This window comes from Paenibacillus sp. FSL R5-192 (genome assembly GCF_000517845.1).
Taxonomy (GTDB): Bacteria; Bacillota; Bacilli; order Paenibacillales; family Paenibacillaceae; genus Paenibacillus; species Paenibacillus amylolyticus.
In genome coordinates, this window is record NZ_ASPR01000006.1 from 57672 (window position 1) to 173014 (window position 115343).

Consider the following 115343-nt stretch of genomic DNA (forward strand, 5'->3'; position numbering starts at 1 on the left):
TCAATGTAGCAAGATACTCCTCCGGCTGCTCCTTAGGGTCAAGGGCATTTTTCCCGTCAGCGGTCATGCCTTCATGATGCGGGAAATAGACCAACGGGCTTCCCGTGTTTGCCAGCACCCAGTCCGGATCTTTGGAATTCGCACGTTGCTCTTCATTCCTGGAGAACACGCCTTTGTCATCTACTTGGTAATCCACGCCTTCCTGTCCCCAGGTTCTCAATACCTCCATCTCAGGGTCCAGCAAATCATTAATATATTGAAGTGCTCCCTCGATATCCTCGCAGCTCTTTGTAATGGCCAGGCCACCATTCACGTTAAGGATTGGATTGTTCTGATAACGCCCTTTAACATCCTCGGAGAGTGTAATGGACAACGGTACATAGGTTTTGTCGTACAATTTTTGCTTCACGAGTGATGCCTCGGCGTCAAGGAACTGCCATCCTTGATCCACCATGCCCAGCACACGTCCGGTTGAAATTTTGGAGATATATTGATCATAGTTTGCTGTAAAGGTTTCGTTATCGACCAAACCTTGATGATATACCTCATTGATCTTCTTGAAATATGCCTTCGCTTCCGGAATGGTATTATAGTTTTTGGCCGTCAGCGTTTCTTTATCAACGATGGCTGCGCCTTCGTTCGGATAACCAGCCATGAAGAGCGGAGGGTTCTCCAGTGCGAAATAACGCCAGTCATAGGAGATAATTTCAAATCCAATGGTTGGCTGACCATCAACGGTCGGGTGAGCTGCTTTATACCGTTCAATCAAGTCGAAGTATTGGTCAAGCGTTTTGATTGTCGGATAATTATCCCACTCCAGTACGGCCTTCTGAATCCAGAATGCTTCTCCGTCATGGGATACTTTCATCGACTTTTCTTGTATATTGCCGAATTGAGGAATGAAGTAGATATGTCCATCCGTCGTATTTTTCATCTTCTTCCAGTCTTCGCCCAGGTAATTTTTGATGTTTGGATATTTATCGATGTAATCCTCAAGTGGTACTAACGCCCCTGCTGCTACCAGTTGCTGAGTACCATCACTCCCATCGATAAAATCGGGATATTCGCCGCCTGCAATGAGTACACCAATCCGCTCTTTGGCTGTTTGGCCAGTAAGCCAGTCCATCGTGACTCTGGCGCCTGTTTTCTCCTCAATAGCTTTTAACAACCGATTATCGTCAGGCGCAATTTTTCCCGGTACGGCAAAAAATGCGGAAAATTGTTTCAATTCCCTTCCATCTGCTGTCTTTTCCCCTTTCGAGGACGATCCCGGTGTACATCCAGTGAGTGCGATGACCAGTATTAAAGCGAGCAGAGCACTATACTTGATTCTTTTTCTAACATCCTTTTTCATCATGACCCCTCCATCGATTATATTGACAGAAGCTTTTTGGAAAGCGCTTTCCAAAGGCTGACTTAAAATTATCATGCTTCCATGCCCCTCTCAACGGGATAAACTATAGATGGAATCCCACTAATTCCAGCATCTGCGAAAAAAAATATCCCGCCGCTCCGTCAAGGAGTGCAGGATGTTAATCAAGAGAGTACGCAGCATGGGCACTTTTACGATATTGTGCAGGAGTCTCCCCCATGAGTTTCTCGAACCGGCTAATAAAGTAATCGGAATCCCGATATCCCACCATTGTTGCGATTTCGTATACTCTTTGATCTGTTCTGCGCAACAGCCGGGCGGCTTCCTCAATACGCAATTGATTCAAATAATCACTGAAGCTGATCGAGAAATGCTTTTTGAAAATCTGACCCAGATATGCACTATTCATGTAAAACTGCTCCCCGAGCAATTTCAGGCTGATATTTTCTCTGTAATGCTCGTGAATGAAGGCCTCAATTTTGGCTAATACGCCCATCGCATTTGACTTTTGCTGCTCCTTCAGTTTCTCTGCGCACATGAGCGAGAATTCGCATAAATGTTCAATGTTTTCCTCCATGGATAACATCGCGTAGTTTACCTTCAGAAAAGTCGATTCCATCAACCCCGAATCTGGAGTAACCGTATCGTTATTCACGAGATCCAGCAATGTGTATGCCAAATAATGCAAGTGGATGCGGACCATACCAGGCTCGATTCGCTCATCCAGAAAAAATTGAAAAATGGCCTTTGCATGACTGTGTAACTCATCCGTCTGCTGTTCCTCAATAGACTTGACTAGCCCATCAAACAATTGTTTTTCGAACTGTCCCGGCCGATTAACAAATAAGGTCGTATCCATAAGTTCGAAGTAATAAATGGGCCTGCAAGTGGTGAAGAAACGTAAGCTTTTCATTATGCCGCAGGATTGATAAGACTCGTGCAGCGCCTCCAACTCATGTACTTCCTTCCCGACATAACAAGCAATAGCCGCCTCTTGACCATGGCTCAGATCGGCATGTAATCGGGTCAAATATTGCTCCAAGGTCACTGCCTCACGGTTCACCATCAGGTCCGTAACCATAAGCAGAACCGCATTTTTATCACCTGTGAAGGGCTTCAAAATTTGTCCTGGCAAGGGCTTGCCCACCCATGCCTCAACCCGAGCGCACCAATCCGTTCCCTGTTCTGGACCGGCTTCCGCCTCAATCAGGATGCAACGCAGTATGCCGACATCTTGATAGTGGGACTGCAGACTCGTAACAGCATCCTCCTCAGCCACCCCAAGCAAGATTGACTGCATATGCTGAGCCATAATAATTCGATCTTTTTTTTGCTGATATCGCTTCTCTTCCGTCCGCGCATTAAATGCGACCCTGAACTCCTCAAGCACCTGAACCAGTTCGGTCTTCACAATAGGCTTGAGAATGTAGTCATCCACCTGGTATTTAATCGCCTGCTTGGCATATCCGAACTCATAGAATCCACTTAGAAGAATCAGCTTGATGTCACCGTTATATTGCTCGTACAAGGTTTTGGCAAGCTGCATTCCGTCCATTTCCGGCATCTTAATGTCGGAAATCACCAGATCGGGCTGCATAGCGCGTATGCACTCCAATGCCTGCATACCATTGGAGGCCTGACCGCAAATCTGAAATCCGTAAGACTCCCAATCAATTAACAATAGAAGTCCTTGGCGAATAAATGGCTCATCGTCCACAATCAGCACGTTGATCATATCCTCGCTCCTTATTCTTGAGATGCCTGCATAAGAGGAATTTGAATGCCAATCGTTGTTCCCTTCCCCTTTTCACTGAATATGTGCACCTGAACGAAATCATCAAAATACATCCGCAGCCGAATATATGCATTCATCATACCAATGCTGCTAAGCTCACTCATCCGATCCATACTCGGGTCTTGCATCATTTTGCGGAGCGAGGCCAGCTTGTCCTGATCCATACCGACTCCGGTATCTCGAATGGAAATGTACAGCTCATTACTTCGAATTTCGAATAATACCTCCACGACCCCATCATTCGACGTCCCCTCAATGCCATGGATACAAGCATTCTCCACAAAGGTGAGAACGGTTAGCTTGGGTATCATCATGGCAGCAATGGATTCGTCTGTGATCCGGATTGCAAATTGCAACTTTTCACCAAAGCGATACTGCTGGATACTCAGATAACTCTCTACAAAATTGATTTCCTCTGCGATTGTAATCAGATCATCGCCCCAATTGATCGTCTGACGTAACAGCAGTGCCAGTTTATGAATGACATCGGAGGTTTCAAGCTCGTCCTTGATCAAACTCCGCATACGGATCGTTTCAAGCGTGTTGAACATGAAATGGGGATTCACCTGACTCTGAAGGGCTTTCAGCTCCGCCTGTTTCTTGGAGAGCTCAAGGGCTTGCCGCTCCACCTGGCCCTTAAACACAATCTCAATCAGGTTCTTGATCTTGATGACCATCATGTTATAACTATGGGTCAGGCTGCCGATCTCGTCTTTGCCCACAGGTCCCGATATCACCTCAAATTTCTCATGCTTCACTTGATCCAGGTGCTTCGCTATCCGATCAACTCTGATGACCAGTGATCTGGATATCAACCAAATTAGCAGTGTCGGCACCAACAGATTAAGAATGATTAGTAAAGTCAAATTAAGCTTGGAATTAACAATCTCCGACAGAACGTCCAATTTCTCCGTGCTGACGACAATCTGCCAATCCTCGGATACGACTGGAATCGATTGCATGGATTGAACAGGATCAATTGAACTGTTTGCAATCAGATTAAATGGCTTGCGCATCTGATTCATTTTTGAATCGTTCGAGAAAATGACCCTGCCATCCGAAACGACATACACCTTCCCATTTGCTCCCTCATTTTTAAGCGATTTGTTGATGAAAGCGTAGTCCAGATCAACCTTTAACACCTTTTCAACCTGTTGCTCCCCAAAGTAATCCAGCTTGCGAATAATGCTTACTTTGCGTCCTCCCTGACTTTGCGACATCTCCGCCTGCTGTTTGTCAAAATACGAATAGATCATGATATGGTCGCTCGTTTTCATCAGCGCTTGATACCAATCACTTTTCTTCACCTCTTCATCCAGCTTAATAAAGTTTCCTCCATTGACGAAGGTATCATTGCCAACATAAAACGTAATTTGATTCACCTGCTGGTAGCTGTAATAGTACCTGACCAGATTGTTGTTGCTAAGCATATCATAGTAGGCAGAGTAATAGTCTTCCTGATCGCGATACTTGAACTCCATGAACCGGTTCAGCGTTCCATCGGTATAGAGAAAATTGGACACATACAAGCTATTGTCTATACTGTTCCGCAGGTTGAACTTGATCCTTTGCTGCATTTCATTGAATCGGCTATGCTCCTTCTCTTCAATGTTACCTTTGATGCTTTGGTAAAACACGGTATTTGTGACCAGGACCGGGACCAGCACACAAAAAATGAACAATATGTACAACTTGGTTTTGAGACTCCAATCATCCAGAAACTGAATACGCTTACAGTATTTCTTTCGGCTCATGTTATGTCTTTGTCTCCTCTAACCATGTCATATATCAACATTATTATAACGAGTACAGGATGGGTTGGATACTGCAATCCAAGATTTCCGGGAAGCCTTTAATCAACCTCCCGTTCAACTGGCCCAACAAGACAGACACTAACACCCCACATATTTTCGTATGAACTCGATCTGATCTTAAGTCGAAACGGGTATCTCGTTATAATTTCAAGAGCATTTCGTACTGGCCCACATGATATGCAAAACCTGATTTGACCAGGAGGAAATCTTGCATCGGTTTCAGATGAGACTCCACATTGAGGACACTGATTCTAGGCGATTCTGTGCGTTGGACCATCTCTGTCAGGATGCTGCTTGCAATACCTTTGCCCCGGTAATTTTGGTTCACTGCAAGCTGTGGAACATCACCTGTTTTTTGATCTATAATGCCATAACCAACAATGCTTTGATCCTGACGTGCAACCACATAGATAAAAGCTTCCGGTAAAGCGTAGATGGAATCAATTGAATTTTGCCAGGAGGGCTCCACATCCCAAAATTCCTTGAACTGCTCCAAATCGATTCTCTCCACACATTCGACCATGCAGGTCGTTTGCGGTATGAATTGATCTTTTTGCAACTGGAAACATGAAAATTCCCTTTGAATTTTGAAGTTTTGTTTACTGTACAGCTGAACTGCAGATTCGTTGGATTGGATGACTTCCAGCAAATATTGCTCTACATTTTTTTCTTTTAAAAGCTTTTGAATATTCAAGAGCAGCTCACTTGTAATGCCCTGCCGTCTGCAATCTTTTACAACGCCTGTCCCAAGGTCATATGCAGTTGCCTTTCCATTCCAGCTTCGAAGTCCATTGATAACAAATCCGACCATTCTCTCATCTTTAAAGGCTCCCATAGATATTTCGGGGTGATAACCCCTTCGTTGGAGCATCTGTTGAAACTTCCAAAAAGGCAAATCCATTTTAACCTGGTAGTCGGAGAACGCATCCACAAACGCCTCGTGAAGTGTCTCCATGCTTATTGTGTCCAACAATTTATAACTGTACATTAGGGCACTCTCTCCTTTGAACAGATGAAAATAATAATATATTAGGGCTCATGATCCCTATCCTTATTTAAATATTCTACTAAATAGTGTTAAAACTATAAAGTAATATCCGTACGATAAAATCTGCTTTCTTCAGAGTTTTCAGACACGTCCTAATAACTAAAATAGACCGCTCCCTGGTTAAGGAATACGGTCTATCGAGTCATTATTCTATGGGGATACCGATTTTGTTAAACCAATTTTGGTGATCACCGTATCATACGGCTCCAATTCCACGGTCTGTTTTCCATGCTCTGTATTGATCGTCGTGGACTGAACCTGATTGCTATTATTGATCACAACCAATATGTTGCTCTCGGGGTAGTAGGCGCACTCAGTATACAAGTTATCCGTGATGTACTTTGTTTCATGGAATTCATTGCCCGCAAATCGAATCAAATTCAGAAGTAGTCTTGTATTTTCCCAGCTGAATTCGAAGGAAGGCAGGTAGATCCCTTTTCCTTTTCCAAAAGCATGTGTGGACAGTGTGATCTGACCATCCGTTTCATTCACTACAGCTGCTGATCCATCAGTAAGATAAATGTTATCTTTCGGAAGTATGCTGGCCCCCTCAGGCACCAAACCATACTCATCATTAACTTCATACGACCATTTTCCATGAACAACCCTTGCACCTGTATCCTCATCTACCCCAAGCACATGGGCCATTCTAAAATAGCTGTCGTACCCGTCCATTGCCGAAGGCTGGTTAATGCCAATAAAGGTACCACCCTCATACACCCATTGTGTCAATAAGTCCACAGACTTGTGGTCACTCCAATGCGCTCCACCGCTCCATGCTGAACCTGCAGAGCCGGCATTGATGACGACATCTACATCCTTCAATGCCCCCTGTCGAATATCATCAAAATCAATAAACTGCACGTCAACAGGCAACCCGGCTAATGCCTCATTCACATGAATCAGATCATGCATATGCGTTTCATGAAAATGACCGGACAAGGTCCACGATCTTAACTTGCCCCAGCTATGCAGCACGGCTACCTTTGTCTTGATCTGATATGGTTTTCCAGCCTGATGCAGCTCTTTCATTTCCCTGAATTCATGGGCAATCTTCTCGATATAATCCACAAAATCCGGGTAAGGCTCAACAAGATGCAAATATCCACCCAGTCCAATCCGGTCAATCGACTCACGCAGCAGCGCACGCCGGATATTAATCCAGTATTTCTTCGCATCCAGGGTAGGGTCTCCACCCTCCTTGAAGGTAGGAAGCCCGCCTAAGCCAACTGGGAACAAGTAGGGATGCAAGCGAATCTCATGGGTATCAGCCTTAACGCCGGAGCACATTCTTGCCTCGTAACCGGAGAACACACATTTGATCATGCCGTCGAATCCAAACTCCTCAAAGCGGTCATTGTACGGCTCCATGCCTACCCAGCTGTCATCATAGAAGACATACGCCAGCTTGTCATGATTGTGTACAATATCAATTAACTTTTTACCGAATTCAATGACAAAATCATTGATAAATGCCATCCAGTCCAGTTTGCGCTGATCTGCAGGCATATGAGTGACCTGATATTTACCGCCATTTACAAAGTCCTCGGCGGAGAGTGAGTACCCAAATTTTTGAGCAAACAGATCCAGTGCTCTCGAACTTACCGTGAAATCGTATGAACCCCAATCCGAGAACAGATGGCGATTCCGCTCATCACTGCCCCAGATCCAGGCGAAGTTATAAAATAGGGACGTAAAACGTACAACGGTTGTTTCCGGGTGTTCTTGGCACCACTTTTCCATCCAATCCAGCAAATAGGTTTGGGTGTCTGTATAGATCGGGTCAATCTGCATCAGATGCTCTTTGTCCCAGTTATTCGTCGTATGGTTGTACATGGAAATCTCTTCCCATATCCGATAAACCATGAAACTCACGGTGTATTTATGCCAAGGAGCAACGCCGGTAATGACAACATTGCCAGATTCCCTTTCATAATTCCACTGTCCTCTAGGCACCTCTTCCCCAGTCGTTCGATCATAAACTTGCCAATATTTAAACGCTTCTTTGGAATCATTCACCCTGAATTGTTCAGCAAAGAAGTCCTCCATCAGATAGATGGATACATAATCTTGCACAGCAACCTTCGGATTCGTAATGAGAAAACATTGCTGCAACTTATCCAGATTACGGGATGCCCACTCATTATGATCCCGAATAATGCAAATGGTTGAATAGATGCCGTATCCGGCATTGATAATCTCATCGGACAACTTTGTACCGTCACTGTCACGGATCACATCGGCACCCCAGCGATTGGCAAGTTCCAGCGTCAGAGCTTCATAACCGGATTCTCCCGGTAGTGTAAAAGAGCCTTTGGTTGGTTTGGACAATTGGGTTCCCTCCCTATCTCAACATATCGGACAGAAAAGCGAGTGCAAGGCCCTGACCCCAGCCCTGAATCCAGTCTTTTGGAATATTGCGATAGCCATCCCGATCCTTCATCACCGCGGTACCTCCAGATACACCAAGCACGCGTCCATCTTCGCTAATGTTGTTCAGAATGCCTTCCAGTGCCTTTTGCACGTATTTGGTATGCAGTGGATTACCGTTATTGATCATCGCTGCTGCAATACCCGCGGAAGCTGATACCTCTTCATACGATTCTTCGTCATCCAGAACCGTACGCCACAAGCCGTTCTCGGTCTGCACCAGCTTGAGAGCCGCCAATTGATCGCGAAGTGCACACTCTACATCCATACACTGCGGATACAAATACCAGTCGTTCAATTGCGGTTTCACCTGAGACATCGTATAGGCTCCCCAAGCGTTCGCTCTTCCCCAGTAAAATCCGGACATGTGATCTTTGTTGATATTATTATAACCGTGATACCACAGACTACTGGTCGGATCTTGCAGGTATTTGATATGCCAGTAATACTGATTCAGCGCATCCTGGATCATGGCTTCATCTTTTAATTTGCTACCTACGCGAAGCAGGAAAAATGCCGCCATAAACAAGGTATCCGCCCAAGCCTGTTCCGGAAAATCATTGGAAACCGATACCGTATGCTGAAGCACATTGTCTCCAAAGCGAAGTGCATGATTCTGGAGATAATCGACTTTGCTGAGGACAATATCCCAATATTTCTGATCCCCGGTTTCTTCATATAAAGTGATGAGCACATGGCCCATAGCACATGTATTTACCGTCCAACTTGGCAACCCCAGCTCGATATATTCGTCTGCCCATTTCACCAGCCTGTCCAGAATCTCTTGGTTGCCTGTCGTTTGATAGGCTCTGGATACACCATAATAAGCCACTCCACCGGGCCAATCCCATGTCAGATCCATATCCAGTGTTTTCTTGGTAACGTTCTCGATTACGTGTAGAATCTGATCCCTGTCATATTTCACTTGAAGCATTGTTATTCCCCTCTCCCTGTGCACACGCCCCCAAGTGCGCCCTGAGAGGTGTCCGTCCATTTTTGTAAACGCTTTACTTATTCCATTGTACGCAGTAAAATAGTCTCAATCTAAGCATATTCATAACAAAACTGCGCAATTTCAATCATTTATACATAGGAGTCCTCGAAAATGCCCAAACCGAAGAAACCGATCATTGAATATCGTCACTATAGCCTGCCCATTGATTTCCCTGTCCTGTTACTCAGTGGAGACCGCTGGAGAATATCCGATATCAAGAGTGAGCATCTTCATTTCCATAACCACATGGAGATTGGCATCTGTTATTCAGATGGAGGCATCATGGAGATTAAGGGAGAATCTGTGCCTTTTCGAGCAGGCGACATCACATTCATTCCCCGATATCTTCCGCATACCACATACAGTTCACCTAATAACGCCAGCCTGTGGGCTTATATCTTTTTTTCACCGGAAGAACTCTTCCGTCATTCGCTCAAAACAGCACAAACTCACATTGAACCGAATCTATGGGCGATTCAGGGAGCCAATTGCATTCTGAATAAGGAACAGCATCCCAAAATTCATATGCTCGCAACTTCAATCGTTGAAGAAATGAAGCAGCAGTCCCCCTATTATCGGGAGAGCGCGTACGGCTTGTTGATGTCTCTATATATCGAACTGCTTCGAATTCATGCGAGCAGCGAACGCTTGTCATCTCAAGATCAGGAACGGGAACGAGACCTCCAAGGTGACTTGGTCATCTCACCCGTGCTGGAGTTTATCACCAAAAACTATATGATGCCTGTGACCATCGATTACCTCGCTGATCTGTGTCATCTGAGTACAACGCATTTTCGCCGCAAGTTCCATGAAATTATGGGAACCACACCGCTTGATTTTCTGAACAGTACCCGGATTGAAGAGGCATGCAAGCGATTAAAAAGCACGGAGGCCTCCATTCTATCCATCTCCGAGCAAGTTGGCTTCCGATCCATCTCCAGCTTTAACCGTTGCTTCTCCAAACTGATGGGCGAATCGCCTAAAGCCTGGCGCAAAGGCGCTCATACAGAAGCACAGTCTGCAAAAGCCTCAATATTGGAATTCACGGGGTGGGTATGAAGGAATTTGTCGAAATGTGATTGCGCCCCCCAGAGATATTCGCTACAATGCCGATAGAATACAAGAGATTTTGTCCGAAGCTACCAAAGGATTGAACAATCTCTAAAGGAGCAGCATTTCGTGTTATTAAAAATTTCAGGCGTTGTCCTGACTGTTTTACTCGCTATTACCGTACTGCTGCTGTCAACGATCAGAGAACCACAATCTGCTGCGCTTCATGCCCGTCAAGGTGTTCTGGACCTCTCGGCCTGGGACCCTGAACAAGACGAGCGGATCAAGCTGGACGGGGAGTGGGAATTTTACTGGGAGCGATTGCTTCCTGACGAATCTGCAACATCGAATCAGGCTGGTCCAACGAAAGCACCCGACACCTATGCAACCGTTCCCGGCTCCTGGAATCGACTTAAAGTGGATGGTGAACGACTGCCAACCCACGGCTTCGCCACGTATCGACTGGTACTGCGTAATGCACCTGTTGAGGGAACACTGGCGATCAAAAAAATGAACATCCGTTTTGCCAGCGAGATCTACATTAATGGCAACAAGCTGCTGGAAGACGGGCATGCCGTGGCAAAATCCGCAGGTTACCGACCAGGCAACTCCCCCCAGATTGGCTTTTTCCCCTATCATGGCGGTGACATTGAGATTTTGATCCGGGTGGCTAATTACGATTACACGGACTCTGGCATTCCGGGTCCACTCTTTTTCGGCGAACAAGCAGCCATGCTGAAAAAACATCAATTCAACACAGCTATCGAATTCGGCACGCTTGCTGTACTGGCTACCATTTCGATCATATTCCTCGTCAGTTACCTGGGGTCTGCACTCTACCGAAACAGGGACGACTCCCTGCTGCTGATTGGTCTAATCTGTCTCCTGTATGCACTCTATAACGGCATGATCAGCGAACGTGTGTTATCGATGGCGGGCACGGAAATCTCCTTTAGCACGCTCTATAAATTAAAAGATTTCTGCTCTGTGGCATGTCTGGGTCTGTTAACCTTTTACTTCTACCGATTCAAAACAGGCATCCTGTCCGGTATGCTCACGGCGTTGATCCTGATCATCTTCGGAGCTTACTTATGTATGGTCACGCTCCTGCCTATTTCCATCTACGGGCTGGCTGCACCTTACGTCGTCGTTATGTACACGTTGATGCTGCTCTGGTTGCTCTATCAATGTGCAAAACAGTTCCTAACCAGTGAGAAAGGCGAACGGCTGTCTACTTTTCTGTGGTACGCAGCCCTCTTAAGCATCATGCTGTACTGTCTGGACATTAATCTCTTCTCGATCTCGCTCAAGGAAAATATGAATATCGGGCAGGCTTCCATTGTCCTGTTCAGCATCCTGATGCTGTTTCTGGCGGTGCTTCGGTTCTTCGAGGCCTATCGTACGGTCCGCACCCTCAAAGATCAGTTGCTATTGCTGGACAAGGTGAAGGACGACTTCCTGTCCAATACTTCGCATGAGCTCAAAACACCGCTGCACGCGATTGTTAACATCAGTGAAAGCCTGCTTAAAGGCGCAGAAGGTCCCCTTACCGATGAGCAAGCGCACAATCTGGCGATCGTGACGGGAAGTGGCAGACGATTAACCTATCTGGTCGATGAATTGCTGGATTATTCGAAAATGAAACATGGCGACATCCCGCTCCACCGGTCTTCGACCGATCTGTACTCGTTTGTCGAATCGGTCATGCGTATGCACTCCTTCCTGCTTGGCGCGAAAAAGGTGGAGCTTATCAACCGCATCCCGGCGCATTTCCCGCCGATCTATGCAGACGGCAATCGACTGATTCAGATTTTGCATAATCTGATCGGCAATGCCGTTAAGTTCACGGAACGTGGCACGGTAAGCATCAAAGCTACGGTCGTGCAAGGCAAAGCGGAAATACGCATTGTGGATACCGGCCGTGGTATCGGTACGGACAAGCTGGAACATATCTTCCTGCCGTTCGAGCAGGAAGCGGATACGGGGCCAGTCGTTGCTGGAGGCACCGGTCTAGGACTAAGCATTACACGCAAGCTGGTCGAGCTGCATGGCGGAACCATTCATGCGGAATCAGCACCCGGCATGGGTGCTACGTTCATCCTGACCTTTCCGCTGGCAGAGAATAAAGGAGAGAAACGTTCCAACGTCATGCCACTTACCATCGCTCCTACAGGTCCTGGTAATCGGCTACTCCGGTTCGAAGAACCAACGATTGTACAAGGGAATAAAGACGAATGGATCATCGTTGTGGATGACGACTCGGCTAATTTGCAGACAATAGTGAATCTCTTGAAGCTGGAAGGTTACAGTTATGCGGTCACTTCACGCTCCCCTTCCGTACTGGAGTTGCTGGACAAACTACCTGCCGTGCATCTCGTCATTGCTGATATCATGATGCCTGACATGTCGGGTTACGAATTGCTGGAACGGATCAGGGAGCGCTTCTCTCCTTCCGAGTTGCCTGTACTCATGCTAACGGCGAGTAATAAAGCCAATCAATTGAAGCTGGCCTTGGAGAAAGGTGCCAATGATTTTGTATCCAAGCCGTTCGAATCGGAGGAACTGCTGGCACGGATCGGCGGTTTGACTCGGATGAAAACATCCGTCCAAGCTGCACGAGATGCAGAAATATCTTTTTTGCGGTCACAGATGAACCCGCACTTTCTGTACAACGCCCTGAACGCCATTGCCGAATTGTGTGTGGATGCGCCAAATCGGGCAGAACAATTGATTTTGCAATTATCGAGTTACTTACGACGGAGTGTGCACTTTAAACATCTGGACTCAAAAACTAGCCTAATGAACGAACTGGAGATGATCGAGGCATACGTAGCGATTGAGCAAGCCCGCTTTGGCTCAAGGTTGGAGGTCATTATCGATGTGGATGCTGATGTGAACCGGAACATGGACATTCCACCGCTCACGTTACAGCCCCTGATCGAAAACGCAATTCGGCATGGGCTGATGTCCAGCATTCGCGGTGGTCGGGTCATGTTGTCTATCCGCAATCTGAATGATACGGAAACACGGTTCACCATCGAGGACAACGGAATCGGCATAACCAAGCAACGGATGGACGAGATTCGGCAATCCACGGACGGCAGTAACGGTGTTGGACTATGGAATATTTCCAGCCGGTTGAACCTGCTGTATGGCAAACACCTTCAGATGGAAAGTCTGGACGGCGAGGGAACGCGGATTACCTTTGATCTTCCAAATCAACGTCTAAGCACAGATGGGAACGGGGGTTATGAAACATGAAGATAAAAGTCATCATCGTGGACGATGAGGATTTGTCGCTGAAGCGACTGAATCGCATTTTGACAGAAAGCGGAGAAGTTGAGGTGTCTCGCGCATTCCATGACCCGGAGGAAGCCTGTGAATATGCGGCAGAGAATAGCTTCGATGCGGCATTTCTGGACATTACGATGCCTCGCATCTCGGGTATGCAACTCATTGGTGAATTGCGTAAACATCATCCTTCGCTTCCCATTGTGCTGGTGACTGGATATGAGGAATATGCGGTGCAGGCCTTTGACAAAGAGGTGATTGATTACGTCATCAAGCCGGTCACGGCTGAGCGACTGAACCGCAGCATCAAACGGTTGCAGGAAAAGCTTCACAAGTCCGTGACAACACCTGAACCAGCGGTGCCTGGACCCAAACTGAACGTTCGTCTGTTCGGTGAATTCACCGTGTTTGGCGGTGCCGGAGCAGACAGTCCCATCAAGCTTAGAACGCCCAAAACCGAAGAGTTACTTGCATTCTTGCTGTATACCAAATCAACCACCCGCGATGCCTTGGCCGATACGTTGTGGAAGGACCTCAGTCCGCAGAAAGCCTGGACCAACATCAATTCCACACTGTACTACGTGCGACGTGCCATCGGTGATAACAGTGACGTGCCGATCATTCTCAAGGACAGAAACGGTATCCGTATCGACCGGGAAGCGATTAACTGTGATCTGTACGAGTTCGAGGCTTTGTTCCGACAGATGCGTCAGGCATCAACACATCGCCCCGAGCTCTTCGAGCGGATGGATACGTTGTATACGGGTGAACTTCTGAAAGGAAGGCATTATGAGTGGGCTTTTGCGTGGTCCAGACAGCTGGAACTGGATTTCATCATGACGATGGAAACTGCTGCCCACTATCACGCGAAGGCAGGCGAGCCGTTACGGGCGCTGTATTATTTTGAACGTATCCTCCAGATTGATTCGATTCGGGAAGATATTCATCGCGAGATCATCCTGTTGTATCTGTCGCTTGGACGAAGAACCGAAGCGCAGCGACAGTATCTGGTGCTGGAGGAATTGCTCCAAGAGGAGCTTGGCTCCAGTCCGGCAGCAGATATCAAACAACTGTTGCGACAATCATGAAACAGCAAAAAGCCCATGCCTTGGCATACTGAACTGCTCCCATCGTAGTCTTCTACGGTCTACTATAACAGGGAGCAGTTCAGTGTTGCTTTTGGCTTGGGATTTTTGCAATAAATGGACGTTTATTCGTTCATAACTGATGATTTTACATCATCATTGTCTAGAATCAATTACTCATTTATAAGTTTTTCTGTATTAAGGGTAAAGCCTTCAATCACAACATCTTCGTCCACTTCAATCATGATGCAACGTCTGCCTTGATAATTCACCTGCTTCACATATCTCAGGTCTTGCGGGCTAACCGAAATCGTAGCGACCTTGGTCTCGATCTTAATAGACTTGGACGTAAACTTCGGCATAACACTGGTCGCCTTCATCTCATAGTTCTTGTTATCAACGATGGTTTCGAAGGCACGTTCTACTTTCTCCGTTGTCAGATCTTCTATACCGCTTGCGGTCAGTACACGTTCCAGATCTTTATAATCCAGCTTCGGAGGTTCTTCCTCATGGGACTCTTCGTTAATCTCGATGACTCGGTTGATCTCCTCGTATACATGTGCAATGGTGGCTGAATCGAGCTGTTCACCGGCCACTTCCTTGACGATATCTTCGAAGATCGCCCGTTCTTCCAGTGCGGTTACGGATCTTTCTCCATTCAATACATTTTCAACAAAATGCGGATCCGGGAAATTGGATTTCCCTGTACAATAGAGTACACGATTCACATCGGAGTAGTTGTCCGTCACGCTAGGGTACAGGAATCCTTGCTCTGGCGTGCTTAATTTGATAATCGGATCTACAATGATGTTGTATTTGAATTCTCTCTCCACGTAGTCAAACAAGAGTGTTTTCCGCTGTTTCTCCGTGGAATTCACGCTGCACAGAATGAACGGATGAGCGAACACCTCATTCTTCTCACTCTCTTCCGTAGCTTCGTTTCTAGCCTTGGTCGGCAGATAATATTGTCCACGCACAAACGTAGCTACCATATCCCGCTCAAACTTCGTATCCACCAACATTCGATCCACGAGCAGTAGCATCAGATCCTGCCATTCATCCGGATCACCTGTGACCAGAGCCTGGTGAAGCAGTACCTGTGCCGGGTCCTCCGCCGCTTCCTGGAACTTCAATTCGAATAACTTCTGATCCAAATCACCTGTCAGCAATTTTTTGAAATTGCCCATGTACAGCTCCTGCTTCTCTCTGTCCACCAGTTCGAACGGGTGACGCTCCCAGTGATAGACCTCATTCGTTTCCTTCGTAATATACACGTTGAGAATATCGTAAATATTCAGTAGATCGTGATCGAGTTTAAACTGCTTGCGTATATGCGCGACTTCTTTTTTATTCATGATTCGTTAGACAACTCCCACAATATATAATTTTATCTGCGTGCAGCTCTATATCCTAAAAGCCAGTGCTCCCTTGGAAGTTTTCATCTGAGCAGTAGGTCACAAATAGGGGCAGCTATGGAGTAGCTGGATCAAGCCGTTCTTGCTCTCCATTTCTGTACTCTCAGTGAGAAATTATATCATATAATGATGACGATTAATGAGAAACAATCTATGGTATTTCCCTCTTTATCACGATCCATTTTTGAATATGGAAAATAGCTCGCCGTATGGGAGCACGAATGAGATTTAAAAGAAAACAGAAAGACGCAACAGGAATGACTCCCGTGCGTCTTTTTTCGTTGTTTAACGATTCTTAAAAAATTAATTACTGCTCGGCAATATATCCATATTCAACAGGGGTGCTCTGCTGGAAGAAACTTTCCTTGTTTCCCGCAGAAACAGTAATCCCATGAACAAGGACACTCCGCCAATAATAATCAGCAATGCCCCCAACTCCTGACTATAGGCTGTCAGCGCCCCGTCCCTAAACGCCATTCCACGAATCAGACGGTTAAGCCAGTTCATGGGTAATGCCCATGCGAACATTTGGAACGGTTCTGGGAACGCCAGTGGCGTTAGTTGAATTCCCGTAGCCAGAAAGGAGGGATACAATACAAAACTGGTTCGTAGGCTTACTTTCGACATTTCTTTGGCAGTGTATCCTATCAGCATACCCATGAGTGACAAGGCAAAAGCATAAACAACTAACGGAATGATAAAAAGATAAGCCTCTGCTTCAAATCGCATTCCCCCCACCTGCTTTAATAATCCATAGGTTAGAAGCAGCGAAAGGGAACTCAACACAGCGTAAGGTACACTCCGAACCCATAGCTGGAAAGGTGACTTTCCGTTTGCAAACAGTTTCCCTTCCTGACGAAGCCGGGGTACAATTGAGCCCGCTGCACTTGTTGTAATCATCAATACTACGATATTCACAAATCCAAGCACCATAAAACCGACATAACTGGAGGTTGGATTAAACAGCATCCGCTGCTGAAGGGATAACGGTGACACGATTCCTTTAGCTGTCTCGGCATCCATCCCTTTTTGGATCAGACGTGTCATGGAAAGGGTCATATTCTCTGTCAGTATGATTTCCTGAATCGCAGTGCGAATACCTGTTAACCCCGAGGGCATCGTGTTATCCATCAAGATGCCGATATTCGTCGATTTCCCTTGTTGTTGACGCAAACCCAACTGATTGGGAAGCATAATGACCGCTACAGCCTGCTCGTTGGCAAGCAATGTTTCAGGACTCATTCGGCTCGCATATACGCTTTTGACGCTCATGTATTGTGACGCATTTATTTTGGAGATCAATTGCCGTGAATATTCGCTATGATCCTCATCAATGACCACAACTGGTGATTTATTAAGTTGATTATGCGAAAACATTAATCCGAAAAATAAGGCTGCAATCATTGGCCCAATAAAAATTAGCCGTATATACTTACTGCCCGCGACGTACTTCCACTCGTCAATCAGTGATTTCATCAAGTTTCACCTCTGCCGTCATCCCCGGAAGCAAATCGGTATTCGAATCCATCGATATTCGGACCAGAAACATGCTCAAATCGGCTTGCCCTTTTTCCCGCGACATACGCAAGTTCGCAAACTGAGGAGCAGTTGAGATGGAAATAATACTCCCCTTCACCTGCGTTGGCTGATCCAAATAAGGGAAATGAACATCAATGCTTTGATTCACTTCAAGCTGTTGAATTTCACTTTCCTGTATGTAAAGGTCGGTGTAATACGTATTCTTTTGCACAACTGCTAGCGGGACTCCTGCGTGGACTTTATCCCCCTTCTCTACATTAACTCGGTCAACCAATCCGTCATACGGTGCAAGTACCTCCTTATCTCCCTCCCCAGCTGATTTCACTTTGAAAAGTACCTCTCCCTCTTTCACGGAGTCACCTCCAGACGCACCCGCCTCTGTAATAGTCCCGGGACTATTCTGATAAAATAATGTCGTTTGCTCTGCCTCAAGTATGCCTTGTTTCCGATTCTCGGCCTGACTTACAGCATCCTTTCCTTTAACAGCCAAAAGTGAACCTCCAACAATGAGCACCATCGCAATTCCGATATACAAACCTGCTTTTATCTTCATTCTTATATCTCTCCCATTCCCAATCCTCGTGTATGGTTAAATTTGCTGACTATTTTTGCTTTTTCATTTTGGTGACTGCGTTCTCGGCTGCCTCCATGATCACTTCTCCCAAAGTCGGATGAGGATGAATCGTCATGGCCAGATCTTCCACGGTTGCCCCCATCTCGATCGCAAGTGCGAGCTCCGATATCAGTGTAGATGCCTCCACGCCAACGATTTGCGCGCCAATGACAATTCCTGATGTCGGGTCAGCCACTATTTTCACAAAACCTTCGGTTTCCCCTAACGCCAACGCTCTTCCGTTGATTCCGAAAGAAGATTTCCCAATAACCACCGGAATGGCCTGTGCTTTGGCTTCCGTCTCATTTACCCCAACACTGGATATCTCCGGATCAGAAAACACGACAAGCGGAATCACCTTGTAATCCACTTTGGAGGTAAGACCCGCAATGGCTTCTGCGGATACTTTGGCTTCATAGGATGCTTTGTGGGCAAGTGCCGGACCGGCTGTAATATCTCCAATGGCATAAATGTGCGGGATAACCGTTCTGCACTGTTCATCCGTCTCAACCAGTCCTTTGTTCGTTACGGGCACACCTATGCGTTCCAGTCCTAACTGGCCGTCTGTATTGGGTTTCCTGCCGATTGTAACCAGTACATATTCTGCTGTAACTTGTTGTTGCTCCTGATTTTTTGAATAATGCAGTGTAACGGAATCCGCATTCTGCTCCACCTTTTCGGCAATCGCTCCGGTTACGATGTTGATGTCATCCGCCTTCAATTGTTTGACTACAGGGGCTGCAAGTTCCGCCTCGAATCCGGGCAACACTTGTGCGCCACCCTCAAGAATCGTTACCTTTGTTCCGAATTTCGCATACATCTGTCCAAGCTCCACACCAATATAACCTCCGCCGATAACAATCAGACTACTCGGAACCTCCCCCAAAGACAGTGCTTCTGTGGAAGACAAGATACGACCTCCAACTGGAAATGCTGGCAGCTCAATTGGACTAGACCCCGTTGCCAGTATCAGATTTCTAAAAGAAATGCTTTGCTCCTGTCCAGTTTGCTTGATCATCGCTGTGTGCTCATCCAACAGACTGGCCTCGCCTTCAAGAATGGTCACACCCGCAGTCTTTAACAAATAGTGGACACCACCTGCCTGTTTATTCACAACCCCCTGTTTAAAATCCTGAGCATTCTTAAATGTCGCTGCCGCGTCAGCTTGATTAAACTGTCTGAACCAATCATAACGATGCGATTCCGCAATTAAGGCTTTGGATGGTATGCAACCCACATGTGTACAGACCCCGCCAAGCTGTTTACGTTCAACAATTGCCGTCTTCATCCCCAACTGCGAAGAACGAAGCGCCGCCACATATCCCCCTGGACCTGATCCAATAACTAACGTATCCACAGATTCAAGCTTGCCCATATTCTGATACCTCCCGATTTGAAGTTGATTTAAAATATGATGACCATAATATATTATAACCATCATATTTTAAGACCGTCAACAATCGTATTTGGCCCTTTTGAAAATGAACAGACATCCAGTTAGCAAATTGACAGGCTTTATTATGATGACTATAATATTTTAAAAAGCATAATGATGAAACTATGGAGTGAATGATCATGCCCTATCCTAAAGGACATAAGATAAAAGTACGAGGTAAAATTGTTGAAAGTGCGGCTCGAGCTTTTCGCACCAATGGTATCCAGGAAGTGAGTGTCCCGTTTATTATGAAGGGAGCTGGATTAACTCACGGTGGGTTCTATTCCCACTTTGACAACAAGGAACAATTGGTTGCCGAAGCCTGTGAATATGCCATTAGTGATACCATTACACTTCTAAAGAACGTGGCTGATCAGGAAGAGCAGAATTCCAAAATTAATAAAGTAATCGATTATTATTTGAGTCCGTATCACCGCGACCAAACAGAAATGAGCTGTATTTTCCCCGCCCTTTCCAGCGAAATATCCCGTTCGTCCGAAGAGGTTCGGCAGGTGTTCACCCATGAATTGGAGCGGATGATCACTTTTATCTCCAATCTGGCTGAGATCGATATGTCCAGCGGTCGTGCACTGTTCAGTACAATGGTTGGTTCGCTTGTACTTGCACGCTCTGTTAGTGATCCTGAGCTTAGCGACAGCTTTCTCTCGGCGGGCAGGCAGCAAGCCAAAGAAATGGTTAAAAGGAACGATATGTAGCCTCGATGTTGCTATATGCTTATTATCTAGCTGTCAACAAAAAACACGCCTATAAATGGCGTGTTTTTCTTATCTGTTTGCAACTAAATAACTTCCATACTAGCCACCGTAACGCTCTTCTCGTACTCAAAGTACGAGGTCATTAACATTCCCAAACTTTTATAAAAACGAATTATTGTTCATCTATTAGCTCCAAGAAAAATATGGTATACTCACAGAGCAATGGAAAGGCTTATATGGGCGGTCGGCTAATCTCCCGGAAGGGAGGTGATGCCTTGTGACAGTATTTGAAGCAATTATGCTAATGCTTACCTTCGGTTTGCTGATTGTAGCGCTGCTGTCCAATAAAGACAAATAGACCGCCCTCTGGCTAAGGGATGCGGTCTATTTAGTCGGTACCCTGCTTGTTAAGCCCACCGCCCTTAAAAGCGGCTATTGCATCAGAGAGTCGTGTTAGCGCACGGCTCTCTTTGCATTATAAGCTGTTTCTGTCCTCATTATAACATGGAGATTGTGGATTTCAATCCCACGATCTCCATATGTTCCGTATGTTAAAACTGACGATACGGCGAAAATTTCAGCATCTTACATATTTACGTTTGAACCCCGTACGCCCTTTTTCCACTGCCTTTTGGATATTCTCAGAGGCATTCAGCAACTTGCTCTTGGGCATGTCCTTGTTCACTTCAACGGGGCCAACTACCTGAGCTGTCTCCACCGCCAGATCGTGCAACGGTTGATAGGATGTTGCAACGGTATATAGGAAATTGTTCATCGAATATTTTGTTCGTTCCGGAGATTCGTGAATCGTCTTTTTCACCTGTTCCAGCATCTCCATCAGTTTATTCTCCGAAAACTCAGCATCCTTTCGACTGCCGAGCAACCAACAGTAACAGCTCCATCCCGCTGACATTCTCAGTTCATCCCCACTAGCAATCCACGCATCGGAAACCTCTTGCGCAATGTCTGTCTCGGCTAACGTCACAGCAACGATAAAGTCAGAGATCATGTAAAAATAAGCAGCGTCAATCCAACGGTCAAAATCAGCTTCCGTCATCGCTTGAGGATCGGCAATCACGCCCGCAAAGTACATCGCATCATAATTCCCCGTTGCATATAGTTGCTCTGCCAAAGGTTGATCCTTTTTGATCCGCTTCGCCATTGGTTTCATCGCCCCGGTTGCCACGCCAAATAGCGGTTCATGCGCACCGTTGGAGATATAGATTTTTTTCGTTCGTTCTTTGCCCAGCGCTTCAAGCTCCTGCATCACTTCATCTAGATTCATTTCGTGACACTCCCAATCCTATAAATTATATATCTGATCAAATCAAACAGACACTTATGTTTAACGAAAAACCGATGGACAATCGCACATTATCCAATTCGAACCATTCTGCCATATGCATAATCATTCCGACGAGATTATTTCCTTTCGTATGGGGGACTCCTCACTGGAGTATTTTTCCTAATAATACTGAAGACTATTCAAATTTCCCTGTGGCTCTGACAACCTGTTCGAGCATTATCACCGATCATAACATCTATACCCTTGTTTCGCACAGATCCCTGAAAAGATAGATATAACTCCTTCGCAGACAGACATTTTTCCTTTCTTATGCTTCTACTGGCAACTTCTGATACCTGCCGAGAACCTGATTAAAAGAGCTAATTCCACCAGCACAAGCAGAGCAACATATGTCCATGTCCAAGCAACGTTAAGCTATGGCAGGATACGCCACTCATCGTTTATGTTCAGTTTAGTGTTGTTAACAAAACCGAGATGAGGAAGGATGCGAGAGCATGAGCAACAATCAAGTGTTAGGCTTTGCCCCTGCCCTGGGCTGGAATTCGTGGAATACCTTTACGTGGGATATTAACGAACAATTAATTCGGGATGTCGCTGATGTGTTTGTATCGGAAGGTTATCTGGCCGCTGGTTACGAGTATATTGTCATTGATGATTGCTGGAGCCTGAAGGAACGGGATGCGAGCGGTAATCTAGTGGCTGACCCGGATAAATTCCCGAGTGGAATGAGAGCGCTTTCTGATTATATCCATAGCAAAGGACTAAAATTCGGCATGTATTCATGCGTGGGTACGCATACATGTGCCGGGTATCCAGGCAGCTTCGAGCATGAATTCCAGGATGCTGCCCTTTTTGCCGAATGGGGCGTTGATTATTTGAAGTATGATTACTGCTTCAAGCCGCGCCATATCTCAGGAGAGCTGCTGTACAAACGGATGAGTCTTGCGCTCAAAAACTGCGGACGCGATATCCTGTTCTCCGCCTGCAACTGGGGAGCCGACGACGTATACGATTGGATTCGGGAATCGGGCGCTCATATGTACCGCTCCACCGGCGATATCCGTGACAATTGGGATTCAGTGAAGGAACTTGCCCTGTCTCAATTGGGCAAACAAAGCTACACCGGCTCCTTCTGCCATAACGACATGGATATGCTGATTGTAGGTATGTACGGTGGAAGCAACAATGATTATATTGGCAGCATCGGCGGATGCAACGACATCGAATATAAAACCCACTTCTCACTCTGGTCCATGATGGGGTCCCCATTAATGATCGGATGTGACGTGCGCAAGGCTAACCAGATCACAAAAGATATTCTCCTGAATCCTGACCTAATCGCTATCAATCAGGATGTAGAAGCGCGCGGAGCTTACCGCATTAAACCAGAACCACAATGGTTTCACACAGACGATGTATTTATGCTGGTGAAGGTACTCACAGATGGTGATCTAGCTATTGGTTTCTTCAACCTGAGCGACAGCCAGCGGGAATTGTCTTTGCAATTTTGGGATATGGGTCTGCCTTACGCTGCCGGTTATGCCCTTTCCCTGTATGACTGCTGGGAACATCAAGAGCTTGGCGTATTCCGTGAACGCTTCGCTCCCGTTGTCGCAGCACATGATTGTTTAGTTGTGCGTGCCAAACTGGTGAAATAGATGGCTCAACATCGCCTGTGCACCTCCTGTCAGGTCCCGCTCTCTTCAGACGATGTGGGCATCTACCTCAAATTGATCTCGCGCTCTGCCCAGCAATTTCTGTGCATTGATTGTATAGGAGTGAAGCTGAACTGTGGACGTGAGCCTATTGAGAAGCTGATCCGTTATTTCCGAGAGTCCGGGAACTGCGCCCTGTTCCGTTAACGTTATGCCTTGGTCCCGTGCAGCATCATGTACGATGTTGGCGTGTGTGAAGTTGCTTTTTTAAATACTTTGGAAAAATATAACGGATCATTGTAGCCGACAGAATAAGCTACCGATTGAATCGGCAGGCCCGACGTTTTCAACAGTTCACAGGCGCGCTCGATTCGGCAGGATGTAATATACTCCAAAACAGACTTGCCGGTTGCTGCCTTAAACAGACGAAACAAATAACTGCGCTCCAGATTAACTGCCTTTACGATCTCGGTGACGGTCAATGTTGGCTTCCAGTAGTTCTGCTCGATGTACTTTCTCGCCAGCCAGACATAATCCTTGGCGTCCACCTGCGGCTCTTTCGGATAATGCTCCATATAGTAGGAGAGCAGCAGACGCAAACGTGCATCCGCCCGCAGTAATTCATAAGATGATGCACCCGCGTTCCAGGCAAGGTGGAAAAAAGGCTGCAATGTCTCCGGCGAGACCGTCACCACGGGTTGTACCTCTGAGAGCTGTGTCAGCCCCAGCAACCGCCCGGCATCCTCACCGCTAAACTCCACCCAGACGTACTCCCATGGATCTTGCGGGTCTGGATAATAGTAAATCTCCTTTTGCGGAAATATGATAAAGCTTTCCCCCGTAACGAGCCGAAAAACGCGGCCGCCCGTCTCCAGCGTCCCTTGGCCGCGGATAATATAGTGCAGCGCATAAACGTCACGCACGCCTGGCCCCCATTGGTGAGGGTTAGCTGGCTTGTGACCACCGCTGATAAAATACAAATTACTGGCTCTACTGCTCTCATGCCAAATCGGATTCAACCTCGATCCCCCCTTTCTAAGACGCCCTGTTCTGGCGTTAGGTTTATCTTATATATCGTTGATCAGATGCTCGGTAACGCTTACATGCTAAATCCAGAGAGGAGAATGTTGTATGCTTAGAATGGTTACGGTAGAACATGGACAAGTGCAAGGACTGCCCGCGGCGGACCCGCGGATTACCAGCTTCAAGGGAATTCCTTTTGCCGCACCTCCTGTAGGCGAGAACCGCTGGCGCGCTCCGCAACCGCAGTCGAACTGGGAAGGTGTACTGCAAGCTTTTGATTTTGCCCCCATCTCCATGCAAGCCCCAACAGTCATCGATGATAACAATATCTATACCCGCGAATGGGCCGTTGATCCCGACCTGCCCATGGACGAGGATTGTCTGTATCTGAATGTCTGGACACCCGCCAAGCGTACGGACGAGAAGTTGCCTGTTTTTGTCTGGTATTTTGGCGGGGGCCTGCAAGTCGGCCATACGGCCGAAATGGAATTTGATGGCGAGCGAATCGCTCGTAGAGGTATTGTCGTTGTGACGATTAATTATCGACTGAATGCCTTTGGCTTCCTGTGCCATCCTGAGATTAGTGCCGAATCCCCACATGCACCCGCCAACTTTGGTCATCTTGATCAACAAGCAGGTACCCAGTGGGTCAAACGCAACATTGCCGCCTTTGGCGGTGATCCAGACCAGATCACCATCGGCGGACAGTCGGCAGGCGGAGGAAGTGTACTCAGCCAGATGACCTCTCCGCAAAATAAAGGCTTGTTCCAGCGAGCCGTCATCATGAGCGGTATAGCTACCGAGTTGTACCCGAAGGTCCGCGTGCCTTCTGTCCGCTCCACACTAAGGGATGCAGAGCAAGCAGGGGTTGAATTTTTCGGCTTCCTGGGCGTATCTTCCATGGCTGAGGCGAGACAACTGGATGCTGAATATCTCCGTGACAAAGCACTCGAATACAAAAGCTTCTGGGGAACCGTCATCGACGATCAATTCTGCGCAGGCGATCCGTTTACTCGTTTTGTTCAGCAGGAGCGCGAGGCGATCCCCGTAATGCTGGGGCATACGTCTTCCGAATTTTGGACCCGTCCCGCCGCAGCCAATCTGGAAGAACTGAAGCAGATGGCTGTGGAGCTGTTTGGCGAGGATGCTCCTGCCTTTTTGCAACTATGTGAGGCTGATTCCGGCCAAATCGAACATGCTCTGCAACAAGCATCGGTCCGCATGATCCAACATGCCATTCTGCTCGCCATCCGCGCGAACAGCGGTCATCCGTCTGAAACGCCTCTCTACTATTATAACTTCGACGCCGAGATTCCGGGCTGGGATCAGCCAGGTACTTTTCACTCCGTTGATCTGTGGTTCTTCTTCGAAACACTTGCCAAATGCTGGCGGCCTTTCACAGGCAAGCATTATGATCTGGCTCGCCAGATGTGTAATTACTTATCCAACTTTATTGCTACAGGTGACCCAAACGGTTCGGACTCCACCGGAAAGCTGATGCCTCATTGGACTCCTTGTACTACGGAACAGCCGTATCTAATAGAATTTGGCGATCAGGCTCAATTACAGCAGGCTGAGCCCGGACCGATGCTCGCGTTTTTAATTGAACAATATTTCAAGAAACAGAATGCACCTGTTGTTTGAAACATGAGGTTTGCCCTCTCACTATACAAAAAGAGCCATGCTGTCGCATGGCTCTTTTTGTATAGTGTGAATGGTAGAGCGATGTTCATTCGCCCATGCCTATTTAGCCAGTTGCCCCACTACAGAAGCCTAAGGTAACAATCAGGCAGCCAAAGGAATCCCACGAACATTCAGCATCATTCCAAGAGATTCGTTATATATGAGTCTGTGTTGGTTTGTTGAAGATGACAGGTAGCGTAATCTGTAGTGAAAAGATATCCTTTTCCTGCGATACCGTCAACGTCCCGTTATGCTGGTGGATCATTTTCTGACTACTAACGAGCCCAATTTCGTTGCTATCATTCTTTTTGCCAACACGTTTAATCTTATTCTCCACCTCAAGAATAACCCATTGTTGCCTCAAAGAAATCTGGATATGAACGGGATGCCCTGGATCGGCGTATTTTCGAATATTTGAAAATATATTATCCATTACGCGACGCATGGCGACCAGATTGATTTCCAGCAAAAACTCCTCATGATGTGCATCTGTCTGAACCTGCACATCTATATCGTCCAAAACCACTAATTGCTCATCTATGAGTTGATCGATAAGCGCTCTGCCCTCATACACTTCAAATTCTACTTCCTCTTCTTCAGCGGCAGAGGATACCGTAAAATATTCGAATAGTTTGTCCGACAGCACTTTGATCTGATAGGCCTTCTCCCGGCTATTATGAATATACTGCAACAGATCCTCATGTGTCTTATATTTGTTAAGCTCTATGATATCCATATATCCTAATAGAATCGTGAGTGGCGTTCGCAAATCATGGGAAATCGCCGTGATCAATTCACGGTTGGCCATCCTGACCCTCTCCTCGCTGTCCAGCCGCTCCACAAATGATTTCCTCATCTCATCAATACTCTGGGCCAGAGATGACAGTTCATCCTTTCCCGATATCGTAATCGAATAATCCAAATTTCCACCTTCGAGTATTTTGATCTCTTGTTCAAGCACGCCAATATAAGATGTTTTCTTATTAATCATCAGTAGAAAGGAAACAATAAACACAATGGCCGCTATGAAAACACCAATAATCAGAATGAGGTTGTAGTATTGATACTCATAAAAGCTAACCAAGTATATCTGGGCATCCTGATCCGCAAAATGGATGGTGGTGATGGGTATTTTTGATGGCACGAATTGAGTTAACAACTCTTCATTAATGGCAGGATCAATCTCCGTGTTGGAGGAAAATATCAATTTGTCTTTTGCAAAAATATACAGATTTAAGTAGCGCTCATGTCTTATCCAAGCAGACAATTCCTCATGATCACGGGTTGACACGTTCTGGTTATCCACAAATGCTTCAAATCGATCAAGCGCATCTTGCTGCCTGTTCTCTACAAAAGTGGATTTGCTTAAATAACTATCCAATACAGTCTCGCCAACAACTTGTAAAATAACGAGTGCACTTATGGAAATGACCAAAGAAATGACAACCGCCAGAACCAGTTTAATCTTCAGCTTTTTTCCGATTAATAATCTATTCAATTTTGTACCCCTTCCCCCAAACAGTCTTCACATATTTAGGGTTCTGCGGGTCATCCTCCAGTTTGCCTCTCAAATTACGAATATGAACCATCACCGTGTTATTACACGTATAAAAATAGGGTTGCCCCCAAACACTCTCATATATATTTTCTGCCGAGAATACCTTTCGTCGCTTCTTAGCCAACAGCAGCAAGATCTGGTATTCAATTTCAGTTAGAGCAATCTCCTTCTCCCCAACAAACACGGCTTTTGAATCCTGATGGACGGTAAGATCCTTAACGATAATCTGGTCCTTTTCTTCGGTCTTCTCCTTGCCCCGATATACATAATACCTCCGCAGTAAAGCCTTCACCCGCGAAACGAGTTCTGTATAGGAAAAGGGTTTGGACAAAAAGTCATCACTGCCTGAGGAAAAGGCCAATTGTTTGTCAGAATCCTGCGTTTTCGCCGTGAGAAACAGGATCGGTGCGCTTGTTTTTTCACGAATCTCCAGACACGCCTTCAGCCCCGATTTATTGGGCATCATCATATCCAAAATAATGAGATCCGTCTCTTCGTTCACTTTATCAATCGCATCTTGACCATCTATCGCTTCAATCACTTCATAATTCTCACTCTCTAACAAAATCCTTACAATTTCACGAATTTCACTGTTATCATCAGCAATTAGAATTTTCTTGCTCATCTGATCCCTCCGTCTAATTTCAGTATAATATGCGCTATTAGCGACTACCAGCAAATACAATCGACTTAAGAATTCTTCAGAAGTTATGTAGGTATCTCTTAATAATTTCGTCTTATACTGTAAATATGTAGAAGTTATTACACAAAGGGGTCGTCAGGAATGCCACAAACTTCGAAAAAAGTAATGATTAACATATTGTTGGGTCTGTTCATCATGTTGTCCATTGGTCTACTGGTGTATTATTCTCCTGCCCTTATTAAAATCATGTCTTCCATGGACAACTTCAGAGCGTATATTCATTCAACAGGCCATTGGGGTCCGGTCATGTTTATTTTATTCCAGATTCTTCAGATCGTGGTTGCACCCATTCCAGGAGAAGTGGTACAGATTGCAGGCGGTTATATCTATGGGGTTACACTTGGGTCCTTGTATACTACAATAGGTTTGATTATAGGCTCAGCGATTGCTTTTTATTTTACTCGTTTTATCGGTCGCGCTTATATTTCACGGCTAATGCAAAAGAAAAATAATAAGTGGATGTCGTTAATTCATGATGAGAAGAAGTTCTCCGCTTTTTTATTCATCTTTTTCGTAATTCCCGGCTTGCCCAAAGACATGCTTGTATTTGTCGCCGCACTTACATCGATTAGTTCGTTTAGGTTCTTCACGATCCTTATCGTCGGTCGTCTGCCGTGGATCATCGCATCTACCATTGTAGGGTCCACGATTCATATGCAACAATACACAATCGCCATTATTATTTCTGTTATCGCTGTAATCGGGTTTGTACTCGGTTATATCTATAGGGAAAAATTGGTGGGATTGTTCTCCCGGTCAGACAGTACCAAAGCCAAACCCAAGGCTATACCCAGTTATAGTACGAATAGGGCGTCTCGTAAAATAAAAAGAGATACAACATGAACAAAGCCAATCTATTGATATGAAAACCGGAGGTATATCATCTTATGCAAATACTTAAAACCAATCGATTAATCCTGAGAAATTTCACCTTAACGGACGCAGCCGGACTGTTGGAATACACAGCAAATCCCAGAGAAAATTGTTTTATGGATCAACAAATTTCAACATTGGAAGACGCGGCGGCCGAGGTCGCAAAAAGAAGCAGTGACGATTCCCACATCGCGGTCTGCCTGAAAGACAGTAACGAGTTGATCGGTGAGCTGTTTGGTATGAGGGAAGATCGGGATTCCGATACGGATAAAGATTCGAATTCAGATACGTATAGTATAGGTTGGAATTTTAATGGCAGATTTGAAGGGAAAGGGTACGCCAGTGAGAGCGCCAATGCTTTCATCGAAAATCTCTTTATGGAACAGGGAATAAGAAGATTGTACGCTTATGTCGAGGATGATAACTTCCGTTCTCAGAAACTGTGTGAGAAGCTGGGCATGCGCCGGGAGGGTCTTTTTTTGGAGTTCGTTTCATTTGTCAAAAATGAGGACGGCACACCGAAATACGAGAATACGTATCAATATGCATTGTTGAAAAAGGAATGGCTGGCACAGCGTGAATCGCAGTAATAAAGAAAGACATGCCTGCCTCATCATTAGTTTAAAAAAGTTGTAGAAATGAGAACGTACCCATGTGTACGTTCCACAACAAATACGGCGGCTTCTCCCTGGATAGATTCCAGAGGAAAAGTCGCCGTTTCATTATCGTGCATAACACTATTGATCAAACAATGTGTTTATAAGGTCACAATACATTCAGCTTAAATCCTAGACCGTGCTGCCCCAATATTGCTTTGCAATCTTCTGCCCTTGATCAATCTTCGCCCATTGCTGAGCTTCGCTTAATTCGTTACCGCCATCACAAGATGCAAAGCCGCATTGGTGAGACAACAACAGCCGATCCTTATCGATGATTTTGGAAGCTTCGTCCAGCAAACGGACAACACGTTCTTCATCATCGAGTGTACTCGTTTTGGATGAAAGCAAACCTAATACAATTTCCGTTTCAGGTCTGTCCTTGAACACTTCCAGAGCTTCAATTGAACCCGCACGATCATCATCCCACTCCAGGAAGAAACGGTCATACTTCAATTGCTTCAGGAACAGATTCGCAATTTTGGCATACGATCCACCACCCATGTTGCGGGAATCATAATTGCCGCGGCAGTTATGTGTCCACATTTTCAAGCCAAGGCTATGTCCGAAGTCAATCACGGTATTATTAATATCAATGAATTCGGTAGCAAGTCCCTTTACTTCATCTTGATTAATATTTTCCCCTGTAAAAGGAGAGTTCGGGTTGTCGTCTGCAAACAGTTCCCACAAGCAATCATCGAATTGCAGAATTTTACCGCCCACTGCAGCGAATTCCTCCACGAATTCCTTATACGCGATCACAAGACCCTCTTTGAGCTCCTGTATGTTTTGATATACAGCATCCGTACCACCAATGTTATCTGACCAGGAAAGCTCACCGAAAATATGGGAAGGAGACGGTACGCAAAGTTTCGTTTGTTGCTCGCCAGCCGTGTCTTGCAGTTGTTGGAACAGTTGAATGAAATGATGGTTCTTTCCACTCAATTTATCAGTGATGCGCAGTCCAATATCTTTGCGTGTTTCATATTTCGAAGTTCCGTCCACATCTCTGAAAAAATAGCCGTGATCCGCGATGTAACGCTTCACTCCGCCAAATCCCCATACAAAGTCCAGATGCCACATCGATTTGGAGAATTCGCCATCGGTAACCACGGACAAGTTATGTTCGATTTCCTTAGCGACAACTTGTTTGATTGCCTCCGTCTCACACTTCTCATATCCTTCGTAGTTTTCATAGAACGGATATTGGATATCATCATTATGTTCAATTTGCGTTTTATATTTCAGCAGCTCATCCGGCCGCAATAAACTTCCTACGATCTGGAACTTATCAGTCATGTAAAAAACCCCCTCGTTGTATACAATGATCATATCACGCTGAGAGCAGTTAGAAGGGATACTAAAAAACCATAACTGGTTATAGTTAAAAGCTATATCCACTTGTTAGGCAAATTTCAGTGAAACCGTCACCGACACAGTGTACCTCTATCCGTGAATGTTATTCATTTTCACACCGTACGACGACGCAGTTCATAAAAATATTGTACCGCTGGATGCTTTAATTTGACCTGCTCCGACATATTTAAAATTCTCTTTTTGCCAACTCGTCTGTCCATTAAAGCCAGAATATTAAACAAGATATCCTTGCTCTCCAGATTATCCTCTATAGAAGTGGATAAATACGTCGTAGCTGCAACGGTAAAATTCGATTTACTAAGTGCGGTCTGAGCCAACAACAGCTCTTTGGCATGTACGGAGATTTTTCTACTTCTTGCCATGACTTGAAGACGATCCTCGGGAATGGGTCCTTTGGAATCTTTTCTGATAGCTTCAATCTCTTCATCGCTCACAGGAATCATGATTTCCGGGTCGCTCTTGATCTCCTGCTCTGACTGATACCATCGAATTGGGGTTGTAGTATCACTCATGTTGAGTACATTCTTTTTATCTACAGTAATATAACAATTGCCTGATTTATCAGGTGAATAGCTATAGCTGGTAGCACGGTACTCCACCCTTCCAACTAACGCAGGACTAAGAAAACTCTCCAGTTGTTGCTTCAATTTACTCCAGGACATAGATCCTCCTATTATCAAAAGCCTACCGCATGAATTACGACGATCATTTCAAATATTTTTCAATCCGTCTCCAGTATCAACATTCATCTAAATTATAACATAGCAAACCAAATTGATGATGGAAGAAACCCAGTTATTGGTTTTAAAATCCCCTATGTGATAAAATTGCAGAAAATTATCTACTTACTATTAAATCGTCATAGCCTACCATTGGAACATACGTTGTTATTCACAAAGGAGAGGAAGAGTGTAATGGCTACGAAGAAAGCAACCTTACCTGCTCATATGGAAAAACTCGTTAAAGATAATGATATCGCTACCGTAAAAGAGGTTTTCGAGCAATACGAATGGGATGCACGTGGGGGTTATAGCAAAGGTACGGCCCTCAGCTTTCGGCATATTTCGGATGAATTGGTCCGCTGGCTGGTAGCGCAAGGAGCAGACATTAATGCACGCGACAAATATCAACGCACGCCTTTACATGCCCATGCCTCACACTGGTCAGGAAATGTACCCCTGTTCCTTGAATTAGGTGCGGATCTGGACGCTGTGGATTACCAAAATGAAACACCGTTACATGCAGCGGTCAATGGGTATCGAACCAAAGTGGTTCAAGAGTTGGTAAACCAAGGCGCTACGATTAACGTAGAAAATAAACAGGGAAATACGCCATTAGCTAAGGGGTTAGCCAATTGCAGGAATAGCGATATAGTCAGTATGTCGAAAATTTCAGCAATTCTGCTGGATGCTGGTGCAGCAGTCACCTCGGAAATGAAAGAGTCTGTGAAGCGGATCGGTAAGGATTTTGAATTCGTCCGTGAGAAGTTCAATAAGGACAAGGTCGATGAAGTTTCAGACGCGCTGATCAAACTGTACCAGTTATTTGATGTCGAGCCGGTAGCGAATCGGATCATGCACGATGGGACTTCCCCCATTCAGGTAAAGGCAACCTCTTGGACCAAACAGCACCAAGAGCTGTGGGAATATCTCATTCCGGCCCAAGGCCACGCTCAAACGGTGCAGGGAGAGGTCATCCGCATAACAGGACGTGTATCCCATGAAGTATTGGATAATGGCGGTGGAAACTGGGATGCGGAGTATCGCAAGATGCTCGATGCACTGATTCGTCACCTGGGCTCTGGTACGCCACTCACCCCCGCACTTCTCCAAGAGGCAGCAGACTTGGTCAGCAGACTTCACAATGGATACGATTTTGATGCGCCTGCCAGATTATCCGAGTTAGCGGTATTATGGGTGCTTGCCAATCCTCAGCCGGTCGCTATGGAGAAACCTGCGTATACGCGTTAAACAGCAAAGCAAAAAAGAAGCGGAAAAGTTACCGCTTCTTTTTTCTATTAAATCTATCTAAATTATACTCCGTATCCATGATTACGTCTTACTCTACTCTACCTGTTCATTGCTTTCAAACTCATTGAGCAATTCGCGTACTTTAGAAGTGGTTTTGGCGTTCATCAAGCTGTTTCTCAGCTCACTAGCACCGCGGAAGCCACGAACATAGATTTTGAAAAAACGGGCCAGCGGGCTGAACGAACGCGTTTCAAGCTCGGAATATTGATCATGGAGATCCAAATGCAGCCGTAGCAAATCAAGCAATTCCGTGCTGCTGTGTTCTTTTGGCTCCTTCTCAAAAGCAAACGGATTCTGGAAAATACCGCGTCCAATCATAATGCCATCCACACCATATTGCTCCACGAGTCTCAGGCCTGTCTCACGGTCAGGAATATCCCCATTAATCGTCAGCAGTGTATTAGGCGCTATCTCATCGCGAAGCTTCTTAATCTCCGGAATCAGTTCCCAGTGAGCGTCTACTTTGCTCATTTCTTCTCTTGTCCGCAAGTGAATGGACAGATTCACGATGTCCTGTTGCAAAATATGGGTTAACCAGTCGCGCCATTCCTCGACCTCAGTAAATCCGAGACGCGTTTTTACACTGACCGGCAGCCCCCCGGCTTTCGCCGCCTGAATAATCTCCGCCGCAAGGTCTGGCCGGCAGATCAATCCACTTCCTTTTCCATTCTCGGCTACATTCGCTACCGGACAACCCATATTGATATCGATGCCTTTAAATCCTTCTTTCGCCATACCGATACTCATCTCACGAAAGAATTCCGGTTTATCTCCCCAGATATGAGCCACAATCGGCTGTTCGTCCGCTGTAAAAGTCAGACGCCCTCGCACACTATGGTGCCCCTCAGGGTGACAATAACTCTCTGTGTTCGCAAATTCGGTAAAAAACACATCCGGTCTGCCCGCCTCACCTACGACATGCCGAAACACAACATCCGTCACATCTTCCATGGGTGCCAGTATAAAAAATGGTCGTGGCAATTCACGCCAAAAGTTTTCCTTTGTCATCTCAAAAGCTCCTCTATACCTTCCAGGACAGTCTCTGTCCTCATTAATAGTAAAACTCGTAACTCATGCATCTGCTTGCCTATCATTTACATGATCATTCGCAGTTTCGTTGCAATTCACATTATGGTGTCCTAGCTTCTTCACTTATACCATGCAAATGAACTTCCTTCAAACAGCAGTATCTGTTATTACTTCCATTAGATCTTCAGATTAATGGAAGTTCGATGATCTCAAAATTGCTCTTTCCCGATTTTATCACTTCTTTATTAGATTTTCAGCCCGATTGCTCTTGCCGAACTGGAAAAGCTCCTCTAAAATGAAGCTCGACAGGCTTTTAACCTGCAAATCGAGATTTTAAGGAGGCCTGAATGATATATGGAAATTTCACTGGATATGATCAAAGACAAAGTCGAATGCTTGCAGGCTTATGACTTCCGTGAACTCGAACGAGCGATCGAAGAGCGAATCGGAATGAACAAAGCATTAATGCTGCGCGTGAAACAAGTTCAACATCAAGTGACGTTTGACCCTTTTCGCAACAAGATGTTATATAGTGCAATCGTGCATTTTGCCGTAGATTAATGGACCAAGATTTTCAATAGTGAAAAACAGTTCACTGACGCAATTGCATTTAAGCATATCCTATAAAGCATGCAAAAAAGAAGACGCGAATTCGCTCGCGTCTCTTTCCATATCAAACTCCATTTTCTCTTATTAAAACTCCTGCTTAAATAACATCGCCAAGTTTGTTTAAAACGCGGTGTTAAAAGAGGATTTTTGTCACCTGTAATCATATTTTACATAGTTAAATACGGGATCGTACCACTTTACAAACAGTCACTTTTGAGGATTAAGGGGAGAATACCATGCAAGAATTAATATTTATGAAAAATTATAAAAACAATGAAGTACTGCGCAAGAGTTTTTTCGAGCTTGCTGTCAACACGTTTGAGATCAATTTTGAAGATTGGTATCAACAAGGATACTGGGGCGAGCGTTACATCCCTTATTCATATGTCGATGGAGACCAGGTTATTGCCAACGTTTCTGTTAACATCCTTGAGCTCATCATTCACGGTGAGAAGAAAAAAGCGATTCAAATCGGCACGGTGATGACACATCCTGATTATCGGGGGAAAGGACTCTCTACACGTTTAATGAACAAAGTTTTAGAGGAATACGAGAACAAGTACGATTACATGTACCTTTTTGCCAATGAATCGGTGCTCGATTTTTACCCCAAGTTTGGGTTTAAGCCTGTGGAAGAACATCTTTTTTCAATGAATTATACGGCAAAAAAATCACCCGAGCCTGCGAACATCCGAAAACTAAATGTAACTAACGCGGAGGATTTACGTCTTATTCAAAAATTGGCATCGGAAAGATTGCCTGTTTCTCAGCATTTCGCAACCCATCATTCTCAAGGAATACTCATGTTTTATTGCCTGAATGTCTTTAGTGATGATATTTATTACTTGGAAAACGAAAACGTCATTGTTATTTATCAGAAAGAAGACAATCATATTGAGCTCTTCGACGTTGTTAGCTTAAACGAAATGAATATGAAAGATATCTTGGATAAGATTGCAGATGAAGATACAGAGAAAGTAACCTTTCATTTCACTCCAGATGCAACAGATGATATCGTTCTAAAAAGTTCGATCACCAATGAAGGTTTATTTGTAAGAACCCATGGTGAACATCTCTACCCTGTGCACGTTAAACATCCGATTACATCTATTGCTTGATGATTTATTTAATAAGACCTACCACCAGACCATACTTAAAAAAGATCAAAAAGGAGCAGGATTCCCTGCTCCTTCGTTATGTGAAACTTCTTTCTCTCATCAAACGTAAATTCACAAGGTATAATGAAATCAGATGACCGTTCAGCATGATCTTATGACCATCATAATGAAGGAGGGGACATTCGTGGCGTTTATCCCGCTAAACTGCCCCAATTGCAACGGAAGAATTGAATACAAGAAGGATGAGGTTTTAAAGTGTCCCTATTGTGAAACAGAACTTTTATTGAAGCAAAATCATGTCTATTACGTAGACCAGACTATTAATCATTACCATGGAACGCCCCCTAAAGTACCACCGAAGCAGACTGCCTCCGTAAAGGTAATGCTGATACTGATGTTAATCCTAACTGGCGCGATCGGTACATATTTTTATTATAGCAACAGCTCCACCTATCCAAAAACAGAAGCCAATCTGCCTGTACGAAAGATGCCTGAAAGCGAGGTTCTGCTCTCATTTTTGCGAGATATCTTTGATAAAGGGGCCGCCTTGCCAACAGAGGAGGAATTGGCTCGTATTCGCTATTTAACCCTAGAGCATTCGGAGAATGATCAGTGGAAGTTTACATATAGCCTCTCCGATCCCTTCAGCGATGAACAGGCCGAGAAGATCACTTATATTACTCAGGACAAGAAACTGAATAGCCAGCGGATTGATCAGCGAGATTTTGAAGCTTTTAAGGGACTGACGGCATTGGACCTGACGAATACCTATGAAATATCCCAGACGGACCAAACCACTTTGGCCCATATGCCCGGATTAAAAAGTTATGGTGGCGCTTTTAACGAATCCTTTAGTACATTTTCGGGCTACTTTGGCGACAAGTCTAAAATTACGGAGCTTACCACTCAGCTTCGCAGCAATCAGGAATTGGCTATGTTGCTGGAATTCCCCAATCTGAACTCTTTATCCATTACCTATGTGGATGAGTCCGTAACAGATTTTCACTTGTTAAACCAATTGCCAATCAAGTCCCTGTCGCTCACCTTTGTCGATGAACTCGGATGGTTGTCGTCCATGACCGGGTTATCATCCTTGTCTATACAGTACAGTGAAACCACAGACCTGCAGCCGCTGTATGCCTTGACCCAGCTTCAGGAGCTTCAGTTGTCCTATTTAACGAATGTAAAGTCCATCGACTTTGTGCAAAATATGCCTGCTCTACAAACGTTAGATATTGAAAATGTAAACTTCTCCAGTCTGGAGCGCTTGACCGGCAAAAACTCTATTACCACACTACGCCTGGCTTCTCTAAGTGAGCTTGGCTCGGTAAAGGCCATAAACAGTCTGCCCTCTTTGCGGGAATTAACGTTGTCCGGCTACTACGAGAATGCAGAAGCGCTGACACTGCCTAAAGTAGAGCGAGTGGAAATTCCAAGCTCCTTTCTCCCCGGGCTAAAGGCCCCGGTTACAACCAGTCTGACGCTCCGTGGCGGAAGTGGGGAATTGGACTTGGCTGCGCTGGGGAAATTTCCGAAGCTGAAGCAGCTTTCCCTCTGGGAGATCAGTGAAATAACCCGTCTTGCCGCCCTGGACGGCTTGTCCCGCCTAGAGACTCTGAAAATTTACGACTCGTCACTGTTCAAGGAAAGCGACGCCTTATATCGTTTGAAGCAGGTGAAATCTTTGGTTTGCTCCGAGTGCAGGCTGAACTTTGAACAAAAGGCGGCCGCGGAGAACAGCGTACTTGAACATTTGACCTTAAACCAGTCATATTTTAGCATGAACAATACCTCTGTTACTGAAATTGATCAAATGATGCCTTACTTTGCCAAAATGTCCGCTCTGCGTTCCTTCACCATGCAGGATAGCAATTTGGCTTCTCTCGAATTCATGAGCAACTGGCACGCTATAGAGGAACTTCATCTCGAGAACAATGCCATCTCCAATATCGAGTCCCTAAGCCAGCTGCCTAATCTGCAAAAGGTATATCTATCCGGTAATTCCGTACAAAACAAATCCGTGCTTGGTACGGACGTGAAGGTATATTAATTACCGCTTGGGATGATGGGGAGTTTTAGACTACTGTAGTTAATGGATGGTATTAGAACAAAGACAAGAAGGGGTTCGAGAATTATGTATAAATTCTCGAACCCCTTCTTGTCTTTGTTTAGCTTTCTAACCAACATCGCTACACTCCAGAACGCTGCGGATTGACCGTGCCAAAGATATGATACGGTGTTATCCCCTTTGAAAATAGACTATCGATCAGTTTGATCAATTCCTCCGACGATAGATCTTTGTCGTTGCGTATCCAAAGACGAAACATAGATATTAATGTTGAAATGTAAAACTCAATGATATATGGTGCCAAGACATCATCTGTTGGAAAATCCACAATCAATCGCTCAAAGGGAATTTCTCTTTTCAAGCGTTCCACAAAATGAACAGAACCATAGTCGCCCAATATAGCTTTAAGAACTGAAATCTCCTCTGCATTTTCTAAGCATTGAAGTGCATCTTGAATAGTATGTGTAGAAAACTCTCTGCCTGCCATTTCCTCCTTAATGGATTTCAAAATACGCTCTTCAACGCAGTCCAACAACTCATAGATATCTGTAAAGTATTGATAAAATGTACTCCGATTATATCCTGATTGGTTAGCAATCTCTTGAATAGATATTTTTTCGATGGGTTTTTGGCTATATAAATCGCAGAATACATTTATGAATGTCTGCCTTGTTTTGTCCGTAATTTCAGGTTGCTTTTTCATTATTTTCCTCCGTTTGCTGTTCGATCAATTATCCGACAGATATTAAAAATCTGATGGTTGATGACCGTATAGTGAATCAATACAATAATATTATACAACACGTTGTTGGATCATCAACAAGGATGAATATTGATTATTAGGAGGCTAAGATGAGAATTTTATTTTTCGGTAGAGGTGTAATATCGACCCAATACGCGTGGGCTTTCGAAAAGGCAGGCCACACCGTTGAGTTTTACGTTAGAAAAGGGAGAAAAGAAACCTTCGGAAGTCATATAGCGCTTGAAATGTGGGACGCACGAAGAGCGAAACGGTTAATCAAGGAAAACTGGAAAGTCAAGCTGCATGAGGAGATAAGCCCAAATTACGATCTTATTATTGCGAGTGTCAACACGAAACAACTTCCCGAAGCAGCACAATTACTATCGACTACCGCGGGTAACACCCCGATCCTTATTTTCAATAATATTTGGCAGGATTTAAAATCATCGATCTTGCCCTTGTCTATGAACAATGTTGTCTTTGGTTTCCCAGGAGCAGGAGGCGGCATTGAGGACAATAAGCTTAGGGGCGGCTTCTTAAAAACGATATTTCTGGAAAAACCACGTGTAGGCACGGAACAGATAAACAACAAGGTCAAAGAACTATTTGAAAGCGCCCATTTTAAAATCAATTGGATAAAGGATATGCAAAGCTGGCTATGGAATCACTTTGCCGTGAATGCGGCGATGGAGACCGAGGTGTTAAAACGGGGAAGTTTTCCAGCACTTATGAATCATCGTGACTCATTCGCAAATGTTGGTAAGAATATGCGGGAAATGGCACCTGTACTTAAAGCAAGAGGCGCAAAGATGGACGCGATTACTCTACTGTTGACCAAAATTCCATCAGCACTTCTCGGCACGCTGTTTAACAAGGTTATTTTTGCAAAGGGCAGCTTACCGCGACTTTTCATTGAATACAACAATAGTAAAGCCGGTTTTGCAGTACTTGAAGTTGTGAGAGAAGCAAAAAAGTTAGGTATACCTTCACCACGTCTTACTGCGGCATTTGCAAACACTGAGCAACAACACAAAGCTATTGAAAAAGGATAAACTGGAAAACTTGATATTGTTCAGACCAACATCAACTCTACTAATGGTTATAACAACTATAGCCCGAGCTTTAGAAGCTTCGGGCAAAGTAATTTATTAAACCAGGTAAATGTAGCTTCAAAACACTACACCCTGACCAACAGTGAGTAACACTCTACATGACTAGTGTGCTGTAACAAAATCAAAACAAAAAAACGGCATCTCTGCCGTTTGTGTTTAAAGTGTTGATGCAGACAGCGGCGGCGGCTTCTCTGTTCGCGGCGGTTTTCATACGATGAAAAGACACATGCACAGTATGCCTGTTGATGCGGCTCATTTCTAGCAATATTAGATGTGATTTTACCTGAAAGCCTTTAACATTAAAAATAATTGATTATTAAAATGTACTTCATTCGTATATATTTTTGTAAATAAACCAATGCACTTGTCTATGATTTCCCCAGTGAACTTTTGGGACATGATGGCTTTATTCGAATAGATCCTTACTGTCTTCCAGTCATGAATAATTTGGTCCAATAACGGGTCAAGCGTATGTTTTGCATTGATATGATCAATGTTGTACTTATAGAGAGTATTTAACCTGTATTTCTCAGAACATTTTCTATAAATAGTACTGCTCAGTGTTTCTATAATCGTTTCATTTTTTATAATGAGCTCGTAATTTTCTGCCAACAACAGTATATTATTCAAACTTTCCGTTATTTCATTTTGATACCTGCACATATTTTCTACGAATGTATTGATGGTTGTGTGTGCTAAATTCTGATTGTTCAAGATTTCATGATTACCGGGGGGCACTAGCGCATATTCCCAAAAGTAGTCTGGCATCTTTACGTGTTCCGAAGTCATACATGACCATTTAAATTCTGAAAATGGCAGAGAATATTGTCTGTATTCTGTAATATCATCAACCGTATATATTTCCTCGTTCGTAAGATTGAAGCCATAGACAAAAACAGGGTGCAGTCCATGTTTTTTGTTATAGTAAAAGTCTCTCCCGCGTTGATAAAATAAATCAATAAATATGGAAATCGGATGACCACTTGAAATAGAGTTTATGATCTCATCTTGTAACGTATCTAGTTCAGGGGATTTTTTACGAATAGAGATCCCCATTTCCTCAAGGATTTGATCTCCCTCCTCAAGATCCAACACCTCTAACTTGAAATATCCTCTTGTTTGTATTTTTTGTTTATCAAATCTATAAATACTAATAACATTATTCAAAATCGGCAACTCATCTTTTTTAAAATATCTGGCAAGCGTTAACAACAAATTATAGCCGCAATTAAAATAAGGAAAATTATGATGAGGATACATTTTTGTCATGCCGTCGAAGGGCTGAAAGGTGTCCAGGGAAATAATTTCTTCCATACAATATTTCTCCTATACTAGGACGTGTCTTGAAACCTCTGAAGTGCATCTTTTACCGCCTTTTCGCCCCCTGCTACGTCACTTTCCCTTGACGTGCCCCGGCACACCTGCGGAAAACTTCCTTGCTTGGAACGAAAATCCAGCAAAATCTGCCGCCTTCAGCGTTTTCAGACACGCCCTAAAATTATTGTTGATATTACGGCTATATTACCTCTTAACAAGGTTCATCATACGGTATTGCCGCGTTCCAGCCTTCATCTCTTCATATTTCTTCGAGCCGGGCAATGCGATGAATTCATTGATATCTCCAATATTCGTGCTCGCTTTGGCGTTGCTCGCAATCCCTTGTGTGCCAGTACGCTGCTTCGCACTCTCATCACATGATAGAAGAACATTCGAAGTCACATCCTGATTGCGGATTACAGACAGGCCTGCTTCATCTAACAGCCTGATGTTCTGCGCTACCTGATCTCCCAGCATCAGCTCCGTATACAGAAATACGCCGCCAACTCTCATTATCCGGTACACCTCTTCATAGAATCGTGATCGGTTCGGATAGGCATGTGCGGATTCTATATTTAACACCACATCGAAGCTCTCGTCTGCAAACGGTATATTCTCCGCATCGCCGACGAGATAAAAAGATTCACCCCCTCGGGATTTGGCATTGCAATAGGCAATATTCGCCGGGCAGATGTCGAGACCGACAATAGACAGCGGCTTGAAATATTTAGACAGAGCTGCTATGTTCCCTCCCCTGCCGCATCCGATGTCGATCACCTGCCGCTCCCGAATCGCCGTCCTGCCCACTGTCTCAAGCAGCAGCTTGACCGAGTTTCTATTCCATGCATCGTCGGGCTCGATCACCGCATGTTGCTCATTCCCGTGCGGGACGTAACCATAATTTAAGAAGGTTGCGAATCGGCCTATACCGGACAACGCAAGAGAGTGCGAAATCTCGCTATAATCCCGAATTTCAGCCTCTTTCCGGTTCCATTCGGAAGGGTGGACAAACTGCTCACGCCGGTCGAGCATCGATACATAACGGTCATCGTTCGTATATACCGCATCGCAGCTGCAGCATTGCAGCAATGCCTCCGACTGGACCAGCACGCCCTTGCAGCTGGAGCATACCAACCTTGCATGTAGATGTTGTAGCATGACTATCACCCAGCCGACGTATGCATTTGATTCAACGCGTACACATTATAGTAATTTGGTATATTCAAATCTGCGTAGTAATCGATCACGGCATAGAAGCCGTTGGTTTGGAAGATGTTCTCGAGCCTGCTGATCTGCTCTCCGTCCAGTCCGTGTACCTCCATTACAATTTGCCTGATTTTGCCCCAATCTTCCGGTTCGATTCCTTCCAGCACCTCGAACTCACTTTTTTCCACGTCGATTTTGAGCAGATCAATTTGGTTCAGATCATAAAAACGGATCATATCGGAGATCGTAGTTAGCTTGCAACGATAGACTTGTTCATTCAGAAGCTTCGGCGACATAAGATGATCGACAAAGCGGTTTAGCATTCGCGGGTCAGCGAAATTATCTTCGTAATGGTTGATTAACCCGTATCGGAGATCTTGATCGTGGTTCTCCCTGTATTTGATCTGGACAGAGTCCGTGGACATCGTAGGAAAATAGGCAAACTCCGCTTCCTTGATCTCATTGGAAAGCCCGACGTTAACCGTCGTTACGCGAGGAAGCGAGCTCGTATTCATCTTCAAGAGTTTAAACGTCGGAGGCAGTGGCTCAAAGGCATATACTCTGCAGTCACTTTTGCTGCTGACATATAGGCTGAACATGCCGATATTAGCCCCGACGTCCAGGACCGTGCCATGATCCGGAAGCGTAATACCGTGCTTGAAATACATCTCCTTGTGGAAAATCTCATTGTAGAGAAACTCGGTCTCTCCTTCGTTGTTTTGATAGATTTCAATCCCGTTGTGCAGCCGTTTCTTTGTAATGGCCTCTGTCTGCAATGGATGACGCTCATGCTCCGTCTTGCTCATTCAATTCACCTTCTCAACAATTTGTTTGTAGGGCATTTCTCTAACTGCTGGCGCTTTCATAGCGTTTGACGGCCAGCTTCCAGAACAGCCTGACCACTAGAAGCGATATAACGGGAGCTACAAAAATCCATATCCCAAGGAACAAGTCCAATCGATCAATCAAATAAACCGACGGCATGTTGGTGATGAACAAGATCGGCACGACATACAGCCCAATTCTCCGCAGCCATTTGGGGTATATGTACATCGGCATATTGTTCAAATCCCAACATTTGTCGAGTATTTCGAAGATCGAACCGGACTTCACCGTCCAGAAGGCAAGGATTTGCGGAAGTAGAAGCACCGAATAGGTCACGATCGTGCTACTCAAGATCACGCCGATATATCCGGCCACGTGGATCAAGCTTGGCTCGATGTCAAGACGCCGCCAAGCCAGTACGATCATCGTGATCCCGGCGATCAGGTTCGGGATTGGAAACGCGAAGTTAACGTGCCGGAATGAAATCATGAACTGCAGCGAAAGCGGCTTCGTCATATACAAGTCCAGCGTCCCGTTGCGGATATGGCCGGCGAATCTATAAAAGTTATCCATAAACAGTCCTGTATAGATTGCGATCATAATCGTATAGGTCCCCGTGAAGATCAACATCTGGTCAGGAGAAATGCCATTGATTTCGATCCCAAGCTGGAAAACGAACAAGATATAGATCAGCTTGGAAAACAGAAATACGGTCTCCATGATCAAACCGGAGTAGAAATTCGCTTTGTATTCCATGTAACCGACCAAGCTGTTCTTTGCGAAAATAAAGAACATACGTACATGCTTCCGAAACTCCGTCAAGCTGATACTCACAGGTCTAACCTCCAACGGCTACATATTTCCTCATCCCGGAATCCCACGACAACTTCGAAATCATCATAAGCACAATTACCCAGACCGCTTGTAAGAGGAGTCCGCGCACGATTTCATGAATCGCCATGCTCCCATTGATGATGTTAACCGGGAAGAATACGACATATTGAAACGGTAAATAGCTGGAGATTCTGGCAAACGTATCTCCGAAAATATTAAGTGGAAAGATGGCACCACTTAGCAGATAGACGCCTTGATTGAACGCGATATAAACGCCCCAAACCTCGGTAATGATGAACGCGAGAGCACTAATCGAATAAAAAAGCAGGAAGTTGATGAGCAGTCCGAACAGAATGCTGACCAGGAACATAACGATCTGCACCCCTCTAAGCTGAAACCCCCAAATCTGAGTAAAAACGATCATCAGTATGACGAATAAGACAAGGACGACCCCGATCTGAACCGTTTTCCCACCGAAAAAATTGCATATCCGATAGCTGAAATAATGAATGGGCTGAGCGATAAATTTGCTCAGTCCACCCGTCTTGATATCATTCGCGATTTCCCCTTCGAAGCCGGCAGAAACCAGCTTGGAGACGACGCCGGACAACACGGAATAAATGATGATCTGTGAATAAGTATAGCCATTAATAATCTCTTGCGGCGAACTGCGAAACACCGCCGTCCAGAGGAAGCATTGGACGAGAATGATGAAGCCGCCGCTGATGATACTCATAAAGAAATCGGTCCGATACTCCATCGCATTCTGAAGCGCAAGGATGTACGTCCTTTTATACTTCTGTAAGGCTTTCATGTCTGACCCCATCTTTCTGATACAAGCTTTCGATGCCTCGCTCGACAGGTATATCTTCAACTGTGAAATCGAGGATCGGGAACCGGTCCAGCATCATCTTGGAAAGCCGCTGAAGGTCATGCTTATCGATCTCCATGACGGCATTCATGCCGTCATGTTGCATGATAGCGCCATACTCGCTTAGCGCTTGCCTCGGCACTTCGTCCGTAAATTGCAGCTTGATGATCTTTTTTGCATGAAACAGCTCGTTCACACGCCGAAGATCGCCGTCGTATACGATCTTCCCTTGATTGATGATGATTGTTCGTTTGCATAAATCCTCAATATCCGCCATATAGTGGCTTGTCAGAATGACCGTTGCTTTTGTCTGCTGGTTATAATACTTCAGGAACTCCCGAATGCGCTTCTGCGAAATCAGATCAAGTCCGATTGTAGGCTCATCCAGAAAAATCACCTTAGGCCGGTGGATGAGCGACGCAATTAGCTCCATCTTCATCCGTTCCCCCAGCGAAAGCCTACGTACCTGAATATTGAGCAGATCTTTAACATCAAGTATCTCCGTAAGCTCATCCAGGACAAGGTTGTAGGGCTTATCCTCGACCTCATAGATGCATTTGTTCAGGTACAACGATTCGTTCGCCGGTAAATCCCACCACAACTGCGATTTCTGCCCCATCACGATCGAGAACTGCATCTTGAATTCTTTTTTTCGCTCCCAAGGGACATAGCCTAATACCGTCGCTTGCCCGCTTGTCGGATACAAGATGCCGGACAGCATCTTAAGCGTAGTTGTTTTGCCGGAACCGTTCGGGCCTAAGAACCCGACCATCTCGCCTTGCTCGATTACAAGTGATATCTCGCTAACCGCTTCTTTGATCAGTGATTTCCGCTTCACTAAATTTTTTAGCGATTTTTTGAACCCCAATTCTTTTTCGTAGTAATTGAAGCTTTTGGATAAGCGTTCCACTTGGATAATGCTCACTGGTTCACCTCATTTATGCTCATGTAGAATAGTTAAACACCGTGCAAATGCAAGACACTGCACTTGGAACATGCCGGTGTCAGTCGTTCATCCATCATTTCCCTTATCCTTCTGTAGGTCATGCCGTGCCATAATTCCTGTACGGACGCTTCATTTAATTTGCCGATCTCAAACTCCTTGAAAAATTTGCATGCAACAATCGTTCCATCGGGCGTAATATCCATCCGGTTCGAGAGAGCCAGGCACTTCTTGTTCATCGTGCCTTTACTCTTCACCTCTTTGCCGAGCACGAAATCTTCGATCTGGTCATAATCCAGATTCGGCTGGTAGCGTAAACGCATTTTCCAGACCCGATTATTCACCCGGTCCAACTCGCTCATCAAAGCAGGGATACGCTCCGGATCGAGCTTGTAGTTAAAGGCGTGCCAGCTTCGTTCGCCCTTGTGCTCGCTCGCCGGAAGGAAGTCGAACTTCTGGTCAAAGTAATCGTCCATTCCCTGCGTGCATTCGTCCGAGATGTACCACGGGAAGCAGACCATGACCATATCTACACCGACGTCCTCCAGAAATTCCAGCAGATCGTAAAGCTTGTCGGTCATAGCATCGTTAACGACGGTATGGATCGTAATTTTGCCCCTGAATCGGTTTTCCTTGCGCAGCTGGACTAGCATCCGAATAGCATCTATCGCCTTGTTGAATACCCCTTTGCCGCGAAGCGCATCATTCTCTTCTTCGAATCCATCAAGTGCAATGAGCAGCTCCAGATTGTCGGAGATTCTCAGCAAGGCGTCCAGCTTTCGCTCGATCAGCATCGCGTTCGTGCAGATCGTCGTCTCGCGAGGATGGGCTTCAAGCAAATCGGCCAAACGGTCGAAATGGCTGTATACGAGCGGCTCGCCGCCCCAGATATAGAGTCTCGACTTGGCTGGTTCCGTCTCAAGGATCAGCTTCTCCAGCAGCCCGTAGTCGAGCTGTTCCCGCTGCTGCTCCGGTGTCATAAAGTGATGGTAGCCGGTGTCGTTCCATTGATAGCAATGCTTACAGCGCAAGTTGCATTGGTTCGTCAGTTTAATCCCGACCGACTCTGGCAACGGTGTCGCGTAACCCGCTATTTTCTCCATGTTCCGCTTTGTTTCCACCGTATTCTTGATAGTACGTTTCAATATTTGCAAATCCTTTGGGGAATGTTTAATCTCTGATTTTGGATTCATATCAACACACCCTTCTTAAACTTATTAGGTCATTCACATGAATCAATAGATATAATACCTTGAACAAGCCGTACAAATCGGAAGCATATTTTTTTTCATATACGCGCGATAATCTTTGTACTTGTCACTACTCCAGATATCCAGCAAACTCTCTTCGTTCACGTTGCCGAAGGTCAAATCATAGAAGGCATGGCAGGGCGAAACGTCGCCCCTTGCCGTAATCTCCGCATAAACCCATGGAAGGGAGCACCGATTTCGTTTATCAGCCATCTGATGGAATTGCCCCGAGAAATAGTTACTCAAATTTTGTTCATCTATCGTCTTCGGATAGGTGATCACATGGATGCGGTTTTTCAAGCAATACGCTTTAACATTATTGAGCTGTCTCGTCAATTCCGGAATATCGATCTGGCTGAACGAACTGGTGTCCCGCCAGACCATCCCCTTGGCATAAGGAGCTTCATGCACGTCGAATTTGTCACTAAGAACCTCCACATATTGGGCATACTGCTCTTCCGTTGCATAGAGCTGCACTTCCATGCTGATATGGTCCAACATCGACAAGTCGATATGCTTAAAGAAAAATTCCTCAACGTACATATAGTTCAAGGGCGTAATGATAAAGGATACACCCATTTTCGGAAATTGCTTGCCCTTGCTTTCCCGAAGCTCATAAAGCTTCTCGATCCCCTTGATTACTTTCTTGAATACGCCTTTGCCTCTCTGCTTATCGTTGATTTCCTCAGGGCCGTCGAGCGACATCCAGATCTTATTTGGAGCAGTCTCGACAAGCATCTCGGCATGCTGCTCAAGCAATGTGCCGTTCGTGGGGAAGTCCGCTTTACTTCCATAGTGATTGATCATGGCGAGAATGTCGCTCAGCCAAGGGTACATCAGCGGCTCGCCGCCGAAGAAATCGTAATACGGCTTGCCCGGGCTGCACTCGACGATGATCTTTTTAATGAGATCCGGATCCAGATGCGCTAACGTTTTTTTGCTTTTGTAGGGCCCTTCGAGTCCCCACTCATAGCACATCTTGCATCGTAAATTACACTCCTCCAACAGCTGCATGACGATCCATCTCGGATAGCTTGTCTTTGTCTTATCTTGGACGACACTCAATTTGTTTACGCTCATCGCATAACCCCTTCTGCCATTGGAATCTTACCCCTTCGTTAACGCGACTCTCGCACAATAATGATCCACATAATTCGTCCGTTCTCCGGGTCTGTTCATGATCGCTTGATGCATCTCCCTAAGGACCTCTACGGAAAAATCCATCTCCCGCCACTTCTCGTAGCGTATTCCGAACCCCAGTGATTCCCACAATTCCAAATTGCTAAGCTCGTGACTTCCGAACGGCTCCAGCAGAATAAGAGGGGTTTCGGATGCAAGCGAATCGATTAATGTGCCCGCTCCCGGCTTGGCCACGATAGCCATCGCCTCCGAAGCAATATCGAATAACCAATGATGATCAACCTCAGCGGCGTATGACTTCGTGTCTTCTCCCGTTATTTCAATGTATGGCGGAAACTCGTGCAGGCCGTTCGCACTCTTCACCCATGCACACCATTCCGGATCATTCATCCAATATCGGTGATCGGGATCGGGCTTCGCTTCCTTCCAATCGTAAGCTACGATATCAAGTCCATAGTTATGGCCGGCAAGCTCTGGAATTGTACTTTGATAAGTGCCCATCCCCCAGCCGCCGCCATGAACAACAAGCCGCCGCTTCCTTGAGTTGAAGGGCAGTGGCGTACGATGAAGAACTGGGATTTCGCATCGAATCTCCATCTTGTCAGTGTCATAGAGACAAGCATTGTAATAATACTCGTCATAGCGAGAATGAAACTTCTTCAAGCTCTTCCAAGACGGGGCCAGATCTGAATCGACGTAGAGCAGGTCTACATGAATTTGATTCGGCAGCATCTTCTCCCTATACAAATCCAGAATATAGATCCAGTGTCCGGATAACGATATGAATTCGTACCGGTCTTCCGCTTTCCATGCCTCCAGCAATAGCTCGACCTGGGCATAATCAATGCTGTTGCGTATATCCATCGGCATTCGGGCCGATAAATTGGCAAGTGCGAAATTATTGTGGTACGCCTTTCTGCTGTCTACAATATGATCCATCTTGTCTTGCTCCAAATAGCTTTCGAACACGAGCACTTCCGTCGCGATATCCCTTTTCTCGAAATCACTTGCAGCTAACAGACCGGGAATATAGAAACCCAGACCGAAACCCGAGCATAGAATCGTCACTTTCCGCTTACCCATAAAATTTCTTCCTCCATTCATGGCTTCAAGCGCTTCGGACTGCATCAGCGGGCGATCTTGAAGGATAACGCCGACAGCACCTCCTTAACCTTAGCGGTCAATCGTTCGTTATCCCATTCCCCCTGGATCAACGAATAATATAATCTGCCTTTCACCTGCTTATTCCGGATCCCCTTGCACTCGCTGACGACTTTGTTAATAAGGAGCGTATTCGCGCTTAACGGTAAAATACCGAATCCTCGATCAGGCTTATATAGAACACCCTCGCGGTCCAGCGATTCAAGCAATTGATCGAATGATACATCGCATGCAAACTGTAAAGTCGCATGCGTCATGCTCCCGGCCGTGTCGTGCTTCTTCAGGTAGCGGTCAACGTAATGCTTGATCAGACTCATCGATCTTCTTGCATTCACCTCAACAATCGGAACGATGCGGCCGTCTGTCAACAGCATAGAATCGACGCATACGTCGCCGTGATAACCCGACCGATAAAGCTCGCGAGCCGCCCGTTTCATTACATCAAAATACTTCGCTTCCTGCAGCATATGAAGCAACCTATCGTCTGCTGTATAGGAGCCTTGGTAAGCGAAATTGTGATTGACCAACTGCTGCACTGAGATATGTCGGTAAGTACCGTCCGAATCGATGTGGAATTGGCAAGAAAAATCCAATTCCTTGCGGAGGAACGGCTCAATAATAAACCGAACCGTTTTTCCCTTGCTGCACTGATCGGCGACATAGGATGTGACTCGCTGCAAAATCGCTTCCGACTCGATCAGCAAATTCCCTTTCCCGGATACCCCAAACTCATCTTTGATCAGGAAGGGTCCTTGATTCAGCAAAGTCAAGCCGCTTGCCAGCAGCTCTTCGGGAGAATAGACCGTCTGGCTGTCACATCGAAGATCAAGGCGACGGTTCAATTCGGTTGAATACAGCTTCGAATTGACAGTCTGAACCGTTTCGATAGCTGGAAAATCCTGTTCCAGCCCGTAACGCGCTGCAGTACGATCCACCCCCGGAATGACGGCAAAGGGCGACAACCGGGCGCCGTCCAGCAAGTATAGATCCATGTCACCCATTCGATCGGCTGATGTGAGCAGGTCGAATATATTGGCGGTTCTGCCTACGCTTCCTACATCAGGACTCTCGAGATCGGTTGAATTGGAAAGAAATTTAAATCCGATCTCATGCAAATACGCTTTATGGCAAACGTTCATTCGATAGCGAGTAATGAGCTTATCCTGCGCCTCGCAAAATGGGAAGAGCAGCTCATCCATGGCCATCACGATATTCTCCATTTCAGGATCGTGAAACGACGGCAGTTTGGCTAGATTAGGGTCGCGCCAGAAGCGTTCCGCGTCAAATGTCCCGATAATGAGCTCGAACTTGCGTCTATCGTTCATACAGGCGCTGTTTTCTGCAGCTCCGAGATATAATTGCAGAAGGTCGTTACCGACTCCATAAGATTGAAGTCGAATTGTTCAAAATCGATTTCAATACCGAAACGCTCTTCCACCTGTAGTACAAAAGTAATTAGCTGTAAAGAGTCCAATCCCCCGTCTTCCATGATGTTCGAATGCTCGTTCAAACTGTTTGCCAGTTGGGCGTCTTCCTTGATTTCGCATATCATCGCTATGATCTGTTCTTGCATAGGTACCTCCCGTTTAATGGATTATTGACCCTGGTAATAATGGATCGTTCTAGCGAGTGCATCATGCAAACTGATCGCCGGTTCCCAGTCCATAATCGTCCTTGAAATGGTAATATCCGGCTTCCTTCTCCTTGGATCGTCTTCCGGCAGCGGGAGAAACTCTAACTGCGCGTTGGACTTCATTAGCTCCTTCAATATTTGGGCGACTTCAAGTATGGTGACTTCCTCCGGATTCCCCAAATTGATTGGCTGTTCATACGTGGTGCTCAGCAGTCTCACAATCCCTTCCAGCAAATCGTCGATATACTGAAAGCTCCTCGTCTGTCTGCCGTCGCCATAAATCGTAAGGTTTTGCTTGGACATGATTTCATTAATGAAATTGGTAATCACGCGTCCGTCATGTAAATCCATCTTCGGACCGAATGTATTGAAGATCCGAATGACCCTTACCGGTATACCGTATTTCCTGTTCATCCAGTAGGTGATCGCCTCTGCATACCGCTTCGCTTCGTTGTAGCAGCTTCTTGCTCCAACCGAATTCACGTTGCCATAGTAGCTTTCCGGCTGAGGGTGAACAGTGGGGTTACCGTAAATCTCGCTTGTTGAAGCCAAGAAGAACGCAGCCTGCTTTTCTTTGGCCAGATACAGCAGATGCATCGTCCCTTCGCTGTTGACCCTCATCGTTTCGATCGGATAGGACAGATATTTGGGCGGACTGGCAGGACTGGCAAAATGCATCACCCAATCGACAGGGCCTTCAATTGCGAGCGGATAAATGACGTCATGCTCGATAAACTTGAAATTTGGCGACCGTAAGAGATTGTCTATGTTTACAGTAGACCCGGTCAGAAAATTATCGACGCCGATAACGGTATGGCCTTCCCGCAGCAGCCTCTCGGCGAGGTTGGAACCGATGAAGCCTGCGACTCCTGTTAATACAATGAATATTATGATCCTCCCCCTTGCTTAAGGACTGTGAAACCACTATTAATTCAATCGAAACAGGTTTGGTTCTATGCATGAGTCACAAGATGTTGGGTTAAATACTAGGAGAGATTCTTGAGGTGAGTGGATCCGTTGTGGTTGTGCCGGAAAAAGCGCTTGAAGCAATGCGGATCGTTGAAAGACAAGAAGGCAATAGGCTGTCAGCAAACGTTTGTTTTAATACAAGAGCAACGGTTTGGCTTACTCAACACGCTGTCTCCCAACGATTATAATCCCGGCATCACTCCTTCCATAAATATGCCCGGATCACCACGGGCTTCGCGCTAAAGCTTCTATTCGGGTGCAAGAAGAGATATCCACAACTGACATCATCTGCTCCCTCAACATTACTGAATAACTACCTTCTTCAGCCATCGTTCAAGGAATATGGATTCTTCATTTTCTATATTCGTAATCAGCGTTTGTAAACTTTCGGAAATACTCGTATCCTTTGTCAAATTATATTTAATCGCTAGATTCACAAGGATTTTTGCTTTAAGTTCAATAGCTGTGAATTCATCTATATGCTCTTGATTTAATTTAATTAAATGCTGATTATCGTACAAGTACTTGAATCTTAGCGTCATTATCTTCTTATGATCATAAAGTAAATGAAAGGGTCTTATATCAAGCATAGCCTTATGTTCCGATGTCTCTTTCACATAATTATATAGAGTTGTGTATATTTGCATGCCGAAGTCAAGATTATCCCTGTCGCCCCCGTAGTTAAACATCTCCCAATACTCCGGCGTTTTGTTAGTGAAATAATTTCTTATCGAATTCACTAGGGTATCTGCACTGAATTTATCCTGATTTTGATCATTGAATCTATACAGATAAACCATCTCTCTAAGATAATCATGATTCGTTGTTAGATGATTCGTGTCGAACGCAAGATTGAAATCAGTAAATGATATCTCAGCCTGACTATACACGCCGTTCTTAAAGAAATCGGAAACATACAATATCTTTCTATCCAAATCATAACCGTAAACAAATATGTCATGATGCAATTGAAGTTTATTGTAGCGATCGCTTAGGGGCACGTAGAAATAATTGATCATGGTGTGGACATAGTTATTAGCATTAATATTTTCTATAATAAAATGAATAACAGAGTCCCATTTAGTTGTTACAGTATCTCTATGTATCTTTTGTGTAGTAATCCATTTGCACGCATCCGAAGGCCGCAGCTCATAAGTCACAGGAAAATAAAAATCTCCCCAATGATGTTTATAATCTTTGTTAATAAATAATTGAATATAATTGCTAAATATCCATGGATGTGCGCACTCGTAATGGGTAAGTATGGACAAGAGATGAGCATGTTGCGTATAGGTTGTAATCATCGGATAACTGACCGGCAGTATTTCTCTTCCCAATGTTTGAGTTGAATTCTTCAACCTTTCGTTCACCCCTCGTTATTTGGTTAAATGGCTTAAGGATGCCGAATCAGTATATCTCATTTAGCAATAAGCGCTTCGTACTTGCCCTGTCCAGTTTTCCTGTTTTTGTTTTTGGAATGTTATCGATAATCCTCCATTGTCTAGGCACTTTATACGATGATAAATGCAAGTTGCAATGTCGTGTCAGTGCATCTATATCAATCAGGCATTCATTAAAAACTTTCAGAAATGCGATAGGCACTTCGCCTAACAGATCATCGTGTACACCAACAACCATGACCTCCTCCACTTCTTTCAAGCCGTACAAAAATTCCTCGATTTCTTCCGGATAGATATTGATACCGCCGGATATAATGATATTCTTCTTTCGGCCTGTGAGTATAAGACACCCTGATTCATTCCAATATCCCAAATCTCCTGTCTTTAACCAACCCTCAACAATGGTAGCGTTCGTTAACTCCGGGTTTTTGTAATAACCGAGCATCACATTCGGGCCCTTGACCCAAATTTCTCCGATAGCCGCTCCTTCAACCTCATTCTCTTCTTCGTCAACAAGACGAATAGAAACGTCATTTATGGGTGATCCACAGGATAAGTAGCGCTCTCCCCGTTCCATCATGGTCACCCGCGGAGAAGCTTCGGTCAATCCATAGGTTTGAATAATGTCCGCGTGAGGAAATACAGTCTGAAGATGGTCTACTAATTTCGCGGGAATCGCCGCACCGCTAATTACAATAAATTCAATGGAATCAAAGGTACTCCAGTTTTTTGTCTGATGGAAATCGGAAAAAAAGTGCATCAATTGCGTAGGCACCGCTGAGAATCCCGTGACCGCCTTATTCTGAAACAGTTTAAACGCTGTGCGCGGCAGCAAGGGCAAGCTGATAAGTTTAATTCGGGTTCCATATAACATACAAGAAATAAATTGCGTGACAATCGTAGAACTGAAATGAACGGGCATCGTTACAAGAAACGAATCTTGTTCTGTATACCCCACCTTTCCGCCATGTGCCAACGCATTCGTTAATACATTCCAATGGGATAACATAACGATTTTAGATTTTCCGGTTGTGCCCGATGTAGGAAGGAGAATCGCACATTGATTGGGATCGGACTGATTGGTTAACGAGATCGATTCGAACGAAGGCATTGGTTCTTGCGATAAATCCTGAGCGGTAACCCAAGGAATGTCGGAATTTAAATGCGCTGGCTGTGCAGATTTGCTGATAACCAATTTGGCGTCACTGGCATTTAAAATATTTTCAATTTCAGTATTGGACGCCGAATAAGGAACCGGTACTAACACATAACCGCAGAATTGAATGCCCAGCGCAGCAAAAATGAACAAGGGCTCATTATTTGTGTATAATGCAAGATGGCTTCCGGACTCAAGCTCAAAATTCTTGTGGATATATAGAGCAATCAAGTAAGCTTCTGTCATCACCTCTGCGTAAGTCCATTGCTGCTTTAGATCTTCAAGGATAATATGATCTTGGCGATCAGAGGCCTCCAGAAATAGACGCTGAATGATAGTCATCATAGCGTTTTCACAGTCAAATAATTAAGGATTAATCCAGCCGTGGAGAACTTCTCAAATAACAGATCTTCATCAGGGATCGAGATGTTAAACTTCGATTCCATTAGAACAATAAGCTTGATGAAGCCTACTGAATCGATCCCTTGGTCCAACAAACGGGTATCGTGGCCTTCCGGATACTCGATGTCCAGCTCAGCAAAAATTTCATCTCTCAAGATAGATTCTATTGATTTAGACATCATATTCCCCCGTTAGATAATCTTTAGAAAGGCTGATTAAAGAGGATAGTATACGTGATGAGCAAGTGAAAGTGATTTGAAGAAGAATAAGTTCATAACGATGGAAAAGGTGAATTTGCACTGAAAGAGTTGTTTGCAGAGATGCTGCAATTCATGCTGGAGGTGGAATATGACATGGTTCATGTCATAAAAAGCTTGACGCGAAGAGTACAACGACGGAAATACTTGAGGGTTCCCTCGTCAACATCGCAAAGCCTAAAGAAAAAAGCATTTTCCCAAGCAATGAAGCGTTGCTGAAAATGCTCTACAAAACTACGATGAATGTCACTCGTAAATGGACAGAGTGTATATACAACTGGGAGTAAGCCCCCAATCAACTCTCCATTTTCTTCCTCGACGGGATCAAACTATACTGCGTAAAGTTTTTCTTGGTAGCGTTTACACTAGTAGATTTACAGCACCAAGCGCCCGATATATTTAATATAATTACATATATGCCAATTGTCAACAGTTTTGAAAAAGCCCATTGATGCCCTCTGGAATTCCATTCGTCATCTGGTTGTTTCTCTCATTTGTGATTGTTTCAAAATGTGTATGGTAAAGGGAAAATATAGTTAACGCAACCATTCCAGTCATAAAGAATACGCCCAATACAATAAACATTGTCAGAATGCTTCATAACCACAATGTCGAAGTGTTTTGTCTAGGGACTGTTAAGCTTACGAGGAAACAGACGAGCGGAGATATTGATAAGGAGAACGGCTCGACTTCAAACTGGAATCGCTCATGAACACGATACAGAATCACGTGTATCAGCGTCCAAAGCTGAGTTAATGAAGTTTGCCTCGCTTTGACGTCCAATCGAAATCAGTTATAACTCTAGCACATGGGTAAACACGGTTTCCAGTAACCTCTTTCATCCGTTCGGAAAGAGGTTACTGGTACGAAAGTCTGGCTGTTGGCCAGCGGCGAGCCACATGAAGATGATATTTTCACGAACCGCCCTACAAGGCTTCTCTACCCACATTTGGCTACAAGCGTGATGATAAGAAGCTTCTACTTGATGAGATCTATGCCCCTATAGTTCAAGAAATTTCACCTCTATCTGTATTAGGTTTAGGGTGTGTACAAAATCAGTAATTACTTCATTATTACAGGTACAAAAAAAGACACGGAAGAACAACTCCGTGCCTATATAAAGCAATTATCCCGCTTCACCGAACTTCAAATTGAAGGTCAACAAATCTTTAAGCAGGCACTTCAAAGACTTATTCAAAAAATTGAAGTTATTAGAGACGGTTCAATCAAAGCCATACATTACATATTTCCCGTCCTCAATCCATAAGGAAGTTGGAACAACGAGCGGCGTAGGAATTAATCCTGCCCCTTCCATTTTAAGCAACGCACAGCACTCAACATGTGTGGTTTGCGCAAAATGGACAATCTTTGATGTGGTAGTATTCGCAAGAAGAACCCTTCCGAATGGAAACGGAAGGGTTCTTCCATTGTACTGATCAATTTAATTACACGGATTCTGTCTGTTTGAAGTACGGGGTAATTAGATCTTCAAAAAACTCTCTTCTCTCCGTATTGCTCTTATCCAAGAAATTCACATTATCATACCACTTGATTAGATGCTCCCTATCAAAATCCTTGCGCTCACCGATATATATAAATGCCCCGGCTAAATACGTGACGTAGTCGATACGTTCAGGAATATTAAGATTATCTTCAATAAATGCGATCGCCTTATCAAGAGCATCCAACGCGATATTGAAAATTTCCCTAATATCTTTCGCATCAAATTTGCTAACCAAGGATGCTTTTACGTCGGAAGGGAATGGACAGAAATTCAGTTTGTGTGATTCGTCACCTCTAAACACTTCAATTGCCGGGTTAAGCATTGCCAAGGGAATTGAGATTTCAGTTGACTTTTGCACAAGCAATTCAGACATATCTGCCTCACGTAAACGCTCCAAGAATTTGTCAGTGTATTCCGAGTAGAAGTCCACTCCCTTTACTAACATTTCCGTAAGTTCCACTTGAACACCAGTTACTTTTGTTCCCGCTAAGTTAAGAACCTCAAACCACTCAAGTTGCTGCTCCTCAGTCAAATCGTACGCAATATTTATTACGTAATAATAACCCATAAACTTATTCCGAACCTTGTTTAACATATTACTGATGTTAAACGGATGAAGTAGAGGTCTTTCACTAATAAAACGCTCAAGTATTTGAGGGTCCTTATTATACAACACACCAACTGGTACTTGACTATCTTTTGGTGCCTCGAAATTAAGCAAAAACTTACCGACAGATATATCAAAATAAACATTATTAAAGTCCGGGTGATCAATGTATGCCTTGAAGTTACATGTTAATCTTTGTTGACCATCGATAACAGAATCTTTGTTAAGAATACTTTCAGGATTCAATTCCATTCTATCGATAAATGAAATTTGAATGCCCACATTACCCTTTTGGCGGATCCGGTTAATCGATATAGGAGATACAGCTGCAAACCCTCTAAGTTGGAAATTCAAGAGTGCAATTGACTTTTCTAGTTGCCATCGAATATAAGTTTGAAAAATCGGTAGGACGATCGCCCCTTTTTCAATGTCACTACATATTTCTCTTAAGGATCTAGTAATCGATTCTTTTGTAGGATCAAAATCAACGTATTTTGCCAATTCCTTATTAACTCTGACTGCTGCCATTTTTTCCACACTCCTCACAATCGCTTTTTTTATTTCATATGCCTCAATAATAACTAATTATTATAATTCATATCAACAATTATTTTAAGCAGCTTTTATTTAATATACCTTTTAACCTCATTAAATCAGGTATTTTCCACATTAAACACAAAAAAATAAGTAGCAGCTGAAATTAGCTGCTCAATAAAGCTGCATTGTTTTTACTTACAATTAAATCAACACTCGTTCATCTTCGAAGGATGTCAATCACTAATCCCTCCTAAGCCATTCAGTGTGTAATAAAAAACCGCCTCTAGAGGTGTGGTATTATCCCCTTTTAGTAGACAAGAGAAAAAAGAAATCTGTTAAGATGGACTTACTCTTGCCAAACGAATGGGATTTTTTTATGGCTAAAAAAGGACAAACTTTCTGGCGGTACGCCTTAGAATTGAAATTGGAGGCAGCCCGGCTGATTAACGAGGAACACATCAGTATACGTGAAGTAGCGACACGTTTAGATATTCAAAATAAATCTCAGGTACAAGTATGGGCAGCAAAAGCGAAACAGGAATTGGGTCCAGAACCTGCTACATCCAAACGCGGACGCCCTAAAACCAAATTTTCCAGTATGGAAGAAGAGATGGCTTGCGGGCGGAGATCGAATATTAAAAAAGGCAGTATCCAAATCTACACAAGGAGTGACGAGTAAAGCTGCCCGATTTCAAATCATTGAGGATCTGCGAGCACCCCATGGTCTGGTTTGGCTCTTGAAGTTAGCTGCGGTTTCCCGCTCGGGTTATTAAAAGTGGAGAAAAAGCAGATCAGCGGCAAAAGAGCGTAGACACAAGGAACATGAACTAAAATCGCATTGGTTTGCCATCCATCGCGTGCATCCTTACTTTGGCTATCTTCGAATGACGGTCGCTTTACGGAGGGAAGGCCTTAGAGTCAACCACAAAAAGGTGTACCGTTTAATGAAGCAACTAGGGATCTGTTCTGTGATCCGAAAGAAACTTCGATTCTTTGGAAAACAAGCTTCTGTGGTGAACCCCAACCGGCTTGAGCGACAGTTTCAGGCGGATACACCACGGACGAAGCTGGTCACCGACATTACCTATATTCGTGCTGGAGAACACTTTGTGTATCTCTCTGTCATTCAGGATTTATACAATAACGAAATTGTTTTGTGGCATCTTTCTGAACGAAATGATTTCGCTTTGGTTCATGAAACGCTAGATAGACTCCATCAGCACGTGGCGTCCGTGGCGTAATCCTGTACTCGGATCAAGGATTCCAATATACCTCGAAGACCTTTAATCGTAAACTGAAACAACTCAGCATGTTAAGGAGTCACTCCAGGTTTGAAATTCGCCTAGACAATGCCTGTATCGAGTCCTTTTTCTCACACTTAAAGACCGAGAAAATATACTTGAATAAGGCAGCAAACAAAGCAGAGGTCGAACTGCAAGTGAGCGAACACATATGGTTTAGGCACTCGGGTATTTAGGATTAGAACGTTATTTTCAAATACGGTAAAACACTACTACGAAAATAATCATCTATCATAATAGTTGTTTCATGTTCTTCACCAAGTACTTTTCTACTTAACGTAATTGCCTTAGAAAATAGTTCAATTCCTTCCCCTACTCTCTTTGTCTGCAAATAAAATACGGCAAGTGAATAGTAAGATTCAATAGTATCCTTATGTTCATCTCCAAAAAAATGCTTTGTAGAGTCCAAAGCTTGAATTAATAACGGCTCCGCCTTATCAAACTCCCTTTTTGAATTATATAAAATACCAAGATTATTTACCAAATCAATTGTTTTTGGGTTATTAGTGCCAAGGATTCTCTCTCTAATCTTAAGCGCATCTTTAAAAAATAATTCTGCCAAATCATACTGCTCTAGGCTCATGTGCAAATTCCCTAAATTGCAGTAGGACATTGACAAATCATAATGCCCCTCATCCAAGTGCTGTTTTCTTAGATTCATTGAATTCTCCAGCATTTCTCTGGCAGTTTCATAATTTCCTTTCCACATTAAAACCACACCTAAATTGTCATAAGTTGTAGCAAGCTCACGAGGTTCAATAGAAACAATTCTTTCTGAAATATCTAACGATTCATATAATAAAGGTTCTGCCTCATCAAAGAGATGATTTTCCATGTAAAAAGTAGCTAAATTATGAAGAGAAATAGCTATATCCGAATGTTCTGAACTATAGATATTTCTTCTTATATGCAATGAATCTTTAAAACATGTTTCAGCCAAATTGTACTTACCTAGCTTTGTATATACATTCGCTAAAGCATCAAGAATACTAGCGATATCTTCATTGTGCATTCCCGTAGTGTTACTTTTGATTCTTAATGATTTAACCAATAAACTTTCAGCTTTTTCAAATTCGCATACTTTAGTCAACAACACAGCGAGATTTCCCATAGATGTCGCTAAAAACGGACTTTCACTTCCATAAACACTTGTTTTTACAACAATCACTTCATTAAGCAATCTTCTTGCCTCTCTATAATTACCTGATGCTTGATATACCTGTGCCAAATTATCCTTCATAGTTAGTAACAGTATACTATTAGCACCGTAAACTGCTTCGCAAACTGGTATCGAACTTGAATATAGTTCTTCAGCTTCTGTATATCTACCTTGATCTTTATATAATCCAGCTAAATTATTTTTTGTTATTAGAGTTGCCTCCGAATGTATTCCAAATACTTCTTCTCTAATTTTCAGAGCTTCCATATACATGCTCTCTGCCTTTTTAAAATCTTCAAGTACAAAATTAAAAAATGAACCAAGTTGATGATATAAAAGAGATACTTTTCCTGTTTCAACTTTGTAACGATTTCCATGGTTAGCTATTGAAAGAATTTGATCAACCATTTTCTTATATATCATCCAACTGTTTTTGTTTTCAAGTTCGTAGTCTAAATGATCATGAACTAGTTCAACTAAAAATCTTATGTATTTTTGAGAATCGATAGTCATCTGAATAACTTCTTGTAATAATCGATGAATACTTATTTTGTCCGATGAATACTTTATAAGCGAGTATTCTTTCAATTCACATATTATATCATTTAACTCTAAAACATTATTCACTTTTTCAGATAAAGGGGCTTCCAGATGCTCTGCTAAAGTGGTGAAAAACTGGATATCAACGCTATCAGCATATAAAAACGCTAGGATATCTAATAACTGTCTAGAACTTTCATCATGTATTTTATCTAATGAAATAAACCATGTAGTTGCAACTGAATAATTATACTTTAATGGTGGATACTTTTTCAAAATTTCAATTCTGAATTCATCAAATAAATCCTTGTATTTATCATAAGAAATACTGTTATTTATTATATATGCAGAAGCTTGTTCCAAAGCTAAAGGAAGATGTCCTAATACTGCGAGCAAAGTATCCAATCCAGATTCATCTTGCAAATTAGTTCTGTTTCTCATAAAAATAGAAGCTTCTACTTCACTAAATACATCAATCTCCAGAACCTCACCAAATTTATTCCAATTCGTATGCCTTGATGTAATTATTATGTGTCCTTGCGGATTTATTGGTAGATAATCATAAGTTTGTTCTAGAGTCTCTGCATTATCAAAAATAAATAACCATCTACTATTTTGACTTGTCCAACTGTTTATTGAAGATAATATTATCTCAGAATCTTCAATATTACTTTCGATCAATCCCATTTTATATGCAAATTCCCTATATCCATCAATAATTCTCTTAGAATCTTCCGCTTCTATCCACCAGACAACATCATACTCAAAACCACTATTATAAGCATACTCTAGCGCTAATTGAGTTTTTCCTACCCCTCCTGTACCAGTTAGTATTTGAGAAACACTAGAATTATTATTCTTAGTAAATTCAGAGTTAATTTGATTAAGGATAATTGATCTCCCAGTAAAATGCTTATTCCGCCTTAATTTTATATTATTTATAGGTAATTCCCCGCTATTATATTTTTTTTTTGTACCTGGAAACCCCTGTGAATTTCTAGCTCTTTTTGATAAATCAACTCCATTTATTAGTTTAGTTTTGGCAATTTCCTCTTCCAGACCAAATAAATCTATATAAACTATTTGTTTAAGCAAGCCTTTCGGTTTATGATCACTTATTCTAACTGGAATTAACTTTGACTTTTCGCTGGTAGGATCTTCTGCAAAAGCTGCTTGCCACTCTGACTGGGTATAAAGAGATTCATAATATTTTTCTGACAATATAGCAATTGTTCTCTTACAATTTATTGTAGCTGTATGCATAGATTGAATGAAATTAGTACCTGGAGTAAAATCCCATGCTTGAACTAGAGTAGTATATCCCTCATTTTCTAACTTCTCTGCAACCCAAGTCGCCCAACGTTCATCTGTACTGGTATAGCTAATAAAAAAGTCTGTTTTTTCACTTTTCATTCGATCTCCTCCTGAGTAATAATATCAAAGCATTCTGCAAGACAAAATCCAATTAACATATCTGACTAAATTTAGTATATCATTTGGTAGTCCATTTCCAACATTAATTCCAGAAATCTTTTCTATTTTTAACAAGACCACCCTTAATATTGATGAAACCTCATATTATTGTAGTCTTTTTAGTTCTATGTACCTTACGCAGATATCTTAATAGAAACCACTAAATTTGCAGTTGCCCATGCACTATAGCATAGATCTACTTACTGATCCACAATTTGTAGTGAAATTATAATAGCACCTCAAAATATTTCATACCTTTAATATTCCTAATTGACTGAAGCATGATCAAACACTCTATGCTCATTAAATTAATTTCGTTATCTACAAATCCAGCCCAATCTCAAGAGAGTTTGGGCTGTCTGCATTTTAGATATAGGTAAATGTGGCTCCAAAACACTACTCCCTAACCAACAACGCACAGCACTCCACATGCACCGTATGCGGGAACATATCCACCGGCGTGACCTCCACCGTGCGATAGCCGCCATCTTCCAACACACGAAGATCACGTGCCAGCGTACTCGGATTACAACTCACGTAAACCACGCGTTCCGGCTTCATCTCCAGGATGGTATCCAGCAAACGTGGATCGCAGCCCTTCCGCGGTGGATCGACAACGATCACATCGGCTTCGATGCCTTGTTCTTTCCAACGTGGAATAACATCCTCGGATGCACCAACTTCGAACTTGACGTTGCGCATCTCGTTCAATAGAGCATTGCTACGCGCATCCTCAATCGCTTCGGGCACGATCTCTACCCCGTACACCTGATCCGCATGTTGCGCGAGGAAAAGAGAAATCGTACCGATGCCGCAATAGGCATCAATTACTGTCTCTTTGCCGCTCAGTCCTGCGTACTCTACCGTTTTCCCATAAAGTACTTCCGTCTGCACCGGATTTACCTGATAGAACGAACGGGCAGAGATCGCAAACTGTACATCACCGATATAATCATAGATTACATCACGGCCCCACAGGACGCGGGTCTCATCGCCAAAGATAACGTTGGTCTGTTTCCTGTTCACGTTCTGGCAGATACTCGCTACATGCGGAATCGCTTCACGGATACTGCCAATCCATTCGTCTTTGTACGGAATATCTCGACCATTGGTGACCAGAACAAGCATCATCTCGCCTGTACGGAACGCCTTCTTCACTACCACGTGACGCAGCAAGCCACGACCTGTCTCTTCGTTATAGGCGCTAATTCCAAAATGACTACCGATCTCTTTAACCTTTGCGACCACTTCGTCATTGTGCTCATGCTGAATGAGACAGCTCTCCATATCGATGATCCGGTGACTTCCTTTGGCGTAAAAACCACCTACCAGACCACCCTCGGTCACACCAATGGGCACCTGTGCCTTGTTCCGATAGCGCCATGGCTCGTCCATACCCATAGTAGGCAGTACACGAATGCCCTGCTCCGTATCTTCTTCGTTCATGACACCTTCGAGACGAAAACGAATACGATTACTTCCAATCATCTGTGCTTCAGAAGATGCTTGTCCAGGTTCAGTTGTCTGATTCGCATCATGTTCCAACCGTTCCGCCAACTTCGCCTCATCAACTGAGGCGTCATCTTGCGCGTTGGATGCCAACGTCTCCGCATCCTCCACCATCACGTTCAATTTGCCAATCCGTTGCAAATTATCTACGACCAACTGGCGCTTCCACTCAAGCTGTCCGGCATAGCTCATATGCTGGATCTGGCATCCGCCGCACTGATCGTAGATCGGGCAAGGCGCGGACACACGATCCGGGCTTGCTTTCACGATTTCCAGCAGTTTGGCGTAGCCGTACTGCTTCTTGGTTTTCATTACGCGCACACGGACGGTTTCACCTGGAAGCGCACCTTGCACAAAGAGCGTGTATCCATTCGCACGACCTACACCCTCACCGTCATGGTTCATACCAATGATGTCGATGACGGTCTCTTCATTTTTGCTAACGGGCAGTCCTTCGATTGGTGCAGATTCACGCGCTCTCCCCTTTGGACGAACGGCAGAAAGAGATGCGCCTTGTGGCCGCACCTCTTTTCCCTGCTGACGTGTAGATGGACGAGATGATTGACTTGGCTGACGGGACGCTGAAGCGTTCCCTTGCCCCTGAGAGGCAGCCGAATTCCGGCGGTTTTTTCCACGACCGCTGCGGTTCGTATTAGACAACGTACATTCACTTCTTTCTTCTTATATGGTATCACATCAAAAAATAACGTTCCGAATTTCTAATGAACTTCAGAAACGTTATATCAAGTTCGGATGTTGTTTCCCGACCTTTTTCGGTCATTTTCTCCAAAATAACGACGCTGAGATTCGTTAAATTCGCAGATCCGGCGATTTCGCCACATTAAGGCTTTCTGAGTTCGTTAGCCGCCACCCGGGCAATCAACCAAACGCTACATTCAGCACGGTGTATCACATTGCAGTACGTCGAACTAGACCAGCACTCTTAACTTTCACTGTTCATGTTCACTCAATCACCACAATGTGCCCTGTATCCGCTCAACGTATGGTGACCACATGAGATTATACGCGATCCCACCGTACACAGCAACTGGAAAATACACTTCCATCTCGCCTTACGGCAGAGCTGAATCCAACTCTCCTCACCACTTGTGCGATGCTATACAACAACCACTGCGGCATTAACGCTTTCCGCAAGCGACCACATTCTCCGCCAAGTGCCAAGTTTAACGATACAACATCAGATGATGACGCAAATTCGTAAAGGTAGCTGGCAATGTACCGCCCAACTCTCCATCGAGGTTCAATTGTACATATCCCGGGGACGTAACTTCCATATGACTCGTCTGGAAATGAACCACTTTCTTGTCGTTCAGATGCTCCCCACGCAGCGCGAGCGTTACGAGGCGAATCATATCGGCCAGATTACATTTGCGGACACCGATCACATCGAACAGACCATCATCGATGGTTGCACCTGGAGCCAACTTCTCAAATCCCCCGACCGAATTGGTATTGGCGATGAGGAATAACATGAATTCATCATGGATCTCTTCCTGACCGTCGGCGCGAATAATCAGCTCCTGAGGAGACAGGCTCGCCATTTTCTCAATACCCTTCATGTAATAGGCCAGTTGCCCAATCATCGTTTTCAGACGACTCGGTACTTCATAGGTCAGTTCAGTCAGTGATCCGCCACCAGCGATGTTGATAAAATATTTATCATTCGCTTTGCCCAGATCGAGCGGACGAAGTTGCTGGTTAATGACCAGATCCACGTAATCTTCCCACTGTCTCGGAATGCCGAGTGCACGTGCAAAATCATTCGTTGTTCCCAAAGGAAACACACCCAGCGGAGGACGGTTCTCCCGCTCAGCCATACCGTTAATCACTTCATACAACGTGCCATCGCCACCAGCAGCAATAATCATGTCATATCCGCGTTCAATTGCCAGTTCAGCTTCCCGGGTTGCGTCACCTTCACCCGTTGTTGCGTGACATGAAGCTTCAATACCACCTTGATCCAAACGCTGCAAAATATCAGCCAGACGTTTCTTCATTTCTTCCCGGCCTGAGGTCGGATTATATATTAAGCGAGCTTTTTTCATCTCATACGCCACCTATTCCACATTATCCATGAGTCTAAACGACCTCATATTCTTACGTTGCATCAGTCCACAAAAGGGCATATTTTTTACACAATAATGAACTTCCGTTAATGTTGCTCTAATCTTTCGTCTTACCTATATCTATGCATCAGGAATTCCGTCTCATTCCAAAGCCTTTAACTCCTATCATATCATCAAATGTAAAGATGTCCTAGCCTGTAATCCATAAGTATATTTTAACATATCCGTACCCACTAATCTGCCTATTACCCAATAAACCTCACGCACTGCTCCTGAATCTTCCCCACTACCTTTTATGTAAAATAGTCTCATTAATCAACCATTCTGCCCGCTTGGACAGGAATTAGTCTTCGATTTCGATGATCTACATATGATTATGACATAGATATGCTACAAATTTACAAATCTTAAGATGAAAAGATAAATAACATAAACCTTTTTCCAATATAGTTTTAGTGCACCCTCAATTTAACACCACATCATACCCTTGAAGGAGAATTGTAAATGAAAAAAATCGTGTTAATGCTCCTGGTCTTTCTTATGGCATGTATTCCTTGGGTCACCGTTGTTGAAGCAGCAGAAATTAATCATGATCAGGTTGTCGGATTTCAGGAAGTCTCCCCAGTCACCGTAATGCAACAAGCAGCCAAGCGTTTTCAGCCATTTCTAAAAGTCTATCATGGTTGTGTACCTTTTCCCGCAGTGGATCAACAGGGCAATACCAGCGCTGGCTTGAATACGTCCGGGTCATCGAATGGGAACTGTAGCTCAAACACAGGGCAGATCTACTCCCGCTCCGCATGGCACAATGGGGTGTGGGCTATCATGTATTCGTGGTATTTCCCCAAAGACTCCCCTTCCTCTGGACTCGGCCATCGTCATGATTGGGAAGGAATCGTCGTGTGGGTCGATAATCCGGCAGCTCCCAATTCCAAAATCCTCTCTATCGCATATTCCGGTCACGGCCAGTTTACAAAAGTTACACCGAGCAATAACAATACACAAGGTAACCATCCGTTGATTTCCTATAATAGTACCTGGCCGCTGAACCATGAGCTTGGCGTTACTAATGCTGTTGGCGGAACTCAGCCTTTAATCGGATGGGACGATCTGACTTCTGCGGCACGAAATGCACTCAACACGACAAACTTCGGTAGCGCCAACGTGCCTTTCAACGATAACAATTTTACCAACAATTTAAATAAGGCCTGGTTCAGATAAAAAAAATCCCCTTCAAGTGGCAGCTCACTTGAGGGGGATTTCATTATAATGCGATCGTATCCCGATCGCCATATAGGTCCAGCTAAAAGCTTGCCGCAAGAAAGCTCCTCGGAACATGACTCGTCTTTATCCTTACTCGAAGAATAAGTTATTCTGTCATCGTATCGCTCATCAGATAACCTCAAAATCCGATTTTTCTGCCTGCACGCAGCTGTTTATACCAGAAATAGACGGTGCAGCCTACACAATAACCCAGCAGTGCCGCGCTTGCAGCCGCGAGAAGCATGACGGAGAATACATAACCTGCGGCTACCCAGCCAAGCGAGAACGAGATGAGTGCCAGAGACAGGAAGAGCACGGCCAGAATATTGTTGAATCGCTGCAGCTCCACCGCCTGCGTCTCTGTACCTTTACCAGTCAACACAGCTTTCCCAATCTGCACAAACAGATTAAGCTTGCCACTGGAAGCCAGACCAACCACCTGAATGACCCACAGCGCTCCCAGAACTACAATTGGATTGAACACAAACGAGAGTAAAACAAATAATACAATACCGACCTGATTTGCTTTCACATAACGCATGGGCACTTCCCGCATCTGTATATCTCCTTATCCCCATTTTATTAGTTGGTTTTATTGTAGTCGGTATTGGGTTAATGAGCAACACTTCATTTTAGGGGAGTAAAATCTCTTTTCAGCACATCCCAATGGGGAGTCGGGGTGCCTGTTGTCTTTTTCCAATCGGTAAATGCATTATTTAACGCCTCAATCTCTCCAAACGAACCCGCGACCAGCTTATGAACCGGAAGCATGCTATAGATCTTCAACAGAAGGTACAACATCCGTTGATGCTTGCGGATCATTTTAGCCTGAATCTCCGGTATAATCGTTATGCCCATAGCTTCAAGAACGCTAAAGCCTTCATCCATCGCCCCAATCATATGTTGGATTTGCTTTCTGTTCCCGTCCAACTTGATCAACTCACGCTCCTCATTAAAGCTCACCGCATTAAGCATCAGAATGGGGATGATATGGCTTTTCAGCCAGGCATCAATATCGCTCAGAACATTTAACTTGTATTTCACATGTTGGAAAGCTTGATCCAGCAAAGGTTTAAAGCCTATTTCACCGTCCAGACTTCCAATTACCATTTGTCCGCTGCCTCCACCGACCGATAACATGCGGTCCTTTTCCCGCTTCCCTGCACTCACATGGAATCCAAACGCGACCTGTTTTGCTACCCTGCTGTTTTCCTCCAAAAAGTTTTGCATGCTTCGTGCATCTGCGTTGTTTCCCACAATCACAATATTGCTGCTCTGATTGTCTGCCAGGATAGGTAACACTGAAGGAAAATCGTTATATTTCATGACAACAAAAATCAGATCATATTGGTCATCCACTTCCAACGTTCTGGCTACCCGAACCTGATCAACTGTCGTTTTGAATTGAAAAATATGCCGGATGACGATTCCATCCTTCTCCAGCTCCTCTGCCCGCTTCCCTCTAGCCAGAATAGTAACATCATTCCCGCCACGTACCAGAACTTGTGCCAGTTGACTGCCCAAAACACCTGCACCATACACTAATATTTTCATTGGTTATCCCTCTATTTCATATTTTATCAATATTCGTTGCTTTATGAACATTTGTTGATAAAATAAGATTAACAAAGCACCTACTGTGCTTCAATCGTTAAAATATCTGTTTTTGTTGAATAATCAACGAATGATTCCTTATTGTTGAAAACCATCATAGGAGGGGCCATGGACAGACGAGTACTCAAGACACGAAAGGCGATAATCGAAGCTTTTGTGGGGTTACTGGAAGAACGGGATTTCGAGCAAATTACGATAAACGATATTGCTGATCGGGCTAATGTAAACCGAGGAACCATCTATTTGCATTACGCTGACAAGTTCGACCTGTTGGATCAATGCATTGAGACCTATTTGCAGCGGTTGTTGGATGCCTGTATGATCGAAAGCCCTACTACAACACCCGTTACGGCCAAGGATGCGCTGCTCCGAACCTTCAGTTATCTGGAACAGCATGCCTCTACCTATACCACACTTCTAACTAAAAAAGGTATTCCAGCGTTCCGTAGTAAGTTGATGACATTGTTGGTCCAGGGAGTGGAGGAACAGATGGATGCCTGTGGCATCCAGGAAGGTATGAAAAAAGAGATCACCATACAGTTTCTTGCTTCCGCTGCTGTGGGCCTCCTGGAGTGGTGGATTATGAACTCCATGCCTTATCCGGCCGAGGAGATCGTTGACCAATTAATAAATTTACTGGAGCTACATCTGCAATTGCACGCACCCATTAATGGATAAATGAATCCTCGCTCAAGTGATCTACAACAAACAAAAACCACGTCCTTCGACGTGGTTTGATTGTTTATGAAGCTATGGAGTTCAAATCAATTGATACTGCATCACTACGAGCGATGTGATTACACACCTATGCCAAAGCAATCACTTCAAGAAGAAGCTTTAACTTCATTACATCTCTCCAGCAAAATCTGGATCTGACGCTCCAGCCACTGTCCAAGCAATGGATGTGGTAATAGTGTCTCACCGCTGTACACATAGTTCAGTTCTTGCAACCGACCCGGGATAACGTTCCTCGTGAAATAACCGGCACTCAAAAACAGCGGCGCCACAATGACTCGGTTCCCCCGCTCTTCGCTCCAGTACTTCACTTTTTCGTACACACTCTCCGGATTCAGCAATGCATAATCCGTATGGGCTACATCACTAACTTCCTGCACACGCTCTGCAAGGGAAGAAATTCCGGCTTCCCAACGCTCGCGAAAACCATCATGAATACTCCCATGGCCAACCAGCAGAATCGTTTCTTCCTCCGGTTGCTGCGACAGTAATCGGACTTTGTCCCACACCATCACGGCAATATCTGGATCGTTATCCACCGGATAACCGAAGTGAACCCGAGCCTTCACATCGAACGGTTCCAGATCCGTTTCGCGATCAGGTGTTTCCTTTGCACCAATGGCATATTCAATTTCATCCACATGTGTACTCCCGGACGAAACAAATAGAGGTACAACCAGAATATCGGTTACGCCTTGGGCTTCCAGTCGGTCGATACCGTCCTGGATCAGGCGTCCTTCCACAAGTTCAAGAAAACCGGCTTCAACCGGTAATGGAACAGGCAGATTCAACCGGGAGATCGCGTCATCGACGGATTCCACCCAGGTCTGCTCCTGTGAACCGTGACTGATGATGAGTACACCCGGCTTCTTCATGTTAGCGTCCCAGGCGTTCCAGCGTCATTTTATAACCATCATTACCGTAATTCAGGCAGCGTTTCACACGTGAAATTGTAGCTGTACTCGCACCTGTCTCTGCTTCAATCTGGTTATACGTATTGCCTTTACCCAACATACGAGCCACTTCCAGCCGCTGGGACATGGATTGGATCTCGTTAACTGTGCAGAGGTCATCAAAGAACACATAACACTCTTCAATATCTTTTAGCGTCAAAATAGCCTCGAATAGTTGTTCAATGCTTTTATCATTTAGCTTTTTCAGCTGCATTTCATCATCATCCCCTAGCGGTTACTGTGTACCTACATTGTACTCACCCTGAGTTGGTATTTCAAGCGTTACCGATTTCACGCACTACAGAATAAAAATACATGTTACCGCTTACAAAAGGTACTATTGTCCTCCCCTCACGTACATCGGGCTAAATTAACGCGCTTTTTCCCAGTTTTCACCTGTATATATCCGATTACTTATGTAGGATTTCAATCCTTCTAAATGTGACAATTTTGTGTCTAAACTGCATTTTACTCTTCGTGAACCTGCCATCTTACATGCGCCCAAATCCGCAAATATCCCATTTTCCGGGATACCCGCCTACGCCGTCTCTCCGCGAATGACATACAGTATAACAAAAGGGAGTTCCACAAGGGTCTATGATGTACATCTGTCATGCAACTCATGGAACGCAATTCCGAAATCCAACATAGAAGGAACGTGATCGTTCATGCCACAGCATTATTATCACCGCCAGCCGGCACCAGGGCAGCGTCCGACTTCTCATGCTCATCGGCAGGCACATACTTCTGCCTATATGCCGCCCGGTGTGGTTCCGCGGTCTTTGAATGAAACCCAGCTCCAACCGATGTATCCTGGAGTAGAGCCCCATTACCCGAGCTTCGGTGAAGTCGAAGCTTCTGCAGTCGTACCCTATGGGCAGGGTGTGGCTGGCGGGAACTTTTATGGAGGCGCAGCTCAGGTTGTTCCCCCAGCTCCGGTAACGGCGCCTGCTACTGGCAGTTCCGGCTTTTCATTAGCCAACATCGGTGAGTTAAAAGGAATGATCGACCGCTTCGGTGGTATTGATGGAATCATGAGTGGAATTGGCAAAATGCAGAAGGTCGTTGGTGGTATCCAGCAGATGGCTCCGATGATGAAACTCGTTATGGGCATTCTGCCTTTTGGAAAAGGAAAAACGGATAGCAGCGCGGCCGATGCAGACTATGAAGAATATAAGCCGTCCCGCAAACGCAAAAACAAACGTCGGAACAAAGCAACGAATGTTCCACGTCGCCGTAATACGACTCCAACCCGTCGCAAATCCAATTCCACAAAGCGCCGTCCCAAAAGTCGCAAAGGTTAAGAAAATTCAGGCACCCCCATACAGAAGGTGGGTGCCTTAACACCGTTCATCCGTATAGAAATAAATTTCAGGAACTTACGTTCTTATTTCTGTAATTTGAGGTATACTGGATAGTAACTAAAGGAGGCGGACCATGGAACTTATCAAAGACAAATACACTCCCGCATTAATCGATCGGACCGGCGAACAGATGCGTCAATTCTACCCGAAGCTGGATACACAGCAATTTCATGAATTGGTTTTCGCCGAAGGCTGGGAACAGTTGGAATTCAAAGCGCGCATTCGCAGAATCACACTGGCTTTGACCCAGGTACTGCCGGACAATTATGAGGAAGCATTACATATTATCGAACAAGCCGCCCCTACGATGAGAGGCGTTGAATATCTGTTTGTACCGGATTTTATCGAAGTGAACGGACTTGACCCAGAGGATTACGAGTTATCCATGAAGTATCTGACCCTCTTCACACCTTATTCCAGCTCGGAGTTCGCGGTACGCCCGTTTATTGAACATTATCCAATCCAAACGATGAAACATATGATGGCGTGGGCAGAGAGCAACAACGAGCATATCCGCAGACTTGCCAGTGAGGGCAGCCGGCCACGTTTGCCATGGGGTGCGAAACTCCAGAACTTTATCACTGATCCAACACCTGTACTTCCGATTCTGCATGCATTGAAACAGGACGAGTCCCTCTATGTTCGCAAAAGTGTCGCCAATCATCTGAATGACATCTCCAAGGACCACCCTGAACTGGTTATGGATCTGGCCACGACCTGGTACGGACAACATGCACACACAGACTGGATTGTCCGGCATGCCAGCAGGTCATTACTGAAGAAAGGACATAGCAAAGCACTGAGTCTTTTTGGTTATAACGAGCAGGATTCGATTCACATTGAGCAGCTTCAGCTTGTCCAGGATACGATTAGCATTGGCGAGGATCTCCATTTTTCGTTTGATGTCGTTAATGAGAGCGGCGAGTCACAGATGCTGCGAATTGAATATGAGATGGGTTATATGAAGGCCAACGGCAAACAGGCCCCCAAACGGTTCAAATGCTCCGATAAAATGTACCCGACAGGCAAAACCAAGGTAGCCACTAAACAATCGTTCAAAATCATCACAACGAGAAAATACTATGCTGGACTACATACGCTAACGATTGTTGTGAATGGTAAAGAGGCAGCAACAACTTCTTTTATCCTTGAATTGGAGTAACAGGAAGACCTCATAAGTTATACACAGCTTATTGCTGCGGAATAGTTATTCACATGTGGATACATTTTTTTCAAAACTTCTTATAGAAGAATCAGAAAGGCCACCTGGCAAACATCATCTCCCGACATTTATTACTGCCCGAGATCATGGCCCAGTGGCCTTCTTCATATGTAGTTCAAACTGCAATTCCCCTTACCCACCCTCACCGCTATCCAAAGACCTGCATATGGTCGTAACAATTAGAAAGATACACGATACATCCATGCTGCGCATTCTTGTAACAATATTGGGCTAAATGATGATATGGGTTAGACATGGCCCAGCGTCTACCAGGTTTCCAACTTCCCGTTGGTGGGTTATGCTCGCTTCATTTGGATAGGGTTACCGACGCAGTTTTATTCCTCGATTAAGTCTATGGTCCAGTTCTTCTCCTGAATTTTAAAATCCAGTTCCCGGTAGGATTTCGAAAGGCTATCCACTTTTTGTTGAATATCTGCTATGTTCACGGTTCGCTCATACTTCACTTCAGAACGACTGTACCGATCCTGGCGAATGGACGCATTCTGCAAAACCTCGTTAAACGATGCTCTTTCTTGCATGATTCCATCCCGCTCTGCAAGGGCATCTGCAAGCGTAACTCCAGCTGTGAAGTCAGTCTGTGCATTGGTCTTATTAATTTTCTTAACCAATACCGTCAGGCTCCGGATCGTATTCTCCAGGTCAATCATAAGCAACTGTGGGTCCTCTGCTGGCTGTTCACCTTCCTGAACTTTAACTACGCGTTCCAGACGTTGCTTGAGCTGAGCTATCTTCTTCTGCTCATCTGCACGCAGTACAAGAGCCTCTGCCAATCTCATCGTATCCCATCCTTCCACAATGATATGTATGGATAATTCATCCAGAATCTATTCACATATCGTTATATTTTACCTGTGGATACACGTTATTACAAGTTTATGTTACTAACATCTGATTACACTCGTTCTCACTTAAACCAGCCCCGTTTTACAAACCAGGCCACCATGCTTCCACCAAGCACAAACATCAACAGCAACACAGCCCCATACCCAAACTTCCATTGAAGCTCAGGCATATAGGCAAAGTTCATGCCATAAATACCCGCGATCAGTGTGAGCGGCATAAATACAGTCGTAATCACCGTGAGTGTCTTCATGATCTGATTCATCCGGTTGGAGTTCAGGGAAATATAACTATCGCGCAGGTCAGCAGTCATCTCCCGATCGGCTTCAATCATGTCCGTCAGCTTCAATAAATGGTCATAGATATCGGTAAAATAAGCCGTATGTTCACCTGTTCGCTGCACATGCTGGGAGTTCACCACCCGATAGAGCAGATCCCGCATCGGTACTACGGTTCTTCTAAGCTTCAGCAATCGAGTCCGCAGATCAAACACCTGGTTCATCAAGTCTTCAACTGACTCCTGTCCACCCCGGTTCTCCAGTTCGGCCAGTTCATCCTCAATGGCAAATAGAGACGGAAAATAATGATCGACCAACTTGTCCATCACCGTATAGGCTGCTGCCACCGGACCTCGCGCCCAGATGGTTCGTTCATGTGCATGGTGCAACAAGCGTTCCCACGCTTCATCCACTTCCTCCAATACGCCATGATGAAAAGACACTAGGAAGTTTGATCCGAGAAACAAGTCAACCTCCTCGGCTTCCAGTGTGGACGGGTTCAGTGCATGGAGCACAAGAAACTGAAGATTATCATAATAATCGAGCTTAGGCCGCTGCAATACATGCAGACAGTCCTCAATAGCTAAAGGGTGAAAATGAAAATATGTATCCAGCAAACGGCTTTCCTCTTCCGTAGGCTGGTTAAAATCTGCCCATACCCAGGCATAATCGTTCAGATCCAGCTGTGTAAGTGGTACGTTAACGGAGACTTGATGTTCTCGTGTAATGGCGAGTGTACGAATCATAAATTAGACCACGTCCTTGTCCTGTATCTTTACGTCATTGTACAACTTTAACCATAGGTACGTCTCCCACGTGTCCAAAATATCCACAGACGCATTTAAACTCGACAACAAAAAAAGCCAACCCTGTTGGCTTCTCTCATTTCCCTATCCACAGTTCCCTGTATCCACAGGAATATCTTCTTTTGGTTTATCATTCCACGGATGGCTATCCACATATCCAGCCTGTCCACACGTTCATGCACAGGCGTCTCTTGATTTTGGTTGTATATTTATCCACATATCCCGATATTCACACAGTTATGAACAGATTGTCTGGTAACTCCGAATTTGTTCGGGATAACTTCTCTTTTTAGAAAATAATCCAGTACAATAACCCTGCCAGTGCCCCAGTAATCGGAATCGTAATGAACCACGTAATAATAATACGTCCAGCAAGTCCCCATTTCACAGCAGAGAAACGTTTCGCGGAACCCACACCCAGAATTGCTGATGTGATCGCGTGCGTTGTACTCACTGGAAGGTGAAGCAACGTTGCTGTGAAAATAACGGATGCAGCTGACAGATCGGCGGCAAATCCGTTGATCGGTTCAATTTTAAAGATTTTGGTACCCATCGTTTTGATGATTTTCCAACCACCAATGGATGTACCCAGAGCCATCGCAGTTGCTGCTGAGATTTTAACCCACAGCGGAACATCCAGATTATCCTGCACACCTGCTGCAACCAAAGCAAACGTAATAATACCCATCGCTTTCTGTGCATCATTCGTACCATGCGTGAATGCTTGCAGTGCTGCCGTGAAAATCTGTACCGTACGGAAACCTTTGTTCACGTTATGCGGACTGCGTTTGGCGAAAATATATTTGAGAATCGTCATGACCACATAACCGATGGCAAATGCGATCAGAGGTGATAATAACAAACCTCCAACGATATCAATGAATCCGCTCCATTTCACTTTATCAGATCCTGCGCCAACGAGTACGGCACCTGCAAGGGCTCCAATAAGTGCATGTGATGAGGAAGACGGAATACCAAACCACCATGTAACCAGGTTCCAGATAATCGCTGATATCAAGGTGACTATGACGACCTCTATCCCGTTATCCAGCGTGGTGGGGTCGGTCACACTCCCCCCAATCGTCTTCGCAACGCCTGTGAACATCATCGCACCGACAAAGTTCATCACCGCTGCCATAAGAATAGCTCGACGCGGCGTCAGTGCTCGGGTTGAGACCGAAGTCGCAATGGCATTGGCCGTGTCGTGAAAACCGTTGATGAAGTCAAACGCCAGTGCAAGGAAGACGACTATACCCAATACCCAAATCGTTGTTTCCATTATTCTCTGGCTCCTTAAGAATTACGCATAATGATGGATTCAAGCACGTTCGCCACGTCTTCACAAGCATCCGTTGTTGTCTCAAGACGTTCGTAAATTTCCTTACGCTTGATCAGTTCAATCGGATCAGACACGGTAGCGAAGAGATGTTTGATACACATGCGCAGCACTTCGTCGCCTTGGTTTTCCAGATCATTCAAACGAATGGTATACTCACGGATCGCGAGCAATTTTTTCTGGGACAGCAGATGGATCGCCTTCTGAATTTCGTAAGCCGATTGGCGCAAAATTTCAGCAAACTGTATGACGAACTCATCATCTGGATCTGTCAGTTGGTACATATAGAAACGGGAAGCCGTTGCTTCGAGTCCGTCCAATACGTCATCAAGTGTTGTTGTCAGCTCCATAATATCATCGCGTTCGATCGGCGTGATAAATGTTTTGTTGAGTTCTGTAATGATCGTATGCACGTAATCATCACATTTCGACTCGTACTTCTTCATTTCATTAGCAAAAAGAGTCACATCCTGAAGGTTGGAAACATGCTGGGAGAAATAATCTGCCGCTTGAACAACCGTATCTGCCATATTCTCCAGTGTCTCAAAAAATATATCCTTCTTCTTCTTAAGCTTCATAGCTCTATCCCCTTTACGAGAAAAATTGCCGACAACCGATGAAACATGAAATGACAACCTTTGATATCTTATCATATTTGTTTCATGGTTTGTACAAAAGGTGTGATCCTTTTTTATATTCTTATCACATTAATCTGAAATGAATCTTAATTATTTGGAATAATGGTAAATTCAAGTCAAGATTTTACACTGCGTTTACAATTCGACATCAAAATTCAAAATCGACACGATTCTACTTTTCACGCTAAGGACAAATATAATGCCTTTTCGACAACAAAATGAATACATGTTTCATTGTTTTCTTTCATTACATCCTTTTATTGCTGCGCAGCCAGCTTCACATGACTGGAAAATTCCGGTTGATTGGGAACAATGCTGATAAAGGTTTTACCCGGTACAAGAGCAACTTCACTGCCACCTTGAACAAACCGTATAATATCCCCCTGCTTCTTCACCCACTGCCCACGAATCATCTTGCCCTTCTGAAAAAGCATGGCTTCCCCGCCCTGTTCCAAATTAACGGACAACCGACCTACATTATCGAGCACCTTGTGATCTGCACCTGCCACAATGATGTTTGCTGCACCAAGTTGAGTCCCATTATCCAGATCCTGATCTGCCTTGCCATTCACCATTCTCATATATCGTCCGCTAACTTCATCATAATCATACGTCACCCGGTAACTATCCAATAAATAATGGATATCAAATTGCTTCACTGCCTCTCCTACGGATGTCGCGCCTTCTTCGTTATAATTGTATACCGGCGACTTGAAATCATGGCTGTAACCCTTGATGTCTGACCCTTCTCTCAGCTTGTCCGCTGAAGTATACAGATTATGTGGGGCTTTACGATCCGAGGAACGCCAGAAGTAAGGTCCACCATTCGAGATTTCATCCATATGCTGTTTCTGCTGCCTTTGCAAAATGGAATACGCCTCCGGACTGCCTCCGGCGTGAACAAGTACCCCATCATAACTCTCGCCGAGCTCAATTAGATATGGACGTATACTGCGAACGGGTCCAACCGTCTCCGCACCGCCTTCACTCTGGAAGATGGCTATGAAACGGGTAATGCCTCCCTCAGCGAGAACTTCAAGAATGATATCGGCTGAACTTAGACCCGATTGGGGCCGAGCTGCGGGTGCATTATTAATCATTACGGCGAGTGGTCGACGCGTAATCGCTTCATCTACAGGCAGACCCGTCAGAGGTGCTGTATAGAGAGACGTATTGGATTCCTCCACGTGTTCTTCTTGTACAGGTGCAGGTGTCGGTTCTGGCTGAACTGGCATCTGCGCCACCTCCTGGTTTTGGCAAGCAACAAGACTTAATGAGAGAATAAACAGAGATGCAGCCGATGCTACTTTGTTCCATTTAAAAAGCTTCAATATAGGACCTCCTGAACGATATGGCCTGGTTCTAAGTTGTGATATATGTCTCATGTGGGCAACCATTTCACGTATTTCTTTCCATTTAATCACACCCTATCCGATTTGTCTGCGCCCAGAAGGCCTTGATACAGCTTGAAATTCACATTTGAAACAGCATATAGCCAGAAAAATATGTCCTAAATGTGAACTTCTCAAACCTTACTTAAAATTTGAACTAGATTGTGATTTTAATCACAAACAAAACAACTTTTGAACTATACAATAAAGACATCAAAGGTGATCACTTAGAAAAACAAAAACAACACACACTAGATTCCATGAAGGAGTGGTTCATATGTTCAGCACAAACCAATGGCTTAGAGAAAACAAAGTAGCAATGTGGATTTTGACAGTACTTCGGGTGTATATCGGTTATGATTGGATGACTCACGGATGGAGCAAATTGACTGGCGGATTCCAAGCTGGCGGGTTCTTGGCCGGTGCGGTAGAAAAAGCAACAGGTGATCACCCGGCTGTCCAAGCTTGGTGGGCAACGTTCCTTGAAAAATTCGCAGTACCAAACGCAGGACTGTTTGACTTCGTTATCCCATTGGGTGAATTCCTTGTAGGTTTGGGTCTCATCCTCGGTTGCTTCACTACACTAGCAGCACTGATGGCTATGGTCATGAACTTCGCGTTCCTCTTCTCGGGAACAGTAAGCACGAATGCTCAACTGGTTGTAATGGAAATCTTCCTTGTCGTTGCTGGTGCAAATGCAGGTAAAATCGGGCTGGATCACTGGGTACTGCCTTACCTTCGCGGATTGTTCACTCGTAACAACAAAGGCAATCTTCCTAAAGACACACCAACGATTAGCCCAACTCAAAAAACAGCTTAAGCAATCATTCATAGCATAAAATTCTCGGCCCTGCTCCCAATCCCCCTGGAGAGCAGGGCTTTTTACTTTTCAAAAATAGCCTGGATACTCTGTCTGACTTGCTCAGCCACAGAAAATCGTATTATGATGAAATAAAGTTGAATTTCAAAGGAGTACACGATATGCCGACCCAGCGACGTCTTGAGACCGATGCGGACTTCCAGGAAGCCATGAATATGAAGTATAAGGTTCGAGTTTTTAAAGATAATCACCAGATTGACTCCGGTGGCATCATTATCCGTTTTGACAGCAACACCGTAGTAGTACAATCCAGTGTCAGTGAGCTCGCTTATCATTCGCGTACAGACTGTGAATTGTTCGAAATCCGCAAATAAAGATCTATTGCATGAATAAAGTCCTCATATTGAAAAAAGGTTACTGTAGCCCTTCAAGGGTGTAGAGTAACCTTCTTTTGTTTATATATTGTAATTGTATGCATTAATACACGTTATGTTATCCGTACGAAACTGGCTTCAAACACCATAATCAGGCTGTTGTCTGTTCCAAGTTACACGCCGTCTCCAAACTGCCAGCAGTTCAAACTGAGCGTTCCGTAAGGGTAAGACTGGAATAGACGCTTCGCTGATCGGGACATATCCGCTGTACCCATGGCGTAGAACAAAGGTGCAATGTGTTCTGTACCATACGACGGAACCGCCGTACGTGCATGAGGGGCTTTTTTCTCATATTGAAACAGTTCTCTTGTGTTCCACTGCTGCAAGCGCTCCCCAATCCAGTTATCAAATTCAACCGCCCACTCTTGCGGTTCATCCGTATTGCCCAGCAATCGCAAATTGTGAACCGTTCCACCGCTGCCAATGATTAACACATCATCATGACGTAACTGTTCCAGCATTCGGCCAATATCATACTGTTCCTGCGGCGTACGCAACGAGTCTACAGATACAGCAATCACAGGTATGTTAGCCTCGGGATACATATGGAGCAACGGTACCCATACGCCATGATCCAGCCCTCGGCCTCGAATCGGCTGATGTGCCAGATTGCTGCGGGTGAACAAAGCACATATCTCGTTCGCTAAATCTGGCTGCCCAGATGCAGGGTATTCCATCGTATACATTGTAGAAGGAAATCCGTAAAAATCATGCAAGGTCTGATGTGTATCATCCATCGTCACGGACGGTTCAGGACAATCCCAATGCGCCGTAAATACGACAATGGCTTTCGGAGCCGGCAGCCTGTCTCCAAGCTGGTTCAAGAAGTGAGTGTAGTCATTGCTCTCCACCGCCAGAGCGGGAGAACCATGCGCAATGAAAAGTGCGGGTAATGTCATTGCTGCCAACCTCCAGACACGGATAGAATGCTTACTCCTCTATTTTACCCTTAAGAAGGCGCTTTTCCAAGCTGACATCCCCAAACAGTTGTAATCCTGCCACTTATATCATCCAGTGTTGCCAATCCTGCTCGATCTTCTGACGTTCGCCAAGCCACTCTCTGGTACGCGTAATTAGCTGTTCCCGCTCTTTACCTGAAGAGAAGGTGTGATCGCCCTGGAAGATGATCTCCTTGTCACAGCGGCCCTCTTGGCGCATCCAGAATACCTTTTGATACAGGAATGCGTAGTCTACAGGAATAATCTCATCTGACGTGCCATGCACGACGAGTACATCTCCGCTAAACTTAACTGCTTCCTGGAATGGCTGTTGTTCAGCAAGAGACTCGAAGAACGTCGGTGTGAATTTGTACCCCAGATAATCAGCCGCACCCAGTTTCACGCCTTCATCGTATACTTCCCGTCCCGTAATCTTCACGATATCATTGAATGGATAACCCACGGAGGACCACATAACCAGGTTTTTGACACGTTTGTCACGTACAGCAGTGAGTAATGCAACGGCACCACCCAGACTATGACCAATCAGCGTAACACGCGTAGGATCTACATCACTGCAATTCACCGCGTAGTCCAGCACCGAGCGAGTCTGCAGCACCATGGACTCCAGTCCCTCCGCTCCATACTCCCCACTGCTCTCTCCGCAACCGATATAATCGAAACGCAAGACCAGATAACCGTCTTCAGCCAGCTCCCGTGCAGTCTTTACAAACAAACGATCCACGCCGATTCGGCTACCAACGAAGCCGTGGCAGATGACCGCCAGAGGGACCCGTTGCTGACTCTTCTCCTCCTTGATATCTTTCACGACCGGATAATGAATCGTGGCTGTTAATTCTTCCTGTCCATGACGGATACTGATCTGACGTTCCATACCGATTTCCCCTTTCCACCCTTAGCCTGTTAACTTCCATTTATTAAATATATATATAATCCGATAAGTTTAGTGTGTATTAAGATGTTATTCATATATTATCATCCCGTAACCTTCAAGTCAACGTAAGTAAGAACCCTTTCTACGTCGACTACTAATCTACATTTTATCGGATAATAAGCGCAAAAAAATGAGCCACGCTGATGACAGCTGGCCCGGATATCATTTGGAATTCAAACCAAGTGTTGCAGGATCGTTATTCGTAGCTTCTACGGAACATCTCGTGGGTCTCCACCCTTCCATTCCACTCATGCTCATGACCCGAATCAGTATTGTCCCAGAAACTTCTTCCCTTCAAATTGCCATCTGTCAGTTCTTCTGCATACTCCGTATCCTCCAGGTTCTCTTCAAAGGATACAACTTCGTCCACGACTCCACGGGAGTTGCTGTTCAGTAGCAGCTTCCGCGTCAATTCTGTTTGTTTATCCATAACAAGCACACTCCAATCTTGGATTTCTGTTGGAAATGCTACTATTGTGATGGAATCGGCTGCTCTTTATGCATACTTCACACAATCGTTAGATCTGTGAGGCGTGAGGGTATTTTTTCACATGAACGGGGGAAAATAAACGAACAAACATAGGCAGCATATGCCTCGGAATCCTTCTGTCGAAAGGAATGAATTCATGGAACATCTACTGGATTGGATTCAACATCACGGTAAACTGGTGCTGTTATGCACCTGTGTTATACTGGCCTGTGTATGGATATGGGTCCACCATGAGCAGCTTTTTTATAAGGAATGACTTTGCGAAACGAGAGCCCTTCCCGTATACTAAAATACCGTCAGGGTCTTCAGTCAATTGGAAGATCAGAACGTGTGTAGACAGGGGGAGCAATCATTGGGGATTTCCTATAAGAAGCTTAAAGAAATACAGAATCGGCAAATAACTGAGATGAGTCGAATGACACCTGAACATGTGAAATTGTATGACGAGATCAGCACAATTGCGCGTCATGCGCCAGCGGACGAGAGAACACAGGAAGAGTGGATACTCTCCGCAGGAAAAGCAATCGTACAGGCTCAGCGGGATAACAAACCCGCTCGCGAGTTATACGGACCTGATCTGGAACAAGACATCCATGCACAGCTCGGGATTACAAATACAGCACCGGAGAAGACGGCTGCCGTTGAGGTGGGTAAATCCAGCCCAACCCGTGATAATAGTTCAACAGCTTCATCGAAAAAGAATGCCAACGCTGTAGAACCACAGCCAACTGAGAATCCAGAGCCTGTGAAACGGACACCAAAGTGGTATGCCATGATCGCTTGGGCGGCTTTGTCTTTTGTCATGTTGATTCAAGGATGTGTGGGATTGTTCGTGGGTTGGACTGGCGGAGATACGGAGCCGTTCCAACACATCAGTCTGTTCTCTCTGCTCGTTGCGGCAGTTGGCAGTATCGCATTGGTGGAGATGCTTCGCCGCCTTGCTGAGCGACCGGACGATGAAGGAGCGGACAAGAACACCGTACCTAAGGTTAACCTTAAGGGAATCATCATCTACATCGTCATCGTGGTCCTTGTGCTCTTTGTAGGGTATCCACTGCGTGATAAACTTCCGGTATTTACACTGGCTCCGTGGGTGAGTGCGGTGATCGGAGTTGTGGGACTTGCAACGGTAAGGCCTTTATTTGGACAAAAGAAAACAGCATAACACGTTATATAATCGATTAAAGGACTTCACGAATTCGTGAGGTCTTTTTCCATTTGGAGCTGGTTCCGATGTTTGATTCCTTTGCCCGGTGTCTCTCCAAACTCCCGCTTGAACATCCGGATAAAATAGTTCACTTCCATCCCTACGGTCTCTGCCGCCTCTCGTACACTTGCTCGTGGATGCTTGTCCATCCAGTCCGAAGCCTCCTGCAAACGTAATCGTTGCATATATTGATGTCCTGTCACGCCATAATGCTGGTGAAATAGTCGGTTGAGATGCTGCACCGAATAACCCACTGCGTCAGCAACATGCTTCAATAACAGATTGTCCTGATAGTGCGTATGCATTAATGCTACCGCTCGCACGAGTGCATCCTTGCTCGGATCGGGCTCCCGATTAGAGTGTTTTACAGTGCCGCCCTGTGCCCTAGATGATCCAATACCTACGTTAGCAACATCAGATGGAATTATCGATTGTGCTATATCTAAAATAAGCTGGTAGATCAGGGTTGATGTGTTCCACATCTCCGTTGCACCTCGATCCAGCGCATGCCAGAGATTGGTCATCCGTGACCAGATGATTTCAAAACCGGAGATATGGCACGGTTCGTTCTGAAGCAAACCCGTGGATTGTAGTAGTACCGATCCAGCCGATGCACCGCCAATGCCGATATAACCCAGTTCTCCTGTGGATTTGGAATGAGGCACATACTCATGCGCAACCTTGGGTTCCACGATGAATAACTGCCCTGCTCCCATCGTCCATGTCCCTTTTCCCGTTATCTTGAACTGCCCTTCACCACCGCGTGACAAAAACAACTGATACACCGGAAATCCATCCGGTCTATGCAGAACTTTCTCTTCCTGCGTCCCCACACAATACAGGTACAGCGGCAACCGGGAATCCGGCAGGCCCGTCAAACGAAACGCAAGCATTCCATCATTCCTTTCGGCTCATAGGCTTCTACATAAAGTGAACTAAAGATTTTTACACTAGCCACTCCGTTTCATGTAAATGTTAGTTTAATCTATATAGCCAACTTCCCTTTATTATCCAATAATTGGTTCAAATGCAACATTGGTCTAAGGAACCGTTCTGGCGACAAATTTTTTATCAAGTGAATTGCCGCGAGGATGTTAAGCGGTGTCTACGCGGGAATATTAAAAACTCCCTTTCCGGTTGGAAAGGGAGTTAATGGCTTTAAATTCCTAAAAATTAATTACCCAGTATGCGTTTCAACCGCATTTGTCTATCTGGATTCATGAACCTGGCGTAGAGGGGTCTGCAGCAGATGATTGAGTGCCATTACCACCTGAAGTTCCCGCGCCCGTATTGTCAGTTCACTGACCATTGCCAGAAGAAGCTGGCAAAATCTCAAATGTGCCTTCTGCACTGACAGATGTATATTTCGTCGGCTCACTCACCACTGAGACTACCAAAACTTTGTATTTACCCGCTCCAAAAGCCATATTATTTGAATCATTGGCGGAATTTCCAATATCCACTATTGCTGTCCCTGAAGAAGTACCACCTACACTAACATCTGTTAAAACTCTCCCAGTAGTTCCTGAGCTGCTCTCTTCTTTAATGATATACACATCGTAACGAGCGATGCCTACTTCATTTGGCTTAGTGAAACTTATATTAATGGAAGAAGCACTTACAGTTGTTTTTAGATCTATTACACTATCAACAGTCGTTGGTGCCTGTTTTTTTGCTTTAATTATGAAAGGAGTCGACGTAGTTATATTTGATTCCCTTTTACCGTCAGATGATTCGGATAAAATAACAACCTTGTATGTTCCAGCTTTGATCTCGTCACCATTACTATCGGATAAAGAAATAGGAAGTTCTGTAACTGTACTTGTAGAAACATCGAGTGAATTGCTGGATTTCGCAGTTTTTTTGGCCGCATTTAGATCGAAAGTTGTAGATGCAGGTACTACCATTAACACATAACGTCCAATGGCTTGATCAGGGACTGGTTTTGTATATGTCACTTTTACATCGGTAGCATTACCTGCAGCTTGCTCTTCTTTCTTAACTTCAACGTTAGTAATTGTAACTGCTCCTACTGCACTAGTTACGGACAATTTAACATCTGCATAGGCCGTTGACAGCACATTGGATGAATTACCTGTATTACTTACCGCAAGTACAAATATGCGATAGTTCTCATCATTGCGAATAGTTGTACTATCTGTTGCCTTGGTATCGTCTAAAGTCACCGTGTAATTTCCGCTTCCTCCAGCTTTATTTACCACCTTAAAGTTGGAGTTCCGATTAGCTTCCGCCAAATCAAATCCACTCAAGTTGGAAGTTTTGACTACAAATACACGGTAATGATACACGTTCGTCTCATTCGATGATCGATTAAATGTCACACGCAAATCACGTCCATCTCCGTTATCCGCGATGTCCGTTGCAGTCACACTGGTCGGAGCGGTAACAGCCGTGTTCGCAGTCAGTGTGATCTGAGAAGAATATGAAGACAACGCATTTTGACTTGAGTTTCCGCTATTGCTTACTGACATAACGAATACACGATAGGAAACGTTATTGGAAATAAGGGAACCGCTTGTATCATATGCATTCGGAAGCGTAACGGACAAGTTACCACCCGTTTTGTTCACCTGCGTATAGTAGTTCGACGCATTAGCTGCACTTAGTGTGAAGTTGCCCGCATTACCGGAGCGAACAACGTATACTCGATATCCAGAGATTCTGGACTCATCCGCGGCCTTGTTGAAAGACACCCGTAGATCACGCCCATCACCGTTGTCACCAATATCCGCAACAGCCAGGTTGCTAATGACTCCCGCGTTACCGGTCGTTGTCAGTCTCAGAGCTGTGGAGGAAGCTGACAGCGCATTGGTGTATCCATTTTGCTGATTGCCCACCGCCATCACAAAGATGCGATAATCTTGCAGATTCGTTACATTATAACCACTTGTGTCCTTCATGGATGAAGGTAATGTCGTTGTAATGTTGTTGCCTGTTTTATTGACCGTATAGTACAGACTGGAGGACAGGTTACTCGCCGTTGTCAGATTAAAGTTGCTGGCAACCGAGTTACGCACCACAAAGACGCGATAATTCGCCACCTTGGACTCATCCGATGAACGGTTGAAGCTCACCTGAATGTCACGACCATCTCCATAATCCGAGTTATCCTTCACCTGCGTAATTACTGGAGACGTTGCTGTGTTCACGGACAACGTAAGTGAAGATGATGCTGCGGACAGCTTGCTGTCTGTTGTTGTATTAGTGCTTACCGACAAGATGTAGACCACATACGCTGTGCCACTTTTAATCATTTCGCCAGACGTATCCCGTGTCGAAGAAGTCAGCTGGCTTTTCACTGCGGTACTGTTTCCTTTGTATATGATCGTGGAGTTTGCACTGGACACTTTATTCGCTGCAGCCAGATTGAACGCAGAAGAGTCCTTCGCTTTGACTACAAAAGCACGATAATACGTAATGTTCGATGTCGTGCTCGGCTGCGTGAAGTTAATCTCCAGATCGCGGCCATCGCCATAGTCACTAATATCTGCGGCACGCAGACTTGTAACCGCCTGTACTGTGGATTTCACATTATTGAGCTTCAATGCTTGGGAAGACCAGTTCAATGCATTTTTATAATTATTGCTGCTGTTACCAACAGTCAGTACATACAGACGATACGTTTCATTACTATTGAGCAAATCCCCGTTCACGTCACGCGTCTGTGCATTAAGTGTCAGTTTCGGGTTGCTGCCATTCGGTGTAACAGATGTATAGTTTGCAGAAGGTACGGCAGTTGCTGAGGACTCCGTAAAGCTATTCACATCGCGAGTTTTCACCAGCATAATCCGGTAAGCAGATACCGCCTTCTCTGAAGTTGGACGTGTGAAGCTCACGGTCAGGTCACGACCATCTCCGTTACTTCCAGATACCGACCCGTAGATGTTCCATGCAGCATATTGTGTCTCATCCACTGGAGGTGTTGCCGTTGTCTTGATATCTACACGCTGATTGCGTGAGTTCCAGAATACTTTTTCTCCAAAAGCTTCACTGACAAAACGAATTGGAACCATCGTGTTGCCCTTAATCGTGTTCGCAGGTACATCCAACGATATCGCTTCCCCGTTGATGTATGCCGTTTTGGAACCAAGTGTCAATTTAACTTCCTGATCATCGCGAGTTGCAACAATCGTTTTGGTTCTGTTCGTGTATTGTACCTTCGCATCCAATCCTTCAAAAATCGACCGAAGCGGAACGAGTACGCGTCCACCTTTCATGACAGGTGCCTGAGCAGATGATAACTCTGCATCATTGATGTATATGCTGATTCTCGCGGCTGCATCCATAACCGACGTTGGAAGTGCGGACATCAGCATGGCCGATACAGCCAGCGCTGACATTACCTTCTTCACTTGTTTTCCTCCCGCTTTCCTCATATCCCATATCCCCATTCTCACATTTAGTTAACATCGAAATAGATTCGCTGTTCTTTTCATTAATTCCTGTATTTTCCTATGCACAACTAAGACGTTCCGATCGGCTCAAAAGTTTCCAGTTGTACAAAAAATATTTTCTCAGAAAACTTCCTCTATCTTCCACCCTCCAAAAGTTAAAAATAACAGAAGAATTTGTCACCATTCCGCAACCACATCCTGCACCAATTGGGTTAATGTATAGTGACTAGTGAACAACACCTATCATTTTCTCAACTACGGGAGGTTCATATCTATGACATCATCGTTCCAATCTGCCAAACGTAAAGGCATGCGCACCTTCATTACAGCCACCGCCATCCTCATGCTGCTCCAAACGGCTGTCGCTCCATTATCCGGAGTCGCTGCTGCCGCTTCTTCCAGTACAGATACCAAAGTCACAACTGCCGGTTCAACAACGATATATAAAACATTTCAGTCCATGCTCTACAAAAAGAACGGCTTGCCTGCCGCGGATACTTATCTCGAATCTCATATCAATCAAGTCACCACTTATCATGCAACTCTGATGGTCTTACAACTGGAGAATGCCCGCAACAAGGCGTTAACAGCCATGACGGACCGTCTACTGGTGCCTAATGTTCAAGACAAGATGATCAAAGCCTACAAGTGGAATGATAGCTTCACCCAACTGATGAGCCGCACCAACGACACCAGTCTGCGTGCGCTGCTCCAGCAGGCACGGGATAGCGGTTATCGCCTGGTTATGCTGGAAGGTTCCCTCTATCCGATCATGAATTATATGGCTTTTCAGAAATATATCTCGTACGTGAAACCAGACATCAAACAATACATTAATATTATGGCAGTTGAAACCAGCAACCTTGCCGCCGATGATGGTGCACTGGTCATTGGCTATCAGGAGATTCTCAATCGCGCTTTGAATCAGGAACGATTCCTGAACGAATATCCGAAGTCCAATCGGGTACAACAGGTGAAGAACCTGATGAATAACTATACCTTGTATACCTTTTATGGCCTGAATAATACGCCTTTATTTGACTATGAAACGAACAAAATGACAGCCAATGCCCAGAAAGGTTACAAAGCTGTCTTACAACGTAACTCATCCGAAGACAGTGCCTTCCTGACCAAACTCGAAAAGTTCATGGACATCGTAACCGAAGCCAAATTCGAGAAAACCGCTGCTGTCGAGAAATGGCTAGAGCAGAATGTGCCGGTCAGCGACTACGCGAATTATTGAATTAATCTGCTCCCACGGTTAACACCCGGTTCAAATTCAGGCTAAATCCCAACAGATAACCACAACAAAAACCGCCACAGGATTCGCTCCTGTGGCGGTTTTCTTCATGCTTTATCATCAGAACTAACTCAACCGGTCAGCTCCCTGCACTATTGAATCGGTTTGACCATATGATTATACTCATGTCCTGCGATGACAATCACATCGTCTTTGACATATCCCTGCCGTTCGTACAGCATTAGCGCACGGCCGTTGTCTCGTTCTACAATCAAGGATACCTGCGAGTGACCCAGATCTCTGCCCTGCTGCTCAAAAGCAGCCATCAGTGCCCGGCCGATGCCCTGCCCCTGATAAGCTTCACTTACCGAAAGAGTATCCAGATAATACTCCCCCGGACGGGTCTCTTTGACCAATGTATACTTCTCATCCCGGCTTCGTCCAGGTCGATCCAGAATCGGCTGGTCCAGACGATCTGCTTCTCCGCCATCATAGGCTACCAGAATCCCCGCAATCAGCCCATCCTGCTCCATCACTGTCACATGACGATAGCTAATCCGGTTGTTTTCCTGTACATAGAACTCCTGCAAAATCTGCATCGCCTTCTCATGATCCGCCTCACCCGCTAGCGAGTAAGCAATGTCCCCGATCGCCTGATACAGCAAAAGAATAACCTGATCAGCATCTTCTATGCGTGCAGGTCTGATCAGAGGAGATGTTTCGTGGTGATCTAATTGCATTTTGGAATTATTCATCAGATTAACATGTTGAACAGATTTAGATTTTTGTTCAGTTCGGTATAGGCGATACCTTTGCGGTTCATGCGTTCAATGAGCGGGTGGTAATCTTCCTTGTACATCAGCTCGATGCCCACCAAGGCAGGGCCATTTTCCTTATCATGCTTTTTCGTATATTCAAACCGGGTGATATCATCATTCTTCCCTAGAACTTCCTCCAGGAATTCACGTAAAGCTCCTGCACGCTGCGGGAAATTAACCATGAAATAATACTTCAGACCTTCATAGATCAGGGAACGTTCCTTGATCTCCTGCATCCGGTCGATATCGTTGTTCCCGCCACTAATAACACAGACCACCGTCTTGCCCACGATTTGCTCACGATATTGCTCAAGCGCCGCAACAGCCAAGGAACCGGCAGGCTCGACAACGATCGCATTTTCATTATAGAGTTCCAGAATAGTTGTGCAGGCTTTGCCTTCTGGCACTTTCACAATGTCATCAAGTATACTGTTGCAGATATCAAAGGTGAGATCGCCAACCCGTTTCACCGCTGCACCATCCACGAATTTATCAATATCATCCAACGTCACAACCTGTTTGCGGAACATCGCCTCACTCATGGAAGCTGCCCCAAGTGGCTCAACTCCAATGATGCGTGTCTCTGGACTCACGGTCTTCATGTAGGTTCCCACGCCGGCTGCCAACCCTCCGCCACCAATTGTCACGAACACATAGTCGGCATTCTCATCGAGACTTTCCATGATTTCCATCGCTACCGTACCATTACCTGCAATAATCTTCGGTTGATCAAAAGGATGGATAAACGTCATGCCCTGTTCGTCACATGCACGCATCGCTTCAGCATAAGCGTCATCATACGTATCCCCGATCAGCACCACTTCAACGTTGTTTCCACCAAAGCGACGCACCTGCTTCACCTTCTGGTTCGGTGTTGTACTCGGCATGAAGATTTTGCCGTTAATTCCAAGGGCATTACAGCTAAAAGCAACACCCTGAGCATGGTTGCCCGCACTTGCACAGACAATACCCTTCTCCATCTCGGCTGGTGTCAGACTGCGAATCATATTATAGGCGCCCCGAATTTTGAACGAACGCACCACTTGAAGGTCTTCCCTTTTCAGATACACATTACAGTTATATTTGGCCGACAATACAGCATCCCGCTGTAACGGCGTTCTAACAATGACCTCACGCAGCACATGATGTGCGCGTACGATATCTTCCATGCCAACACTGGCACGACCGGGACTTGTGGTTCCCGTTGGTTCTTGTTCAACTGGTTTCATGTTGTCTCCACACTCCGCTTTTATTGTCTAGCAATGTCGCGCACTGCTTTTCTTTGTATTGTATCACTTTTGTTCTGTTCTTGCGCCTGAGCTCTCATCATTTATCATTCGTAAAATCTCATCAATAATGACCTGAGGGTCTGTATACATAACCATATGTCCCGATTGATCGGCCCCAATCCATCTCGCATTGGATAGCTGGCTCACCGTCTGGCGATGCGCCGTGATGAGGGCAGGTCTGATTTTCCCCTCTCCCTTGCCCGGGTTCGTACCCGAGATCACGCTAACTTCCAGATTACCCAGAGCCGGAGGATGTTCCAGCAACGCTGCCATGTCATCCAGAAATGTTTTGCCTTCCGCAAGCATCGTGCTGGCTGCCCGTACAGTGAAATCCTCCTTGAGGTGATCCGCTGCCACATCGTCAGGCTGAACACTTCCAGCTTTGCTGCCAAGCATCTTATATAAGCCAGTTCGCGCCATGATTGGAATAATGAAACCATTGATGGCAAAGCTCTTTTTAGCAAGCTTGGAAAAATACATTTCGCAATGCTCGTCTGATGGATCTACCAGGATAATGCCATGTAATCGAGATAGATGTGCAGCTGCCGCAGCCCGTACAATCGGACCGCCCCAGCTATGTCCAACCAGAATGAATGGGCCCGGGCCCAGAGCTGTCAGCAGTTCTCCAAGATCCCCTGCAATGCGTTCAAGGCTGCGGGGAGCCGAGTCGACATCACTTCGTCCCGCCCCTGCCCTGTCATACACGACAGCACGTGCATGCTCAGCAATGGCTGGTGCAACCAGTCCCCAGTTTGATCTGGAGGCGCCCATACCGGACTCAAATACAACCGTCAGCTCTCCTGTTCCCCTGGACATATAATGTAGTTTGCGACCATCACGGGTCTGAACAAACGCACTTGAACCAAACGTATGTGAGCTAGGATTAGGATCCATGTTCCCTCCTGATTACAAGCATAGTCATCTTTCACCGAATCTAATTGAAAATGATTATCAATTACTTCATTATAGAATAATCCATGCTATACGACAACCATATTGCTTCATCAAGTTACAGCAGTCCTGTCTCCTCTGTCACGTTGCAAGGATCATCCCTATCCCACCGTTTCGGTAACCCTCCTTTTTCCTTATACAAAAAGAAAACCCGATCCATGATCGGATCGGGTAAATGTACCAGCTACTAAACGGCTGGCCCTCATATACACCTTCCTGTTGCTTCGTGCGCAGTGCCTGCACGGATTGCACATTCGTTTAATCCAAGGATGGACAAATCTCGGTTTAAGGCCGCTGCCCCTTATCCCCGAATACCATGATCCTTGTTGTTCAGCTGCTCCAGAAGTTCATTCATCGCTTCTTCCGTCATGGCCCCACCGCTAAACGCAACCAGTGCTCGTAGCGGCATATATTTCATCATCGCATCCATCATATCTGCATGATCCCCGGCATCATCACCGCCGAACCCACTGGCTTCCTTGAATTGTTGCAAAGCCTGGTCCAGTAGCTGTTTATGGGCCGGATCACGCTGGATATCACCCAATGTACTATTACGCGTATAGGTTGGAAGGAATGTCGCTGTAGACTCTACATTCACACGTGTGTGCACATGAATGTCCCGTGAGGAACTGCCTACCTGAATCTCGAACTCTCCGGTCTCCACATGCCAGTCCTTCATATCTACGTTGTAATAGGCGAATGAACGTTTGTTTAGTGTGAAGCTCACCACTTTGGACTCTCCAGGTTCAAGGGCCACCTTCGCAAATCCTTTCAATTCTCTTACCGGACGAATAACTGTGCTCTCTACATCGCTGACATACAACTGTACAATCTCCTTGCCCGCTCTGTCACCGGTATTGGTGACCCTTACTTGCACATTCACCTCATCCTGATCGGTCAGTTCTGTGCGATCTACCTTCAGATCAGCATATTCAAATGTCGTATAACTCAGTCCATAACCAAACGGGAACAGTGGCTCCAGCTCTTTTTTGTCATAATAGCGGTAACCAACAAAGATGCCTTCCCGGTAATCGACACGATCCCCTTCGCCCGGGAAATTCAAGTAGGATGGATTATGGCTGAGCTTGGCAGGGAACGTCTCCGCCAGTTTACCGGACGGATTCACCTCACCATACAGCAGATCAGCTATCGCTCCACCAACAGCCTGTCCACCAAGATAAGCTTCGAGCACGGCTTGCACCTGCGGTAACCAAGGCATCTCTACTGGAGATCCGTTGCTCAGCACAACGACGACACGTGATTGAACCTTCGCAATCTCTTCAATCAGACGAATATGATTGTCAGGCAGACGCAAATGGGCACGATCATACCCTTCGGATTCATAACGATCCGGCAATCCAACAAACACAACAGCGGTATCCGCTGACTGTGCTGCCTGAACAGCCTCATGCATCAATGTCTCATCCACATCATCCGCTTCAATCCGATAACCTGGGGCATACGAGAAGGTTACACTTTCGCCAGCCACCTGTGTCATCTCTTCCACAATATCATCCACTTTGGTCGGATTAATGTGGGAACTTCCCCCGCCCTGGAAGCGAGGTTTACGCGCAAATGCCCCGATTATCGCCACATCGCCTTCACGCCCAAGCGGCAGGATACCTTCTTCATTTTTCAGCAAAACCATACTCTCGGCTGCCACCTTACGCGCAAGTTGGTGATGCTCATCCTTGTTATATGTAGCCCCATCTTGCTTTTGATCAACGGCATTAAAGATCAGCGTAAGCAGACGCTCCACCGCCCGATCCAGCTTGTCCAGCGGCAGTTGTCCGCTTTCTACGGCATCGATCAATTTACGCTCACCGATTCCACCACTTGTTGGCATCTCCAGTTCCAGTCCTGCTGCAAGAGCGTCTGCACGTTCATTGACCGCACCCCAGTCTGATACCACAAGACCTTCGTGTCCCCATTCGTCTTTCAGGATATCCGTAAGCAACCATTCATTCTCACCTGCATACGTACCGTTCACCTTATTGTAAGAACACATCACCGTCCACGGCTGTCCATCCTTCACTGCACCTTCAAAGCTCGCCAGATAAATTTCACGCAGCGTCCGTTCATCCACCACCGCATCAATCGACATACGCCGTTCTTCCTGATTATTAACTGCAAAGTGTTTGAGAGACGTACCCACACCCTGGCTCTGCACACCCTGAATATGACCGGTAGCCATCTGCGTAGATAACAACGGATCTTCGGAAAAGTATTCAAAATTACGTCCACCCAATGGGGAACGTTTAATATTTACACCCGGTCCAAGTAATACCGCTACATCCTCGGCCTGACATTCCTCTCCCAAAGCCACCCCGACCTGACGCGCCAGCTCCTTGTCCCATGAACTAGCCAATCCTGCCGCAGACGGGAAACAGGTTGCAGGCACACTCGACGTTAGCCCAAGATGATCCGCACTCCCATCCTGCTTGCGAAGCCCATGAGGTCCGTCCGTCACCATGATGGATGGAATGCCAAGACGCTCCACCCCTTTCAGATGCCAAAAGTCCAGGCCCGAGCACATACCCGCTTTTTCTTCCAGTGTCATCCGCTGTACCAGTTCCTTGATGTTACGTTCCACATTAACCCCTCCAGTTCATGATGTTGATACATAGCTATATCACTAAGCATACAAGGTTATCTACCACACATTCAAATGTTTACCCGGTTAGTAACGGTTACATAACACCAGTCAATCATTTCCTCTTCCTAACGATGACTAAATAAAAAGAAAAAACAGCCCGATCTTCACGATCAGGCTGTCTCTATACGTTTCATAACCGTCTATCCACCCAATTTACGCCTGAGTCTTAAACCAAGCTGCCGCAGCTTCTGCCTCAGTACGAGTCAACTGATGACCCTGACGCTCCCAATGCGTGTTTACATCGGCACCTGCACCGCTGAGCAGCGAAGCAAGTTCCTCGGTTTCACGTCTTGGTACAATCGGATCGTTCTCGCCCGCACCAATGAACACAGGCAGACCTTTCAGATCCGGCAGTTCGAGTCCGCGCAACGGTACCATCGGGTGATGCAGAATTGCACCTTTGAATACGTCTGCTTGATGGAAGATCAAGCTTGCCGCAATGTTGGCACCGTTAGAGTAACCCAGTGCATACACGTTGGACCGATCAAAACCGTATTCCACCGCAGCTGCATCTACAAAAGATCCCAGCTCTGCCGTACGAGCAATCAGATCTTCTTCATCAAAAATGCCTTCGGCCAGGCGGCGGAAGAAACGGGGCATCCCGTTCTCCGATACATTACCCCGCACCCCAAGTATGCCAGCTCCTGGTGCGATCATCTCCGCCAGACCGATCAGATCATTCTCGGTTCCGCCTGTGCCATGAAGCAACAGGATTGTTGGCGCATCCGGCTGAGCACCTGCTTTATAGATATGTTTCATTGTATTGGTTGTGGTCATGATTTGGACTCTCCTTTCCATTCACGTACTTCAATTCGTGGCAACAATTGTTCAATCTGCTCACGCTGTGGTTCATACCATTCAGGCAACATCAGTTTCTCACCCATGCTCTCTGCTGGTTCATCCCGTGCAAATCCCGGAGGATCCGTAGCCAGTTCGAACAGTATACCACCCGGCTCCCGGAAATACACAGCGTTGAAGTATTGACGGTCAATGACTGGCGTTGGATGATATCCGGATTGTTCAAGATCCTGCTGAATTTGTTCATGTTCCACGTAATCTTTGGCACGCCATGCAATATGGTGAACCGTTCCGGCTCCACCAATCCCGCGTTGGATACCTGTGGACTGAATATCAATGATCTGACCAATATCGCCGCTTGCCTGAAGACGAAGGAGTCCGTTCTCTTCACCGACTTGCTCCAGACCCAGTTTGCTCACCAAGACGTCCATGGTTTTCTCAGGAACGTGGCTGAACAATACGGCTCCGCCAAATCCTTTGATGGCATGCTCCGGTGTCACACCGTTGAAACTCCAGTTGCTTGGCTGACCGCCTTCACGCTCAACCAGTTCAAGCAACAGACCGCCTTTGTCGAAGAAACGAATGTACTGCTCACCAAATCTGGTTTTATTTTCATATGGAATATCGAAGGAAGCAAGACGTTCTTTCCAGAAAGGCAGGCTTCCTACAGGAACCGCATATACGGTAACTCCAGTCTGACCTGACCCAATGACACCTCTTCTTGAATTCTGCTGTGGGAAAAAGGTAATGATTGTGCCCGGTGCACCCTGCTCATTCCCGTAATACAAGTGATACACGTCCGGTGCATCAAAGTTTATTGTTTTTTTCACCAGTCTGAGCGCCAACACAGCTGCATAAAAATCAACGTTTTTCTGCGCATCGTCAACAAAAGCTGTAATATGATGAATTCCTGAAGTTCTGAACATAATCTCCACTCCCTTGGTTTTAGTTGTATCATAGGTTGTTTTTGCTTCTTTTATTTATTGCTTTTCGTTATTTATCTTTAAATTAAGATTCTTTAAATTTATATTAATCCATTGGACCTCAATATGCAAGCTTTTATTTTAAAATTAAGATTTAATACAAAAAGCAGGCCCCGATCACTCCGGGAACCTGCTTAGCATTATAACGATTGATTAGGTTGCTTCTTATTCCTGTATCACTTTTGTATTACTGCTTCTTAAACCAGTTTCATTCTTTTTGGTGGATTCACCAAATCTTTATGCTCGTATTCATCCTTGATGTCTCCGACAATCTCTTCAAGGATATCCTCCATCGTAACCATACCTACCGTAGCACCTGCCTCGTTTTTCACGGTTGCAATGTGTACACGGCTTTGCTGCATCTGGATCAGTACATCCTTGATTGGAGAACGCTCGGAGAAACTCGGTGTATTGTGAACAAATGTCTCCATATTGAAATCTCTGCCCGCAGCTACACTCGTCAGCATTTCTTTCGTGTTAATGAAGCCAACAAAATGAGCCTGATCCCCATTTGCAATAACAGGGTATCTCGTGTATTCGTGTCGATTCAGCGTTTCAATGATCTGATCAATCGGCATTTCCTTATTCAAAGTAACAATTTTATCTCGTGGAATCATAATCTCCTGAAGCAGACGCTCATCAAAAGCAAAAATGTTTTTGAGATAGTCCAGCTCCGTCTGGTTGATCTCGCCACTCTCGTAGCTCTGTGCCATAATCAGCTTCAGCTCTTCTTCGGAGTGAACGGTATCATGCCCGGCAGGTTTTACACCAAAGATACCAAGCAACAGACGAGCAGCTCCATTCAGCGCGTAGATGAATGGATTCATGATTTTACCGAACCAGTACAGTGGTGGTGCCAGCAATAGCGTCATTCTCTCTGCAAACTGAATCGCCAGGGTTTTCGGTGCCAATTCACCAATAACCACGTGCAGGAACGTAATGATCGCCAGAGCGATACCGTAGGAAAGTACGGTAGATAACGCCGCTGGAACTTCCATTCGCTCAAAGAGCGGATGCAACATTTTCTCAACAGTAGGTTCACCCAAGGCTCCCAATACCAGCGCCGTGATGGTGATCCCCAATTGACATGCCGACAGATAATAATCCAGGTTGTGCGCCACTTTTTTGGCCAGTACTGCCTTTTTATTGCCTTCCGAGATCAATTGATCGATTCGGGACATCCGTACTTTAAGAATTGCAAATTCGGCTCCAACAAAAAAGGCTGTCAGACCTATAAATACGGCTACTAAAAATAAATTCAAGGCTATTATTCCGTCCAATGATTTCCCTCGGGTTGAGGGATTCACCTCCAAATAAAATTTATATTAAGGTTGCACAGACCACTCCGATGACAAAATAACCTTCCGACCGCTGTTATCACCAGATTTTTTTATTCCTTATATAAAAGGGGAAAATCCGGTGATAAAGGCGGACGCTTCGCTTCTTCAGTCTATTCTGTCCTCTCCGTTATCGCAAAAATATTTAAATTTTTAAAAGATTTCCGGACAAGATTACGCCAGATCGCTAGTAGCTTCCTCAACCTGTGCGCCGCTCACTCGTTCCAGAAGAACTTGTTTGATGTGATAGTTTTCGGTATCCACAACGGTCCAGACATAATCGCCGTGTTCTACCGTGTCTCCTTTTTCCACACCTACACCCTTCTGGTACTGGATCCATCCAGCAACGGTATCCATCTCTTCATTACCTTCAAAGCTAAGCCCGAACTGCCGCTCCACTTCATCCAAAAGTACCCGACCATTAATGAGATATTGATTCTCTCCGGTTTCCTGGATATCAGCCACCTCATCGGCATCGAATTCATCGCGAATCTCACCGACAAGTTCCTCCAGAATATCCTCCATCGTAATGATACCCGAGGTACCGCCGTATTCATCCACGACCACGGCCATGTGTACACGTTCCTGCTGCATTTTAATCATCGCATCCTGGATACTTGTAACTTCGGAAACAAATGGGATCTCACGAACGAACTCGCTTAGTTGATACGATCTTGCGGCTACCATGTCAGGCAAAATCTTTTTCACATTCACAACGCCGATAATGCGGTCCTTGTCCCCATCCTCGATGACAGGGTAACGTGAGTAGTTATGTTCATCCAATATAGGAATAATATCGTCATAGGTCATATCCTGATCTAATGTCACCAGTTCTGTACGAGGTACCATGATGTCTTTGGCATCACGTTCATCGAACACAAATACATTTTCCAGATATGAAAGCTTGGTCTTGTTGTTCTCGTCACCTTCGTAACTCTGGTTCATGATGATTTTGATCTCATCCTCCGAGTAGGCTTGATCATGTTTGGCAGGCTTTACACCGAATCCTCGCAGAAGAACACGTGAAGTTCCATTAAGCGCCCAGATGAACGGATACATGATTTTACCAAACCAGTATAGCGATGGGGCGAGCATTAATGTCAGTTTTTCTGAGAATTGAATCGCCAACGTTTTCGGTGCCATCTCACCAACAACCACGTGCAAGAACGTGACGAGGATAAAGGCGATCGCATAGGAAGCAATCGACGAGATTGAAGCAGGTACATCTAAATAATTGAATACCGGATATAACAATCTCTCAACCGTCGGTTTTCCGAGCGCTCCCAGTCCCAGTGCAGTGACCGTAATACCGAGCTGACAGGCTGACAGATAATAATCTAGGTCCGAGACAACTTTTTTAGCCAATACGGCCTTTTTATTGCCCTCCGCGACCAGTTGATCCACTCTTGATGTACGAATTTTGACTACAGCGAACTCCGATGCTACGAAAAATGCAGTCAATGCAATCAAGATAATAAGTAAAGCGATATTCAATATGGTAATTATGTCCAATGATTTCCCCGGTTCTCAGGGATTCACCTCCAGAGATAGTTACAGCGTGATCCGTTAACTGTGTTAACCATTCATCAACTGTTAGTCTTTCAACACGACGTCTGCCTTATATAAAATTGATTTCAATGATAACTTTTGTATAAGTCTTACGTTTGACCTTGTAAAATTACAAAACAGGAATTCAAGATGAAGTCAATGACTTGCAGAAACTTCTTCATTCAAATCGGGTTACCCCTCATGCTGTCAATTGTTCCTCGCTTAACTCCACCTAGATTCGCCATTTGGACAATTTACAATATCGCCTACCCAATAGATATCCACCTCCCCTCGTACTCATTCCTGTTTCCGAAAAGTATACCATGTTTCCCGCTCAACCATCCAGTTGCACGTTATGGTTTGCCACAAGCTTACAGTATAATGTTCACAAATTAGTCTCTATGTATGTTACCTACTTTATATAATATGATTGATATTACCTCGTAATGTGATATTGTTCACATGTTTAGTATAGTCCAATTTATAAAAATACTACCCCTTACTTTAGGGCATTAAACATGCCGGATCTCCCTGATTTAATCCCGTTTTGAATCTTCCCCATATTCTTTCCCGTATAAAACAAGTCCGGCCTTATGCACAAGATACATCTATATACGTAGCAAAGAGCCCGCAAGATGCAAATACCTTTCCGGTATACATCTTTACGGGCTCTTATACTCATTCTATACGAGTGCTTTGGCAGCAATATCTGTCCGCTGATGTTTACCATCAAAATGGATACGCTCCGCCTGTTGATAAGCTTTGTTTCTAGCTTCGGCAATATCCGCACCAAGGCCAACTACACCCAGGATCCGTCCACCATTCGTAACCCAGTCTCCCGCTTCACTACGCGCTGTACCTGCGTGGAATACCACGGCATCTTGCACTTGATCCAGTCCTTCAATGACTACGCCTTTGGCATAAGGACCCGGATAACCTCCTGAAGCAAGTACCACACATACAGCAGCTTCATCACTCCATTCAATCTCAATATCAGCCAGCTTGCCATGGACGGTTGCCCAGAAGATATCAAACAAGTCACTCTTTAGGCGTGGCAATACGACCTGTGTTTCCGGGTCACCAAAACGTGCGTTGAACTCAATCGTTTTGGGCTTACCATCTGGTGAAATCATCAGCCCGGCAAACAATACACCCTGGAATGGGCGTCCCTCGGACACCATCGCTTTGGCAGTTGGTTTGATGATCGTCTCCACGGCTTCCTCAATAATAGAAGCAGGGATATGTGGCAAAGGTGAGTATGTCCCCATACCGCCTGTGTTTGGCCCTTGGTCGTTGTCGAATACAGGTTTGTGATCCTGTGCCGCCGCCATCGGACGAACCGTCTCCCCATCGACAAAAGCCAGAATGGACATTTCCTGCCCTGCGAGGAATTCCTCGATGATGACTTTGGCTCCCGCTTCACCAAATACCTTCTCCACCATGATGCTACGCAGAGCCTGATCAGCCTCATCACGGGAATAAGCTACTGTCACACCTTTGCCCGCTGCAAGTCCATCTGCCTTGATGACAACCGGGATTGCTTGCTCATTCAGGTATGCTTGAGCTTGTTCGTAGTTGTCGAATTTTTCATAAGCTGCGGTTGGAATGTTGTATTTGTGCAGCAGGTCCTTCATGAACGTTTTACTTCCTTCGATCTCTGCTGCATTACGACGGGGTCCAAATACCGGAATACCTGTCGAATCAAATGCATCCACAATCCCATCCGCAAGCGGATCATCCGGACCAATAACCACCAGACCTACTTTAAGCTCTACAGCAAGAGCCGTTAGTTTATCGAATTCATTCACCGCAATGGCATGACACTCAGCGAGTTGAGCAATGCCTGCATTTCCCGGTGCACAGTGAATCTTGTCTACCTTTGGACTCTTCGCCAGTGCCCAGATGATTGCATGCTCTCGGCCACCGCCGCCTACTACCAGAATATCCATTCGTTCTGTTCCCCCTCCGTGCATAACTGGATTTGTTACGCTATCACGTGTTGAAAAAACTAAAAAATAGGGGGTGTACCATAAGTCATTAGCATGACAGGCGACACCCCTTATTAAACCTTTTTCGTTCTAGTGTTTGAAGTGACGAACGCCTGTGAAGACCATGGCAATTCCGTATTCATTCGCTACTTTGATGGATTCTTCATCTTTGATCGATCCACCAGGTTGGATCACTGCTGTAATTCCGGCTTTTGCAGCCAGTTCCAGCGTATCACCCATTGGGAAGAACGCATCAGATGCCAGAATAGCACCTTTTGCTTGCTCGCCCGCTTGTTCAATCGCAATTTTGGCTGCACCCACACGATTCATTTGTCCAGCGCCCACACCCACCGTCATGTCATTCGCAGCAAGTACAATCGCGTTGGATTTCACGTGTTTAACTACTTTCCAGCCAAACAACAGCTGTTTCAGTTCTTCTTCCGATGGCGCACGATCGGTTACAACATTCAACTCGCTTGCTTCGATGGAGTGTACATCGGACTGTTGCACGATCATGCCACCGTCGATAGACGTTACCACGAATTGGCTCTCCCGTTTACGAGCAGCATTCAGTTCGCCTGTTTTGAGCAAACGAATGTTTTTCTTTTTCGTCAGGATATCGAGAGCCTCTTGTGTAAAATCAGGAGCAAGTACGATTTCCAGGAAAATCTCGCTCAACTTGCCTGCTGTATCGCTGTCGATAATACGGTTTGCTGCCACAATGCCACCAAATATAGATGTTGGATCTGCAGCATATGCTTTGCCGTAAGCTTCATAGATACTTGCGCCAATACCTACGCCACATGGGTTCATATGTTTAACCGCGACAACGGCTGGTTCTTCAAACTCTTTGACGATCTGCAATGCTGCGTTCGCATCGTTGATGTTATTATAAGACAACTCTTTGCCATGCAATTGCTCGGCTGTTGTCAACGTATCTTGAGCAGCCAGCGGTTTGCGGTAGAATGCCGCCTGCTGGTGTGGATTTTCGCCGTAACGCAAATCTTGGAGTTTTTCGTAAGTAACCGTTAGACGCTCTGGCAGTGGATCGCCATTTACGTTGGACAGGTAGTCGGAGATGAGTGCATCGTAAGCCGCCGTATGACGGAACACTTTTGCCGCAAGCCGTTTGCGAGTTTCGAGAGTGGTATCTCCATCGTTGCGCACTTCCTCCAGCACTTGGCTGTAATCAGATGCGTCTACAACGACACTGACAAAGGCATGGTTTTTGGCTGCCGAGCGAAGCATCGTTGGACCGCCAATATCGATGTTCTCGATGGCATCTTCGTATGCTACGTCCGGTTTCGCAATAGTCTCTTGAAATGGATACAGGTTCACGACAACCAGATCGATATAGCCGAGACCGAGTTCTTCCATCTGGCGTGTGTGCTCTTCGTTATCACGCACAGCCAACAACCCACTATGAACTGCCGGATGCAATGTTTTGACACGTCCGTCCATGATTTCCGGGAATCCGGTCACATCCGAAATTCCGATGACAGGTACGCCTTCCTTCGACAACAGGCTGCTTGTACCTCCTGTCGAAATAATCTCCACACCCATTTGCGACAGCTCGCGGCAAAAGTCCACGATGCCCGTTTTATCCGATACGCTAACCAGCGCTCTTTTGATACTCACAATATGCTCCTCCTTTAATGTCCCATGGCTTCGCGTTTCCTGACGAAACACAGCCGATTTATTTCCCGAGAAATATCACAAAATGCGTACCAATATTCGACTTCTGTTATACAGTTGATAAATGGATTTTCACACTAAAACACTACGAGTCCAGAATAATCTTTCGATCGCTGTTATTCCTAGATTTTTTTGAACAATTTCTCAATGGTAAAAATCCAGTAATAAAGGCGAGCGCTTTGCTTCTCCAGCTTATTTCTGTCCTCTTCGTTAATGTGTGAAACAGTTTAAAACTATATTAAACCGGTTTGTTAACAGTCACGTGACGTCCGTCTAACTGAACCAGACCTTGCGCGAACCAGGAAACAACTTCAGGGTATAACTGCTGTTCAGCCGCATGAATGGAACGGCTGATTGACTCAGGCGTATCCTCTGGCAAAATGGGAACCGGATGCTGGGCAATAATCGGTCCGGTATCCATGCCTCCGTCCACAAAGTGCACGGTCACACCCGTAACTTTCACACCGTATTCCAATGCCTGTCCAATCGCATCCTTACCTGCAAATGCCGGTAGCAAGGACGGATGAATGTTAATCAACCGCCCTGCGTAACGATCCACCACAACGGAAGTCAGCAATCTCATATATCCGGCAAGAACGACCAGGTCGATCTTTTTGGATTCGAGCACTTCCACGATCTCTGACTCATAGGCTTCACGGGAAGCATAATTTTTCGGAGTAAACAGATGACATTCCACGCCTGCGTCCTGTGCCCGCTGCACAACACGTGCAGAAGGTTTATCACACACGAGCAGATCAACGGATGCATTCAGCCCACCATTCCGTACTGCATCGACCAATGACTGAAAGTTAGTCCCTTCACCCGAGGCAAATACAGCTATGCGGTAGTTCGCCATTAAACATCCGCTCCCGTGAAGGTTACTCGCGCATCTCCTTCAGTAACACGGCCAATGATGTACGCTTCTTCACCAGATGCTTTCAGTTGTTGCAGCGCTTCCGATGCATCTGCTTCATTAACGACCAGTACAAGCCCGACACCCATGTTAAATGTGGTGAACATGTCACGGTTCGAGACAGCACCCTTTTCCTGTAACAGGTTGAAGATTGGCAGGATCGGCCAAGAGCCGTGGTCAATATCCACATTCACGTTGCTAGGCAACATACGTGGGATATTCTCGATGAAACCACCACCTGTAATGTGTGCCATGCCTTTTACTTTTACCTTTTCCAGCAGGGACAACAGAGGTTTAACATAGATCTTTGTAGGTTCCAGCAGAGAATCGCCCAGCTTACCGCCCAGTTCCGCTAATTCATCATGCAGATCAAGTCCCGCATCTTCCAACAAAAGTCTGCGTACCAGCGAGAATCCGTTACTATGCACACCGCTGGAAGCCAGGCCAATCACTGTGTCGCCAGGAGCAATGGTTGTGCCGTTGATAATCTTTGCTTTGTCCACGATGCCTACCGTGAATCCGGCAATATCATATTCGCCTTCACTGTACATGCCCGGCATTTCCGCCGTCTCGCCACCGATCAGCGCACAGCCCGACTGATGACAGCCTTCAGCGATTCCCGCAACAATAGCTTCAATCTTCTCAGGAATGACTTTGTCACATGCCAGATAGTCAAGGAAGAAGAGTGGTTCTGCACCCTGTACCACAATGTCGTTCACACACATCGCTACCGCGTCAATTCCGATGGTATCGTGACGGTCCATGGCAAATGCAATTTTCAGCTTGGTGCCTACGCCGTCTGTACCGGATACAAGCACAGGCTCATCGTATTTATCTTTGTTCAAACCGAACAGGGCGCCAAAGCCTCCCAGATCTGTCATCACTTCCGGACGGAAGGTACGCTTCACGTGTTTTTTCATCCGTTCAACCGCTTCATTACCTGCCGCGATATCAACGCCGGCCTTTTTATATGCTTCAGACAAGTGGAATCATCTCCTTTTTTTTCGCCCCACCTAAATCCTCCCGCCCGGGAGGACCCCATAGGACCTTGGCAGGCCCTCTGGACACCCGCCAAAAAAAGCGGTGCAGAGGTGGCTGGTGTGATCTTGCTATGGTTGGTTCGTGCGTGATCTCGCGGGATTGTTCGCCGATTCCGTTGGCTGCAAGCCATCGGTCGGCGAACCCCGCTCAGCTACGCTGCGGGCAAGCCCGCTGGGCAGCTGCTTCGCTCGGCTGCCTAGCCCCTGTTGCTCCGCAAGGCGGGGCTTAAGGGCGCGGGCTTGGCCCGGGGGCAGCTGCTTCGCCTGGCTACCTAGCCCCTGTTGCTCCGCAAAGCGGGGCTTAAGGGCGCGGGCTTGGCCCGGGGCAGCTGCTTCGCCTGGCTGCCTAGCCCCTGTTGCTCCGCAAGGCGGGGCTAAGGGCTCGGGCTAGGCCCGGGGGCAGCTGCTTCGCCTGGCTGCCTGGCCCCTGTTGCTCCGCAAGGCGGGGCTTAAGGGCTAACAGCTACAGCCGAATTTTTCCTCGCCGCCAAAATCGAGGCGGGTTGGGTAATCATGATCAAAACATGCGAGACATAGTCCGCCTTTAGGATCATCCTGATTATCTCCCTGAATCGATGCAATCAGTCCATCGGGACTGAGGAACTCCAGGGAGTCCGCATTAATTTCACGGCAGATTTCTTCCACCGACAACTGTGAAGCAATTAATTCACGGCTGTCAGGCGTATCAATACCGTAGAAACACGGGTTTTTGAAAGGTGGTGATGTAATCCGTACATGTACTTCCGTTGCTCCTGCATCACGCAGCATGTTCACGATCCGTCGGGAAGTTGTTCCCCGTACGATGGAGTCGTCAATCATGACCACACGTTTGCCTTCCACAACGCGACGCACAGCGCTCAACTTCATCTTCACGCCCTGCTCCCGCAATTCCTGGCTTGGCTGGATAAACGTACGTCCGGTGTATTTATTCTTGATCATACCCATTTCATACGGAATACCTGTCTGTTCAGCATATCCAATGGCCGCCGAGATGCTGGAATCTGGTACCCCCGTAACCAAGTCCGCATCCACAAACGACTCAATCGCCATCCGGCTTCCCATCCGTTTACGGGCCGCATGCTGGTTCGTACCATTCATATCACTATCCGGACGAGCAAAATAAATATATTCCATCGCGCATAATGCCTTGCGGTGTTTGTGATGATCAAAGCGATCCTCATGTAGACCTTCTGCATCCAACACAAGTAGTTCACCCGGTTCAATGTCACGGATTAACTCTGCGCCAATTGTTTCCAGTGCACACGTCTCAGATGCAAACAGATATGCATCTCCCAGCTTACCCATCGTCAGCGGACGAAGTCCGTGCGGATCGGAAGCCACGAGCAGTTTGTCGTTGGTCATGATCAGAAATGCATAACCACCCACAATGCGCTGGAACGCCTCTTTTGCCGCTTCCACAAGCCCTTTGGAGGATCGTGCAATTAGATGCGCAATGACCTCGGTATCACTTGTTGTTTGGAAAATGGACCCGCTCTGCTCCAGCTCGCGCCGGATCGTTGGTGCATTCACAATGTTCCCGTTGGTCGCTACCGCCAAATCGCCATCACGGTATTTAAATACCAATGGCTGTGCGTTTGTCAGTTTACTGTCACCACTCGTTGAATAACGGACATGTCCAATGGAAATATCCCCGGTCAGCGTCTGCATCAGGTCTTTGGTGAATACTTCCTTCACCAACCCCATGCCGCGATGATAGTTAAACTGGCTGCCATCACTCACACACATGCCTGCACTTTCTTCGCCCCGATGTTGCAGCGCATGCAGTCCATAATAGGAGAGCGAAGCTGCGTCAGGGTGTCTGAACACCCCGAACACACCGCATTCTTCTTTCAATTTGTCGAGTCCTTCCTTGCCGGACCCTTCATTATAATAATCGCCTGTCCACAACGGTCCTGTCGTCAGTTCATGAGACATGGAATCGCATCCTCCCAGACCTGAGCCAAACCTCCTACAGGTTCGCTCACGGCTGATGTTCCGTTCAATTCAATCGTCAGGTTACTTCCTTCTACACGTCCAATCACAGCAACAGGTACACCGCGCTCACGTACAAATGCTTCAAGTTTACCCGCTTGCTCTGGCGTAGCCGACAACAAGATACGGGATTGGCTCTCACTGAACAGGGCGTGATCTGCACGAAGTGCAGTCTCCACATTCACCTGTGCTCCTACGTTACCACTGATACAAGACTCTGCGAGTGCTACAGCCAAGCCACCTTCAGACAAGTCATGTGCAGAGCGAACGAGTCCGGATTGGATCGCTTCCAGCACCGTGCTGAGCAGCGCTTTTTCCGTTTGCAAGTTCAGTTCTGGTGGACGACCTTCCGTCTGACCATGAACCGCGTATTGCAGCTCGCTGCCACCCAGTTCAGCTTTTGTTTCGCCGAGGAGGATGATAACATCACCTTCGGATTTGAATGCTTGCGTCGTGATATGATCCGTATCATGAACGAGACCTACCATACCGACAACTGGCGTTGGATAGATGGAGCCTTTGGCATTTTCGTTATATAGACTTACGTTACCACCGATGACCGGCGTATCCAGCACACGACAAGCTTCCGCCATACCGTCTACCGCTTTCTCCATTTGCCAGAAAATATCCGGCTTCTCAGGGTTACCGAAGTTCAAGTTGTCCGTAATTGCCAGCGGCTCTGCACCGGAACATACAATGTTACGCGCTGCTTCACTTACGGCAATCCGTCCACCAACTTCAGGATCAAGGTACACATAACGTCCATTACAGTCCGTTGTCATCGCGAGACCTTTGCGTGTGCCACGAATCGTAACTACAGCCGCATCCGAACCCGGGCGAACGGCAGTGCTTGTACGCACCATGTAGTCATATTGATCATAAATCCATTTTTTACTTGCTACTGTAGGTGATGCCAGCACTTGTTTCAACGCTCCGCCGAGATCCGACACTTCGTCGTAACGAAGCGTGTCGATGGAAGCACTTTGCTCGTAGTATGCAGGTACAGAAGAAGGTTTGTCATACACTGGACATTCATCAACCAGTGCCGTTACTGGCATATCTCCGACCACTTCGCCGTGGTGGATCAATTTCAGACGACCATCATCCGTTACTTTACCAACTTTGGCACAGATTACGCCCCAACGTTCAAAGATCTCCATCGCCTGCGCCTCATCCTTCGGCTCTACAACGAACAACATCCGTTCCTGGGACTCTGACAACATCATCTCGTAAGGCGTCATGCCTTCTTCACGCTGTGGCACCTGATCCAGATACAGTTCCAGACCGTTACCCGCTTTACTTGCCATCTCGGCACTCGAACATGTCAGACCCGCAGCACCCATATCCTGAATTCCGAGCACGATGCCCGTGTCGATCAATTCCAGACAGGATTCCATCACCAGTTTCTCCATAAATGGATCACCAACCTGAACAGCTGTCCGTTGTGACTCGGATTCTTCCGTCAATTCAACAGATGCAAAGGTTGCTCCATGAATACCATCCCGCCCTGTTGGTGGCCCAACATAATACACGGGGTTTCCTACACCTTTAGCTACGCCGCGCTGAATCTTGTCATGATCAATCAGACCCACACACATCGCGTTAACCAGCGGATTGCCTTCATAGCTCTCATCAAACATCACTTCGCCACCAACGGTAGGAATACCGATACAGTTACCGTATCCAGCAATACCCGCTACCACATGTTCGAACAAATATTTAACGCGATCACTCTCCAGCTTACCGAAACGAAGGGAGTTCAGTATGGCTACCGGTCTTGCACCCATGGAGAAAATATCACGGATAATACCGCCCACACCTGTTGCCGCACCTTGATAAGGCTCAACTGCGGAAGGATGGTTATGGCTTTCAATTTTGAATACAACGGCCTGATTATCACCGATATCCACGATACCGGCACCTTCACCAGGTCCCATCAGGACACGTGGTCCAGTCGTTGGGAAACGGCGCAGCAATGGCTTGGAGTTTTTATAAGCACAGTGCTCGGACCACATTACACTGAACACACCAATTTCCGTGTAGTTTGGCTTGCGCCCCATGAACTCACAGATCAGCTCATACTCGCTGTCAGATACGCCCATTTGTGCGTAAAGTTTATGTTCTGCGACCTGTTCTGCTGTTGGTTCCTTAGCGGATAGCTGCTGCGTCATGCCGATCCCTCCATGCTTTCAAAATAGATGTAAACATACGTTTGCCGTCTTCCGAACCAAACAGTGAATCCACTGCACGCTCTGGATGCGGCATCATGCCGACCACGTTTCCAGCCTCGTTACAGACTCCTGCAATATCACCCAGGGAACCGTTCGGGTTGGTACCATACGTAAATACGATCTGGTTGTTCGCTTGCAGACTCGCCAGCGTCTCCTCATCGCAATAATAGTTGCCTTCACCGTGAGCAATCGGGATGATAATCTCTTCGCCGGGTGCATAGTCACGTGTAAATGGTGTATCTGCGTTTGCCACTTTCAATACCGTATCGTGACAACGGAATTTCAGGGAAGTGTTACGGATCAATGCACCTGGAAGCAATCCCGCTTCCGTCAGGATCTGGAATCCGTTGCAAATACCCAAAATATATTTACCTTGTTCAGCAGCTTTCGCTACCTCGTTCATTACCGGTGCAAAGCGGGAAATCGCTCCGCAACGCAAGTAGTCACCATAAGAGAAACCACCCGGAACTAAAATACAATCATAAGCCGAAAGATCTGTAGCCGTGTGCCATACATAATCAACCTCTTGTCCGATCGCATCTTCCACTGCCTTGTAACAGTCGATGTCGCAGTTGGAGCCAGGGAACACAAGAACTGCAAATTTCATGAGATTAACCCTCCAATTCGTAGCGGTAATCTTCAACAACGGTGTTGGCCAGCAACTTTTCACACATGACTTTCAATCGTTTCTCCGCTTCCGCACGATCTGTTGTATCCAGGTTCAGTTCCATGACTTTACCGATCCGTACACTTTCCACTTCGTTGAATCCCATTGAATGCAGGGCTCCTTGAACAGCTACGCCTTGCGGGTCGAGTACGCTTTGCTTAATAGTGACATATACGGTTGCTTTGATCATGATCCTTATGTTCCTCCTCAGTAATGAACGGGATAAATGCTTTATGCTGTTAAACATGGGGTGTGGAGCTTGCTCCAGGGCGGATTGTTCTTTCCGGTCGCTTGTTGTCCCCAGGTTTTTTGATTGTTTTGGCCCGCTGTGCGGTCAAAACCCGGGGACAAAGGCGAACGCTATCGCTCCTTTAAGAACAATTCCGCCCCTCCGCTAGTCCATGCGACGTTTTTTAAAGGCCTAAACCTTTTACGTTGCACGGTGTGTAATGGTCTAGCCTGACCATTCCTTCAAAACAGTGAATGGCGAATGGTCTTTAAGTTACTTTAGTAATTAGTGAATTTAATTCTCTTAATTTTTCAGGCTTCCCCTACCTGTGGGAAGCCACCGCTCTTAATTGCCTCACCCACCAGTTTGAACACTGGCGGAGGGAAAGATTTGAGCTAGAGAAACGAAGTGCTCGCCTTTGCAACCGGAATGTTTCCTTTTGAAAAAAGGATTCCAATCAAAACATTCCGGGGGCAACAGCGATCGAAAGCCAAACTTTCCCATAGCCTCTCGCTCAAACGTTAAACTTTATTATTTCGTTAAACGGTTATAAATATCGACGTATCTTGCGGTTGTTGTCTTTACTACCTCTTGTGGAAGTGGATCAGGTTTGCTGTTCTTGTCCCAATCGGTTCCGGCGAGATAGGTGCGCACTGGCTCTTTATCCATGCTGTCGATCTCGATGTCGAGTTCATAATTCTCTTTGGCCCAGAAGCGTGAAGCATCTGGGGTGAAGATTTCGTCAATCAGGATGACCTTGCCATCCACGATGCCGAACTCGAATTTGCAATCTGCCAGAATGATGCCACGCTGATCACAGTAATCACGGGCGAATTCGTACAGGCGCAAGCTTTTTTCCTGAAGCTCAACTGCGAGTGCGTCTCCCACCAGTTCTTTCATGCGATCCATTGGGATGTCCTCATCGTGACCAACATCGTTTTTGGCTGCCGGTGTGAAAATAGGAACTTCGAGCTTGGCGTTTTTGCGAAGTCCATCAGGCAGTTTAATGCCATTCACTTCACCACTCGTCTCGTATTGTCTCCATCCCCCACCCGTGATGTATCCACGCACGACACATTCAATATCAATGCGTTCTGCTTTGCGGGTTACCATGATGCGGTCTTTGAGCAATTCAGGGTCTGTGATGAGATCACCCAGTTGATTCACATCGGTATGAACGACGTGATTCTCCATCATGTCACCCGTCAGTTCGAACCAAAAGCTGCTGAGTTTATTCAGTACGTTTCCTTTCTCGGGAACCGCCGGGTCCAGCACGTAATCAAATGCCGATATACGGTCCGTAACCACGATCAGAAAATGTTCACCCAGATCGTACAATTCACGTACTTTTCCTTTATATAACAGAGGTGCTTTAACGAGATCTGCCGCAGTGGACAGTGCCATGGGCTCACCTTCTTTCAGGAGATGTAAGGCTAAGGACAGAATCCTGATGGTGCGGACTCCACTCCGATGACAGAACAATCTTCCGATCGCTGTTATCCCCAGATTTTTTGATTCCACTTTTGCAAAGTGAAAATCCGGGGATAAAGGCGAACGCTTTGCTTCTTCAGCTTATTTCTGTCCTCTGCGTTCCCTGCTGAACCATCATTCTGCGCTATAGCCTTATGGGACTTATATATTAATCGTTCAAGCCGAGCTTTTTGAAGATGGTGTCTACGTGCTTCAGGTGCCATGACGGGTTGAATGCATCTGCGATTTCTTCTTCGTTCAGCACTTCCGTGATTTCCGGTGTGGATTTCACGATATCCTGGAACTGGCGTTGTTCTTCCCATGCTTGCATCGCACGTGGTTGAACGGTATCGTATGCTTGCTCGCGGCTGAAACCTTTGTCGATCAGCTTTGTCATGATGCGACCGGAGAATGGTACCCCGTAGGTGCGCTCCATGTTGCGTTTCATGTTTTCAGGGAATACCGTCAGGTTCTTCACGATGTTACCAAAACGGTTCAGCATGTAGTTCAGCAGCATCGTTGCATCCGGTAGAATGATACGTTCTACAGAAGAATGTGAGATGTCGCGCTCATGCCAGAGCGTTACGTTCTCGTATGCGGATACCATATGTCCGCGAATGACGCGGGACAGACCGGAGATGTTTTCACTACCGATCGGGTTACGTTTGTGTGGCATCGCAGAAGATCCTTTTTGACCTTTAGCAAAAGCTTCTTCCACTTCACGGAACTCACTCTTCTGTAGCGCACGTACCTCTGTAGCAAACTTGTCCAGGGACGTTGCGATCAACGCCAGTGTAGCCATATATTCTGCGTGACGGTCACGTTGCAATGTTTGAGTCGAGATCGGCGCAGGTTTCGTGCCCAGCTTCTCGCAGACAAACTCTTCAACAAACGGATCGATGTTCGCGTATGTTCCAACTGCGCCTGAGATTTTGCCGTATTGTACATTGTCTGCTGCATGGCGGAAACGCTCCAGGTTCCGTTTCATCTCTTCATGCCACAATGCCATTTTCAGTCCAAATGTCGTTGGTTCCGCATGCACACCGTGCGTACGTCCCATCATTGGTGTGTGCTGATAAGCCAATGCTTTTTCACGAAGAATTTCAATGAAATTCACGATATCCTTTTCCAGAATCTCATTCGCTTGACGCAATACATAACCTAGAGCCGTATCTACGACATCCGTGGAAGTCAGTCCGTAGTGCACCCATTTCCGCTCCGCACCCAGACTTTCAGATACCGTACGTGTAAATGCGATAACGTCATGACGTGTTTCTTTTTCAATCTCATAGATGCGATCGATGTCAAAAGATGCGTTCTGACGAAGCAATGCTGCTTCTTCCTTAGGGATAACACCCAGTTCGGCCCACGCCTCACATGCACAAATTTCAACTTCCAGCCACGATTGGAATTTGTTCTCTTCGGTCCAGATGGCTCTCATTTCGGGTCTGCTATAACGTTCAATCATGAATTTGTATTCCTCCAGAGATTAGTTTGTTCAATCCATTGCAATCCTTCTTCAACATCCTGACAGAGCAGATTCACATGCCCCATCTTACGTCCTGTTTTTGCTTCGGTTTTACCATATATGTGAAGCTTGGGAATCACACCGAGCTCTATCGCTTCTACATCAGGTTGCCCTGTTCTGGCGATAATGCCTTCCAGATGTTCTCCAAGCACATTGACCATAACAACCGGACTCAATAACGAAGTGTCCCCAAGTGGTAACCCGCAGATGGCACGGATATGTTGTTCGAACTGAGAAGTCGCACAAGCTTCCATCGTATAGTGACCAGAATTATGCGGTCTTGGTGCCAGCTCATTGACGTACAGTCTTCCATCCGCCGCTACAAACAGTTCCACAGCCAGCAGTCCAACAGCCTTCATCGATTCTGCCACCGCTGCTGCCAGCTTTTGCGCTTCAATCTGGATATCTGCGGCAACTCTAGCCGGTACAATTGAAGCATGCAAAATGTTGTTCACATGAATGTTCTCCGCTGGCGGGAACGTTTTGATCTCCCCATTTGTACTACGCGCTACAACGACCGATATTTCGCATTCAAACTTGATGAATTGTTCCAACACCAGTTCCGCACCAGTAGCCGCAAGTTCTTCGTATGCCGCAACAGCCTGACTTGCTTCCCGGATGACCCGTTGACCTTTGCCATCGTAGCCTCCAGTCACCGTCTTCAGTACACAGGGCACTCCAAGTTCGCTAACAGCAGCAAGCATCGTATCCGCACTTATGATTTCCCGATAAGGCGCGACTCTCACTCCGGCGGCTTCGATCGCACGTTTTTCACGCAACCGATGTTGTGTGGTGTACAGTAACGCACTTCCTTGCGGAACGTAAGACTCACGTTCAAGCAGCCCAGCCACTTCTGCATCTACATTTTCGAATTCATACGTAATGACATCGCATTGCCGAGCCAGTTCAAGTGCAGCTTTGGCATCGTCATAACCAGCTTCAATCTGACGAGCAACTTGACCACAAGGTGCATCCGCAGCGGGATCAAGAGTAACGAATCGATACCCCATTGCCGTTCCTGCGAGCGTCATCATCCGTCCGAGCTGTCCGCCTCCAAGAATGCCGATGGTTGTTTTCCCGGGCGGCAGGACTTTTTTTAGCTCTCCTGCTATACCGGATTGGTTCCCTGCTCTATTCATAGTTCTTCACTACTTTCGAGTACTTCTTGTTTGATGCGCTCTCGGCGAGCTTCAGAGCGACGTTGGACATCCGGGTCAAAAGCACCGATCATTTGAGCTGCCAGCAATCCTGCATTGGTTGCCCCTGCCTTGCCAATCGCCACAGTTGCGACGGGAATACCACCAGGCATCTGAACAATGGACAACAAGGAATCGAGACCGTTCAATGCTTTGGATTGAACCGGTACGCCAATGACTGGAAGCATCGTTTTGGCGGCAACCATACCGGGTAGATGTGCTGCCCCGCCTGCCCCTGCAATGATCACCTTAAATCCTCGATCAATCGCCTGCTCTGCGTATTCAAACATCAGATCCGGTGTACGATGGGCGGAGACCACCTTTTTCTCATACCCAATCTCCAGTTCGTCCAGCACCTCGCACGCATGTTTCATCGTTTCCCAATCCGACTTGCTGCCCATAATTACAGCGACTTGCAGTGACATGAATACATCCAACTCCCGTCTGCGCTTTTTTGATTACATCTGACTATTAAGGAACTCTTATTACGTGTGAAATGAAAAAATCCGCTACCCGCGAAAACATCACATTTTCTCCGGACACCGGACTCCAAGAAATACGTATCCCTCATTTGGGCATGCCAAAAGGGGGCTTGCTGTCCGCATCTGGTTTCATGCGACTCTCAGCCGTATCTCCTCGTAGTCCGGAAATTTACGGTTCCCGGGTAGATACTTCCGGGCCCTATTCCCGGCGTTATACGAGCAAATATCTATCAAACTATCTTCGTTCATTTTTGTAATCTCTTATTACATATTTCGTTCCTACTCGACCTTATTCTTACCTGATCGACACATCTAACATTCTAACAATCCCCTACAGCTAATGTCAACTTAA

Annotated in this window: 97 protein-coding genes and 1 riboswitch (1 of these 98 only partly in view); of the genes, 26 read left to right on the forward strand and 71 right to left on the reverse strand. The window is 45.5% G+C overall.

The annotated features are described in order from the left end of the window. From C161_RS03810 to C161_RS03835, 6 genes are all read right to left on the reverse strand, one after another. Positions 1-1357, reverse strand: the 5' portion of a protein-coding gene (locus tag C161_RS03810; RefSeq protein ID WP_235193728.1) for an extracellular solute-binding protein. 317 nt of this gene lie to the left of the window's left edge; only the first 1357 of its 1674 coding nucleotides appear in the window; the start codon lies at positions 1355-1357; its stop codon lies beyond the left edge, outside the window. Between the two features lie 175 nt (positions 1358-1532). Then, positions 1533-3107 (reverse strand): response regulator, encoded by a 1575-nt coding sequence (locus C161_RS03815; protein ID WP_036668328.1) that lies wholly within the window; start codon positions 3105-3107, stop codon positions 1533-1535. 11 nt (positions 3108-3118) lie between these two features. Then, positions 3119-4921 (reverse strand): cache domain-containing sensor histidine kinase, encoded by a 1803-nt coding sequence (locus C161_RS03820; protein WP_036668329.1) that lies wholly within the window; start codon positions 4919-4921, stop codon positions 3119-3121. Positions 4922-5120: 199 nt separating this feature from the next. After that, entirely contained in the window at positions 5121-5969 is an 849-nt protein-coding gene (locus C161_RS03825) for a GNAT family N-acetyltransferase (protein ID WP_036668330.1), read from the reverse strand. A 210-nt stretch (positions 5970-6179) separates the two neighbouring features. Continuing rightward, a complete protein-coding gene (gene gnpA, locus C161_RS03830; RefSeq protein ID WP_036668332.1) occupies positions 6180-8360 on the reverse strand; it encodes a 1,3-beta-galactosyl-N-acetylhexosamine phosphorylase in 2181 nt (726 codons plus the stop codon). A gap of 13 nt (positions 8361-8373) precedes the next feature. Beyond that, positions 8374-9393: a glycoside hydrolase family 88/105 protein gene (locus tag C161_RS03835; RefSeq protein ID WP_036668334.1), complete on the reverse strand. Its 1020-nt coding sequence runs from the start codon at positions 9391-9393 to the stop codon at positions 8374-8376. A gap of 171 nt (positions 9394-9564) precedes the next feature. Here C161_RS03835 and C161_RS03840 point away from each other — a divergent pair, with 171 nt between their 5' ends. The 3 genes from C161_RS03840 (at position 9565) to C161_RS03850 (ending at position 14882) form a co-directional block, all read left to right on the forward strand. Then, entirely contained in the window at positions 9565-10512 is a 948-nt protein-coding gene (locus C161_RS03840; protein WP_036668335.1) for an AraC family transcriptional regulator, read from the forward strand. A gap of 120 nt (positions 10513-10632) precedes the next feature. Further along, entirely contained in the window at positions 10633-13764 is a 3132-nt protein-coding gene (locus tag C161_RS03845) for an ATP-binding protein (protein ID WP_036668336.1), read from the forward strand. After that, entirely contained in the window at positions 13761-14882 is a 1122-nt protein-coding gene (locus C161_RS03850) for a response regulator (RefSeq protein WP_051449570.1), read from the forward strand. Before C161_RS03845 ends, C161_RS03850 begins: the two co-directional genes overlap by 4 nt. A 170-nt stretch (positions 14883-15052) precedes the next feature. Here C161_RS03850 and C161_RS03855 read toward each other — a convergent pair whose 3' ends face one another. From C161_RS03855 to lpdA, 4 genes are all read right to left on the reverse strand, one after another. Beyond that, positions 15053-16234 (reverse strand): DUF4317 domain-containing protein, encoded by a 1182-nt coding sequence (locus C161_RS03855; RefSeq protein ID WP_036668338.1) that lies wholly within the window; start codon positions 16232-16234, stop codon positions 15053-15055. Between the two features lie 363 nt (positions 16235-16597). Beyond that, positions 16598-17770 (reverse strand): ABC transporter permease, encoded by a 1173-nt coding sequence (locus C161_RS03860; RefSeq protein WP_036668339.1) that lies wholly within the window; start codon positions 17768-17770, stop codon positions 16598-16600. Next, entirely contained in the window at positions 17754-18386 is a 633-nt protein-coding gene (locus C161_RS03865; RefSeq protein ID WP_036668341.1) for an HlyD family efflux transporter periplasmic adaptor subunit, read from the reverse strand. The genes C161_RS03860 and C161_RS03865 overlap by 17 nt, the downstream gene beginning before the upstream one ends. A 49-nt stretch (positions 18387-18435) precedes the next feature. Further along, a complete protein-coding gene (gene lpdA / locus C161_RS03870; RefSeq protein ID WP_036668343.1) occupies positions 18436-19821 on the reverse strand; it encodes a dihydrolipoyl dehydrogenase in 1386 nt (461 codons plus the stop codon). A gap of 200 nt (positions 19822-20021) precedes the next feature. Between lpdA and C161_RS03875 the strand changes: the two genes are divergently transcribed. Together C161_RS03875 and C161_RS33465 are read left to right on the forward strand one after the other, a co-directional pair. After that, on the forward strand, positions 20022-20597 hold the full coding sequence (locus C161_RS03875; RefSeq protein WP_036606018.1) for a TetR/AcrR family transcriptional regulator: 576 nt from the start codon (positions 20022-20024) through the stop codon (positions 20595-20597). Positions 20598-20874: 277 nt separating this feature from the next. Then, complete coding sequence (locus C161_RS33465) at positions 20875-20955, forward strand: putative holin-like toxin (RefSeq protein ID WP_370739116.1); 81 nt, start codon at positions 20875-20877, stop codon at positions 20953-20955. Between the two features lie 219 nt (positions 20956-21174). Here C161_RS33465 and C161_RS03880 read toward each other — a convergent pair whose 3' ends face one another. Then, the gene (locus C161_RS03880) at positions 21175-21882 is read right to left on the reverse strand and encodes a DNA alkylation repair protein (protein ID WP_036606019.1); all 708 of its coding nucleotides are present in this window, start codon (positions 21880-21882) and stop codon (positions 21175-21177) included. A gap of 515 nt (positions 21883-22397) precedes the next feature. Here C161_RS03880 and C161_RS03885 point away from each other — a divergent pair. Both C161_RS03885 and C161_RS31895 read left to right on the forward strand, forming a co-directional pair. Further along, positions 22398-23561 (forward strand): glycoside hydrolase family 27 protein, encoded by a 1164-nt coding sequence (locus C161_RS03885; protein ID WP_036606020.1) that lies wholly within the window; start codon positions 22398-22400, stop codon positions 23559-23561. Beyond that, on the forward strand, positions 23562-23765 hold the full coding sequence (locus C161_RS31895; RefSeq protein ID WP_074093540.1) for a hypothetical protein: 204 nt from the start codon (positions 23562-23564) through the stop codon (positions 23763-23765). A 2-nt stretch (positions 23766-23767) separates the two neighbouring features. Here C161_RS31895 and C161_RS03890 read toward each other — a convergent pair whose 3' ends face one another. Further along, positions 23768-24577: a helix-turn-helix transcriptional regulator gene (locus tag C161_RS03890; protein WP_017690624.1), complete on the reverse strand. Its 810-nt coding sequence runs from the start codon at positions 24575-24577 to the stop codon at positions 23768-23770. A gap of 112 nt (positions 24578-24689) precedes the next feature. Between C161_RS03890 and C161_RS03895 the strand changes: the two genes are divergently transcribed. Then, positions 24690-26225, forward strand: a complete 1536-nt coding sequence (locus C161_RS03895; protein ID WP_036668344.1) for a carboxylesterase/lipase family protein — start codon at positions 24690-24692, stop codon at positions 26223-26225. A gap of 193 nt (positions 26226-26418) precedes the next feature. Here C161_RS03895 and C161_RS03900 read toward each other — a convergent pair whose 3' ends face one another. Together C161_RS03900 and C161_RS03905 are read right to left on the reverse strand one after the other, a co-directional pair. Next, positions 26419-27762: a sensor histidine kinase gene (locus C161_RS03900; RefSeq protein WP_036668345.1), complete on the reverse strand. Its 1344-nt coding sequence runs from the start codon at positions 27760-27762 to the stop codon at positions 26419-26421. After that, entirely contained in the window at positions 27755-28447 is a 693-nt protein-coding gene (locus C161_RS03905) for a response regulator transcription factor (RefSeq protein WP_036668346.1), read from the reverse strand. Before C161_RS03905 ends, C161_RS03900 begins: the two co-directional genes overlap by 8 nt. Before the next feature lie 159 nt (positions 28448-28606). On the opposite strand from C161_RS03905, the gene C161_RS03910 reads away from it, so the two are divergent. Together C161_RS03910 and C161_RS03915 are read left to right on the forward strand one after the other, a co-directional pair. Then, complete coding sequence (locus tag C161_RS03910; RefSeq protein WP_036606024.1) at positions 28607-29368, forward strand: TVP38/TMEM64 family protein; 762 nt, start codon at positions 28607-28609, stop codon at positions 29366-29368. Between the two features lie 44 nt (positions 29369-29412). Further along, positions 29413-29988, forward strand: a complete 576-nt coding sequence (locus tag C161_RS03915) for a GNAT family N-acetyltransferase (protein ID WP_036606025.1) — start codon at positions 29413-29415, stop codon at positions 29986-29988. A gap of 198 nt (positions 29989-30186) precedes the next feature. Here C161_RS03915 and C161_RS03920 read toward each other — a convergent pair whose 3' ends face one another. Beyond that, positions 30187-31353 carry a cobalamin-independent methionine synthase II family protein gene (locus C161_RS03920; RefSeq protein WP_036606026.1) on the reverse strand — a complete coding sequence of 389 codons (1167 nt, stop codon included), beginning with the start codon at positions 31351-31353 and terminating at the stop codon, positions 30187-30189. Between the two features lie 170 nt (positions 31354-31523). Further along, complete coding sequence (locus tag C161_RS03925; RefSeq protein WP_036668348.1) at positions 31524-32093, reverse strand: SF0329 family protein; 570 nt, start codon at positions 32091-32093, stop codon at positions 31524-31526. Positions 32094-32345: 252 nt separating this feature from the next. Between C161_RS03925 and C161_RS03930 the strand changes: the two genes are divergently transcribed. Beyond that, positions 32346-33401 carry an ankyrin repeat domain-containing protein gene (locus C161_RS03930; protein WP_036668349.1) on the forward strand — a complete coding sequence of 352 codons (1056 nt, stop codon included), beginning with the start codon at positions 32346-32348 and terminating at the stop codon, positions 33399-33401. A 93-nt stretch (positions 33402-33494) separates the two neighbouring features. On the opposite strand, the gene C161_RS03935 is transcribed toward C161_RS03930, so the two are convergent. Beyond that, positions 33495-34469, reverse strand: a complete 975-nt coding sequence (locus C161_RS03935; RefSeq protein WP_036668350.1) for a tRNA dihydrouridine synthase — start codon at positions 34467-34469, stop codon at positions 33495-33497. A 375-nt stretch (positions 34470-34844) separates the two neighbouring features. Between C161_RS03935 and C161_RS03940 the strand changes: the two genes are divergently transcribed. The 3 genes from C161_RS03940 to C161_RS03950 all read left to right on the forward strand — a co-directional run bounded on the left by C161_RS03940 (position 34845) and on the right by C161_RS03950 (position 38267). Beyond that, complete coding sequence (locus C161_RS03940) at positions 34845-35051, forward strand: DUF2536 family protein (RefSeq protein WP_036668351.1); 207 nt, start codon at positions 34845-34847, stop codon at positions 35049-35051. A gap of 284 nt (positions 35052-35335) precedes the next feature. Further along, entirely contained in the window at positions 35336-36217 is an 882-nt protein-coding gene (locus C161_RS03945) for a GNAT family N-acetyltransferase (protein WP_036668352.1), read from the forward strand. 382 nt (positions 36218-36599) lie between these two features. After that, positions 36600-38267, forward strand: a complete 1668-nt coding sequence (locus tag C161_RS03950) for a leucine-rich repeat domain-containing protein (protein WP_235193729.1) — start codon at positions 36600-36602, stop codon at positions 38265-38267. 139 nt (positions 38268-38406) lie between these two features. Here the strand turns inward: C161_RS03950 and C161_RS03955 are convergent, their stop codons facing one another. Continuing rightward, positions 38407-38988, reverse strand: coding sequence for a TetR/AcrR family transcriptional regulator (locus C161_RS03955; protein WP_017690637.1), 582 nt, complete (start codon positions 38986-38988; stop codon positions 38407-38409). Between the two features lie 149 nt (positions 38989-39137). Here C161_RS03955 and C161_RS03960 point away from each other — a divergent pair, with 149 nt between their 5' ends. Then, positions 39138-40079: a ketopantoate reductase family protein gene (locus C161_RS03960; protein WP_036668355.1), complete on the forward strand. Its 942-nt coding sequence runs from the start codon at positions 39138-39140 to the stop codon at positions 40077-40079. Between the two features lie 339 nt (positions 40080-40418). Here the strand turns inward: C161_RS03960 and C161_RS03965 are convergent, their stop codons facing one another. From C161_RS03965 to C161_RS31365, 16 genes are all read right to left on the reverse strand, one after another. Continuing rightward, positions 40419-41453 (reverse strand): hypothetical protein, encoded by a 1035-nt coding sequence (locus C161_RS03965; RefSeq protein ID WP_036668356.1) that lies wholly within the window; start codon positions 41451-41453, stop codon positions 40419-40421. Between the two features lie 207 nt (positions 41454-41660). Then, the gene (locus C161_RS31360) at positions 41661-42614 is read right to left on the reverse strand and encodes a class I SAM-dependent methyltransferase (protein WP_051449571.1); all 954 of its coding nucleotides are present in this window, start codon (positions 42612-42614) and stop codon (positions 41661-41663) included. A 5-nt stretch (positions 42615-42619) separates the two neighbouring features. Then, complete coding sequence (locus C161_RS03975; protein ID WP_036668358.1) at positions 42620-43468, reverse strand: FkbM family methyltransferase; 849 nt, start codon at positions 43466-43468, stop codon at positions 42620-42622. Between the two features lie 40 nt (positions 43469-43508). After that, on the reverse strand, positions 43509-44321 hold the full coding sequence (locus C161_RS03980; protein WP_017690645.1) for an ABC transporter permease: 813 nt from the start codon (positions 44319-44321) through the stop codon (positions 43509-43511). A gap of 4 nt (positions 44322-44325) precedes the next feature. Continuing rightward, on the reverse strand, positions 44326-45135 hold the full coding sequence (locus C161_RS03985) for an ABC transporter permease (protein WP_017690646.1): 810 nt from the start codon (positions 45133-45135) through the stop codon (positions 44326-44328). Further along, entirely contained in the window at positions 45113-46117 is a 1005-nt protein-coding gene (locus C161_RS03990) for an ABC transporter ATP-binding protein (protein WP_036668359.1), read from the reverse strand. The genes C161_RS03985 and C161_RS03990 overlap by 23 nt, the downstream gene beginning before the upstream one ends. A gap of 32 nt (positions 46118-46149) precedes the next feature. After that, positions 46150-47328 (reverse strand): radical SAM/SPASM domain-containing protein, encoded by a 1179-nt coding sequence (locus tag C161_RS03995; protein ID WP_036668361.1) that lies wholly within the window; start codon positions 47326-47328, stop codon positions 46150-46152. Positions 47329-47370: 42 nt separating this feature from the next. Continuing rightward, a complete protein-coding gene (locus C161_RS04000) occupies positions 47371-48465 on the reverse strand; it encodes a radical SAM protein (protein WP_036668363.1) in 1095 nt (364 codons plus the stop codon). Between the two features lie 27 nt (positions 48466-48492). Next, complete coding sequence (locus C161_RS04005; protein WP_036668417.1) at positions 48493-49608, reverse strand: hypothetical protein; 1116 nt, start codon at positions 49606-49608, stop codon at positions 48493-48495. A 44-nt stretch (positions 49609-49652) separates the two neighbouring features. Then, on the reverse strand, positions 49653-50825 hold the full coding sequence (locus C161_RS04010) for a hypothetical protein (RefSeq protein WP_235193730.1): 1173 nt from the start codon (positions 50823-50825) through the stop codon (positions 49653-49655). A gap of 182 nt (positions 50826-51007) precedes the next feature. Then, positions 51008-51259: an acyl carrier protein gene (locus C161_RS04015; protein ID WP_036668367.1), complete on the reverse strand. Its 252-nt coding sequence runs from the start codon at positions 51257-51259 to the stop codon at positions 51008-51010. 21 nt (positions 51260-51280) lie between these two features. Further along, complete coding sequence (locus C161_RS04020; protein ID WP_327196763.1) at positions 51281-52213, reverse strand: NAD-dependent epimerase/dehydratase family protein; 933 nt, start codon at positions 52211-52213, stop codon at positions 51281-51283. Positions 52214-52590: 377 nt separating this feature from the next. Next, a complete protein-coding gene (locus C161_RS04025; protein WP_036668371.1) occupies positions 52591-53646 on the reverse strand; it encodes a hypothetical protein in 1056 nt (351 codons plus the stop codon). Positions 53647-53695: 49 nt separating this feature from the next. After that, positions 53696-55189, reverse strand: a complete 1494-nt coding sequence (locus C161_RS04030; protein WP_084650030.1) for a class I adenylate-forming enzyme family protein — start codon at positions 55187-55189, stop codon at positions 53696-53698. Next, positions 55186-55401, reverse strand: a complete 216-nt coding sequence (locus C161_RS04035; RefSeq protein ID WP_164783195.1) for a phosphopantetheine-binding protein — start codon at positions 55399-55401, stop codon at positions 55186-55188. Before C161_RS04035 ends, C161_RS04030 begins: the two co-directional genes overlap by 4 nt. A 1547-nt stretch (positions 55402-56948) precedes the next feature. Next, positions 56949-58142, reverse strand: coding sequence for a hypothetical protein (locus C161_RS31365; RefSeq protein WP_051449572.1), 1194 nt, complete (start codon positions 58140-58142; stop codon positions 56949-56951). Positions 58143-58527: 385 nt separating this feature from the next. Here C161_RS31365 and C161_RS33470 point away from each other — a divergent pair, with 385 nt between their 5' ends. Both C161_RS33470 and C161_RS33475 read left to right on the forward strand, forming a co-directional pair. Continuing rightward, positions 58528-58830, forward strand: a complete 303-nt coding sequence (locus tag C161_RS33470; protein WP_442789422.1) for a transposase — start codon at positions 58528-58530, stop codon at positions 58828-58830. Positions 58831-59095: 265 nt separating this feature from the next. Then, a complete protein-coding gene (locus C161_RS33475; protein ID WP_442789423.1) occupies positions 59096-59392 on the forward strand; it encodes a DDE-type integrase/transposase/recombinase in 297 nt (98 codons plus the stop codon). A 238-nt stretch (positions 59393-59630) separates the two neighbouring features. Here C161_RS33475 and C161_RS04060 read toward each other — a convergent pair whose 3' ends face one another. The 3 genes from C161_RS04060 to C161_RS04070 form a co-directional block, all read right to left on the reverse strand. Next, positions 59631-62564, reverse strand: a complete 2934-nt coding sequence (locus tag C161_RS04060) for a toll/interleukin-1 receptor domain-containing protein (protein WP_036668375.1) — start codon at positions 62562-62564, stop codon at positions 59631-59633. Between the two features lie 456 nt (positions 62565-63020). Then, a complete protein-coding gene (gene rlmD, locus C161_RS04065; protein WP_036668376.1) occupies positions 63021-64793 on the reverse strand; it encodes a 23S rRNA (uracil(1939)-C(5))-methyltransferase RlmD in 1773 nt (590 codons plus the stop codon). 524 nt (positions 64794-65317) lie between these two features. Continuing rightward, complete coding sequence (locus tag C161_RS04070) at positions 65318-66199, reverse strand: diacylglycerol kinase (RefSeq protein WP_017690659.1); 882 nt, start codon at positions 66197-66199, stop codon at positions 65318-65320. A gap of 525 nt (positions 66200-66724) precedes the next feature. Here C161_RS04070 and C161_RS04075 point away from each other — a divergent pair. After that, positions 66725-67441 (forward strand): NPP1 family protein, encoded by a 717-nt coding sequence (locus tag C161_RS04075; RefSeq protein ID WP_036668377.1) that lies wholly within the window; start codon positions 66725-66727, stop codon positions 67439-67441. A 181-nt stretch (positions 67442-67622) separates the two neighbouring features. On the opposite strand, the gene C161_RS04080 is transcribed toward C161_RS04075, so the two are convergent. Beyond that, complete coding sequence (locus C161_RS04080; protein ID WP_017690661.1) at positions 67623-68039, reverse strand: DUF4395 domain-containing protein; 417 nt, start codon at positions 68037-68039, stop codon at positions 67623-67625. 71 nt (positions 68040-68110) lie between these two features. After that, entirely contained in the window at positions 68111-69037 is a 927-nt protein-coding gene (locus tag C161_RS04085; RefSeq protein ID WP_036668378.1) for a ketopantoate reductase family protein, read from the reverse strand. Between the two features lie 168 nt (positions 69038-69205). Between C161_RS04085 and C161_RS04090 the strand changes: the two genes are divergently transcribed. Beyond that, positions 69206-69775, forward strand: a complete 570-nt coding sequence (locus C161_RS04090; protein WP_036668381.1) for a TetR/AcrR family transcriptional regulator — start codon at positions 69206-69208, stop codon at positions 69773-69775. Between the two features lie 146 nt (positions 69776-69921). Here C161_RS04090 and C161_RS04095 read toward each other — a convergent pair whose 3' ends face one another. Both C161_RS04095 and C161_RS04100 read right to left on the reverse strand, forming a co-directional pair. After that, the gene (locus tag C161_RS04095; RefSeq protein ID WP_036668382.1) at positions 69922-70707 is read right to left on the reverse strand and encodes a sirohydrochlorin chelatase; all 786 of its coding nucleotides are present in this window, start codon (positions 70705-70707) and stop codon (positions 69922-69924) included. A gap of 1 nt (position 70708) precedes the next feature. Beyond that, positions 70709-70999, reverse strand: coding sequence for a YerC/YecD family TrpR-related protein (locus C161_RS04100; protein WP_017690665.1), 291 nt, complete (start codon positions 70997-70999; stop codon positions 70709-70711). 454 nt (positions 71000-71453) lie between these two features. Here C161_RS04100 and C161_RS04105 point away from each other — a divergent pair, with 454 nt between their 5' ends. Next, positions 71454-72089, forward strand: coding sequence for a hypothetical protein (locus C161_RS04105; protein ID WP_051449573.1), 636 nt, complete (start codon positions 71454-71456; stop codon positions 72087-72089). Positions 72090-72222: 133 nt separating this feature from the next. Further along, positions 72223-73311 (forward strand): DNA alkylation repair protein, encoded by a 1089-nt coding sequence (locus C161_RS04110; protein ID WP_036668383.1) that lies wholly within the window; start codon positions 72223-72225, stop codon positions 73309-73311. Positions 73312-73706: 395 nt separating this feature from the next. On the opposite strand, the gene C161_RS04115 is transcribed toward C161_RS04110, so the two are convergent. The 5 genes from C161_RS04115 to C161_RS04135 all read right to left on the reverse strand — a co-directional run bounded on the left by C161_RS04115 (position 73707) and on the right by C161_RS04135 (position 78621). Beyond that, positions 73707-74168: a DIP1984 family protein gene (locus C161_RS04115; RefSeq protein ID WP_036668384.1), complete on the reverse strand. Its 462-nt coding sequence runs from the start codon at positions 74166-74168 to the stop codon at positions 73707-73709. 128 nt (positions 74169-74296) lie between these two features. Further along, a complete protein-coding gene (corA, locus tag C161_RS04120) occupies positions 74297-75256 on the reverse strand; it encodes a magnesium/cobalt transporter CorA (protein ID WP_036668386.1) in 960 nt (319 codons plus the stop codon). A gap of 349 nt (positions 75257-75605) precedes the next feature. After that, positions 75606-76595 (reverse strand): inorganic phosphate transporter, encoded by a 990-nt coding sequence (locus tag C161_RS04125; protein ID WP_036668387.1) that lies wholly within the window; start codon positions 76593-76595, stop codon positions 75606-75608. A gap of 14 nt (positions 76596-76609) precedes the next feature. Further along, complete coding sequence (locus C161_RS04130) at positions 76610-77230, reverse strand: DUF47 domain-containing protein (RefSeq protein WP_017690670.1); 621 nt, start codon at positions 77228-77230, stop codon at positions 76610-76612. 317 nt (positions 77231-77547) lie between these two features. Continuing rightward, positions 77548-78621, reverse strand: coding sequence for a DUF3048 domain-containing protein (locus C161_RS04135; protein WP_036668388.1), 1074 nt, complete (start codon positions 78619-78621; stop codon positions 77548-77550). A 337-nt stretch (positions 78622-78958) separates the two neighbouring features. Here C161_RS04135 and C161_RS04140 point away from each other — a divergent pair, with 337 nt between their 5' ends. Further along, positions 78959-79501, forward strand: coding sequence for a DoxX family protein (locus C161_RS04140; RefSeq protein WP_036606056.1), 543 nt, complete (start codon positions 78959-78961; stop codon positions 79499-79501). Positions 79502-79662: 161 nt separating this feature from the next. After that, positions 79663-79875, forward strand: coding sequence for a hypothetical protein (locus C161_RS04145; protein WP_017690673.1), 213 nt, complete (start codon positions 79663-79665; stop codon positions 79873-79875). 173 nt (positions 79876-80048) lie between these two features. Here the strand turns inward: C161_RS04145 and C161_RS04150 are convergent, their stop codons facing one another. From C161_RS04150 to C161_RS04160, 3 genes are all read right to left on the reverse strand, one after another. After that, positions 80049-80834 (reverse strand): DODA-type extradiol aromatic ring-opening family dioxygenase, encoded by a 786-nt coding sequence (locus tag C161_RS04150; RefSeq protein ID WP_017690674.1) that lies wholly within the window; start codon positions 80832-80834, stop codon positions 80049-80051. Positions 80835-80937: 103 nt separating this feature from the next. Further along, on the reverse strand, positions 80938-81768 hold the full coding sequence (locus C161_RS04155) for an alpha/beta hydrolase (protein ID WP_036606057.1): 831 nt from the start codon (positions 81766-81768) through the stop codon (positions 80938-80940). Positions 81769-82024: 256 nt separating this feature from the next. Further along, the gene (locus tag C161_RS04160; protein ID WP_036606058.1) at positions 82025-82258 is read right to left on the reverse strand and encodes a hypothetical protein; all 234 of its coding nucleotides are present in this window, start codon (positions 82256-82258) and stop codon (positions 82025-82027) included. A gap of 412 nt (positions 82259-82670) precedes the next feature. On the opposite strand from C161_RS04160, the gene C161_RS31370 reads away from it, so the two are divergent. Beyond that, positions 82671-83483, forward strand: coding sequence for a DUF1129 family protein (locus C161_RS31370; protein WP_051449574.1), 813 nt, complete (start codon positions 82671-82673; stop codon positions 83481-83483). A gap of 26 nt (positions 83484-83509) precedes the next feature. Here the strand turns inward: C161_RS31370 and C161_RS31375 are convergent, their stop codons facing one another. Both C161_RS31375 and C161_RS04175 read right to left on the reverse strand, forming a co-directional pair. Then, on the reverse strand, positions 83510-84418 hold the full coding sequence (locus C161_RS31375; RefSeq protein ID WP_051449575.1) for an AraC family transcriptional regulator: 909 nt from the start codon (positions 84416-84418) through the stop codon (positions 83510-83512). A 405-nt stretch (positions 84419-84823) separates the two neighbouring features. Next, entirely contained in the window at positions 84824-87898 is a 3075-nt protein-coding gene (locus C161_RS04175; RefSeq protein ID WP_036668389.1) for a copper amine oxidase N-terminal domain-containing protein, read from the reverse strand. A 316-nt stretch (positions 87899-88214) separates the two neighbouring features. Between C161_RS04175 and C161_RS31380 the strand changes: the two genes are divergently transcribed. Further along, positions 88215-89183, forward strand: a complete 969-nt coding sequence (locus tag C161_RS31380) for a hypothetical protein (protein WP_051449576.1) — start codon at positions 88215-88217, stop codon at positions 89181-89183. Between the two features lie 149 nt (positions 89184-89332). Here the strand turns inward: C161_RS31380 and C161_RS04185 are convergent, their stop codons facing one another. The 12 genes from C161_RS04185 to purM form a co-directional block, all read right to left on the reverse strand. Next, positions 89333-89935 carry a GNAT family N-acetyltransferase gene (locus C161_RS04185; protein WP_235193731.1) on the reverse strand — a complete coding sequence of 201 codons (603 nt, stop codon included), beginning with the start codon at positions 89933-89935 and terminating at the stop codon, positions 89333-89335. Beyond that, complete coding sequence (gene ilvA, locus C161_RS04190; RefSeq protein ID WP_036606060.1) at positions 89935-91227, reverse strand: threonine ammonia-lyase IlvA; 1293 nt, start codon at positions 91225-91227, stop codon at positions 89935-89937. Before ilvA ends, C161_RS04185 begins: the two co-directional genes overlap by 1 nt. Positions 91228-91290: 63 nt before the next feature. Continuing rightward, a complete protein-coding gene (locus tag C161_RS04195) occupies positions 91291-92181 on the reverse strand; it encodes an alpha/beta fold hydrolase (protein ID WP_051449577.1) in 891 nt (296 codons plus the stop codon). A 358-nt stretch (positions 92182-92539) separates the two neighbouring features. Next, entirely contained in the window at positions 92540-94831 is a 2292-nt protein-coding gene (locus C161_RS04200) for a beta-glucosidase family protein (protein ID WP_036668390.1), read from the reverse strand. 216 nt (positions 94832-95047) lie between these two features. Continuing rightward, the gene (locus C161_RS04205) at positions 95048-95653 is read right to left on the reverse strand and encodes an alpha/beta hydrolase (RefSeq protein ID WP_036668429.1); all 606 of its coding nucleotides are present in this window, start codon (positions 95651-95653) and stop codon (positions 95048-95050) included. 14 nt (positions 95654-95667) lie between these two features. Then, positions 95668-96618, reverse strand: coding sequence for a ring-cleaving dioxygenase (locus tag C161_RS04210; RefSeq protein WP_036668391.1), 951 nt, complete (start codon positions 96616-96618; stop codon positions 95668-95670). A 254-nt stretch (positions 96619-96872) separates the two neighbouring features. After that, positions 96873-97955 (reverse strand): hemolysin family protein, encoded by a 1083-nt coding sequence (locus tag C161_RS04215; RefSeq protein ID WP_036606063.1) that lies wholly within the window; start codon positions 97953-97955, stop codon positions 96873-96875. Between the two features lie 231 nt (positions 97956-98186). Then, positions 98187-99524: a hemolysin family protein gene (locus C161_RS04220; protein ID WP_036606064.1), complete on the reverse strand. Its 1338-nt coding sequence runs from the start codon at positions 99522-99524 to the stop codon at positions 98187-98189. A gap of 719 nt (positions 99525-100243) precedes the next feature. Next, complete coding sequence (gene purD / locus C161_RS04225) at positions 100244-101509, reverse strand: phosphoribosylamine--glycine ligase (RefSeq protein ID WP_036668392.1); 1266 nt, start codon at positions 101507-101509, stop codon at positions 100244-100246. A 129-nt stretch (positions 101510-101638) separates the two neighbouring features. Beyond that, the gene (gene purH, locus C161_RS04230; RefSeq protein WP_036606066.1) at positions 101639-103186 is read right to left on the reverse strand and encodes a bifunctional phosphoribosylaminoimidazolecarboxamide formyltransferase/IMP cyclohydrolase; all 1548 of its coding nucleotides are present in this window, start codon (positions 103184-103186) and stop codon (positions 101639-101641) included. A 295-nt stretch (positions 103187-103481) separates the two neighbouring features. Continuing rightward, positions 103482-104099: a phosphoribosylglycinamide formyltransferase gene (purN, locus tag C161_RS04235; protein ID WP_036606067.1), complete on the reverse strand. Its 618-nt coding sequence runs from the start codon at positions 104097-104099 to the stop codon at positions 103482-103484. Then, entirely contained in the window at positions 104099-105139 is a 1041-nt protein-coding gene (gene purM / locus C161_RS04240) for a phosphoribosylformylglycinamidine cyclo-ligase (protein WP_036668393.1), read from the reverse strand. The genes purN and purM overlap by 1 nt, the downstream gene beginning before the upstream one ends. Before the next feature lie 65 nt (positions 105140-105204). Between purM and C161_RS32265 the strand changes: the two genes are divergently transcribed. Continuing rightward, positions 105205-105426 (forward strand): hypothetical protein, encoded by a 222-nt coding sequence (locus C161_RS32265; protein WP_156946077.1) that lies wholly within the window; start codon positions 105205-105207, stop codon positions 105424-105426. Positions 105427-105652: 226 nt separating this feature from the next. On the opposite strand, the gene purF is transcribed toward C161_RS32265, so the two are convergent. The 8 genes from purF to purE form a co-directional block, all read right to left on the reverse strand. After that, complete coding sequence (gene purF, locus C161_RS04245) at positions 105653-107131, reverse strand: amidophosphoribosyltransferase (RefSeq protein WP_036668394.1); 1479 nt, start codon at positions 107129-107131, stop codon at positions 105653-105655. Further along, positions 107116-109359, reverse strand: a complete 2244-nt coding sequence (gene purL / locus C161_RS04250) for a phosphoribosylformylglycinamidine synthase subunit PurL (protein ID WP_036668395.1) — start codon at positions 109357-109359, stop codon at positions 107116-107118. Before purL ends, purF begins: the two co-directional genes overlap by 16 nt. Continuing rightward, complete coding sequence (gene purQ, locus C161_RS04255) at positions 109337-110026, reverse strand: phosphoribosylformylglycinamidine synthase subunit PurQ (RefSeq protein WP_036606071.1); 690 nt, start codon at positions 110024-110026, stop codon at positions 109337-109339. The genes purL and purQ overlap by 23 nt, the downstream gene beginning before the upstream one ends. 4 nt (positions 110027-110030) lie before the next feature. Then, a complete protein-coding gene (gene purS / locus C161_RS04260) occupies positions 110031-110276 on the reverse strand; it encodes a phosphoribosylformylglycinamidine synthase subunit PurS (RefSeq protein ID WP_017690695.1) in 246 nt (81 codons plus the stop codon). A 570-nt stretch (positions 110277-110846) separates the two neighbouring features. Then, positions 110847-111719, reverse strand: a complete 873-nt coding sequence (locus tag C161_RS04265) for a phosphoribosylaminoimidazolesuccinocarboxamide synthase (protein WP_036668396.1) — start codon at positions 111717-111719, stop codon at positions 110847-110849. 235 nt (positions 111720-111954) lie between these two features. Beyond that, positions 111955-113253, reverse strand: a complete 1299-nt coding sequence (purB, locus tag C161_RS04270) for an adenylosuccinate lyase (protein WP_036668399.1) — start codon at positions 113251-113253, stop codon at positions 111955-111957. After that, on the reverse strand, positions 113250-114452 hold the full coding sequence (gene purK / locus C161_RS04275) for a 5-(carboxyamino)imidazole ribonucleotide synthase (RefSeq protein ID WP_036668401.1): 1203 nt from the start codon (positions 114450-114452) through the stop codon (positions 113250-113252). Before purK ends, purB begins: the two co-directional genes overlap by 4 nt. Then, complete coding sequence (purE, locus tag C161_RS04280) at positions 114449-114934, reverse strand: 5-(carboxyamino)imidazole ribonucleotide mutase (protein ID WP_017690699.1); 486 nt, start codon at positions 114932-114934, stop codon at positions 114449-114451. The genes purK and purE overlap by 4 nt, the downstream gene beginning before the upstream one ends. Before the next feature lie 194 nt (positions 114935-115128). Further along, positions 115129-115230: riboswitch (purine riboswitch) on the reverse strand. Between the last annotated feature and the right edge of the window lie 113 nt (positions 115231-115343).

Bases quoted from the DNA above. Each gene is read 5' to 3' on its own strand.
- C161_RS03815 (WP_036668328.1), bottom strand. From the start codon at position 3,107: ATGATCAACGTGCTGATTGTGGACGATGAGCCATTTATTCGCCAAGGA.
- C161_RS03820 (WP_036668329.1), bottom strand. From the start codon at position 4,921: ATGAGCCGAAAGAAATACTGTAAGCGTATTCAGTTTCTGGATGATTGG.
- C161_RS03825 (WP_036668330.1), bottom strand. From the start codon at position 5,969: ATGTACAGTTATAAATTGTTGGACACAATAAGCATGGAGACACTTCAC.
- C161_RS03835 (WP_036668334.1), bottom strand. From the start codon at position 9,393: ATGCTTCAAGTGAAATATGACAGGGATCAGATTCTACACGTAATCGAG.
- C161_RS03840 (WP_036668335.1), top strand. From the start codon at position 9,565: ATGCCCAAACCGAAGAAACCGATCATTGAATATCGTCACTATAGCCTG.
- C161_RS03850 (WP_051449570.1), top strand. From the start codon at position 13,761: ATGAAGATAAAAGTCATCATCGTGGACGATGAGGATTTGTCGCTGAAG.
- C161_RS03855 (WP_036668338.1), bottom strand. From the start codon at position 16,234: ATGAATAAAAAAGAAGTCGCGCATATACGCAAGCAGTTTAAACTCGAT.
- C161_RS03860 (WP_036668339.1), bottom strand. From the start codon at position 17,770: ATGAAATCACTGATTGACGAGTGGAAGTACGTCGCGGGCAGTAAGTAT.
- C161_RS03865 (WP_036668341.1), bottom strand. From the start codon at position 18,386: ATGAAGATAAAAGCAGGTTTGTATATCGGAATTGCGATGGTGCTCATT.
- lpdA (WP_036668343.1), bottom strand. From the start codon at position 19,821: ATGGGCAAGCTTGAATCTGTGGATACGTTAGTTATTGGATCAGGTCCA.
- C161_RS03875 (WP_036606018.1), top strand. From the start codon at position 20,022: ATGCCCTATCCTAAAGGACATAAGATAAAAGTACGAGGTAAAATTGTT.
- C161_RS03880 (WP_036606019.1), bottom strand. From the start codon at position 21,882: ATGAATCTAGATGAAGTGATGCAGGAGCTTGAAGCGCTGGGCAAAGAA.
- C161_RS03885 (WP_036606020.1), top strand. From the start codon at position 22,398: ATGAGCAACAATCAAGTGTTAGGCTTTGCCCCTGCCCTGGGCTGGAAT.
- C161_RS31895 (WP_074093540.1), top strand. From the start codon at position 23,562: ATGGCTCAACATCGCCTGTGCACCTCCTGTCAGGTCCCGCTCTCTTCA.
- C161_RS03895 (WP_036668344.1), top strand. From the start codon at position 24,690: ATGCTTAGAATGGTTACGGTAGAACATGGACAAGTGCAAGGACTGCCC.
- C161_RS03905 (WP_036668346.1), bottom strand. From the start codon at position 28,447: ATGAGCAAGAAAATTCTAATTGCTGATGATAACAGTGAAATTCGTGAA.
- C161_RS03910 (WP_036606024.1), top strand. From the start codon at position 28,607: ATGCCACAAACTTCGAAAAAAGTAATGATTAACATATTGTTGGGTCTG.
- C161_RS03915 (WP_036606025.1), top strand. From the start codon at position 29,413: ATGCAAATACTTAAAACCAATCGATTAATCCTGAGAAATTTCACCTTA.
- C161_RS03920 (WP_036606026.1), bottom strand. From the start codon at position 31,353: ATGACTGATAAGTTCCAGATCGTAGGAAGTTTATTGCGGCCGGATGAG.
- C161_RS03925 (WP_036668348.1), bottom strand. From the start codon at position 32,093: ATGTCCTGGAGTAAATTGAAGCAACAACTGGAGAGTTTTCTTAGTCCT.
- C161_RS03930 (WP_036668349.1), top strand. From the start codon at position 32,346: ATGGCTACGAAGAAAGCAACCTTACCTGCTCATATGGAAAAACTCGTT.
- C161_RS03935 (WP_036668350.1), bottom strand. From the start codon at position 34,469: ATGACAAAGGAAAACTTTTGGCGTGAATTGCCACGACCATTTTTTATA.
- C161_RS03940 (WP_036668351.1), top strand. From the start codon at position 34,845: ATGGAAATTTCACTGGATATGATCAAAGACAAAGTCGAATGCTTGCAG.
- C161_RS03945 (WP_036668352.1), top strand. From the start codon at position 35,336: ATGCAAGAATTAATATTTATGAAAAATTATAAAAACAATGAAGTACTG.
- C161_RS03950 (WP_235193729.1), top strand. From the start codon at position 36,600: ATGCTGATACTGATGTTAATCCTAACTGGCGCGATCGGTACATATTTT.
- C161_RS03955 (WP_017690637.1), bottom strand. From the start codon at position 38,988: ATGAAAAAGCAACCTGAAATTACGGACAAAACAAGGCAGACATTCATA.
- C161_RS03960 (WP_036668355.1), top strand. From the start codon at position 39,138: ATGAGAATTTTATTTTTCGGTAGAGGTGTAATATCGACCCAATACGCG.
- C161_RS03965 (WP_036668356.1), bottom strand. From the start codon at position 41,453: ATGGAAGAAATTATTTCCCTGGACACCTTTCAGCCCTTCGACGGCATG.
- C161_RS31360 (WP_051449571.1), bottom strand. From the start codon at position 42,614: ATGCTACAACATCTACATGCAAGGTTGGTATGCTCCAGCTGCAAGGGC.
- C161_RS03975 (WP_036668358.1), bottom strand. From the start codon at position 43,468: ATGAGCAAGACGGAGCATGAGCGTCATCCATTGCAGACAGAGGCCATT.
- C161_RS03985 (WP_017690646.1), bottom strand. From the start codon at position 45,135: ATGAAAGCCTTACAGAAGTATAAAAGGACGTACATCCTTGCGCTTCAG.
- C161_RS03995 (WP_036668361.1), bottom strand. From the start codon at position 47,328: ATGAATCCAAAATCAGAGATTAAACATTCCCCAAAGGATTTGCAAATA.
- C161_RS04000 (WP_036668363.1), bottom strand. From the start codon at position 48,465: ATGAGCGTAAACAAATTGAGTGTCGTCCAAGATAAGACAAAGACAAGC.
- C161_RS04005 (WP_036668417.1), bottom strand. From the start codon at position 49,608: ATGGGTAAGCGGAAAGTGACGATTCTATGCTCGGGTTTCGGTCTGGGT.
- C161_RS04010 (WP_235193730.1), bottom strand. From the start codon at position 50,825: ATGAACGTTTGCCATAAAGCGTATTTGCATGAGATCGGATTTAAATTT.
- C161_RS04015 (WP_036668367.1), bottom strand. From the start codon at position 51,259: ATGCAAGAACAGATCATAGCGATGATATGCGAAATCAAGGAAGACGCC.
- C161_RS04030 (WP_084650030.1), bottom strand. From the start codon at position 55,189: ATGATGACTATCATTCAGCGTCTATTTCTGGAGGCCTCTGATCGCCAA.
- C161_RS31365 (WP_051449572.1), bottom strand. From the start codon at position 58,142: ATGGCAGCAGTCAGAGTTAATAAGGAATTGGCAAAATACGTTGATTTT.
- C161_RS33470 (WP_442789422.1), top strand. From the start codon at position 58,528: ATGGCTAAAAAAGGACAAACTTTCTGGCGGTACGCCTTAGAATTGAAA.
- C161_RS33475 (WP_442789423.1), top strand. From the start codon at position 59,096: ATGAAGCAACTAGGGATCTGTTCTGTGATCCGAAAGAAACTTCGATTC.
- C161_RS04060 (WP_036668375.1), bottom strand. From the start codon at position 62,564: ATGAAAAGTGAAAAAACAGACTTTTTTATTAGCTATACCAGTACAGAT.
- C161_RS04070 (WP_017690659.1), bottom strand. From the start codon at position 66,199: ATGAAAAAAGCTCGCTTAATATATAATCCGACCTCAGGCCGGGAAGAA.
- C161_RS04075 (WP_036668377.1), top strand. From the start codon at position 66,725: ATGAAAAAAATCGTGTTAATGCTCCTGGTCTTTCTTATGGCATGTATT.
- C161_RS04080 (WP_017690661.1), bottom strand. From the start codon at position 68,039: ATGCGGGAAGTGCCCATGCGTTATGTGAAAGCAAATCAGGTCGGTATT.
- C161_RS04085 (WP_036668378.1), bottom strand. From the start codon at position 69,037: ATGAAAATATTAGTGTATGGTGCAGGTGTTTTGGGCAGTCAACTGGCA.
- C161_RS04090 (WP_036668381.1), top strand. From the start codon at position 69,206: ATGGACAGACGAGTACTCAAGACACGAAAGGCGATAATCGAAGCTTTT.
- C161_RS04095 (WP_036668382.1), bottom strand. From the start codon at position 70,707: ATGAAGAAGCCGGGTGTACTCATCATCAGTCACGGTTCACAGGAGCAG.
- C161_RS04100 (WP_017690665.1), bottom strand. From the start codon at position 70,999: ATGCAGCTGAAAAAGCTAAATGATAAAAGCATTGAACAACTATTCGAG.
- C161_RS04105 (WP_051449573.1), top strand. From the start codon at position 71,454: ATGCCACAGCATTATTATCACCGCCAGCCGGCACCAGGGCAGCGTCCG.
- C161_RS04110 (WP_036668383.1), top strand. From the start codon at position 72,223: ATGGAACTTATCAAAGACAAATACACTCCCGCATTAATCGATCGGACC.
- C161_RS04115 (WP_036668384.1), bottom strand. From the start codon at position 74,168: ATGAGATTGGCAGAGGCTCTTGTACTGCGTGCAGATGAGCAGAAGAAG.
- corA (WP_036668386.1), bottom strand. From the start codon at position 75,256: ATGATTCGTACACTCGCCATTACACGAGAACATCAAGTCTCCGTTAAC.
- C161_RS04125 (WP_036668387.1), bottom strand. From the start codon at position 76,595: ATGGAAACAACGATTTGGGTATTGGGTATAGTCGTCTTCCTTGCACTG.
- C161_RS04130 (WP_017690670.1), bottom strand. From the start codon at position 77,230: ATGAAGCTTAAGAAGAAGAAGGATATATTTTTTGAGACACTGGAGAAT.
- C161_RS04140 (WP_036606056.1), top strand. From the start codon at position 78,959: ATGTTCAGCACAAACCAATGGCTTAGAGAAAACAAAGTAGCAATGTGG.
- C161_RS04145 (WP_017690673.1), top strand. From the start codon at position 79,663: ATGCCGACCCAGCGACGTCTTGAGACCGATGCGGACTTCCAGGAAGCC.
- C161_RS04150 (WP_017690674.1), bottom strand. From the start codon at position 80,834: ATGACATTACCCGCACTTTTCATTGCGCATGGTTCTCCCGCTCTGGCG.
- C161_RS04155 (WP_036606057.1), bottom strand. From the start codon at position 81,768: ATGGAACGTCAGATCAGTATCCGTCATGGACAGGAAGAATTAACAGCC.
- C161_RS04160 (WP_036606058.1), bottom strand. From the start codon at position 82,258: ATGGATAAACAAACAGAATTGACGCGGAAGCTGCTACTGAACAGCAAC.
- C161_RS31375 (WP_051449575.1), bottom strand. From the start codon at position 84,418: ATGCTTGCGTTTCGTTTGACGGGCCTGCCGGATTCCCGGTTGCCGCTG.
- C161_RS31380 (WP_051449576.1), top strand. From the start codon at position 88,215: ATGACATCATCGTTCCAATCTGCCAAACGTAAAGGCATGCGCACCTTC.
- C161_RS04185 (WP_235193731.1), bottom strand. From the start codon at position 89,935: ATGAATAATTCCAAAATGCAATTAGATCACCACGAAACATCTCCTCTG.
- ilvA (WP_036606060.1), bottom strand. From the start codon at position 91,227: ATGAAACCAGTTGAACAAGAACCAACGGGAACCACAAGTCCCGGTCGT.
- C161_RS04195 (WP_051449577.1), bottom strand. From the start codon at position 92,181: ATGGATCCTAATCCTAGCTCACATACGTTTGGTTCAAGTGCGTTTGTT.
- C161_RS04205 (WP_036668429.1), bottom strand. From the start codon at position 95,653: ATGAAACATATCTATAAAGCAGGTGCTCAGCCGGATGCGCCAACAATC.
- C161_RS04210 (WP_036668391.1), bottom strand. From the start codon at position 96,618: ATGTTCAGAACTTCAGGAATTCATCATATTACAGCTTTTGTTGACGAT.
- purD (WP_036668392.1), bottom strand. From the start codon at position 101,509: ATGGATATTCTGGTAGTAGGCGGCGGTGGCCGAGAGCATGCAATCATC.
- purN (WP_036606067.1), bottom strand. From the start codon at position 104,099: ATGGCGAACTACCGCATAGCTGTATTTGCCTCGGGTGAAGGGACTAAC.
- purF (WP_036668394.1), bottom strand. From the start codon at position 107,131: ATGTCTCATGAACTGACGACAGGACCGTTGTGGACAGGCGATTATTAT.
- purL (WP_036668395.1), bottom strand. From the start codon at position 109,359: ATGACGCAGCAGCTATCCGCTAAGGAACCAACAGCAGAACAGGTCGCA.
- purQ (WP_036606071.1), bottom strand. From the start codon at position 110,026: ATGAAATTTGCAGTTCTTGTGTTCCCTGGCTCCAACTGCGACATCGAC.
- purS (WP_017690695.1), bottom strand. From the start codon at position 110,276: ATGATCAAAGCAACCGTATATGTCACTATTAAGCAAAGCGTACTCGAC.
- C161_RS04265 (WP_036668396.1), bottom strand. From the start codon at position 111,719: ATGGCACTGTCCACTGCGGCAGATCTCGTTAAAGCACCTCTGTTATAT.
- purB (WP_036668399.1), bottom strand. From the start codon at position 113,253: ATGATTGAACGTTATAGCAGACCCGAAATGAGAGCCATCTGGACCGAA.
- purK (WP_036668401.1), bottom strand. From the start codon at position 114,452: ATGAATAGAGCAGGGAACCAATCCGGTATAGCAGGAGAGCTAAAAAAA.
- purE (WP_017690699.1), bottom strand. From the start codon at position 114,934: ATGTCACTGCAAGTCGCTGTAATTATGGGCAGCAAGTCGGATTGGGAA.